The organism is Bacteroides ovatus (genome assembly GCF_001314995.1).
GTDB lineage: Bacteria > Bacteroidota > Bacteroidia > Bacteroidales > Bacteroidaceae > Bacteroides > Bacteroides ovatus.
In genome coordinates this window covers 3,687,400-3,802,742 of sequence record NZ_CP012938.1, presented here as the reverse complement: position 1 = coordinate 3,802,742, position 115,343 = coordinate 3,687,400, and the positions used below count along the sequence as shown (strand labels likewise).

Here is a 115,343-nt window from a genome sequence, read left to right as displayed (position 1 = left end):
TCCAGTCCGATTCAGGGAACAGGGCATGCTGATCTGGTGGAAGGCACCGATGGTTCTTGGTGGATGGTTTGTCTGGCATACAGAATTATGCCGGGAACTCATCATACATTGGGACGTGAAACGTATCTGGCTCCGGTGCGGTGGGATAAGGACGCCTGGCCTGTAGTCAATAGCAATGGAACCATTTCTTTGAAGATGGACGTCCCTACTCTGCCTCAACAGGAAATGAAAGGCAGACCGGAACGAATAGACTTTAAAGAAGGAAAGCTTTCTCCCGAATGGATTCATCTGCAGAATCCCGAAGCGAAGAATTATATTTTTACCAAAGATGGAAAACTTCGTTTGATAGCGACTCCCGTTACGTTAAGCGATTGGAAAAGCCCTACCTTTGTCGCCTTGCGGCAGGAACATTTTGATATGGAAGCATCCGCTCCGGTAGTCTTGCAGAAAGCGGGAGTGAATGATGAAGCGGGAATTTCCGTCTTTATGGAGTTTCATTCTCACTACGATTTATTTGTCCGTCAGGATAAGGATCGGAAACGTTCTGTTGGCTTGCGATATAAACTGGGAGAGATTACCCATTATGCCAAAGAAGTTTCCCTACCGACGGATGGTGAGGTGGAACTGGTGGTGAAGTCGGATATCAATTACTATTATTTTGGTTATAAAGTGAATGGAATATATCATGATCTGGGTAAGATGAACACGCGTTATCTAAGCACTGAAACAGCAGGCGGATTTACCGGAGTCGTATTGGGGCTTTACATTACATCAGCTTCTAAAGATTCGAAGGCGTATGCTGATTTTGAGTACTTTAAGTATAAAGGGAAACCGGGAGAAAACAAATGAATCCCTTTTATAAAACAAATTCACCCCATCGTTTCCAAAACGCTCCCTATATGAATAACATTACAGAAGTGAAGTTACATGTCGAATACATAATTTTGTGGTGTAGAAAACAAATGTGTTTTGATGAGGCAAGGTTAACGGTTTTAAATTTAATCTAATAGTATAGAAGAATATGGAAAAACAGTCATTTAGTGATGGATTATTTAGTCCATTGGGTATTAAACGAGTCATATTTATGCTGGTGTTGCTCACCACCTCTTTTATATCATGTAGCAACAGTGATGAAAAAGGAGGAAGTCTGGAAGTGGCACAGGAATATCGTAATCTGGAGTTTGACGCTCGTGGAAGCAGGCAGACTATTCAGATAGACGGTCCGGCCGAATGGCATATCAGTACTTCGGAAAGTTGGTGTAAAAGTTCACATACTATCGGTGAAGGAAAACAATATGTAAATATCACAGTAGAGGCCAATGATACGCAGAAAGAGAGGACGGCTACCGTCACCGTTTCGGCGAGTGGCGCTCCTGATATTATTATCAATGTAAAGCAGTCCCTATATAGCGTACCTGCATACGATGAATACATTGCACCTGATAATACAGGGATGCGTGATTTGACTTCCATGCAACTGTCGGCATTGATGAAAGCCGGAGTGAATGTAGGGAATACATTTGAGGCGGTGATTGTGGGAAATGACGGAAGTCTTTCCGGCGATGAAACGTGTTGGGGAAATCCTACACCGAACAAGGTTCTTTTCGAGGGTATCAAAGCAGCGGGCTTTGATGTCGTGCGTATACCGGTAGCTTATTCTCATCAGTTTGAAGATGCGGCAACGTATAAGATTAAGAGTGCATGGATGGATAAGGTGGAGGCTGCCGTGAAAGCTGCGCTTGATGCCGGTCTCTATGTTATTATCAATATCCACTGGGAAGGTGGCTGGCTGAACCATCCGGTAGATGCCAATAAAGAAGCTCTGGATGAAAGACTGGAAGCGATGTGGAAACAGATCGCCTTAAGATTCAGAGACTATGACGACCGTCTGCTCTTTGCCGGAACCAATGAGGTGAATAATGACGACGCTAACGGTGCGCAGCCTACAGAGGAGAATTACCGGGTACAGAATGGTTTCAATCAGGTGTTTGTCAATACGGTTAGAGCTACCGGAGGACGTAATCATTACCGTCATCTGATTGTGCAGGCATATAATACCGATGTGGCGAAAGCGGTCGCGCATTTCACAATGCCGCTCGATATTGTTCAAAATCGTATTTTCCTGGAATGTCATTACTATGATCCTTATGATTTCACAATCATGCCTAACGATGAGAATTTCAAGAGTCAATGGGGAGCTGCGTTTGCAGGTGGAGATGTATCTGCTACCGGACAGGAGGGGGACATAGAGGCTACTTTAAGTTCGCTGAATGTATTTATCAATAATAATGTTCCTGTAATCATCGGCGAATATGGTCCGACATTAAGAGACCAGTTGACCGGAGAGGCTTTGGAGAATCATTTGAAATCGCGTAATGACTATATCGAATATGTAGTGAAAACCTGTGTGAAGAATAAGCTCGTTCCCTTGTACTGGGATGCCGGCTATACCGAAAAACTGTTTGACCGTACTACAGGACAACCGCATAATGCAGCATCCATAGCAGCGATTATGAAAGGATTAAATTGAATATTAACCATTTAAATAAGGTACAATGAATAAACACTTTCTTGGAAAATGTACATTTGTACATTGGTACTGTCTTGCGTTGGCAATATTACTTTGGTTGCCAATAACGATATTGGAGGCTGCTCCTTCACAGAACTTAAAGGTGTCCGGAATAGTAACTTCCGCGACTGACGGAGAACCGTTGATTGGGGTAAGCGTACAAGTGAAAGGTACGTCGACAGGAACTATTACAGACTTGAACGGTAAGTATACGCTGAATGTATCTACCGGACAGACGCTGGTCTTCTCCTACATCGGCTTTATGGAACAGCAGGTTGTTGCAACAAAACCTGTCATTAACGTAGTTCTGAAAGAAGATACTAAAACGTTGGATGAGGTGGTAGTTGTCGGCTATGGAACCATGAAACGAAGTGACTTGACAGGTTCAGTTGTTTCCGTGACCGGAGATGAACTGAAAAAGTCTGTTGTTACTTCTTTAGACCAAGCTTTGCAGGGGCGTGCAGCGGGTGTTTCCGTTACACAAAATTCGGGAGCCCCGGGTGGAGGTATCTCTGTGAGTATTCGTGGTATCAATTCCTTGAATGGTAACGAACCTCTGTATGTGATTGATGGTGTAGCGATTTCCGGTAATACGGACGGTAACTCCAGTGTACTGTCTTCCATTAACCCTTCGGACATCGTTTCTATGGAAATTCTGAAAGATGCTTCGGCTACAGCTATTTATGGTTCGAGAGCTTCCAATGGTGTGGTACTGATTACCACTAATCAGGGTAAAGCCAGTAAGACAAAAGTTTCTTACGAAGGATATTATGGCTTGCAGCAATTACCAAAGAAGTTGGATGTTTTAAATCTGCGCGAATATGCGGAATATCAAAATCTACGCGCTCAAGTACTGGGCTTTGGTGACCGTGAGGAGTTTAAAGATCCCAGCTTACTGGGAGAAGGGACGAACTGGCAGGATGAGATTTTCCGCAATGCATCTATGCACAATCATCAGATCAATATCTCCGGAGGAAATGAGGGAACTACTTATTCACTTTCGGGTGGTTATTTGAGTCAGGATGGTATCGGTATCGGTTCTAGCTTCGAACGTTTCTCTGCCCGTGTCAATATGGATAATAAGATAACGAACTGGCTCTCTACCGGGTTGCGTGCTTCTGTTGCCAAGACGCAGCAGAACAATACGATCGACAATGGTAATATCATCCGCACGGCGATACAGCAGTTGCCCGAAGTACCGGCGAAGAATCCTGACGGTTCATGGGGAATGCAGTCAGAAAACATGTATGGTACTTACTTTACGAATCCGGTAGCAGAAGCGCTGATGCGTGAGAACTACGAAAAGGGATTACAACTCTATGTGGATTTCTTTGCTGATATTACACTTTACAAGGGATTAGTGTTCAGAGCTGAGTATGCAGGCAATTATTATTATAACAACAATTATCAGTATACTCCGTCTTATGACTATGGTCTTTATACCCAAGAGTCATTAGGTAGTCGTAGTGCCAGCAATGGTAGTAACTGGACATTAAAGACTTATCTAACTTATACTAATACTTTCGGTCGACATCAAATTACTGCCATGGCGGGACATGAAGCGCAGGAGAATAATTGGGAATCACTTTCCGGCACCCGGAGTGACTATTTTCTCAACTCTGTTCACGAACTGGACGCGGGTAGCTCACTTACCGCAAAGAATAGTAGTTCCAAAGGTTCTTCTGCTATCGAATCTTACTTCGGTCGTGTTAACTACGGATTTGATGACCGTTATTTGTTGACACTTACTGTACGTGGTGACGGTTCTTCTACGTTTGCTCCGAACAATCGTTGGGGAATATTTCCATCGGCAGCTCTTGCATGGAAGTTGAAGAATGAGAAATTCCTGAAGAACGTCTCTTGGTTGGATAATTTGAAGTTACGTCTGGGTTGGGGATTGGTTGGTAATCAAGCGGCAGAAAACTATGCTTATGGTGTAAAGATGAGAACTGTGGCAACTATTTGGGGAAGCGGATATTATGCGGAGAACTATGGAAACGAAAACTTGAAATGGGAAGAGACTGAAGCATGGAATGCCGGACTAGACATTAATCTTTTTGGTAACCGGGTAGAACTGATTATTGACGGATATTACAAAAACACAGATAATCTGTTAATGAAAGCATCTCTTCCTTCTTATGTTAACGGTGTTATTTCCTCACCGTGGGTAAATGCGGGTGCTATGACCAATAAAGGTCTGGAATTCACGTTGAATACGGTTAATATCAATAAAAATGATTTCATGTGGAGATCAGGACTGACTATTTCATTTAATAGGAATGAGATTACAAAGCTTTACACAGAGACAGCAGGACTTTCCGGTACTATCAACAGTGAGACTTACACCTACTCGGAGGTGGGACAGCCAATAGGACAGTTTTACGGATATAACGTGATAGGCATGTTTACGAAGGAGGATGACTTTTACAAGCGGGATTCTTACGGTAATTATATTCTCGATAAAAATGGTGAGCGTGTGAAAGTGGCTATTCCAAAAGGAAAGAATATCTCTGAAAGTGAGATATGGGTAGGAGACTATATTTATGAGGATATTGACGACAATGGCGTTATTGATGAGAAAGACCGTACCTATTTAGGTAATCCCGAACCGAAGTTCTCTTACGGTTTTAACAACTCGTTTTCTTATAAAGGCTTTGATCTGAATATTTTCATCAATGGTGTATACGGTAATAAAGTGGTGAATATGCTACGTAAAGAATTTACCAATCCGATGAACAACAGTGGAATGTTGAAAGAAGCTGTTAATATCGCCCGTGTGGAACTGATCGATCCATCACAACCGACTACGCTTTCCAATGTCTATGTCTCGAATGCCGGTTCGGCACAAGTACAGCGCATCACTGCTGCCAATGCTAACGATAATAACCGTATGAGCAGCCGCTTTGTAGAAGACGGTTCATATCTTCGTATCAAGAATATCTCGTTAGGTTATACTTTCCCTAAAAAGTGGATAAGTAAGCTCAATATTGACAATCTACGGGTGTATATGAATATCCAGAATGCATTCACTTTTACAAAGTACAAAGGATATGATCCTGAAGTGGGTGCTTACAATTATGATGTGCTGACGCGTGGTATCGATAATGCCCGTTATCCTTCACAACGGATTTATACTTTCGGACTTAACCTTAGTTTCTAACCTGACAAATAATGAGAATATTTATGAAAAGTAAATTATTAGTAATAGCAACTACCGCCCTGCTGTTTGCAGCATGCAGTGACAGTTTTCTGGATAGAGCACCGGAAGGAAACTATGTAGACGCTACATTTTATACTTCTGACGAAGCGTTAGAAGCAGCCACCGCTCCGCTTTACAATCGGGCATGGTTTGATTACAATCAACGTTCCATCGTTCCTATCGGTAGCGGGCGTGCCAATGATATGTACAGTCCCTGGAATTATCCGCAGTTTGTTACTTTCCAAGTGACAGCTTTGGATGAAAATCTGTCGGGTGCATGGAGTGGATTCTACTCGGTAGTAACGATGGCGAACTCTGTAATCAATGCGGTAGAGACGCAGACACAGGGTAGTGTGAGCGAAGCTGCCAAGACAAAGGCAATTGCAGAAGCCCGGTTGATGCGTGCATGTGCATACTTCTATATGTTGCGCATTTGGGGCCCGGTGATTCTCATTGAAGATAACCAGAAGTTGGTTGACAATCCCGTTCGTCCGCTCAATCGTGAAGAAGATGTATTTCAGTTTATTATTAATGATTTGAATTACGCCGTCGATAATTTGTCGGAGCAGAGTGATAAAGGACGGGCTACATCGTGGGCGGCAAAAGGGATATTGGCAAAGGTTTATCTGGCACGTTCGGGCTGGAACAATGGTGGTACGCGTGATGAAGGTGATTTAGAACTTGCCCGTCAATATGCCAGTGATGTGTGTGAGAATAGTGGGTTGGACTTGATGACAAACTACGAAGATCTCTTCAAGTATAAGAACAATAACAATCAGGAATCCCTGCTCGCTATGCAGTGGGTGCCGTTGGGGGAGTGGTATGAATGTAATACCCTCTTGTCTGATTTGGCATTCTCGACCGAGGTGACGGGTGGTGTCAATTGTTGGAGTAGCTATAATGGAAGTATTGATATGCTTCAGCAATACGAGTTGGCAGATACGTTGCGTAGGAACGCTACCTTTTTTACCAAGGGTTCTTATTACTCTTATATTTGCATTAAAGATGGTGGCTATACTTATAAGGGTACTGCTTCTCCTATTAAAAAAGGTGTTCCGGGAGGGCCGGATGACGATAACGACGGTAAGGTGAAACAAATGAATTCGCCACTTAATACTTATATTTTGCGTTTAGCAGATGTCTACTTGACGTATGCGGAAGCTTGTCTGGGTAACAATTCTACGTTGAGTGACGGTCGTGGTCTTTACTTCTTCAACCGTGTACGTGAGCGTGCAAAGATTAATAAAAAGTCTTCCATCACGTTGGATGACATTATCCGCGAACGCCGTGTTGAGTTCGGTATGGAATATTCAAACTGGTATGATATGGTAACTTGGTTCCGTTATTTACCGGACAAGATGCTTAACTACTTTAATAATCAGTGGCGGGGGTACCGGACGGATGCTATCATCAAAGATGAGGACGGAAAATTGCATTTTGGGAAGTATGACACGGATGGAACTACGTTCCTTGAAGGTCCTGAGTATTACACAGCTCCGGAGTTTACTATCAATATTGAAGCAGAGGATATTTTCTTGCCTTATCCGGAATCTGATGTCATCCAGAATCCGTTATTGAACGAACCACCGGTTCCTTATACATTTAACGAATAAATCAGAAGAATTTATGAAATCAATATATAAATATTTAGATACGAGATTGTTCTTGATAGGGTTGTTAGTCCTGCCCTTTTTGGCTGTTGTCTCTTGCCAGAATGACGACGATGATGCTATACCGGTAATTCATTATATAAGAGTAACAGATCCGGCTAAAGCTGATAGTACTTTTACTGATGTAAATCCGGGAACAATGATTGTTGTAGTCGGAGAACATTTGGGTGGAACACAAAAGGTGTATATCAATGATCAGGAGGTTAGTTTCAACAGGAATTATGTAACTTCTACAAGTATCATATTAACGGTTCCTAATGAATTGGAACTGACAGGACAAAATCCTGAGTTGAAAGGTGAAATTCGCATAGAAACAGAGCATGGAGTAGCAGCTTACAATATGCACGTGCTTTCGCCTGCACCTTACATCACCCGTATTTCCGCAACCTATCCTATAAAGCCGGGAGACCAGATGACTGTGATCGGTGGTAACTTCTATGAGGTACAGGCTGTTTATCTTTCTACTGAACAACCGGCAAAGGATGGGACACGCCCTGTTGATGTTCAGGAGATAACAAATTATGAAGTAAATAACAAATATAGTCAAATTACGCTAACAGCTCCGGCAAATCTGCTTGAAGAGGGATATCTTGTGGTAGAGTGCTATACGAGCAGTGCGGTTACAGAGTTTAAGAAGAATGGTCCAAAACCGGTTGTTACTGCTGTCAGTTCGACAATGCCAGTCGTAGGAAGCACGGTTACTATTACTGGACAGAATTTTATTGAGGTATCACGTGTGAATATTAACGGTGAGTTCGACATTCCAGTGGGGGACATCACAACCTCAAACACTTTTGATGAGATTAGTTTTGTATTGCCACAGGCTCCTACCCAGTCCGGCCATATTTCTGTGACTGCGATTGGAGGAACGGTAGAATCTGCAGAAATATTCTATCCTCTAGAAAATGTGATATTGAATTACGATGGAATCGGTAGTCATGTTTGGGGTGATTGCAGTTTTGTAGTAGCAGATGGCTCGTCAGCTCCTTATGTTTCTAATGGAACTTGTCTAGGCATTACCGGAACAGTGAGTGCATCCAATTATTGGTGGAAACAAAGTTATTCCAACGCTCAATGGGTAAATACAAGCATCATTCCAGGAAATATACCGATTGATGATTTGAAATTACAGTTTGAATGTTTTGTGAAAGAAGTATTTACCGGACCTGTTTTCCAAATCGCAATGTGTGAAAACTTTGATGCTGCATTAAATGGGTATGTCCCAGTGAGTTCTTTTACAGGAAAGACAGAGACTGGAAAGTGGATGCAATGTTCCGTATCTTTATCTTCTGTTGTTGCAGATGCTACATATCAAGACTTTTTAAATAGGAACTCTACTCATATAGGCGTATATGCAACGAACCCTGGTAGTAGTCAAGCTACTATTGAAGTTTATTTCGATAACTTCCGCATCGTGAGAAAATAATGATTTGAATGAAATAGGAGAGGGTAGAACGAACCGTTTACCTTCTCCTACTTTTTTAGTAACTGTATGAAAATAGTAAGATACATTGCTCTGTTTGGGATATTGAGTGGGTTGGCGGTTGCGTGCACTCCTTCAACAAGTGTGATACCAAACGATGCTATCCGATTGAATCAACTGGGTTATTATCCCAATCAAGAGAAAATAGCTGTAGTAGACAGCGGAAAAGTTGAAGAGTTTGTAATATGGGATGCTGTTTCCGGTGAACAAGTGTTTGTCGGGAAATCTTTATATACAGCAAAGTCAGCATGGTCGGATAAAACAAGAACAACACTGGATTTTAGTGCTGTAACAACTCCGGGAAAATATATACTGAAGGTGAACGGAGCATCGGTTACTTTCCTAATAAAAGACAGTGTATTATCTCCTCTGGCTGACGCGGCTTTGAAGTCTTTTTATTATCAGCGTACCGCAATGCCGATTGAAGAACAATATGCAGGGCAGTGGCACAGAATGGCCGGGCATCCGGATAATCATGTATTGATACATCCCAGCGCTGCTTCCCCCGATCGTCCTGCGGGAACAATTGTCTCTTCTTCCAAAGGTTGGTATGATGCCGGCGATTATAATAAGTATATTGTGAATTCCGGTTATTCAATAGGTTTGATGCAGTCTATTTATCAGCTGTTTCTGGATTACTTCTCCCGGCAAAAGATAAATATCCCGGAGAGCAATAACCATACCCCCGACTTACTGGACGAAATGCAATTTAACTTGGATTGGATGTTAACAATGCAAGATCCCGAAGATGGAGGAGTATATCATAAACTGACCACCCCCTTTTTTGAAGGTTTTGTGAAACCTGTGGACTGTAAACAACAACGTTATGTCGTGCAGAAATCAGTCACTGCCGCTTTAGATTTTGCAGCAGTCATGGCACAGTCCTCCCGTCTGTTTGCCTCTTATGAAGAAGATTATCCGGGATTCTCCAAACGTGCTCTACTGGCAGCGGAGAAGGCTTATGCCTGGGCGGAAAAGCATCCGGAAGCCTATTATAATCAGAATCTGCTCAATCAGAAGTATCAACCGGCAATAGCTACCGGAGAATATGGTGACACACATGCAGACGATGAATTTTTCTGGGCGGCTAGCGAACTCTATTTCTCAACCGGAAAAGAGATATACCGGGAAGAAGCAATAAAAAAGGCTCCCCAAATATACACAGCTCCGGGATGGGGCAACACGTTCGCATTAGGTATATTTGCATGGCTTCAACCAGGCAGAGAGTTAAATGAAGCCGACCGTCGTTTTGCCGATTCATTGAAAACGGAACTTTTGAAATATGCGGATAAAGTCATAGAAGGAGCCGAACAGACCCCATTTCACGCTCCTTATGGTAATGATGCTAAAGATTTCTTTTGGGGATGCCTTGCGGAGAAATGTATGAATCAGGGTGTATCGTTGATGTACGCTTATCTCCAGACTGGCAAAGACGTTTATTTGACTAATGCCTATAGAAACATGGATTATATATTGGGGCGAAATGCAACGGGTTTCTGTTATGTGACAGGGCTTGGAACGAAGAGTCCGAAGCATCCTCATCACCGCCTTTCGGCTTCGGACGACATAGAAGACCCTATTCCCGGATTTCTTGTTGGAGGACCTAACCCAGGACAGCAGGACGGGGCTTTTTATCCTACTGCCAGTCCGGATGAGTCGTATGTAGATACGGAAGATTCGTATGCTTCCAATGAAGTAGCCATTAACTGGAACGCTGCTTTGGTTGCATTAGCTTCTTCGTTGGATGCGCTTGCTGTTTATTCTGTCAAATAATCCGTAGGCTCTTTTTCTTGGCTGTTTGATAATATTTTATTTCCTTTGTACAAATCTGAAAAACATGATAAGAAAGAGCCTTTTATTGTTAGCTTTACTTCTCGCTTCGTGGATTGTGTCTGCACAATCATACTTGTTCAAGCATCTGGAAGTGTCGGACGGATTGTCTAATAATTCTGTGAATACTATTTATAAAGATCGTGATGGGTTCATGTGGTTCGGTACGACTACCGGACTGAACCGCTATGACGGATATACTTTCAAGATCTACCAGCATGCCGAGAATGAGCCGGGATCTTTACCGGATAATTACATTACCGATATTGTGGAAATGCCTGACGGACGGTTTTGGATAAATACCGCCCGGGGGTATGTATTATTTGATAAGGAGCGGGATTACTTTATCACTGATGTTACCGGATTTATGAAAAATCTGGAGTCATGGGGAGTTCCGGAACAGGTTTTTGTAGACCGGGAAGGGAATACGTGGCTTAGTGTGGCAGGTGAAGGATGTTACCGTTACAAGGAGGGTGGAAAGAGACTCTTCTTTTCGTATACGGAACATTCGTTGCCGGAGTATGGAGTGACACAAATGGCGGAATGTAGTGACGGAATCTTGTTGATTTATAATACGGGACTGCTTGTCTGTCTGGATCGTGCCACATTGGCGATTAAATGGCAGTCTGATGAAATTAAGAAATATATTCCGGGAGGAAAGACGATAGAACTTTCGCTTTTTGTAGATAGAGACAATTGCATCTGGGCATACAGTCTTATGGGAATCTGGGCGTATGATTGCGGAACAAAAAGTTGGCGGACAGATTTGACCGGTATCTGGTCGTCACGTCCGGACGTAATTATTCATGCGGTGGCACAGGATATAGAAGGCAGGATTTGGGTTGGAAAGGATTATGACGGCATAGACGTGCTTGAGAAAGAAACGGGGAAAGTGACTTCTCTTGTTGCCCACGATGACAATGGACGGAGCTTGCCTCATAATACAATTTATGACTTATATGCTGACAGGGATGGTGTCATGTGGGTAGGTACTTATAAGAAGGGGGTATCTTATTATAGTGAAAGCATCTTTAAGTTCAATATGTATGAATGGGGAGATATAACTTGCATAGAACAGGCGGATGAAGATAGACTGTGGCTCGGAACGAACGACCATGGGATTCTTTTGTGGAATCGCTCTACAGGAAAGGCGGAACCTTTCTGGAGAGACGCCGAAGGACAATTGCCGAATCCCGTCGTGTCTATGTTGAAATCGAAAGACGGCAAATTATGGGTAGGGACATTCAATGGGGGATTGTATTGTATGAATGGTTCCCAGGTACGTTCTTATAAGGAAGGTACCGGAAACGCTTTGGCGAGTAATAATGTCTGGGCATTGGTGGAGGATGATAAGGGAAGAATCTGGATTGCTTCCTTGGGAGGCGGTTTGCAATGTTTGGAACCGTTATCCGGTACTTTTGAAACTTATACCAGTAACAACTCGGCTCTGCTGGAGAATAATGTAACCTCTTTGTGTTGGGTAGATGATAATACATTGTTTTTCGGAACTGCCAGTCAGGGAGTAGGCACGATGGATATGCGCACTCGAGAAATAAAAAAGATTCAAGGCCAGAGCGATAGTATGAAATTGTCGAACGATGCGGTGAATCATGTATATAAAGATAGCCGGGGATTGGTATGGATTGCTACCCGTGAGGGATTGAATGTGTATGATACGAGGCGTCATATGTTTCTGGATCTGTTTCCTGTTGTAGAGGCCAAAGGAAATTTTATTGCGGCAATTACGGAAGATCAGGAGCGTAATATGTGGGTATCGACCAGCAGGAAGGTGATTCGGGTAACAGTGGCTTCCGATGGAAAAGGGAGTTACCTTTTTGATTCCAGGGCTTACAATAGTGAGGACGGATTGCAGAACTGTGATTTTAACCAGCGTTCAATCAAAACGTTACACAATGGAATCATTGCGATTGGTGGCCTGTATGGAGTCAATATTTTTGCTCCGGATCATATACGCTATAATAAAATGCTGCCTAATGTGATGTTTACAGGTCTTTCGTTGTTTGATGAGGCAGTGAAAGTGGGGCAGTCGTATGGCGGAAGAGTGTTGATAGAAAAAGAGTTGAACGATGTAGAAAATGTAGAGTTCGATTATAAGCAGAATATTTTCAGTGTGTCTTTTGCTTCGGACAACTATAATTTGCCGGAGAAAACTCAATATATGTATAAGTTGGAAGGGTTCAATAATGACTGGTTAACCCTGCCAGTAGGAGTACACAATGTGACTTTTACGAATCTTGCCCCAGGAAAGTATGTTTTGAGAGTGAAAGCGATCAATAGCGACGGTTATGTCGGCATAAAGGAAGCCACGCTGGGTATTGTAGTCAATCCTCCTTTCTGGATGTCGTGGTGGGCTTATTTGTTGTATGCTGCCGGTTTGGTGGTCGTGCTTTTCCTGGCGCGCTACCGGATGCTGAAACGTGAACGTGAGAAGTTTCATCTTCAGCAGATAGAAAATGAGGTGGCGAAGAATGAAGAAATCAATAATATGAAATTCCGTTTCTTCACGAACGTCAGCCATGAATTGCGTACACCGCTTACCTTGATTATTTCTCCTTTGGAGGGAATGTTGAAAGAAACGACCGATGAATTGCAGAGTACACGTTTGCAATTGATGTATCGTAATGCGCAACGGTTGTTACATCTGGTCAATCAACTGCTCGATTTCCGTAAAGGAGAGATGAGTACTCATCAGTTGTCTCTGTCGGAAGGAGATATCATTTCGTATGTGCATAGTGTTTGCAACTCTTTCCTGTTGATGGCGGATAAGAAACATATTCAATTCTCTTTCTTTTCGGGTATAGATACATTCTCGATGGCTTTTGATGCTGACAAGGTAGGGAAGATTGTGATGAATCTGCTTTCCAATGCTTTTAAGTTTACTCCTGAAGGAGGACGTGTGACGGTGATGATAGAGCATGTGACAGGAACTCCTGATACACTGGAAATCAAGATTGCCGATACCGGAATAGGAATTAGCGATGTGGACAAGGAACATATCTTCGACCGTTTCTATCAGGCGGATCATAAAGGAGTAGAGGAAACTACCGGAAATGGTATCGGATTGAGCCTGGTACGTGACTTTGTCACTTTGCATGAAGGAGAAGTGAAGGTATTCGATAATATAGGGACGGGGTCTGTTTTCGTTATTCAGTTCCCGGTAAAACATGTGGAGACACAAGTACAGTTACCGGAAGAAACGGGCATGTCGGTTGGGGATGAAGAAGATAGGGAAATGAAAGAGGAAGTCAGGGAAGAGACCGGACGCAAGGATTCCCCTTTGCTGCTGGTGGTAGATGATAATGAAGACTTCCGTATCTTTATGCGTTATAGTCTGGAATTACAGTATCGTGTCAAACTGGCTGTGAATGGTAACGAAGCATGGGAGATGATGCAGGAAGAATTACCCGATCTGGTTATCAGTGATGTAATGATGCCCCAAATGGACGGCAATGAGCTGTGTCGCCTGATTAAGCAGGACAAGCGTACTGCGCATATCCCTGTGATTTTGCTGACAGCGCGGCAGAATACCGAAGCGAAGTTGGAGGGATTGCAGACAGGAGCGGACGACTATGTAACGAAGCCGTTCAATATGACTATCCTTGTGTTGCGTATCCGTAAACTGATAGAACTAAGCCGTTATCATCGTGTCACCCAGGGAATGATTGATCCTGCACCTAGCGAGATTGTGATTACTTCACTGGATGAAAAGTTGATAGAGAAAGCAATCAAATATGTGGAGGATAATATGTCACGTACTGAACTTTCGGTAGAGGAACTTAGCCGGGAACTGGGTATGAGCCGCGTGCATCTGTATAAGAAATTGCTTCAGATCACAGGAAAGACACCTATTGAGTTTATCCGCGTGATTCGCTTGAAACGGGCGGCGCAATTATTGCGTGAAAGCCAGCTTCATGTGTCCGAAGTAGCTTTCGAAGTAGGCTTCAATAATCCTAAATATTTCAGCCGTTATTTCAAGGATGAATTTGGTGTTTTACCCTCCGTTTACCAGGAAAAAGAAGGGAAATAACAAATGATACCTCTGAAAAAAACATATCGTCCGGTCACTGTTTAAAAGTTCCCCTTCTATAAAACATTAGAAGGGGAGCTTTTCATTTATAGTACTTACTTTTGCGATATGAGAAAATATATTGTTGAACCCTAAAGGTAGGTATGATTATGAATATGAAAAACATTTTCTATTGCCTGTTGCCGGGACTTCTTTTGGGAGCATGTTCCAATAAGGTCTACGAGAAGACAGGTGATAGTGTGATAGTCAAAGTACAACACAAAGAAACAGGAGGTCCCCGTTTGGTTCGCCTTCAGGTGATGGGAGATAAGTTAATTCACGTTTCTGCCACTGCCGACAGCAAGTTTGCCGATCCGCAAAGTCTGATTGTTGTTCCGCAGAAAAAACAAACATCTTTTGCCGTCGTGCAGAATGGCGATACGATTACAGTGTCTACTGAAGAAGTGAAAGCATCTGTATTGGCTAGTACCGGAGAGGTGTGGTTTACGGATAAAAACGGAGAGTTAATCCTGCAGGAGAATAAGGGAGGAGGAAAGACATTTACTCCGATAGAAGTGGAAGGAACGAAAGGATATACGGTCTGTCAGGTTTTTGAATCTCCCGAAGATGAAGCGTTTTACGGATTAGGCCAGCATCAGGCGGATGAATTTAATTATAAGGGTAAGAACGAAGAACTGTTCCAGTATAATACGAAAGTTTCTGTTCCGTTTGTTGTTTCGAATAAAAACTATGGTATACTGCTGGATAGTTATTCCTTCTGTCGTTTCGGTAATCCGAATGATTACTCCCAGTTGAATCGTATCTTTAAACTTTATGATAAGACAGGCCAGGAAGGGGCGCTAACCGGTACTTATGTGCCGAAAAAAGGAGAAACTCTGGTCCGCCGGGAAGACTCCATCTATTTCGAGAATCTGAAAACGATTGAGAATCTTCCGAAGAAACTGCCGTTAATGGGGGCTAAAGTCACTTATGAAGGAGAGATAGAACCTGCTCAAACGGGAGAGTTCAAGTTTATTCTTTATTATGCGGGATATGTTAAGGTCTATTTGAACAATGAGCCGGTAGTGCCGGAACGTTGGCGGACTGCATGGAATCCTAATAGTTATAAGTTTGCAGCTCATTTGGAAGCAGGAAAGCGTGTGCCGTTGAAAATCGAGTGGCAGCCTGATGGCGGACAGTCTTATTGCGGACTGCGTGCATTGACACCTGTTAATCCGGAAGAACAGGGGAAGCAGTCGTGGTGGAGTGAAATGACCAAGCAGCTCGATTATTATTTTATGGCTGGTGAGAATATGGACGACGTGATTAGCGGTTATCGTTCGCTGACCGGAAAGTCTCCCGTTATGCCGAAATGGGCAATGGGTTTCTGGCAAAGTCGTGAGAAGTATAATACACAGGAGGAAATGTTGGGAGCACTGAAAGGTTTCCGTGATCGTAAAATCCCATTGGATAATATCGTACTGGATTGGAATCATTGGCCGGAGAATGCCTGGGGAAGTCATGAGTTTGATAAAGCTCGTTTTCCGGACCCGAAAGCAATGGTTGATTCCATCCATGCTATGCATGCCCGTATGATGATCTCGGTATGGCCTAAGTTTTATGTTACTACCGAACATTTCAAGGAGTTCGACGAGAATGGGTGGATGTATCAGCAGTCTGTTAAAGATAGTTTGAAAGATTGGGTAGGTCCCGGTTACCATTATGGTTTTTATGATGCGTATGATCCCGATGCACGGAAACTGTTCTGGAAACAGATGTATGAGCACTATTATCCGTTGGGTATCGATGCTTGGTGGATGGATGCCAGCGAACCGAATGTACGTGACTGTACCGACTTGGAATATCGGAAAGCTTTGTGCGGACCTACAGCGTTGGGTTCCTCTACGGAATTTTTCAATGCGTATGCACTGATGAATGCAGAAGCCATTTATGACGGTCAGCGCGGAGTAGATAATAACAAACGGGTGTTCTTATTAACCCGTTCGGGATTTGCCGGATTACAGCGTTATTCCACGGCTACATGGAGTGGGGATATCGGTACACGTTGGGAGGACATGAAGGCACAGATTTCTGCCGGATTGAATTTTGCCATGAGTGGAATACCTTACTGGACAATGGATATTGGCGGTTTTTGTGTAGAGAATCGTTATGTGGCCGGACAGAAACAATGGAACGCGACAAAGACGGAAAATGCTGATTATAAAGAATGGCGTGAGCTGAATACCCGCTGGTATCAATTCGGTGCGTTTGTTCCTTTATATCGTGCACACGGACAATACCCTTTCCGTGAAATATGGGAGATTGCGCCGGAAGGGCATCCTGCTTATCAGTCGGTTGTATATTATACTAAGTTACGTTATAATATGATGCCGTATATTTATTCGCTGGCAGGTATGACTTGGTTTGATGATTATACAATCATGCGTCCCTTGGTAATGGATTTCACAGCGGATGCTGAAGTGAATGATATTGGTGACCAGTTTATGTTCGGTCCTTCGTTTATGGTATCTCCGGTTTATCGCTATGGTGACCGCAGTCGTGAAATTTATTTCCCTCAAGCAGAGGGCTGGTATGATTTCTATTCCGGCAAATTCCAGGCTGGAGGAGAGAGAAAAGTAATAGAAGCTCCTTATGAGCGTATTCCGTTGTATGTGCGTGCAGGCGCTATCATTCCGTTCGGAGATGATATTCAGTATACGGATGAAAAACCGGCGGAGCACATCCGTTTGTATATTTATCAGGGAGCGGATGGGGAGTTTACGTTATACGAAGATGAAGGTGTGAATTATAACTATGAACAAGGGATGTATGCCATGATACCGATGAAGTATGATGAGGCTACCAAGACTTTAGTGATTGGTGAGCGTCAGGGGGAGTTCCCGGGTATGCTGAAGGAGCGTACTTTCACGGTAGTTACGGTGAATAAGGAGAAAGCCCAACCGTTTGATTTGAACGCGAAAGGGGTGACTGTGAAGTATAATGGCAGCGAGCAGACATTGAAACTGTAAGCTGAATGATAATCCGTTGATGATGATTGGTAAACTAAAATATTTGATGCTGGGGGGCTGCCTTATACTGGGGAGCTGCCTGGCATTGGGAGGCTGTCTGATGTTATTAGGAGCATGTAGCAGTTCTTCCCTTGTATCTCCGCGGGAGCGATCCGACTTTAATGCAGACTGGCGTTTTCATTTGGGAGACGGGCTGCAAGCGGCACAACCTGGTTTTGCCGACAATGACTGGCGTGTACTGGATTTGCCCCACGACTGGGCGATTGAAGGAGACTTCAGTCAGGAAAATCCTTCCGGTACAGGAGGAGGGGCACTTCCGGGAGGAGTCGGTTGGTATCGCAAAACTTTTAGTGTAGACAAAGCGGATGCAGGAAAGATATTTCGCATTGAGTTTGACGGAGTATATATGAACTCGGAGGTATTTATCAATGGTGTTTCATTGGGAGTACGTCCTTATGGATATATTAGTTTCAGCTATGACCTGACTCCTTATCTGAAATGGGATGAACCGAATGTGCTGGCTGTACGTGTGGATAATGCGGAGCAACCTAATTCACGGTGGTATTCAGGTTGTGGCATTTACCGGAATGTGTGGCTAAGCAAGACCGGCCCAATACATGTGGGTGGATGGGGAACGTATGTAACAACCTCGTCAGTTGACGAAAAACAGGCTGTACTGAATCTCGCTACTACCCTTGTGAATGAAAGTGATACGAACGAAAATGTTACTGTCTGTTCTTCCTTGCAGGATGCTGAAGGCAGAGAAGTTGCTGAAACCCGGTCGAGTGGGGAAGCGGAAGCCGGTAAGGAAGTTGTTTTTACCCAGCAACTGACTGTAAAGCAACCTCAACTGTGGGATATTGATACTCCTTATCTGTATACACTGGTTACCAAAGTGATGCGAAACGAAGAATGTATGGATAGGTATACTACTCCTGTCGGTATTCGCACATTTAGTTTGGATGCCCGGAAAGGATTCACGTTGAATGGCAGGCAGACAAAAATTAATGGTGTGTGTATGCATCATGACCTGGGCTGTTTGGGAGCGGCAGTCAACACACGTGCCATTGAACGGCACTTGCAAATTCTGAAAGAAATGGGGTGTAACGGCATACGTTGTTCCCATAATCCTCCCGCACCCGAACTGCTTGATCTTTGTGACCGTATGGGATTTATCGTGATGGATGAGGCTTTTGATATGTGGCGGAAGAAAAAAACGGCACATGATTATGCCCGTTACTTCAATGAATGGCACGAGCGCGATTTGAATGACTTTATTTTGCGTGACCGTAATCATCCTTCTGTCTTTATGTGGAGTATCGGTAATGAAGTCCTCGAACAATGGAGTGATGCCAAAGCGGATACGTTGAGTCTGGAAGAGGCCAATCTGATCTTAAATTTCGGACATTCTTCTGAAATGTTAGCCAAAGAAGGAGAGGAGAGTGTCAACTCTTTGCTGACGAAAAAATTGGTAAGCTTTGTAAAAGGGCTTGATCCTACCCGTCCTGTCACTGCCGGATGCAATGAACCGAATTCCGGCAATCATTTATTCCGTTCCGGCGTACTGGATGTGATTGGCTATAATTATCATAACAAGGATATTCCCAATGTTCCGGCTAATTTCCCGGACAAGCCGTTTATCATTACTGAAAGCAATTCAGCGTTGATGACTCGCGGATATTACCGTATGCCCAGCGACCGGATGTTTATCTGGCCCAAGCGTTGGGACAAATCCTTTGCCGATTCCACATTTGCCTGTTCATCTTATGAAAACTGTCATGTGCCTTGGGGAAACACTCATGAGGAAAGCTTGAAATTAGTCAGGGACAACGACTTTATCAGCGGGCAATATGTATGGACGGGATTTGATTATATCGGGGAACCGACTCCTTACGGATGGCCTGCGCGTAGTTCGTACTTTGGTATTGTAGATCTGGCTGGTTTCCCGAAAGATGTCTACTATTTGTATCAGTCGGAATGGACGGATAAGCAGGTGTTGCACCTTTTCCCGCACTGGAACTGGACTCCGGGACAGGAGATTGATATGTGGTGCTACTATAATCAGGCTGATGAAGTGGAACTGTTTGTGAATGGAAAGTCGCAAGGAGTGAAGCGTAAAGACCTTGATAATCTGCATGTAGCTTGGCGTGTGAAGTTTGAACCGGGAACGGTGAAGGTCATTGCACGAGAGAGTGGTAAGGTAGTGGCGGAAAAGGAAATCTGCACAGCCGGAAAACCCGCAGAGATTCGTCTGACTCCTGATCGTTCTATTCTGACTGCTGATGGAAAAGATTTGTGTTTTGTCACTGTGGAGGTGTTGGATGAGAAAGGAAATCTTTGCCCTGATGCTGACAATCTAGTGAATTTCACAGTACAAGGTAATGGCTTTATCGCAGGGGTAGACAACGGAAACCCGGTATCGATGGAACGCTTTAAGGATGAAAAGAGGAAAGCATTTTATGGAAAATGCCTTGTTGTCATTCAGAACGATGGAAAACCGGGAAAAGCAAAGCTGACGGCTACTTCAGAGGGACTTCGGCAAGCTGTACTAAAGATTTCGGCAGAGGAATTGTAAACTGTAAATGATTATTGGAATAATGAAGACATTTTTATTGACTATATGTTTCCTGTCTGTTCAGACAGGTATGGTGGCGATTGCTCAAGACAAAGAACAAACACCGGTGTATCTGGATGATACACAACCGATAGAGGTTAGGGTACAGGATGCGTTGAACCGTATGACTGTGGAGGAGAAAACTCGTCTTAGTTATGCACAAGGGAAGTTTAGCTCCCCTGGCTGTCCCCGTTTGGGTATTCCTGAACTTTGGATGAGTGACGGACCTCACGGCGTACGTGCCGAAATTAATTGGAATGATTGGGGATATGCCGGATGGACGAACGATAGTTGCACAGCCTTTCCTGCACTGACCTGTCTGGCAGCTAGCTGGAATCCGCTATTAGCAGCGAAATATGGATATGCTATCGGTGAAGAAGCCCGTTATCGTGAAAAGGATGTTTTGTTGGGACCGGGTGTGAATATCTATCGTACTCCGCTCAACGGGCGTAACTTTGAATATATGGGGGAAGACCCTTATTTAGCCTCGGAGCTTTGTGTACCTTATATTCAGGGAGTGCAGAAGAATGGAGTAGCCGCCTGCGTAAAACATTACGCACTGAACAATCAGGAATTATGGCGGGGACATATCGATGTGCAGCTAAGTGACCGTGCATTGTATGAGATATATCTGCCTGCCTTTAAGGCTGCTGTGGAAAGAGGGAAGGCTTGGTCTATTATGGGAGCGTACAATAAGGTGCGCGGAACTCATGCTACTCATCATAAACTGCTGAATAATGATATATTGAAGGGAGAATGGAATTTCGACGGTTGTGTCATAACAGATTGGGGAGCTGCGCATGATACCTATGAAGCTGCCATGTATGGCTTGGATATTGAAATGGGATCTTATACGAATGGTTTGACTTCAGAATCGGAATTCGGTTATGACGATTATTACTTGGGTAAGTCTTATCTGAAAATGGTTCGGGAAGGTAAGATTCCGATGGAAGTAGTGAATGATAAGGCTGCCCGTGTGTTGCGTCTGATTTTCCGTACAGCCATGAATCGCAGGAAACCGTTCGGGGCACTGACTAGTGAAGAGCACTATCGTACGGCTTATGAGATTGCAACAGAGGGTATTGTCCTGTTGAAAAATGGAACCGGTAAGAAACAACCTGCCTTATTGCCTGTACCTCAAGGAAAATACAAACGTATTTTAGTGGTGGGAGATAATGCTACCCGTAATTTGATGTTAGGTGGTGGCTCTTCAGAGTTGAAAGTTCAGAAAGTGATTTCATCACTGGACGGTATAAAGGCCAAATTTGGTGACGGTGTGGTTTATGCACAAGGTTACACAAGCGGTCGCCCGATGTATGGACGGGCGGATGTTATTCCGCAGGTTACTGTGGATTCTTTGCGTAATGATGCGGTGGAAAAGGCGATGAATTCGGATTTGGTGATTTTTGTAGGCGGACTAAATAAGAATCATTTTCAGGACTGTGAGGGTGGAGACCGTTTATCATACGAACTTCCTTTTGCGCAGAATGAGTTGATAGAAGCCTTGTTGAAGGTAAATAAAAATCTGGTAGCAGTGATTGTCAGCGGAAATGCGGTGGAAATGCCTTGGGTAAAGGAGATTCCTTCTATTGTCCAGTCGTGGTATTTAGGCTCTGTTGGTGGGGAGGCGCTGGCTGATGTGTTGAGTGGAGAGGTGACTCCCAGTGGTAAACTTCCTTTCTCTTATCCGGTGAAACTGGAGGATTGTCCGGCTCATTTCTTTGGGGAAATCAGTTATCCGGGCGATAGCATCCGTCAAGAATATAAAGAAGATATTCTGGTTGGCTATCGTTGGTATGATACGAAGAAGGTGCAGCCACTTTTTCCTTTTGGTTATGGCATGAGTTATACTACCTTTGAGTATAGTAAACCTGTAATATCGGCTCAAACAATGAATACTGATGGCAGTATAGATGTTTCTGTAAAGGTTAAGAATACAGGAAAAGTAGCAGGGAAAGAGATTATCCAACTATACATTGGTGATGAGGAGTGTAGTGTCCTGCGTCCGGTTAAGGAATTGAAAGATTTTCGGAAGGTACAACTTCTTCCGAATGAAGAAAAAGAGGTGAAGTTTACAATCAAACCGGAAGCATTGCAATTCTTTGATGATAAACAGCGTACTTGGGTGGCAGAACCTGGAAAATTCAAGGCATACATTGCCGCCTCTTCTTCTGATATTCGCGGTACGGTGACATTCGAATATATTCAATAATAAAGTTAACGGGTTGATACACAACGCTTAGTGGACATATAGATACAGAGTGGTGGATATATATACTCACCATCATGTATCTATATGTCCACTATGATGAGTATGTATGTCCACCAAACTGAAAGACGATGTTTTATGATTGTTTATTGAATACCCTATTTCAGTTTCTTCTGATATTCATCCGAATTCAATATTTCCAGTGCTTTTTGTATACTCTCATTCGTGGTATTCATTACCCGGAAATATTCGTTCATATCCCAAAGGTCACGGGCTATCAATGCTTTGAGCTGGGTCTTGATAAGAGGGAGCGATTTCTGATATTGCTCTTCATTGAACTTCACTCCTTCTTTCTCTCCGATTTCTTTTAGATTGGCGAGCATGTCATCATCGACTACGAATTTCTCATCAAACGATTCGAACTTCTTGTATTTGTTTGCCAACTCTTTCCGGTGTCCTTCGATAAACTGCATGGTGAATTTAATCACGGCTCCTTTGGCTACCAGATTACGGTGATAATTCGTATAAAGAGTAGTGTCGATAGGTACGAAATAATCCGGCATGATACCACCTCCACCATAGACGGTACGTCCGAGTTTCTTGGTTTGTACTTTCAGCGAATCCGGGAAATGAATACTGTCAGCATTCATCAGTTCACCGTGGTTGAAACGTTCTATCAAATCCTTGTTGTAATCAACAGTACTGTCGTACGGTTTTTGGATGGAACGACCCGATGGAGTATAATAGCGTGCAATAGTCAAACGAATCATGGAACCGTCCGGCAGGTCGATAGGACGTTGCACCAATCCTTTGCCGAAAGAGCGGCGTCCTACAATAATTCCTCTGTCCCAATCCTGTACTGCGCCACTGACGATTTCACTGGCAGAGGCTGTGTACTCATCCACCAGAATGATAAGACGTCCATTACGGAAATCTCCATTCCCTTTGGCATAGAAATCACTGCGTTTGGCAGTCCGGCCTTCGGTATATACGATTAGCTCCTTTTGTCCCAGGAATTCGTTAGCAAGGTCAATGGCTGCATTGAGATAACCACCTCCGTTTCCTTGCAGGTCGAGAATCATATCCTTCATACCTTGCTTCTGAAGACTTGTCATTGCTTTTTTGAATTCTTCGGCAGTGGTTGCTCCAAAACGGTTGATGCGGATATAACCCGTTTTAGGTTGAATCATATAGGAGGCATCGAGGCTAAGGATAGGTATCTTGTCTCTTTTCACTGTAAACAATAAAGGGTCTTGCACGCCACGACGAACGATTGTTAGATTGACTTTCGAACCTTTCGGACCACGAAGGCGCTTCATAATATCTTCCGTACTCATTTTCACTCCGGCAATGGCGCTGTCATTGACCGCAACGATACGGTCACCGGCAAGGATGCCGACTTTCTCGGAAGGTCCGTTGCTGACAGGTTGCACCACCAACAGGGTGTCTTCTATCATCTGGAATTGCACTCCGATACCCTCGAAGTTACCTTGAAGTGGTTCGTTCATCTTCTTCACTTCCTCTGCATCCGAATAAGTAGAGTGCGGATCAAGTTGTGCCAGCATTTTGATGATGGCTTCTTCTACCAACTTGTCTTCATCTACTTTGTCCACATAGAAATTGGAGATTGCAAACTCTGCCATTTGTAACTTTCGCATGGCTTCGGAACCGAAGTTCTGGGCTTGTATGGCAACTGCCCACAAGCAAACGGATAGTATAATCGTTAGTTTCTTCATCATCTTTTCTGACTCATCGCCTATTCCCTAACGAGTGTTATTCACTCATTTTCATTCCTTTGGGAATAAACTGGCTGATATCTTTATTATAGGTTAATAACTCGCGTACAATTGTAGAGCTGACGCAAGTCAGTTCCGGTTCTGTGAAGAGCAGGATGGTTTCAATCCCTGCCAGTTTGCGGTTAATGTCTGCAATGGTCTCTTCATACTCGAAATCCTTCACCGTACGGATACCGCGGACAATGAACCTGGCCTCTACTTCCTGCGCAAAATCAATTGTCAGACAGTCATAGGACATCACCTGGATGCGAGGTTCGTCTTTATAAAGTTCCCGAATCATTTCTTCTCTTTTCTCAATGGGGAAGTAGGTATTCTTGTTCTCATTGATACCGATTCCTATCACGATTTCGTCCATAAAGGTAAGTGCACGTTCCACTACCGAGTAATGTCCGATGGTGAAAGGGTCGAAAGTACCCGGGAATATTGCTTTTCTCATGATGCCAAGTCTTCTTCTATAACCAGATTGTCTATAATAAAGTTCTGTCGTTCCATGGTATTTTTGCCCATGTAGAATTCGAGTAGTTCTTTTACCGCATCCGTTTTGCGCAGTGTCACCTGCTCCAGACGCATATCTTTACCAATGAAATGTTTGAACTCATCCGGTGAGATTTCTCCCAAACCTTTAAATCGGGTGATCTCTGGATTCGGTCCTAGTTCATTGATAGCATTGATGCGTTCTTCCTCGCTGTAGCAGTAATTTGTCTTTTTCTTGTTGCGTACACGGAACAAAGGCGTCTGCAGGATATATACATGTCCTTTCTTGATGAGATCAGGGAAGAATTGCAGGAAGAAAGTAATCAGCAACAGGCGGATGTGCATACCGTCCACATCGGCATCGGTTGCTACGATTACTTTGTTGTAGCGTAATCCTTCAATACCATCTTCTATATTCAGGGCTGCTTGAAGCAGGTTGAATTCCTCGTTCTCGTAAACCACTTTTTTGGTCAGTCCGAAAGAGTTCAATGGTTTACCACGGAGACTGAATACAGCTTGGGTGTTGACATCACGACTTTTGGTGATGGAACCGCTTGCAGAGTCTCCCTCGGTGATAAAGATGCAGGAGTCTTCCTCCAGTCCTTTGCCTTTCGGGTCGTTGAGGTGTATGCGGCAGTCACGCAATTTGCGGTTGTGCAGGTTGGCTTTCTTGGCACGTTCACGGGCAAGTTTCGTTACCCCTGCAATGGCTTTACGCTCCTTTTCAGATTCTTGTATCTTTTGTTGAATTACTTCGGCTATGTCCGCATTCTTGTGCAGGAAGTTGTCCACTTCCTGTTTGATAAAGTCGCCTACATACTTATTGACCGTTACGCCACCGGGAACCATATTGGTAGAACCCAGTTTAGTTTTCGTCTGACTTTCGAAGATCGGTTCTTCCACATTGACGGCAATGGCGGCAACCAATCCGTTACGGATATCGGTGTAGTCCATGTTCTTGTTGAAGAACTCTTTGATGGTACGGGCAATGTGTTCTTTGAAGGCACTTTGATGCGTACCACCTTGGGTAGTATGCTGACCGTTGACGAAAGAATAATATTCTTCTCCGTATTGTCCGGTATGCGTGAAGGCGATTTCGATGTCTTCCCCTTTCAGGTGGATGATCGGGTAAAGCCCGGTTGCCGTCATGTTGTCGTTCAAAAGGTCTACCAGACCGTTGCGCGACAAGATACGGTGTCCGTTATAGATGATAGCAAGCCCCGTATTGAGATACGTGTAGTTACGTAGCATTGTCTCAATAAATTCGGGCTTGAAACAGTAATTCAGAAATAGTGTATTATCCGGTTCAAAGAAGATGTAAGTTCCGTTTTCTTCTTCGGTATTCTTTGTCTCATCGGTCAGTAAGTTTCCTTTTGAGAAAGTGGCGATACGCACTTTGCCGTCGCGGTAACTGCGTACCTCGAAACGGGAGCTTAAAGCGTTGACGGCTTTCACACCGACACCATTCAGTCCGACACTTTTCTTAAATGCCTTGCTGTCGTATTTACCACCGGTATTCAGCATGCTGACAGCCTCGATGAGTTTTCCCTGTGGGATGCCTCGTCCGTAGTCGCGTACACTGACACGAAGGTTTTCTTCAACGGTAATCTCGATTTTCTTACCGGCTTGCATTTTGAACTCGTCAATACTGTTGTCAATTACTTCTTTCAGGAGGACATAGATTCCATCTTCGGCATGTGCACCGTCGCCCAGCCTTCCGATATACATACCGGGGCGTGTGCGTACATGTTCCATGTCACTCAAGTGGCGGATGTTGTCGTCAGTGTACTCTACTGCATTGTTGTTGTCTACAGGTATCAATTCGTTCTCTTCCATAGCTGTTTTTTTATTTTATCTCTTTGATGAACGCACGGCGGCGCTTATGTTGTTGAGTCTCAAAGTAATCCCATTGTGCCTGAACTTTTCCATTCAGTTCCAGTTCGGGGTTGCTTTCCGCAAAGATAAAACCTAATTTTTGATAAACTGGAATTAAATCGGAAAATAACAAAGCGTTAACACCTTTATTTTGATATTCCGGTTTCACTGCAACGAGTAGCAGATCAAGCATTTTGGCACGACGTTTCATGAATAATGCCTTTAACAGATAGAACCATCCGAGCGGCAACAGACGTCCGTTTGATTTCTGTAAAGCTTCAGCGAGAGATGGCATAGAGATACCTACACAGACTAGTTCATCATTGGCATCAGTAATCAGTGTAACCATCCGTAAGTCAAGGATCGGCAGATACATTTTCACGTATTGGTCGATTTGCCGCTGTGTCAGCGGAGAATAACCATAAAGTGGACTATATGCTTCGTTCATCAGTTCGAAAATCTTCTGTCCATAGTCTTTGGCTATCTTTCTTCCGGAAGTATATTTCTTTATCTTAAGGTTGTATTTTCGTTGGATCAGTTCGGAGATACGCTTATGTTTGTCGGGAATAGCATCCGGTATGTAGATTTTGTATTCCACCCAGTCGGCATCTTTCTCGAAGCCTAGTTTTTCCATGTGTACCGGATAGTACGGGTAGTTGTAGATAGTGGCCATGGTGCTAAGCTGGTCGAATCCTTCGATCAGCATTCCTTCCGCATCGAAATCAGTAAATCCGAGAGGACCGGCAATATGAGTCATACCCCGTTCTTTTCCCCATTCTTCCACTGTTTTGATAAGTGCGGATGATACTTCGGGATCGTCGATGAAGTCTATCCATCCGAAACGAACGTTTTTACATTCCCACTTCTTGTTCGCCTGGTTATTGATAATTGCAGCTACACGTCCTACTATTTTATCGTCCCGATATGCGAGGAAATAATCAGCTTCACAGAATTCGAATGCTGCATTTTTCTTCTTGTTGAAGGTGTTGAGCATGTCGTCATAGAGGTCAGGCACAGAGTAAGGGTTGCCCTTGTACATTCTGTAATTGAAACGGATAAATTTCTTAAGTTCTCTCTTTGTGGAGACTTTCTTGATTGTAATAGCCATATCTCGTATTTATGATTTGAGGAAGCAAAGATACGTGATAATCTTTAAATTACAACGCGCCGGAAAGAGAAAATATAGTCTCTGGACGATTAGGGAGTGGACTGTAAATATGAAAAATACCGGAAATGATGATCATACATTCATTGCCGGTATTCTTTTTCTGTTTTTGTAGGCCGTTTATTGGCTGATGTGTCCTTCGAAAGGCGAGGCAGGCAAACCGGCTGCGTTGTATAAGTTAGCATCATCGGGATTATCTCCCCAAGCATATCGTACAGAGACCGGTTGCTGTATTTCCTTATTCCATACTATTACTTTATTGTTTTCGATTTTAGCCTGTGCCCATTGGTATTTTCCATCTGCGCCGGCAATGGCGAATCCTGATAAATAGCCATATTTATTACGAGCTACTAGTTGCTCGTCACAAGCGTTAAAGGTGACCTCCAGTGCATCTCCGATTCTTTTTACCGACTGGAATATCGGGCCGGTGCAAACAATAGAGTTATATCCGTAATCATTGTGGAGAGCATGCAAAGCAAGTCGTTTACCTACATCTTGTTTGTTGCGGGGATGTATGTCATTTTCTTCACCGATGTCTATAATGACGGCCTGTCCTGTATGTGGTAAGGCCAGTGTCTTCGACTGTGTATCCCGCAGGTTTGCCCAATGACTTTCAGAGGGCTGCTTGGCCGGAGACATGAAGTTTGCTAATTGAACCCAATAAAATGGGAATTCGTTATTCCATCTACTTCTCCAGTCTGTAATTAAAGCCGGAAATAAATCAATGTATTCGTTGGCGCGGGCGGCATTGTTTTCTCCCTGATACCAGATTACCCCTTTCATCCCCAAACCTACCAGTGGATGAATCATTGCGTTGAACAGCAAAGAAGGAAAAGCGTTAGGACCATATTCTACATAATCATATTGTGCACTCGATACTGCAACTTTATACTTCCAATTATCACACAAAGGGAAAATTCGGTTGTTGACTTTCAGGTATACTTCATCTTTAGGACCATATAGACCGCCTCCTCCACGATAGTCGGATATTTTAATAGTGATGGTATTCTGTTCCTTTAATACTTCTGCCGGGATCTTGTATAGACGTTTCAGGTCATATCCTACCGTTCGTCCTACTTCATGTCCGTTAACCCAGGTAATGTCATCGTCATCGATAGTACCGAGACTCAATTCTGCATCCTGTCCTAAACAGTTGACCGGTATGGAAAACTGATAAGTAAACCATACAACTCCATCTATACCGGATAATTCCTCATTTGACCATAATGACGGAACAATATGTTCCTTCCAGTTTTCTGTAGAGGTGTTTTCTAAATACCATTTCTCTTTTTCTCCCGGTTCGTTTATGATGGCTTGTTCGAATTCCTTTTTGACTTTGTCACTGTGTTTGATGTATTCTTCGAATTCAGAAGAGCGCATACGGGCTAATGATTTTTCATATTTCGGAAAATGCTCTATCACTTCCATGCTCATCCAGGTTTCGATGTCCGTACCACCCCATGAGGAGTTGATGAATCCGATAGGAATATTGAGTTTTTGGTATAATTCACGTGCAAAGAAATAGCCGACAGCTGAAAAATCAGAAGCGGAGGCGGGTGAACATACTTCCCATTTACCTTTTAAGTCGGTTTTAGGAGTGTGCCCCATTTCTTGAATTACGTTGAATGAACGGATTTGAGGGTAATTGGCAGCTGCGACTTCTTCGGTAGCATGATTAGCGCTACGCAGACGAAACTCCATATTTGACTGTCCGCTACAAATCCATACTTCACCGATTAAAATATCTGTAAATGATAAAGTCTGCTTGAGGCTTTTTACATTTAGAGTATACGGTCCACCGGCTTGCATAGGGGGCAGGCTGACTGACCATTTCCCATTTTTATCGGTTCGGGTACTCTTTTGAGCATTTCCTAATGTTACGCTAATTCGCTCACCGGCACTGGCAGTTCCCCATATATTGATTGGCTTCTCACGTTGCAGCACCATGTGGTCTGAAAAGAAAGAAGGTACGGAAAGCTGTGCCATTATTTGTGATAGGACAAATAACAAGCAAACTGTTAATGATAGAAGTTTTTTCATCCGATGAGTATTTGGTGATTATTCATTAATATATTCTTTGGGAAGCAATATCTTACGAAGCGTATCGGCAAAGATTGCAGCCATGCGCTGTTGAATAAATGAATGTTCTCCATGTGGCGGATGCCATCCAAATATTTCTCCATGAGTCTCTTGTGAATCCCCAGTGTAAATTAGGCTATATTGTTTTCCTGTAACCGGATGTTTCTGGTTTTTGGAGAATCCGATGTATCTGTCGAATTCTACTACCGGGAATCCCCATTTTTCTGCCAGTTTTCGGACCGAAGTGTTGAATATCGGACGACTGTCATGCCAATGAGTACATAAGACAATAGAAGCAGGTTTCCCATAAGGAGTGTTGTAATATCTAGATTTTGGATTGAATTTCTGGTTATAACAGTCTGATATGTAGCGCTTGATGACATAATCATAGCAAACGGCATAGTCGGAAGCATCAAAAGGAGTTTTATAATCCTTGTAGTTCTCTTTTAAGTTTGCTTCGTTATATACGTCTTTTTCATGTACTTGCATCAAGACAAATACATCAATGTTATCGAACTCTTCCGGGGTATAGAGAGTACCGTCCAGCATTTTATTTGCAGTGTGAGCAATAGATTCTGCACTTACAGCCCGATTGATGGGGATGGCGTGAAGGGCACGACATCCCATTTCAAACCACTTATTGTTAGGTTCGGCAAAAGATGCTCCGGATAATAAAATGGTATAAGTGTCTTTATTTTGGGCTATTCCTGCTAAAGCGAGCAGGCAAATGAATGTGAATAAGGTGATTCTTTTGTACATAGTTATCGTTGATTGATTAATTGGTGAATAAAATCAAGTTCAAGTGAATGTTTTCCGGCTTGTAAAGTTATAGATTTTTGGGGTTCTGGCATTGTAAAAGGAACAAATGTTGCAGAAGTGCCTGCCGGAATATCGATTGTATAACGGATGCAGTCATTAGTTTGACGAACCCAGTTGATATTTAACCAGCCATAGGGAGTATTATAGCGTATGGTAAGTTCATTCATGTCTGCCGGAAAGAAAGGTTTTAGCAAAATATGCTTGAATCCGGGATGTTTTTCATCTATCTGAATTCCTCCCAGTCCTTTGTATAGCCATGCTCCTATTTCTCCGAACATAATATGGTTATATGAGTTGTCGATAACGACATCTGTCCGCCAATTTTCATGTAGAGTTGTAGCACCTTGTTTGATCCAGTACCCCCAGGAAGGATAGGTGTCTTGTGATGCGACTTTGTAAGCTGTTTCCGCATATCCGTTATCTGACAGGGCGGAAAGTAGGGCCTTGCTTCCTAATAAACCGACGTCCAGATGATAATCGTCTTTTTCTACCAATTCATGTAGTCTGGCAGCAACTTTCTTTTTATCTTCTTCCGGAACGATTCCCCAGTATAATGGCATGGCAAGTTCTGTCTGTGTTCCCCCTGCATATATTCCTGTTTCCTTATTGAGAAAACTGGTGTTGATAGCTTCTTTTATTTTTTGTGCCAGCGTGTTATAATAGGAGGCATCTTCGGCATATCCGAAAAGTCTGGCTGCTTTGGCTAGAATACAGACGTCCGTATAATAATAGATAGAGGAAGTCAAGGTTATATTGCTTTTTGAGCGTACAGGTACCCAGTCGCCCAGTCCCCAGTCTGTAAGATGATTGGTTGATATGGATTCTATATAGGAGACATATTTTTTGATTGGTCCGTACATGCGGCGGAGTAATGTGGTATCTCCGTAAAATCGATAAATTTCCCAAGGGATAATGGCGACAGCACTCGTCCAGTCGACCCCGTTGGCCCAATCATAGCCCCATACAGAAGTTGGGATGATACATGGGAGGACTCCGTTGTCTTTTTGTTCATCACAAAAGTCGTTCATCCATTTCTCATATATAGAGATACCATCGAAATTGTATAATCCTGTTTCTATGGCAATATGTGCATCTCCTGTCCAGCCATTCTTTTCCCGTTGAGGGCAGTCAGTCGGGTAACCGAACAAGTTGGCTAAATAGGAACTGTTAGTGGCTTTCCATATTTTGTTTAGCAGCTCGGATGACGAAGACCAGTAGCCGATGGCCGGAACATCACTGTGCATTTCTACTGCAATAAGATTTTCGTCGGATAATTGAATAGGGGTAGATGATGAGACTTCTACAAACTGAAAACCTTTGTAGTTGAATTTGGGCATGAATCTATCTTGCTTTCCGCTAAGTATGACGATGTCTGTTTGAAAAGGATCGCTGTCGTCTGTCGGCCGGTAGTGATAATCTATATTTGCCATGTTTACCATACCGTTTTTGTCTAAAAGTTCCCCATGTTTCAGGCGCAGTTTTGTTCCTTTTTTCCCTTTCACTTTTAGCTCGGTGACACCTGCAATGTTTTGGGGGAAATGATAGACGTAGCAGCTGTCATTTATTTTTTTGCATTGAGTTGCTGTATAGCGGGCCGTTTCACGAATCGGATACATAACTTGTGATTTGATCGTTTCCGTAGGCGATTCGGTTTCTTGTGCATGATACCATCCGGTAGCGTTGAATCCGGGGGAGTCCCAGCCTGCTAATTCTTTCTGTGCATCATAATGCTCGGCTGTATAGATGCTGTTGAAAATAACCGGGCTGTCAGTTGTTTGCCAGGTTGAGTCAGTACCCAGATATTCTGTTGTTCCATCTGTGTAACGCAGATGGAGTTGTGCTGTGAATTTAGGGCGGTTTCTCCATGAAGCCTTGTCGAAAAACCATACTGCTGTGGATTGATGATTATACCAGCCGTTCCCCAGTTGTACTCCTATTACATTTTCACCCAGAGATAGTAATGACGTAACATCATGAGTGACTGATAGTATACGTTTGTCGAAATGTGTATACATAGGGTCAAGGAAATGATTTCCTGCCCGTTGCCCGTTGATAGAGAGCTCATGCAGGCCTGCCGATGCAATAGTGAGTAAGGCTTGCTCGATTGTTTTGTCTAATTGGAAGCTCTTTCTATAATAGGGTGCCGGACGGTATGTGATGTCATGTTTATCAGTAATCCATTTCCCTTTCCAGTTGTCGGGTGATAAACATCCTGTTGTGAAGGAGGATATTGGAGAAAATGTAGTTTTCTGTTTGGAAGAGGTTTGATAGCCTATTTTCCAATAATATGTTGTATATGAATCTAATGGTTGTCCATCATAGGAGACTCTTATGGGAGCTCCTATGATGGATTTGTTCCAATAACCGGACTGTCTGCCTGATAATTGAGTACTGTCTGTTGATAGCCATATTTCAACTCTGTTGATACTATCTTCCTCTAGCAGCGGAAGTTTCCAGGAGAGTCTGGGAGTTTGAGTATCTACTCCTACAGGAACGGGTATATTCTCACATTTTAATTCAAATGGCGGTTTTAGCTCTTGAGGTACACATGAGAATAGGGTTGTGCCCAATAGTAAATATAAATAGGACCGAATTGGAATATGAGCCATATTGGTTAGTTGGTTAGTGATGAATTTACTTTTTTCTTCTCTCTTCGAGTTCTGTTGATATTTCATATAATCTTTTTTCATTTAACGGATAACGTGAAATGAAGAATGCTGATAGCATGGTGGCAATTGCCGGGAAGATACTCATCATCATACAAATGCCGGTTTGAGCAAAGTCGGATTGGATTACATTTGCTTTGAAACCGAAATAGGCCAGTAGCCATCCGGTCAAAGCACCTCCGATTGTCCAACCGAACTTTTGAGACATGGACGAAGAAGAGAATATCAGGCCGGTTGCCCGTCTTCCGGTTTTCCATTCGGAATAGTCTGATATATCTGCATACATAGACCATAATAAAGGAGAAATAATACCCGCACAGATACTTATTAAGACCTGTAAACAAAGAATTCCCCAGATAAAATCTTTAGGAAGGAAGTAGAATAAAACACTTAGAATGGTAGCGCCAACCATTGCTACAAAATAAGTTTTCTTTTTACCGATTCTTTTGGTGAGTGATGGCACAAACATGATTCCGAGGATATTGGCGGCTTGTCCTAATACCAAGTAGATCGTGATTAGAGTAATGGCACTATTCATGAATGAGAAAGAGAATGTATCGGAGCTGTCTACATAATATTTGAAATAGAATACAGCAGAACCGTCACGAAGAGAATTGAACACTAATGCCATGATTCCTGCGCATAAAAGAATCCACCAGGGTTTGTTTCTGCCCAGATCTTTCAGATCTTCTTTCAGTGATCCTTTTTCTTCCTTTATGGGCTGCACTCTTTCTTTTGTCCATAGAAAAGTTAATAAGAACATTCCACTAGCCATAATCGCAAATACGACTGCAGCCATCTGCCAGCCGAAAGCGATGTCAGGTATATTTTCCGTTATCTTCATTTTACTGAATATATCAACCAGTGGCTCAATGAGGAATAGTACCAGAATACTTCCTCCAAAAGCAAATGTCATGCGGTAGGAGGAGAACTCTGTGCGTACTTGTGGATTGGCAGACATTACTCCTAATAGAGATGCGTACGGAACATTGATTAATGAATATACCATCATCATAAGGGTATATGTGGCATAGGCAAATATTATTTTGGTAGTCATGTTATCTCCAAAAGATGAGAAGGTCAGTATACCACAGATGCCGAATGGTATGGCTATCCATAGTAGGTAGGGGCGGAATTTACCCCAGCGTGAGTTTGTCCGGTCGCCTAATATTCCGACAAACGGATCGAGGAAAGTGTCCCAAATGCGTGTGATAAGGAACATTGTTCCTACCACTGCCGAAGAGATACCTACCACGTCTGTGTAGAAGAATAGCAGATACATTGTGAATAACTTCCAAAACATGGAAGAAGCAGCATCTCCTAATCCATACCCGATTTTTTCTCTTAGTTTTATGTTTTCCATGGTGATGTATTTATTGTTTCAGGTATTGTTTATTGTGGTTTACCATAGTAATGATCCGCTTCACAGATTCTATAGAACGGAAACCGTCGGTTGGTGTGTGCAGACAATAATCTACAAGCTGGCTTACTGTTGATTCGGCTACATGAAGACGGGTGTCTGAAGACGCATAATAGATATAAATTTTTCCGTTATCATCTTCAATCCATCCGTTTGAGAATAATACATTCGATACATCACCGATTCTTTCTTCTCCTATAGGGGCCATGAAATAACCTGCAGGTTCAGCTATAATTTCTGTCGGATCTTCTAAAGAAGTCATGTATAAGTATAATACATAGCGTAATCCGGCTGCGCATCCTCTTACACCATGTGCTAAATGTAACCATCCTTGTGGAGTTTTAATGGGGTGTGGCCCTTCTCCATTTTTTACCTCCTTGATCGTATGATAAAACCGTTTATTGATGATTTTTTCCTCTTTTATTTCGGCATGACAGATGTCATCTATGAGTGCCCATCCGATACCTCCTCCATTGCCGGCGTCAATAAAACCATCTTGAGGGCGGGTATACAGGGCATACTTCCCATTCACAAATTCCGGATGAAGCACTACGTTACGTTGCTGGCTCGGAGATTTCAGATCCGGCAAGCGTTGCCATGTTTTTAGGTCTTTTGTTCGTGCAATACCTGCAACGGCTACTGCGGAAGATAAATCACCGGCTGGAGCGTTTGTATCTTTGCGTTCCGCACAAAAAATGCCATAAATCCATCCATCTTCATGTGCGGTCAGGCGCATATCGTACATATTGGTATCAGGAATGTCTGTCTCCGGCATTTCTATCGGATAATCCCAAAAACGAAATCCGTCTACGGGACTATTACTTTCTGCTACTGCAAAGAATGATTTTCGGTCTGCTCCTTCCACACGCGCCACAAGATAGTATTTATGATTGATCTTGATGGCTCCCGTATTCATTACAGCGTTGATACCAATTCTTTCTTCCATGAATGGGTTTTGTTTTTCATCAAAATCATACTTCCAGATGAGTGGTGCATGTTCTGCTGTTAATACAGGGTGGTAGTAACGTTTATATATACCGTTGCTATTGTTACATATCTCATTTTTTCGGTTGATAAGAGCTTCATAATTTTGTGTTAGCTCTTCTAATCTATTACTTTTCATATTCTATAGTTATTTTTCTCGGTTAATTATTCTATAATTAAAACCCAGTCATTTCCTTTTCCCTTTGTGGGAGAGGATACGGGAATGGTATCTGCTGTTGTATTTTGATGGAATGTGATTCTTCCATTGCGAGGATTCATCCACTTTAAAGACCGTTTGGATGCCTTCATTGAAGGCAAATAAATCGTTCTCTCTCCACCTTGTGGAAAATATACTAATAAGTAGTCTTTGTTGCCGAATGCTACGGGATAGTTTTTATTTTCTAAAGGTATATTGCCAAAGATGGTTTGTTGGTTTTTTCCTTGAGTAAAGTCAAATTTTTCCCATAATCTGCGAAAGTGAATTAAGTCCCATGCTCCTTGTTTATCCATTGATTGGTACCATGGAGTGTCGGCGTCACATTTAGGCTCACGTCCGGTATCAAACATCTGCCATATATCATTACAGCCGTATGTATATCCACAAGCTCCGCTGAACATACTTTGGTAAAGTGTATGGCGGATATCATCATCTCCAAATCTTCCATTTTCTTTTTTGAAATTGATCGGAATATTTTCATATCGGGGTTCTCCGTCCATGCATGGCTTGTGTGGTTCCTTTTTTAAATCGGGCAAAAGCAGACGTTGATAGATTGCGAAATCTTGTTGTGCGTGTCCGGATTGACACATATTAAAATCCAGCCACGAAGCATTGTGAAACCAGAACGAGGATGAGTGCTCTCCATGAGGATGATAGGTCATCAAATGGTTTTTGTCTACACTTTTAATACCGGTTGCTAATGCATTCCAAATGGCAAAGTTTTTTCCGTCTCCACTTCGATCACCTCCTATTATCCATATCAGATTGGGTGCGTTCATATAACGTTCTCCTAACCATTTGCCGTATCTATATGCATTTTCCGGTGTAAAAATCTCCGGTCCTTTTCCCCATTGTTTGTCTACCTTATCTCCCCAGGTTGGTAATAGAGCTATGTATAAACCTTTGGCTGCTGCCAGAGAAATAACTTTGTCTACATGAGTGAAATAGCCGGGAGCGGGCTTGTCAATATTGCCGTCAATTAACTTAGGTTCTCCGTTAGATGAAACATCCATATCATCTAATTCATCCAGGATTACCGTTTGTATGACGGTAAATCCTTTTTCTCTGCGATTCTCCAAATATAGTTCAGTCTCTTTGTCATTTAAGCGGCTGATGAGTTCCCATGCTGTATCTCCCATGTAGAGAAAAGGAGTTCCGTCACTGTATTCTAGGTAACGTCCTGAAGAATTTACCCTTAAGTTTCCTTTGGATAGATTCGTGGCGTTTCCTGTCCACCGGTCTTTTTGGGCGGAAGTTCCAGTTATACAAAACATGAATAAAATATAGCAGATGGAGAATCGTTTGAACATAATTCTATTTTTTTAAGGTACTTGTATATTTCTCAATGATAGGCATTTGCGGTCTGTCTTTTCCGTCTTTGGGGGTGATTGCCATGAAATAGGTATCCCACCACGGACCCGCAGCCCAATATGTACCATTGATTCCATTTTCTTGTAAATATCCCAAGAATAAGTCGAGGGTTTCATTCCAACGGGGATCATTGTCGGGGATTCCATATTCTCCGATAAAACCATGGAATTTATTCTGTTTAATCCATTCTACAAATGGTTTTACCCGGTCGATTCCTTTCTCCGGATAACATTCTTCCTCTTCGTATGAATATTTGTACGTACCGGATGCATCCTTGTCAAAATATACATGAGCTTCAAAAGCAAGGTTATTAGCCGGGTCTTTTAAGAATTTGAGTGTATCACTCTGCTCGATCCAACGCTCTGCTGATGACCAGTCGTTGCCGCCTACCATAATAAGCGTATTTGTGTCGACTTCTCGTATGGCATTGATGGACGCTTGTGCCATGTCGAACCACTTGGTTTCCGGGGCCAGATCATGTGGTTCGTTCATTAGCCCGTAACCATATATGTTTTTAAAAGTGGAGAATTCTTTAGCGATAGCTTGCCAGAAAGAAGCCAGGTCTTCGATTGTTAATTCATTGTTTCCAATGAGGGTATGTTCGTTGTTCATGAAGCGGCGACAGTAATTATGTAAGTCAAGAATAACCACCATATCGCGTTTCTCTGCTGCTCTGACCAATTCTTTCATTTTATTGAGGTCATGCTGGTTTAGCGGTCCTTTTAAGTCAAGTTGTAGCCGTTCCCATTTGAATGGTAACCGGATAAGTTTCAGCCCTTTCTTTTGCCAATATTCGAGGTCTTGATCTGTCGGGTAGGTATAGTCTTTATTATACTCACCGGGGAAAGATGAACCGAAGTCCGCGCATGCCAAGTTTACTCCGTAAGGTTCACCTGTCTCTTTTACCGGAGGTTGATTACTTTTACATCCATTTAGAGTAAGAAGGCTAAGTAGTAGAAAAGCCGAAATAAAAACTTTTTTCATAATGTTCTGTTTAATAGGGTGATTGAAGATTCCAGCCTTTTACAATAACTGGAGATTCCAAATTTATTTTTAATATTTTTGATTCCTGTGGGTTAAGCCATATATAGTTCTCCGAAACGATAAGTTGGTCCATTTTTTCTGGTACTTCTACGTGTACTCCGATAGCAGGGTGCTTTCCTGTATTTGTTAAAGTCACCATATTACCTGTGCGTTCCATTTTAATTTCTGTTTGGGGCATTGATACGATGGAGCCCGGACGTACTTCGTAATTGGTAAAGTAATAATTCCGATATATGTTTTTGTTATCTTTGATTATGTCCAGAACAAAGAATAGCATGGTCGATTTGGTTTGTTCTCTATTCAGATTTATTTCTCCTAGTTTTTTGACGACATTATCATCGCCGATACCGTTGAAAGTATGGGTGGCAACAGTATCTAGTAATGCATTGTATATAGACACTTTGACTTGATAAGGTTCTTTCTCTAATGTTTGGCAGTCATCAAGTAGATAGACAGGAAGACTGACTTCTTGACTGGCAAGGTTGCTGCGGTCAAATAGCATGACTGCTGCTAACGGGGCAAAAGACTTTTGCACAAAATAGTGAACGGGTTTTATGATACCATAATAGTCTACACATGACCATGATACACCAGGATAGTTATCGTTCATCTTATAATAAAGTGCTCCGGTAGTATGAGGCCATAATGTGCGTGCCCGTTCTAATGTATGGCGTACTCCTACTACTTGTGCTAACTGTGACCCGAGTATGAAAGAAGCCAGCGAGTCCTTCGGCATAAAATAACCGGAATATTGAGTAAGTTTCTCTATTTCTCTCATCGTTCCGAAGATAGGAGTGTGGTGCGTGAAATTACCGCTCCTTTGGGGAGGCCACACTTCTTTTTCCTCGTCCAAATATCTACGCACTGTCTCGATGTGAGGCAATGATGCTATCCCAAATTCTCCCCAAAAAGGAGCGGTCATATTCAAATTGTGATTAAGATGAGCATCGTCCCACCAGCAGTTGTAATTGTGCAGGCTGCCTCCCCAGGCTTCCCCACGATGGAAGGGACGTGTTCCGTCAAGTTCTATACTAAGTCGTCCCATCATGTCAATTGCAGGTCCGAATGGTTTATCTGATTCATTCCCTGCTCCCCACATAATAAGAGAAGGGTGATTTCTTAATCGTTTGGTATTTCTTTCCACTGTTTCTTGCAGGATAGTGTACGGTTGCGTGTTATGGCTATTCCAGGCCGTTGGCCATTCTTGCATGACTAAAATACCATATTTATCGCATAATTCGTAAAAATCATCGGTTTCGGGCATTCCTCCTCCCCAGGCTCTTAACATTTGTATGTGCTGGCTTTGGGCTATCTGGAGCAAATGCTCGTATTTATTTCTTGAGAAGTCCATTAATGCATCCATAGTGCACCAGCCTGTTCCTTTTATGAACATCGGCTTGCCATTGATGACGAATGTCCAGTTATAATAATCTTCTTTAGCACCATCAATTAATGGTCTCATCTCAATAGTCCGTATACCGAACGACGTTTTTATATGGGCTGTCTTCCCTTTTTGTGGAACGAAGAATAGGTTGAGGTCGTATAGTGATTGTTCTCCTCTGTCATTGGGCCACCAAAGATGCGGATCTTTGATTTGAAAGTCTAAAGATAAAGTTTCCTGTTTTTTCTGACTATTTATGTCGAAACGATAATATTGTGTTATTCCTTTGAAGTTCTTGGGAGATACTTCTGCATATAATACTCCTTTTAATGGAGATGATTTTTTATGCAGATCAAGAGTTAAGCGCATTTGACCATCGAGCGAACGAGTAGCGATGAAGGGTGATTCTATTTCTACTGCGGCTTGTTCTTTTAATTGAACACTACGCCAGATTCCTAATGATGGGATTTGTGCATAATGCCATCCATAAACGCAATTGAATACAACTGTATATTTCCAACTTTCATTTGCGTTGGGAGGCCAGTTGCCCAGAAACATTTGAGGGATGGCTTCTAGTTTTACTATGAGAGTGTTTTTATTCTTTAAATAGTTACCTATTGAAAAATCGGGCCCTCCGAACATACCTTCGTGTGTTCCTAAAAGTTTTCCATTGAGCCATATTGTACATTTGTTAGCAATTCCGCCAAAAGATAATATACAGTGAGATGAGGGGGAGTCTAGTTCGAACTCCCGCTTCATCCACCATGTCTTGTAAGATTGTTTTTCTGCAATAGAGTCATTCTGTCCGATGTATGGATCGGGTATGATTCCATTTTCTACTAATGCGGTGTGAATACTACCAGGCACATGGGCAGGTATTTGATCTGTCCAGATAGTGTGTAAACGTTCTTTTTCAGTTCCTCCTTCTGCCAGTTGCCAGGTTCCGTCCAAAAAGATGTTTGCAGGAGTATCTCTGACAAGAGGAATATTTCCTGTTTCAGTCATCTGTATACCTTTTACTTCCATTGGAGATAGCTTTGCTGCAAAGCTTTCTCTGTCTATCTCATCCATTGATTTTTGTGCAATAACCATTGGAGTGGATAGCAGTAAAGTGATAATAGTGATGATTCGAGTTCTCATGGACAGTATTTATTCTGATTATTGTTGTGTACTTTTATATTTCAGGAGCGTGCTTAATTGCGGACGATCCTGTGTGTAATTATTGGTCGGTTGGACAGATAAGGGATAATCACCCCATCGTGGACCGGCAGACCAGTAAGTTCCGTTTATTCCATTTTCTTGTAGATATTTAAGTGCTGCATCAAGAATATCCATCCAACGGCCGTCAGTATCAGGTATACCATATTCACCAACGAATCCACGTTTATTATTTTCTTTCAGCCAGTCAACAAAAGGTTTCAAACGAGCCACCCCTGTTTGAACGGTTGCACCATCTTCATCATATCCTTTATTATAGTTTCCGGAAGAATCCGAATCGAAATATATATGTGCCTGGAATATCAGGTTATTACTTGGATCTGTAAGAGTTTTCAGATTGTCACTGCATTCTTTCCATCGTCTGGCAGAGCTGAATTCGTCTCCGCTAACTATGATGGTCGTTTTAGTATCTATAGTGCGGATGGCATTAATGCAGGCTTGGGCTATGTTAACCCATGGTGTCGACGCCAGCATTTCGTAGGGCTCATTCATGATGTCGTAACCCCAGATATTTTTATAGTCTTTAAACTCTTTTGCCAGTTTCTTCCATACGTCACAGAAATTGTCAACAGTGCATCGTGCATTACCAATGATTGCATATTGATTATTTTGTGAACTTTGACCGTCGCAATATACACAATATCTTCCAAAGTTATGCATATCCAGAAGTATCTGTATGTTTCTATCTTCAGCGGCTTTGACGAATTTCTTCATTTTTGCCAGCTCTGTTGCATTTAATTCCCCATTCATTGTGGGTTGTATACGTTCCCAACGAAAAGGAAAACGTACCAGATAAAGGCCTTTGGCTTTAAAGTAATCCAAATCTTTTTCTGTGGGATAACCATAGTGGGTACCATCCACCCCCGGATACACATTCCCAAATTCAGCTCCTGACAGGTTAACTCCAAAATAAGCTGTTTGTTTGGTTGGTTGAGGCTCATCACTATTTTCTTCTTCGTCTGATTTGGAACAAGATGAAAATAGAAGTGCTACAATCGTTACTAATGAAAATAAGTCTTTTAGCATAAATCGAATCTTTTTGATTATGAGGGAACGCCCATATTAAAGCGTTCCCTTTTTTATTTTTACTTATGAACAAATCTGAAATTACACATACTTAAATCAAAATCCTGTGCAGATTCAGGAGAGAATATGATTTTGAAAGCTGTGTTGGTACTGGGATCGATGGAACTGGGCAACAATGATTCTGTGTCAGCACTGATCCGTACTGTTTGCCATCCGCCATAAGTATTGACCGGAATTCCTCCTTTGGAAGGATACCATCCATAATCTCCTAAGATGATACGCGCTTGGGCTGATATCGGGAATTTAGCTCCAGTACAGATTTCAAATCTTAAATCGTATGATGAAAGATCTGCGGCTACTTCTGCTGGTACAGTAATATATCCGGCCCACATAACCATCCATCCCCAAGCTTTCACGGAATTATTGAATCGAATATATTTTCCTCCTTCTACTAATGGTTCCGGTTGTCCTTCTAATGTGCCGTCACATAAGAAATTTTTCGGGGCATCAGGGAATTGGCTGGAATGTGTAAAAGCACCGCTTCCCGGCCAATTATTGAAATCAAAAAGTTGAGATACTCCCGGATCCATGTATGTGAGCTTGTATGCTTCATCCATATTGGCTCCTTTTATAGTAAGGGTAGATTTCGGAGTGGCATTTGCCGGGATTTCTATTGTTAGTTCTGTACGAGTGGCATCGATTACATTTACCGGTAAATTACCTAGATTAACAATTGCTTCTTCGATTGTAATACCGTAAAGGTCAAAGTTGTCACCTGTAATAACTGTCGTATCTCCTGGTTGGGTAAATTCATTCTTGAGTCCATTGATTGTTAAATCAGGGATGGAAACAACAAAAGGAATACTTAGTTCTCCGTGTTTGGTTGTAATATAAATCGTGTTGGTCACTTCTTTAGGAAGTGCACGGGGAATAGGTGCGAGAAGCATATCGTAGGTCGAATATACCTCCTTGCTGTCCACTTCGATATCATTGAATTTTAGAGAGGTGATGTCTCCGAGATTTGTTCCCTCAATTCGTACTACTTGTTCGAAATTCGCTCCCTCAATGGGAAATTCAGCATCTGTTGCCAAAACAACTTTGTCTACAGTCGGAGCACCTGTTGACGGTTTGTTTTCTTTGGCTTTCAGATCGTCGACTTCAACAATATCCGTACAGGATGTTAAAGCAAATATGGATGCTGCGATTATTGCAAAATATTTTATTTTCTTCATAATCTGTTTTATTACATGGTTATAAGTGATTAATCCCAGCCAGGATTATTCTCATTAATTCCTTGGTTCGTCAGGATTTCAAGAGTCGGAATCGGGAATAGCAGATGTTTACTGGAACGTTGTTTTACGTTATTGGCTTCATCCATTCCGCCTAGAGCATTCATTGCCTGCAAATAAATTCCCCAACGTATTAAATCCCAACGACGATCGCCTTCCAAGGCTAATTCCATTGCACGTTCTTCAAGGATTGCAGAACGCAGGCTGGTTTTATCTGTAAAGTTTGCCAGTTCTTTACCTGTTGCGTTACTACGGGTGCGGACATCATTTAAAGCGTCTACCGATTCTTTTGTCGGACCATTTAATTCATTAGCTGCTTCTGCAAAAATTAGAACAACATCAGCATAACGTAAAAATGGGTAATTGGCATCTGTACGAGGTTGAGTCTGATCGGCTATTTGTTGTGAATATTTAGTGGTGAAAGCAAAGAACTGTTCTGAACCTGCTTCATCACATCTCCATCCGGAGGTTACTTTAGGATTATCGAACGGAGGCTCTTTGGCTTCAACCATACGTTGCCATTTCCCGAAGTTCGGATAGTATGAACCACCACCCCAACTTGTATCGGAGTTCTGACGTATCCAACAATGCAACACTCCTTTGTCCACGCGGTAGTCTTTTTCTTCAAACAATAGATACCAGTGTTTTCTACATCCTACCGTTAAACTATTGTCTATGTTTCCTGCTGCATTGAGTCTGCCACAGTAGTGCGAGCTGAATAGTGTACCGTATAATTCATCACCGGATTTAGTTTGTAAACCGAATAAGTGTTCACTACAAGTTTTGCCGGAAGGAGACCAAATCAAATCATAGTCCTCAAGTTTGTGTGTCCCATATTCTCCTCCGATTACATCTCCCGCAACTTCGTAGGCCAGTCTGTAATATTCTTGAGAAGAAAAGCTTTCGTAACCGGCAACTTGATCCTTGGAGAATGTTGTCGGAACAGGTTCTGTATACACTTTGGTCATAGTACCATTTACATTCTGCATAACAAACGGTGCACCGGTTTTTACTGTTATTTGTTCTCCGGTAGACATGGAAGCAGAACCGATAGTTGCATATACTTTGGCTAACAAACCTGCTGCAGTTGCAGCACAGACTCTTCCGGGTTTAAAGCCATTATCTGTGTTTTTATAAATCATATCTTTAGCATCCTTAAGCAAAGGTATGATTGTTTCCGTGTAGACTTGTGCAATCGGAATACGCGGATTGTTAGTATATTGTCCGGATTCGTTTACACTGACCGAATAAATAGGGATAGCTCCATAAGCACGTACCAAGTAGAAATATGCCCATGCTTTAAGAAAATAACATTCTCCTAATGCATTCTTTTTAAATTCTTCCGATACATTCTGCATCTTATTGATTTCAGAGACCGCTATATTTGCCCGGTTAATCAACGAGTACATTCCGGTCCAAAGTACATCGGCCTGTCCGTCACCTCCCTGGAAGTTACCACTTCCAAACTGGCTGAACTGCCATACTGCACCGGAAATATAGTCACAGTCATAGTCCAGCGGTCGTGGGAAACTACCGTATCTGAACATGGCTTCGTGTAATGTATTATATACTCCTGTTACCCACATGTCGGCACCATTATCAGAATCCTCAACATCTTCAGGGACAATGAAGTCGAAAGGCTTTTCTTCGATCATACTTTCGCATGATGTCATTACTGCTCCGGATAATAGGAGACTGGATGCCATCAGATATATGAATATATTTTTCTTTTTCATCATTTCTTGAGATTATAAAGTTAATTTAAAACCTATTGAATATGTTCTGCTGCTCGGGTATGAGAAAATATCAACTCCTCTTCTAGAAGCGTCAGAACCAAAGGCGTTTACATCCGGATCAAACCAACTATAACCTGTAATCGTGAATACGTTTGTTACTGTACCGAAAACAGACAAATTGCTAATACCTTTTATGACTGAACCGAAATTGTAGTTTAAGTTGATTGTTTTTAGTCTGAAGTAAGAACCATCTTCTACATAACGATCGGAGAGTTTCATGTCACGAGTCATTGCAGTAGTGACGCGGGGCCATCTGGCGTTAGCTGCATTCTCTGGTGTCCAGCGTGAATCATAAGCATCTTGAGTGATGTTTGCAATACTGCTCATTCCGATATTAGTCAAGTTTCCGTTAAAAATATCATTTCCATGAGTTCCTTGGAAGAACAATCCCAAAGTCAGATTTTTCCATCGCAAATTGGCGTTCAAACCATAAATAAAATCAGGATTGGTATCACCGATGATGGCGCGGTCTTCTGACGTTATTTTTCCGTCATTGTTTTTGTCCAGATATTTGATTTCACCGATCATTCTGCGAGCCTCATCATCAGATGCTTTAGCATATATTGGATCTGCACGGACTTCTGCTATATTATCATAGAAGCCGTCTTCTATATAGCCGAAGATTGTTCCGATAGGTAGTCCGTTTCTTTGCAGAAATACTTCTTTGGCACTATACCATAATTGGTTAGCATATTGGTCAGCTGTTAAACCTCCGATTTCATTTTTATTAAAAGAGATGTTGCCGTCGAAGTCTAGGCTCCAGTCTTTTTTATCTAATGCAATGATTTTACCAGTTAGTTCAAGTCCTTTGTTTTTTACATGGCCGAAATTCGTCCACATTGTAGTATAACCAGTACTGTTCGGTATAGATACATTTTGTAGCAGGTCATTGGTTTTCTTGTAATAATAGTTAGCGGATAAACTAATTCTGTTATTCCAGAATCCCATGTCGAGTCCGACATTATATTGATCGGTTGTTTCCCATTTGAGTTTATCATTCAAAGGACCTTTGTAAGTTTGTCCTGCAAATCCGCTGCTTAATGTTCCGTCCAGAGGGTAATTGGATGGTGCAAGTGAAGCGATAGTCTGATAACTGCTGATAGCTTGATTACCGGTTTGACCGTAGCTGAGTCGCAACTTTAAGTTACTGAATATATTCAGGTTTTTGATGAATTCTTCTTCCGATATGGTCCATGCTACTGCTCCTGAAGCGAAGTTCGCGAATTTATTTCCCGGAGCGAAACGACTTGAACCGTCACGACGGAATGATGCTGTGAAAATATAACGATCCTTGAATGTGTAGTTGGCACGTCCTAATAAAGAGACTAGAACTGCTTGTCCTCGATAGCTGGCCGGTGTTTCAATATTTAATGCCTGACTCATATCGAAGTCTTGTGTGATGTCAGTCGGGAAGTTGGATGCATTCATTGTTTTTCCACCCCAGTCCGATTTTTCGTAAGTGAAACCGGCTACTACATTGAGATGATGTAACTTATTAAGTGTCTTATCGAAAGTAATCAATGATTCTGCTGTTAAGTTTTGCCAGAAATTATCACTTTTACCAGCACGTCCGTTGGATGCTTTACCTTCTCCTGTTTCACGATTGTAGTAACTTGCGCGATCGTTTACTGAATAACTGATACCTAGATTCTGACGGAATTTCAAACAGTCGAGGATTTTAATCTCGGCAAACGCAGAAGTAAATACATTGATTGACTTCAGCTCATCTTTAGCTGTATTAACGTATGTACGTGGATTGGCTGACAACCATGCATAAGAATCATCTTCTGTCTTGTCTCCTACATATAATGTCGGTAAATAAAGCATGGCAGAACGGATGATACTATAATCATAAGAATTTGACTTGGCAAACTTAGTTAACGAACGGGTGAAGTTGATATTTAGTCCCGTATTTAACCAAGGTTTCACATGGCTTCCGATGTTGGCACGAACAGCAAAACGTTCATAACCAGAATTCTTGATAATACCTGTCTGGTCTGTATAGTTGCCTGAAAATGCATAGTTGCTCTTTTCATTTCCTCCTGATACACTAAGATTGTATTCCTGTGTTAATGCATCTTGTAAGATCTCGTCCATCCAGTTGGTGCCTTCTACCCATTCTTTATTGCCGTATTCGTCTTCGCGATAACCCGGATTGAGATAATCTTCCGGTGAAGCATAGTATTTACCGGAATTGGGAACGATTTTATCGTTCTCGTCGCGACGGTAGTTCCATTTACCACGATAAGGAAGGTATGAATAAGGAAGATTGTCATAAGCAGCTCCATTGATTACACCCTCATTTACATAATTAGCATAGGTGTAAGCATCCAGCATTTTAACCATTTTGGCTATTTTGGAAAGTCCGAAATTGGCCGAGAACTCAACTTTAGCGTCTCCGGCACGACCTCTTTTAGTGGTAATCAATACGACACCATTCGCTCCGCGAGAACCGTAAATGGCTGTTGCAGAAGCATCCTTTAAAATGTCGATTGATTCGATGTCATTAGGGTTGATCAATGACAGAGGATTAGTGGTGGAGTTGTTGCCCTCGTTGGCTTTACTGCTTGGAGTATCTCCTACCTCAAACGGAATACCGTCGACAATGTAAAGTGGTTGTGAATTTGTAGAGAATGAGTTAGCACCACGTATGGTGATACTTACACCTGAACCGGGAGCACCATCACTCTGGTTTACTTGTACACCAGCTAATTTACCTTGTAGGGCTTGGGAAATGCTGGTCGGGTTACCAAGCATCAAGTCATCACTTTTAATAGAAGCAACGGCTCCGGATAAATCTTTTTTCCTCATTGTACCATAGCCGATAACTACTACTTCATCCAAAGATTGAGTATCATCTTTGAGTGAAACATTGATTGTTTTACGGTTTCCTACAGTGACTTCTGTTGTTTTATAACCGATAAAAGTATACTGAAGAACAGATTTTTGGCTTTCTACTGTTATAGTATATTTACCATTTAAATCACTGATGGTACCATTGTTTTTTTTAACTCCTAACTCAACAATATTAACTCCGGGAAGAGGTTCACCTTTACTGTCTGTTACAGTACCTTTAATTTCAATACCTGCTGCTGATGCAGCTGTATTTATCATCCAGAACATAATCAAAAAGAGCCAGACTCCTTTTGATCCTTTTAGCATCCGCACTTTTGAGCGGGGAAAAGAAAAGAGATTCTTTTTCATTTTTATCAAATTTAAAATTAACTTTAGTATAAAATCTCGTACATTTATTATTGATGCAAAGCTAGTAAATAAGGAATGTAAATTATTGACGTTATTTGCCTAAAACTGATATTATTTTATCATTCTTTATTTTTATAAATATGTGAGTTGTATTGTCGGATAAACTTACGGCTTTGACGTCCTGCAGGTTTTATTAAAGACTCGTCCCATCCTCCGTTTTTGTTTGCTCGCGGAAGAATCATGGAGCAAGTTTCGTTCTTGTCTGAAATGGACCAGTTAACCCAGCTGATCTTTTTGCTTTCCAGCCATTCTACCCAACGAGTCCATTCTGGTATATCTAATGGGCCATCGCCAGTACATTCCATGCCTGCACATTCAGACACAAAAATGGGAATTCCTTTTTCCCATGCTGCTTCAGCTCTATCCCGTAACTCTTGTTTATGAGTGGCGGCATAGAAATGGAGGGTATACATTATATTATTGAATCCTTCTAAAGGACTTTCTGCTACCAGGTGTAAGTCTTGGTCCCAGTGTGGGCTGCCTACAAGAATGATATTATCAGGATCATATTTACGTATTTCAGAGATAATATCAGTTGCATATTCTTTCACACTTTCCCAACTGTCTTCCATAGGTTCGTTGTATATTTCATAAATAATATGAGGATATTTTCCGTATTTCTGTGCCATCATTGAGAAAAATGCTTTTGCTTCTTTTTTTTGTGGATAATAAGTATGCCAGTCGATTATTATATAGAGGTCGTTTTTAATTGCCGCTTTAATCACTTTATTCATGCATTTTAATGCAAATTCCGGATTTTCAATGTAGTTGTCTTCAATAACTGTTCCCATGGCGGCGCGTAAAACGGTACATTTCCAATCTTTTTTCAACCATTTCACAGATTGCTTATTGTAAAATCTGGGCCATAGGTTGTGCCAGCCATAACTAACCCCTCTTAATACAATAGAGTCTCCGGTTTGGCTGCATAATTGATTACCTTTTACTTGTAGTTGTCCCCATTGTTTTACAGGATCTTTACTGTAACTGAATAATGATATCATGGAGAATAAGGTGATAAACAAAATGACTTTCTTCATTTTCATAATAAATTAGGTATAACATATAAGATGGACGTTGCAAAGTAAGCACAAAAAAAATATGTAAAAAAGTGCTTTGTTATCATATACTGATACTTTTCTTACTATTTATTTAAGGCAAGAGTATATTACCTTATTATATATACAAAAAAGATTAAGCCGGAAAATAAATATGATAACAGATGGCTTGAAGGTTAAAATAGTATATTGATTTGATAATAAAGTGGTTGTATGCTTATATAAGTTGCCGTACTTTTATGAATTAAATTTTATAGATAGATTCATGTTTTATTTTATATTTATCACCTTATGAAAAGAAGTATTTTTTTAGTTTGTTTTGTTGTTTTCGGGGTTGTGTCATTGTCGGCAATTGGCTCGATAGTCTCTGTAGCACAGTCGGGTTGGCAGACTGATAGTATATCTTATGGTATATCTCGAATGGTTGATATTGCATCTTTGCCCCTGTTAGATCGTGGAATCTCTGTCCATTATGAAGGTAGTATTGATAAAAGAGGAAAGAATGCCGACTGGGACTGGAGTCTTTACCAGGATCAACGTGGAGAATGGGTAATATTTGATGTTGATGGTCCGGGATGTATTTATAATCTTGTACAACATCGCTATATGAGTTCAAGTGATCCGCTCTTCCGTTTTTATTTTGATGGAGAAGAAACGCCTCGTTTTAGTTTACATTTATCTGAATTCGGAGAGAAAGAGCCTTTTATAAAACCTTTGGCTGAAAGTTATATTGGTCCGTTTGATAACGGAAGAGGGCCCATACGTGTTGCACGGAGTTTTGTTCCAATGCCGTTTAACAAGGGCTGCCGTGTAACCACCGATGTGAAACTGGAAGGTTATGAAAGAACCAAAGGTGAAGGAGGTTGGGGACATGTTGTATACCACACTTATGCGGACAATGGTATCAAGACCTTTACCGGGAAGGAGAATTATGATACTTTGATACAATTATGGAAGAAACAAGGAAGTAATCTTTTGTGCAAAGATCAATTGGCATATCATCGTAAGTCGGAACAAAAGATTAATGCTGGCGAATCCATTACTTTATTGGATGAAAAAGGAGAGGGAGCTATTGGTTCTTTAAAATTTTATTTTCCGGAGATTAATGAGCAGCACTTGCAGGATGTATGGATTCATATGTTTTGGGATGCTCATCAGCAACCCGATATTTCATGTCCTTTAGCGTGTTTGGGAGGCAACTCTTTGGGCTTTCACGATACCAACTATTTGCTGTCAGGATATAACACAGACGGTTGGTTTTATAATTATTTTCCAATGCCATATTGGAAGCATGCGAAGATAATAATTGAAAATCGTAGTGGCGTTCCTGTTTCTTTGGGATTCTCAGAAATAGCTGTTTCCAGGTCGGTTTATCCCACATCTAATACCGGATACTTTCGTAATACACCATATTATACCCGAAAACATGTGGCAGGAATAGATAGTCCGATAGCTGCTATTCAAGGAAGAGGAAAGATGGTTGCTGCTCATGTTACATGTCATGCCGAACGTTCACATATCATTTCTTGCGAGGGGGATGTTCGTGTATATATTGACGGCAAACGAACACCACAAGTTGAGAGTGACGGTTCTGAAAGTTATGTTTGTTATGGTTGGGGATTCCCGACCCCGCCTGAAGTGCATCCAATGGGAGGGTATGACGGTCTTTCGGATAACCCATGGTCTATGACTCGTTTTTGTATAGGCGATAGTTATCCTTTCTATTCAGAACTGAAGTTTGGAATAGAGTCGGGCGAATATAACAATCAGTATTTGGAACACTCGGGTACTATATTCTATTATGGTCAAGATAAAAATGTACTGGTGAAAACTGATAGTTTGGATTTAAACTCTTCTCGTTCTATTAAACGGCACTCTTATAAAGCTATGGGTAATGTACGCAGAACAAAATTGGAAAGTTTCTTTGAGGGAAATGAGGATCGTATTTTATATGTAGGAGAAACCGTCCGGTTTGAAAGTTTTAGTAGTTTTAGAGTGAATATATCTTCTCAAAATGAAGGAGTGCGTTTGCGTAGGTTGAGCGACCAAAACGATGTTCGACAAGCAGCCCGTGTTTTTGTTGATGGTGAAGAGGTTACAGAACGTTTATGGTATGTAGCTGATAGTAACCCTTATAAACGCTGGCTGGAAGATGACTTTGAAATTCCAGCCAAGTATACTAAGGGAAAGAAATCATTAAATATTCGTATCGTACCAGTTTCTATGTCTAAAGAGGGAAAAAATACTTGGAATGAAGCTGAATATCAGGTATTTTGTTATAATAATTAAGTGTTATAAATCAGTACCACCGTGTACGCCACATAACAAAGTATCATAATCCCTCCTTCGATTCTCGTGATAGTCCTTTTGGCAAAGAACAGCCCGAATAACCAGAGCAGGATACCGGAACCTACTAGCGTAAACAGGTCGAAGTTGGTAATTCCGCTAAGATGGAGAGGGGTGATGCTGGCGCTACATCCCAGTACAAAGAATATATTGAAGAGGTTACTACCGATTACATTTCCAATGGCAATTTCCGGATTCTTCTTTAATGCGGCAACGATAGACGTAGCCAGTTCAGGAAGGGAAGTACCTCCTGCAACCAGTGTCAGTCCGATAATCGATTCGCTGACACCCAGGTTGCGGGCGATGCCCGTAGCGCCGTCAACAAACAACTGACCTCCAAAAATAAGGGCAGCCAAGCCTCCGATGATATAAAGAATGGATTTCCACCAGGGGAGTGATTTGATTTCTGTCTCCTCTTCTATGGTCGGAGGTGCTATCTGTCCCGCCTGTTCCGTTGTGCCCGGCTTGGAGGCGATGGCAAAGGTGTAACCCATGAAGATGACAAAGAAACAAAGTAATAATAAGCCGTCTACTCTGTTCAGGATATTCTCCGGAGCTTTATCTAGAAATACATCATTGGCACAAATCAGCAAGACAATAGAAGAAAGTATGCAGAGCGGTATCTCTTTTCTAAGTGTGTTGCGGGTGATGACAATCGGGGCGAATAAGGCCGTGCAGCCCACAATCATCAACGTATTGAAAATGTTACTTCCCACCACGTTGCCTATGGCAATATCCGCGCTTCCTTTGAGAGCAGAAGATACACTGACCGTCAGTTCCGGGGCAGAAGTGCCGAATGCAACGATGGTAAGTCCGATCACGATGGGAGGGATGTGAAAGCGCTTGGCTACCGAGGCGGCACCGTCTGTTAATCCGTTAGCTCCTAGAAGAATGAGGATTAATCCCCCGATAAGTAATAATATATTCATATTTTTTTCTCTTTTAGTGGCAAAGATAATCAATTTGGAAATGGTAATGTCAAAAACAATCCGTATGTTTGCTCTGTTTTTAATGAAATGTTAGATTAACCTTAATTATAATCAAGGAATATAAGGTATGGAAATAAATAAAATAAAACGGTCGTTACTGGTGTTGTTCTTTTCTTTCCTGGCAATCGGGGCGCAAGCACAGTTGGAACAGGCGGTTAAGAAGATATTTGCCGGAGATACAATAACGGGCGGACATGTTCCTTTGAAGCGGGATTCGGATTCTATCCATCTGGTGAATATGCGGAAATCATTGGAAGAAGCCCGGCTCAACGAGGCGAATATGCGGATGGAAATGGAGCAGATGAAGCTCCAGATGGCTACCGCCGACTCCGTAAAATATGCACAGCAGCGACAGCGTATCGACTCCCTGCGGCAGTTCACTAAGGGCATGCCGGTAGTGGCGGACGGTGATACCTTATTTTACCTTTTCACCAAACGTGGCGGATATACTCCCCAGCAACGTGCACAGATGACCGGTGCAGCGATCGAAGAAATAGGAAGACGTTTTAATCTGAAACCCGATTCTGTTGCTATTGACCATTCGGACATTGTTTCCGATTTGATGTACGGCAGCAAAGTACTGCTTTCTCTTACCGATCAGGACGCCTTGTGGGAAGGAGTCTCTCGTGATTCGCTGGCTAAAGAAAGACAGCAGAACGTTGTCGCCAAACTGCATGAGATGAAAGCGGAGCACGGACTTTGGCGAATGGCAAAGCGTGTGCTCTATTTTGTGTTGGTAATTGTAGGACAGTATTTTCTGTTCCGCTTGACCAACTGGTTGTTCCGTAAACTGAAAGCGCGTATTTTGCGTCTGAAAGACACGAAGATAAAACCGGTATCTATCCAGGGATATGAATTGCTGGATGCGCAGAAACAGGCAAACCTGTTAGTATTCCTGTCCAGTATCGGGCGGTATATACTGATGGGATTGCAACTACTGTTTACCGTACCATTGATTTTTATCATCTTCCCGCAGACAGAAGGGTTGGCATATCAACTGTTGGGATATATATGGAATCCGATTCGCGCTATCTTTGTGGGTATCATTGACTATATTCCTAAGTTGTTTACCATTATCGTTATTTGGTATGCTGTGAGGTATCTGGTGCGTCTCGTCTTGTATCTGGCACGTGAAGTGGAAGCAGGACGACTCAAAATCAACGGCTTCTACCCGGACTGGGCGATGCCGACTTTCCATATCGCCCGTTTCCTGCTTTATGCATTTATGATTGCGATGATTTATCCTTATCTTCCGGGCTCCGATTCCGGTGTGTTCCAAGGTATTTCGGTATTTGTCGGATTGATCGTTTCGCTCGGATCAAGTACGGTTATCGGTAATATTATTGCCGGACTGGTGATTACTTATATGCGTCCGTTCAAGATGGGCGACCGGATCAAATTGAATGATACCACAGGTGATATCATCGAAAAAACTCCTCTTGTCACCCGTATCCGGACTCCTAAAAATGAGGTTGTGACTGTTCCCAATTCATTTATCATGTCGTCTCATACAGTAAACTACAGTACTTCAGCCCGCGAATATGGATTGATTATTCACTCGGAAGTATCTATCGGCTATGATGTTCCCTGGCGGCAGGTTAATCAGATATTGATTGATGCTGCGTTGAACACTCCCGGTGTGGTGGACGATCCGCGTCCGTTTGTGTTGGAAACTTCGTTGAGCGACTGGTATCCGGTCTATCAAATTAATGCTTATATCAAACAGGCAGATAAGATGGCACAGATTTATTCGGATTTGCATCAGAATATTCAGGATAAATTTAATGAGGCCGGCATTGAAATCATGTCACCGCACTATATGGCAGTTCGGGATGGAAATGAATCGACCACTCCCAAGGAGTATCAGAAAAGCAATAATCCTTCTAATAAAGCCGGAGAAGAAAGTAAACCTGAATAGTTTTTTCAATTCATTCATCGTACCCATTCATTCGGCAATTAGTTTTTGTTCATAATATCCGTTACACCCAGAACCGTCTACTATATGGAAGTTGTTTTTTGTCGAACATTTTTACACTATAGTGTTTGGGTTGCATTTATTGGGGATATTTGCTACTGTCGTGTTCTGTATAATGAATATCAAAACGTCCGTTAGTCAGCCGTTTGCCGTTACCGAATGTGACACTGATGATTTTCATTTCTGTGTCGAAACGGCTTATGAAAGCTGTTCCGTCTTCCAGCTCTTCTCTTCCGAACTCTATATCGGTAATCGTTGATTCTTTGCCTTCTTGGGGCGATAAAATAGTGAAAGATAGATTGATACCGGGCTTTACTGAAACATTAACGGAGAGTTTGTCTTCTTCTGTGTAATAGTAGAATGAATCATACGTCCATACATACGAGTGTCCCCAATTCAGGTATCGCCCTCCCACATAAACCCAGCCGTCCATTAGGCAACCGAATGTGTTGGCTCCTGTAGTGGTGGCAGAAGGCAAAACGGTGATGTCGATCGATTCGTTTTCCGTTTCTTTACAGCTCCAAAAGCTGATGATGGAAAAGAGAATGAGTATATATTTCTTCATAGTGCTTTTTTTAGTGGATGTTAGAAATAATAGGATAATCCCGTAGTGATGTTTAGTCGCGTGAGGTTGACATCATCATTTGAATTGAGTTTTACAGTAACCTTTTCTTCGTGATAGTAAGTCCTCATTCTAAGTAGTTCGCTATACATATATTGCACTCCTAAACTGACTCCCAAGTTGGGATTCAGCTTATAGGTAAGATTGGCATTAGTGAGGAGACCGATAGTGAAGGCTCTTACTTTTCGTGTGTTGCCGAATACCTCGCTGTTGTTCCGTAGAATGACTCCGCCGGGACCGGTTGTCACCCGGATTTGCCAATGTTTGGTATTGGCATTACACATTCCGATTTGCGTACCGATGAAATGAATCCATAAATGGTCTTTTCCTTCAAGATGGCTTCCTTTGGAAGAAAATCCGGTGTAGATTCCTCCGAAGATAAAGCGTTTGAGAGGACGGAAGTGGTATTGTCCATCCCAGCTTACGCCTTGTGCAAGTGTACGTTGGTAGCTGTGGGTACTTAGCGTTAGCGTGGGAGGGTTATGAAACATCACACCATAGCCGGCATGAAACGAGAACTCATGTCGCTCAAAATCTCTCTGTGAGAAAAGCCGAGTATGACAGGACAGCGTGAATACGATTAATAATAGAATCGCTTTTACGGGTGTTTGATTCATCGGGATTAGTTTAGATTGTGTTTCTTTTTGCAAAAATAGCAAATAGTTCAGACTTTCTCGCAGCGGATGATGACTTTTTGCCCATTATTTAATGTGCTGGCAAATAAGTAAGTATCTCCTCCTTCTGTCAGATGGAGCCGTTTGCGAAGTTCGGCCACTGTGGCGGGAAAGTTGCGGACAGTCACATTTGCTTTTTTCAGATCTGCCAGATTCTCCTTTACTTCTTTTTTATTGAAACTGCACTGGTTGACAATGCGGAAGATTCTTCCGGGGAAGTTTTCAATGAAAGAATCGGAGGTATAAAGATGACTGTTGGGGTGCAGTTTCCGGACGGGGTAGGCTGCGGCAATGCTGCGGAAGGCACCGGCTTTCAGAAGAGATGCATTCGGCTCGTAAAGGTAATTTCCTAAAGAATCGGTATAAGTACATTGGCTACGCTGCTCCTGTTCGCGGGTGAATACGAGGTGTTGTTCTTCTTGAGTCCCTTTCGTGAGGAGGTTTACACAATGAATGGTGATTTCTGTCGGTGATGTTTGTCCGAGTAGGATGAGTAGTTCCTTACATTCGTTATTGACGGATAGGATATGAATTTCCTGCGTATGTTTCAGCTCTTTTAGTGCCAATGAAAGATCGAGCATGGGAGAGAGTTTTATCATTACCCGGTTGGCTTTGTTAAGCAGAAGAGCTTCGAGTTCGGCTACGTTCGGTTCGCAGTCGGAGATGGCGACCGTTTTTCCGCCGTGTTCATTGCGGCGGGCAGGGTCGAGGAAGATACAATCTACGGGGGACATTGATTGCAGATAGGCTACTCCATCCTCATTTCTTACGTTTATATGGTTTAGATTCAGGATGGGAAAGTTGTGTGCCGCTATTTCACAAAGCTCTTCCTGGCGTTCTACATAAGTGGCGGACTTGAATCCGGTGGCAAGAAAAGAACAGTCTATGCCGAAGCCTCCGGTGAGGTCGGTCAGCGAATCTCCCTGCAAAAGACGGGCTTTGTAGCGGGCAGTGATTTCAGAAGAGCATTGCTCTAGCGACAGATGTTTCGGATACCATATCTCTTCTATTTCTCGCCATGAGGGAATCTTTTCGGCGGCAACCTGTCTTCCAGCAATTTGGGTGATGACAGTCGGCATATCTATATCCGGATACTTTTTAGCTTGTAAAGCCAGTGCACGTACATCGTCCGATGAATGTTCGCGGATAAAAAGTTGAGTTTCGGGGGAGATTTGTATCATGGCGTTATTGTGTTATAGGATATTACAATGAATCGTTGAGCACCGGTTATGATCTTGCCGAGCACCGATTTATGGTATTAACTTATATTTCTGTCTGGCTACATCCCGGCTGCAAAAATTGAAATGCCACCACTCGCTGGGTAATGCACGGAACCCGGCTTCTTTCATTACTTTTCGCAGCAGTATCCGGTTCTGACGTTCTGTTTCACTCATTTTTCCGTTATGTACCAGTTCGTTTTCGTTTGTGATGTGGGCTTCCACACCTAAATGGTCTACTTGGGTTCCCATAGGTAAAGGCTGCCCTAAAGAGTCTTGAATACTGATGTCTACTGCCAGTCCGTAGTTGTGTAGTCCGCCTCCACGGTTTGGGTTAGAGACATATTTGTATTTGGACGTTCCTTTCACTACGTTCCACATCTTCTTTTGTACCGACATGGGGCGGGCTGCATCGTAAATGATAAGACTATAAGACGGGTGTAGCTTTTTCAAGGCTTTTTGTGCTTCTATAAGAGCGTATGCCGCATCCGGATGCAGATAGGCTTCCGTTAAGTTGTCGTAAAGCACTTCGCTAGTGAAATTATCAGCTTGCGTATACATCAACTTAACAACGAGGCTGCTATCCAGATCGGTTACGTTGACGAGTCCCAGTGAATCCATGTAGAGAGCCATTGCGCTTCGCTCTATCGGTGGCGGTGAGATGGTGGAACTTTCTTCGCCGGATTGCATATCGTCCGTCGTATATTCATATTCCGTCAGGGCGGGGTTCTCCTTTTCCTTTTGGCTGGAAAAGAAGGAGCATCCTGTCAGCAGCAAACAGAAGATAGCGAAACTATATTTTAGAATAATCATTCAACCTTTTGTATTTAGTGTGCCAAAGATACTTCTTTTTGGCTTTTGCTCCAATAAGCTACCTTTAAATCCTGATTGTTTAAGTGGTCAGGTCGTGCCACTATATTGGCACAGTTATGCCTCTACGTTGGCACAACTTTGCCACTTCGATGGCACAGCCGTGCCAATACGGTGGCACAAAGTAAGAGATTAAGTAGTTGCAACAATCTTCTTAATGTTGGATATTAGCCACTGCTTTCTTCAGATTAGCGCCCCCTTTCCAAACATTCAACAGGTGCAAAACCTGTTCGTCTTTGGCTTTGCTGTGGTTGATTGATAACAGTTCCGCATAGATCTCCAACAACTTCTTTAAATCTTTGATCGGCTTCTCCGGAAGTCCGGCCAGCATTGCTACGATTAGATTCTCCAATTCCCGGTTGTGCAGGGGACTGACATTCATCATTTGTTGCTGTATCAGGTCGGTGAGTCTTTTCAGCGGTCCCCAGCCGGTATGTTGATGTGAACCTAAGATTTTACCTATGCGCTTACTGTCTATGCATCCTTTGCCGACACGATCTATCCAGATTTCAGCGGCATAAGAACGGGAAGTCTTATCTGCTACCAACATACAACTGGCTTCCAGAATATAAGACGCCTCCTGCCAAGTATGTCTTAACTGATGAAGTGCTTCGATAGTAGCTTTGGTGATGCCTATTTCCCTAACCTCATTTAACATCGGATCGTAAATGGCACTGCGGATACACCATACTAATAATGGTTCCGGCATATTGGGAGTTAACCATGCTAAACGTGGCAAGTCATTTTGTATATCGTCGAAGCGCTCTATCAGCGGATACATTTCGACCACTAACGGATGCGAATCGTATGAATGGTAACTGATTCTCTCATTATATTCATCTTTATTGACGACATGAGAGTTTTTGCTTTCCGGAATATCGAAAGTAAGAGTTGCGGAGGTCCATTCTACTACTTTCTTGTTGTAATCGGTATATGAGTGAGTACGCAGATAAGTTCTCCACGTAAAGTTTCCAGTCAGGAACTCGCGTGGACCTTTATTGTATGAGAAATCTTTGAATTCGGAGTAGATTGTTTCCGGCGACTTGATTAGTCCTGCTGTCATCCACCAAGAAGGATGGGTGAAGGGTGCTTGGGGGAGTACATCTTCTGCTCCCAACAAGAAAGAAAGTAAGCGCTGGTATTCTTCCTTTAAGTCTTGGAGGATAATAGGAAGTTCTTGTGATGAATTATCCAATGCCACTCGTGAGAGTGCTATTTGCATATCCATATCGTCTGGCTCAGTGTTTGCTTGCTGATATTGTTTTAACCTTTCTACCAGGGTTGCCGGAGCGATAAACATAGGAGTATGGGTAGGAGTGGACAATAGGGGTAAAGGTTTCTCCTTGCTTTCTAAAAGATCTAATGTCCGGCATAATAGCTGCTTGTGAACAGGGAATTTCTCTTTTTGGTTCGTTTTCTGACGGATGGTGAGTTTCTGCAGATTACGATAGTTCCATTTACCTTTCTGCAGTTCGTCTTTTTGTACCATTTTCTGATGCAAGTCACTTAGCTCTTTTGCTTCTTTAGGGAAGCGTTTAACCAGTAGTTTTGCATAATCAAGGAGGAAAGTTGCCATCAGTTGGTCTAATAGGCCGTTTCGTGAACTTCCTCCGCTCATCAGTAGTTTGTAAGCGCGTTGAAGGATGGGGGCCCATTGTGAGATTTGTTTTGTGTCCTGTTGACGGTCCCATTGCACTAAGGCACCGAGTAACAGGTCGAAGTGATGGATCTCGTTCCCATCCAGCACTTGGCTGGCAAGAAATATCAGGTCTTCGGGAGAAGCAATTTCCTGTATCCGGTTGTCCTCACGGATAATGGGGAGTATCGGTTCATACACGAAAGAGGCGGAATCGTTGTCGGGCTGCTCGGAGTGGGCGGGAGCTGCTTCATTATGGGCAGAAGTATGGCCAGACTCATTATTCTCCAGATAAGCCTTCAGTTCTTTTTTAGTGTTTGCCAACATCGTTTCCGTATATACGGCGAGTGCTTCTCTTAATGTGGTAGATTCCGTCTCTCCATACGTCAGGATCAGTTTGACTATCTTGCTTTGAGTGGATTCTTCCCGGCTCATTAATCCTTGTGTGGCAACACAACAGATGGCGTCACGAAATTCTTTTCTTTCTTTTGCCAGCTTGTTAAGTACGGCCAATGTGTTTTGGTGGACTGCCTTCACATCTGAAGCGAAAAGAACGGAAGTCTGATTCAGAAACTCTTCGATCCGGAATTGCGGATGATTGCATAAGCCCTTCAGCAGTCCGAGCATGATATTGACTGGGCGACTGTGAGGGGCGGACAGGACGGCTAATATTTCCGGTTGTAACGCGAGTTGTTCTTCTATGCTGGGAGTAAGTGCGGTAAACATGCCTGCAAACCAGCCGCATAAATTCTTGTTCATATTTCGGTTGACAGCGAGCAGAGATTCCTTTAGCACACGCATACGGTCTAGTTGTCCGTGTTCTACGAAGTATCTGAAAGAAAAATAAGGTTGTCCGCCATTCCGGTTATCCATCCAATTTTGTCCGCAGTCGTATTCAAAGAGATACCAAATATGTTCTTGAAGTGTGATTTCGCGTTTTTGCAGGAAATCAGTATTATTCATATAATTCACCAGATAACCCGCAATGGTTTGTGGAGAAGGTGTCACAGTAAGTATTCCCTGCTCTATCCAATCCATCAGGACTTCGTAATCCATTCCGTAGAAACCGCCGAACTCTTTGCCTTCACCTTCTTTGAAGAAGCTGTCGAGCCAGGAGGGAACGTACCACGGGGTTAATTCATTCAGTTGCTCGGTGTTGATTCCCCATTGGTGTTTACGGAATTCTTTCAGCGAATAGATGACGAGAGCGGTAAGATTGATGATACGATGCTGTGCGGAAGTCCCCCGTGTACCGTATGTGTTCTTGTTAAGTTGCACGAATTTACTGTAGTATTCTTCCAGTTTGTTCAGGCGGGGTACCAGGCTCTTTCGTTCTTCCTGTGTGAGTCCTTGCAGAAAGGGGATGATGGCATCCCCCTGTTGCTTTTCTACTATTTCGTTGAGGCGTTCTTCGAGGGTCATAATCATGAATTAATTATAGTTTGTTGAGTGAAGTGGTCACTTTCTTCAAATTGCTGTTCGTTGCCCATTCTTGCAGGCGTTGCAAGAGTTGTTCGTTTGTAACTTTGCTGTGGTTGATGGTCAATAGTTCCAGATAGAGTTCGAGCAGTTGTTTGAGTCCGGTGACGGGTTTGTCGGGCAATCCGCTGATAAATACAGTGAGCAATTCTTCCAGTTGGCGGTTGTGGAAAGCGCTTCGTTTGTACATGCTTTCGTATACTTGTGTGGTGAAGCGTTTTAACGGAGCAAGTTCCATGTTGATAAGCCGGGCCAGGATTTCTCCTACCCGATGGTTGTTTATTCTTCCTGTGGAGAGTCCTTCTACCCATAACTCCGCTGCATAGGAACGGACTGTTTTGTCTACAAAAAGCAGCGAGCCGCTTAATAGGAGTAGACTCATTTCTTTGAGCGGGCAATGGAAAGACAACAACATGCGTAAGGCACAGGCAAGGGTGCGTTTGCTGTCTTCCTGTGGACTGCCGAAAGCCATGTAATTGGAGATAATTTGGGCTATCAACGGTTCCGGGCGGTTAGGGTAGCAACACAATAGAGGTTCCATGTAGCGGGAGTCATCCATGTTGTATTTGCTGTTAATAATCAGATGTTCCTGCCATAGCTGATGGCTGTTGCGTTCGATATATTTGTGCCATTTGTGAGAATCAAGTTGAAGCAGGCGTCTGTCCGTTTCGTATGAGTTTTCTTTAGGTTTCACTTCTTTCCACTCGTAGTCTCCTGTCAGATGATTGTGTGGCAATGTGTTACAGGAGAAAGACTTGAATGCTTTAAATTCCGTCTCCGGTGCTTTTACCAGTCCGGCGGCTATCCAGGCGGTTGGATGGTTGTAGGGCGGTTCGGGTTGCGTGTTTTCGTCCAATAAGAACAGGCAGAGATGCAGGTACTCATCTTGTAACAGTTGCCGGGCGGTGGCGATGGCTTCTTCTTTGTCTTCCATGGCACAACGGGCAATAGCCAGTTGGAAATCCCACGAACAAGGTTTCTTTCCTGCTTCCTGGTATGCGGCAAGCCGGCGTATCAGTTCGGTGGCTTGTAGGTATGCCGGGGTATGGGTGGGAGTAGAAAGCAATGGCAATGAATTTCCTCCTTTTATTTGGCGGATCACATTCAGCCATAACTGTTGGATAGGTATGAAACAGGTTGCGTTGCTGTAACCGGGTTTCCAGTCAGCAAGTCGTTTGAAGGAACGTTCGTCGTAAGCTCCCCTGTTTTTATCTATTCCTTTCAGTTTCTCTTCCAGCCGGGTGAACATGTTTCTCAAAACTCCTGTGTTGGAGTTGTCTGTCTGTGCCCATAAGCGTTGGTATTCCAACAGGAAAGTGGCAAGGAGATCTTCGTATGGTTCCCAACTATTGGCAACAATATTGGCTGCCCGTTGGAAAATAGGTTCCATCCGGTTGAGGTCTTCTTTATCCAGTTGGGGATGGAAAGCAATGATAGCGGCAATCGTTGTTTCTATCTCCCAGTTCTCCTCCATGTCGAACAAACGGCTAAGCTGAAACAGGAAATCTTCTTTGTTGGTAGGGAATGGAATACGGTTGTCTTCCCGGCAAATGTGGATGGCTTCCAGAGGTGGCTCTTCGGAGAGGAGGGAGTTTTCGGTACTATTTTCATCTGTACTATTTCTTTCTGTATTCTCTCCTTCTGTATGAAGAATGTCTTTTGTCACACTTGTATCTGTTGCATTTGCTTCTTCTGCAAGGTGTGGTTCTGTAGACTGTGAATCTATAGACTGTGGCTTGAAAGATGCGAGTATCGCTTGCACGCTTTGAAATATCTCCGGTTGATAAGACTGTAGTGTTTCTTGGAGATTGGACGAAGAGGCGTCCCCATATTTTGAAATAAAGTTGGCAGCTTTCTTTTGCAGGCTTTCGTCCTTCTTCAAGAATAGTTGGCAGAGAGTGATACAACAAGGCTCTTTCATCTCGGAATGTTGCGTAACGATCTTTTCAAAGATAGAGTAAATGGTTAATAGCGAGTTTTTGGGACTGGAGAAGAAAAGGATGGTTGCCCGTTCGATGAATTCCTGATAACGGAATCCTTCTTCGTCTGCAATGCTCTTCAACTGTTGCAACATTATATTTACCGGCTTGGTGTAGGAAGAAGTGAATGTTTGCATGATCTCTTCCTGTAAGGATAACAATTCTCCGGCGGTCGGTTGCAGCGTTTCAAAGAATCTGGCAAACCATCCTGCCATGTCTTTTTTGAAGCTCCGGTGAAAAGTGGCGAGGGTGGCTCTTAGTAGCTGTTCTCTATCCAGATGGCCGTCCAGTGAAAAGCGGTAGAGGGCCGCGCTGATACTTTCATCCCGTGTTGTGATTCCTTTTTTATAAGCATTTTTGGCACAATCATCCTGATAACCGATGATTGATTCGTGTTCGAAAAGCGTCCAGATGTGTTCTTTCAGTGTAATATCCCGTTTGAGTAGTAGTTCACTGTTGAAAGTATCGTCTCCTTTGGGATTCTTATTTCTGATGCGGGTAATCCAGGGGAGTACATGTGCAATACGGCTTGGAGCGATTTCTTTGAGGTAACCCATATCCATGAGCTGCATCAGTTCTTCGTAATTGAGATCGAAATTGAACCATGTTTTGTCATCGTTGATAAAGTCTGTCAGCCAGGCAGGGTTGTAAAGCGGGAGTAGTTTGCAAAGCATATCAAACTTCACATGATATGCCATATCCATCTCCCGTCTGTTGGCACATACAAACTGTACTGCCGATAGAAAATGTGCCCGTGCCGCACTACAGGTTGTCTCACTGCTGAAACCAGCGAACCTGCCTTTTATCCATTGCAATTCCCGGATAAGCGGCAGCAACTTCCGCCTGTCCTTCATTGGCAACTCCAATAATCTCTTGATAAAAGGGATTAATATTTTCTCTTCATTCTCCGGAGTATCCACATAGGCTTTGGATAACTTCTCCAGTTCTTTTTTTAGTTCTTCCATTGCGCTAGTTTCTTTACTGCCAAAATATGTTTGCAAGCTCCCCGTTCTCCCTGATTACTGCTGAACCAAGTGCAAGTGCAACGTTCTTTTTCGTTCTCCCTGTCCAGAATGACGGTATGCCTCACTCCTCCGCTTCCTGCAACACGGGCTTCCGTCCGGTTGCCATCATTCGCAATGATTTCTACTTTGTCTTCTTCCAGCAACTTTTCTGCAGCTATCATTCGCGGGTTGAGGCTCAAAATACGTTCGGTTTTGAAAGGCAGGCGGCGGTAGAAGAAACTGTTTTCATCCAAATCGAATCCCAGCAAACCCATTGCTGCCAATCGTGCCGAGAGAGAATCTACCTTATCCAGGTCAATATGCTCTTCTATGGCAAAAAGCGTAGGGTTGAACTGTTGGTTGGCGTAACTGTATTTATCCATCGCCTCTATCCATCTTTCAGGTACATCTTCGAGCAGAGATTCCAGTGCGGCACCTTCTCCGGAGAATCCTCTCCAACATTCGCGGGAAAGAGAAAGGCTGAAGCGGACCGGACCGAAATAGAGTTGCCAGATAGTAGATTGCATAGTAGGATGTGCAAATACTTTCAGTTCATCAGCAAACGGAAGCAAGGGTTCGAGTAAGCGCAAACGGTGGAGTCCTCCGATGCAGATGGCATTCATACTTTTCACCGGTGAAAAGGCCGGTTTTTGACCACGCATCACTAAATAATAGTCACATTTCACACTACTTTTCGGTAGTGTCTGGAAGAGTTGTAAGGTTTGTATGCGATTGAAGGAATAGACCTTTTCGGCAACGGATTGATAAATCTGTACCGTAGTCAGTCCCTTTATCCATTTTACGGGAAGAGGTACTTTTCGCTCTATCACCTTCTCACCTTTATTATAGAGTCCCACTTCTTTGGGGCCGACCGACATTACTACATTTTCTTGTCTGCCTATTCCTCCTAAAGCGGAAATCATTCCGGGATTAAAATCTACATTCGTTGTCCCGTTTTCCAAGAATTCTCCGTCGTGTCCATCAGGAAGTACATCGACCCTGGCGTATACACCTGCACAATTAGAAAATCCTTCAAAGCGCAGACGGTTATTTCCAGCTGTTACAATCGGATCTTTCAGCATTGTAAGTTGTGCCGGTGTCAGGTTGAAACTGGACTGCACAACATTGGATAACGCAATGAGGCAGCGTGCCGTCATATAAGGTTGCGTCAGCTTTCCCCAAAAGAAACAGGGGGCTTCTCTCTTTTCTATTTCGCTATATTTGGCAAGAAACAGTTCGTCCTGATCGGCCGACCGTTGCAATGTGGAAGGAGCTGCATATTGATAAGAAATAGTATCAGTCATAGATAATAAATTGGTATTTGGTTGTACATTGCCCAAATATAGAAATTAATTCTTACGTGAAAAAAGAAGTTGGAGAATTTACATCACTTTGGAATGTGTGATATTATAGAATATCACCGAAAGACTAATTTATGCCTCTTTTGTACTAAGTTATGAAATACAATTCTTTATAGTTGGGCACAATTTTTTATACATAAAACAATTATTCTTTATAACTATTCTTAAATCATGCGTTCCTTTTTACCAGAAAGTAATATTTTTGTTCCCATAAAAAGAATGTTTAAGCGACATATTCTAAATTAAGTCTTATGAATTTTTTAATATAAAAAGACAGCTGTTTGTGAAAATCGCTAATATTGTTTGTTTTGTTTGTGTTATCCCATTTTGAGTCAGGTGTGACTTCAAAATGGGATTTTTGCTATACCGGCCATTAAAACCACCTGAATACTATCAAAAATGACCTAAATTCTATCAACCGATAGATTTTCCCCTAAACAATGTCTGTTCTTCACCTGCCACATTTGTTGAAAACCCGTAAACTTGCAACATCAAAATTATAACAACGAATACTCACAATTTAAAAATAGCGTATATGAAAAGTTTAAGCTTCAGGAAAGATCTGATAGGAGTACAGGATGAATTACTCCGCTTCGCATACAAACTGACAACCGATCGTGAAGAAGCAAACGATTTGTTACAGGAAACCTCATTAAAAGCATTGGATAACGAAGACAAATATACCCCCGACACAAATTTTAAAGGATGGATGTATACTATAATGCGGAACATCTTTATTAATAATTACCGCAAAGTAGTGCGCGATCAGACATTTGTCGATCAGACTGAAAACCTCTATCATCTGAATCTGCCACAAGAGTCAGGTTTTGAAAGTACAGAAAGAGCTTACGATTTAAAGGAAATGCACCGCGTAGTCAATGCTCTGCCTAAAGAATACAGAGTTCCGTTTGCTATGCACGTTTCAGGATTCAAGTACCGTGAGATTGCAGAGAAGTTGAATCTTCCGTTAGGTACTGTAAAAAGCCGCATATTCTTTACCCGTCAGAAATTACAGGAAGAGTTGAAGGACTTCCGCTAAACGTTAACTATCATTTTTCAGTAGGTATCAATAGGTATAGGGCAAAAGGATCTTGTTTCCTTTTGCCTTTTTTGTTTTATGTATTGGAGGTATACCTGCTATGGGGATTTTTTCAGTAACTTTGTCGCTGGGTAATAGACTGTAAATAAAAAATATAGGTGTTATGATAAAAGCAATCATGCTCGATGTAGATGGAACATTGGTGAGTTTTGAAACTCATAAAATATTGCAATCTTCTGTTGAAGCTCTTAAGGAGATTCATGACCGTGGGATTCGAATAGTCATTGCTACCGGTAGAGCGGCAGGCGACCTTCATGAAATAGCTGCTGTTCCGTATGATGGAATTATTGCATTGAATGGAGCTGACTGTGTCTTACTGGATGGCACTGTGATAAGGAGACACCTTATTCCAAAGGATGATTTTAAGAAAGCCATGGAAATAGCAAAAGCTTTTGATTTCGCAGTTGCTATTGAACTGGATGAAGGCGTGTTTGTCAATCGGCTGACTCCGACTGTCGAACGGATTGCCAAAATCGTGGAACATCCCATCCCCGCCGTTGTAGACATTGGAGAACTATTTGACAGAAAAGAGTGTTGCCAGCTTTGTTTTTATATCGATGATGAAATGGAACAGCAAGTAATGCCGCTTCTGCCTAACCTTTCCTTATCACGCTGGCATCCCTTATTTGCTGATGTGAACCTTGCAGGAATCAGTAAGGCAACCGGACTTTCAGCTTTTGCCGATTATTATGGAATTGAGATGGCGGAAATAATGGCTTGCGGTGATGGCGGTAATGATATTCCTATGCTGAAAGTTGCCGGAATCGGGGTAGCTATGGGAAATGCATCGGAGACTGTCAAGGCGTCAGCCGATTTTGTTACTGATACCGTTGAGAATGACGGTTTGTGTAAGGCTTTGAAGCACTTTGGAATCATTTAGTATTGATATTCTTATTTCAATATGGAGCACTGTTCCTAATTTTGTAAATCTCATTATTCTGACCGTATAAAAGAAAAACTCCTGTAAGTGAAATACTTACAGGAATTTTTCGTGGGCCATCTTGGGCTTGAACCAAGGACCTCCAGATTATGAGTCTGTTGCTCTAACCAACTGAGCTAAAAGCCCGATGTATCCATTAACTGGATGCGGTGACAAAAGTAGTATTTTCCGTCGAATTATGCAAATTCTTTCGAGAAAAAACTGTAATCCTTTGCTTCTAGAACTTATATTTGCGCTTCGGATTCTTGGGGAACCATCCTTTTTGTACCCGTTCTTCCTGTTCGAAAACCTCTTTGATCGTCCAGAAGGAAGAAAACGCAAACACGCCTAATAAAGAAGATAAGATCACATTATCGATACTTAAGGAGGCAATCACACCGGCAATGCCGAGTACCAGGAATATCCACCAGCATTTTGTGCCCCAGTAATATTCGGCCTTTACCACGACGGGGTGAAAAAGGCCGATAATCAAAAAGGTACAGATTCCGATGAATAACCCTGCAAGGTGATATTCATTTAGAAACTCCATCACAATTATTTTTCAACGCGGATGGGAATCTCTTTCTTGATACTCTGTTCCAGAGAAATCAGAGTCTCGGTAGCTACTACACCTGGTATTTCTTGCATTTTGTTATTCAGCAAATCCATCAGATGTTCGTTGTCGCATGCATAAAGTTTTGTCAGCATTGTGTACGGGCCTGTAGTGAAATGACATTCCACTATTTCGGGAATCTTTTGTAATTCCGCTACGACAGATTTGTACATGGAGCCTTTTTCCAGCTTGATACCCACGTATGTACAAGTTCTGTAGCCCAATGATTTCGGGTTCACATGGTAACCAGAGCCTACAATGACACCTAGGTCAATCAGTCTTTGCACACGCTGATGGATAGCTGCGCGTGATACTCCACATTCGGCTGCTACGTCTTTAAAAGGGATGCGGGCATTCTGGGAGATAATCTCTAGGATTTGCCTGTCGAGGTTGTCTATTCTTTCCATAATAATAAATTGTAATTTCCTGTTGTTATCAAATAGTAAGCAAATATAGAGATTTATTTTAATTATTCTTCTTTTCGGAGAAAAAAAATAGGAAAAAGCAAAAAAAAGAGGCACAAACGTTTTGCGCCTCTTTCCTTTTTCTATTTAGAAAAGAACTTTCTTATTTCTTATCTTTTTCGATGCTCAACAGTTCAACTTCGAAAATCAAAGTAGAGAACGGTTTGATTTGGTTGCCAGATTCTCTTGCACCGTAAGCAAGTTCTTGCGGGATATAAAGTTCCCATTTAGAACCTACAGGCATCATAGTCAATGCTTCTGTCCAACCTTTGATTACTTGGTTAGCACGGAAAGTAGACGGTTCGTTACGTTTGTAAGAGCTGTCGAATTCTGTTCCGTCGATCAAAGTACCTTTGTAGTTCACTTTCACTTTGCAAGTGTCAGCAGGAATTTCACCTTTACCTTCAGTGATTACTTTGTATTGCAGACCGCTTGCAGTTGTTTTTACGCCGTCTTTAGTCTTGTTTTCAGCAAGGAATTTTTCGTTTTCAGCTTTATAGTCAGCATATTTTTCTTCCAAAGCTTTTGCTTTGATAGTTTCCATAGCTGTACGAGTATATTCTTGAGCTGCTTCCATAGTCATTACGCCGCCTTTTTCCAAAGTACCTGCGATGAAACCTGCCATGAAGTTTTCTTTGCTGATAGTTTTAGTAGAGTCTGTACCAAACAATTCTTGGTTGATACCTTTCATCATCTGGTTGCTGATTTGCTGACCGATTTGCAGACCTGCCATGTAAGCGATGTCTTTTTTGCTAGTCTTGTTTGCGCCTTCGTTCAAACCTTTGATGAATTCTGCCATGTAAGTAGTATCAACATCCAGACGACCTGTCAGATAGCCTTTCAGACCTTGAGTCTGAGCCATACCGATAGAATACGACAGTGAGTCGATGTCTGTTTTCAGATTTGCTTTAGGAGCTTGAGCTGTACAAGAAGCAAGGCTTGCTGCAGCGGCGATTGCCATAAAAATACTAACTTTTTTCATTTTGCTTTGAAATTTTTTATTTATAATACTTCGAGTAATTCTACTTCAAAAATGAGTGTGCTGTGAGGAGGAATCATTTCTCCGGCACCTCTTGCGCCATAAGCGAGTTCTGACGGAATATACAGTTTCCATTTGGAACCTTCCGGCATCAGCTGCAAAGCTTCCACCCATCCCGGGATTACTTGGTTGACGCCGAATACAGCCGGTTCTCCGCGTTGGATAGAGCTGTCGAACAGTGTACCGTCGATCAATGTACCTTCATAGTGGCATCTTACCTGATCGGTAGCTTTCGGCTTTTTACCTGTACCTTCTTTGATGATTTCATATTGTAGTCCGCTGGGAAGGACAACTACGCCCGGTCCTTTTTTGTTTTCTTCGAGGAATGCCTGTCCCTGCTCAATAGCAACGGCACCCATCTTAGATTCCAATTCTTCGAAATATTTGTTCACTATTTCGCGGGCTTCATTGTGGCTGATAGCCGTCTGATTACCTTCTAATACATCTTTGATTGCTTGTGCGAAATCATCTACCGCAAGGTTTCCGATTCCCATGCTTGATAAGTTTTGACCAATTCCGAGGCCAATAGAGTAACTGAATTTATCCATATAATGTTTTTTGTTGGCGATTGAAATGTATCACCTTCATGGTTTTAGCTTTCAATCAATTGCAAATTTATGAAACGCAAAAGTACGTGTTTTATTTGAATGATTTAGCATTTGCTATTTAAAAATTCTTATATCTGTGAAAGTTAATCGCTTTTCTTTAAAGAATTAGTTCTTTTGTTGGCGGGATTTAATCTGCTTATTCTTATTGTGTAAGTTAGTTTATGCAGATAATTAATCGTCTAACTATAGTTTTCTTTTCGTCTGACTATAGTCAGATGAAAGAATAACTATAGTCAGATGAAAGTTTAACTATAGTCAGATGAATAAATATTAGTATGTTTGATGTTAACTACCTATATCTTTCATCTTAAAGTTCTGCATAAATCGGATTAGATTAAGCGTAAGAAAGTCTTCTTTTATTCGATGATTCTGATTACATTTGTGTGGCTATTAAAAAAGAAGGAGGAATAGTAATGAAAAATCTGGTAGTTTTGACGGGTGCCGGTATGAGTGCCGAGAGTGGGATCAGTACATTTCGGGATGCGGGCGGTTTGTGGGATAAATATCCTGTGGAGCAGGTGGCTACTCCTGAAGGTTATCAGCGGGACCCGGCTCTGGTGATTAATTTCTATAATGAACGCCGGAAACAGTTGTTGGAGGTGAAACCGAACCGTGGGCATGAATTGTTGGCGGAACTGGAGAAAAGTTTCCATGTAACGGTGGTGACGCAGAATGTAGATAATCTGCATGAACGCGCCGGAAGTAGCCACATTATTCATCTGCATGGCGAACTGACAAAAGTATGTTCCAGCAGAGATCCATATAATCCTCAATTTATAAAAGAGCTGAAACCGGAAGAATATGAAGTGAAGATGGGAGACAAGGCCGGTGACGGCACTCAATTACGACCTTTCATTGTATGGTTTGGAGAAGCTGTGCCGGAAATTGAAACAGCTATCCGCTATGTGGAGAAAGCGGATATTTTCGTCATTATCGGTACATCGCTTAATGTATATCCTGCGGCGGGGCTGCTTCATTATGTACCGAGAGGAGCAGAGGTGTATCTGATTGATCCGAAACCGGTAGATACGCATACTTCCCGTTCGATACATGTAATTCAGAAGGGAGCTTCTGAAGGAATGGGTGAATTGAAACAATTGTTGGGAGTTTGAGACTTCTTTCCCTCCGTTTTATTCCAGTTCGCTGGCAAAAATATGATTATTCCGGAGTACTTCCGATATTTCGAGTGCAGTGATACCACTGCACTCGATTCTTAATATTTTCTCCCAGTCCTCAAAGTCCACATTCCATTTGTCTATTTGAGGGAACTCTGCCAAAAGTTTTCCTATGCGTTTGATGTCACATCTTTTGGTGATAGAAGTTCGAAAAATCAGAATCTTATTTTCTTTTTCCATATTCTTTAGCGTTTTATTTTAGTGAGCGGAACTCCCGGATCGTCATACTGAAATGCAGCCTGAAATTGCGACTTAACAGCGAAAGGCTGCTAAAGCCGCAAAGGGCGGCAATTTCGGTGGCGGAAAGTTCCTTGTTTTGTTTTAATAATAGGGCTGCTTTTTCAATCCGGGTGCGTTTGATATAATCCGTAGGCGTTTCGCCGGTCAGGATTGTAAATACGCGGTGGAAGTGGAAAGGAGAAAAGCATGCGATACCCGCCATTTTCTGTAATGATAACGGCTGGTCAATGTTTTGATGGATATAGTCGGTCACTTTGTTGATCCGTAACTGATATTCTTCCTTATTTATATCTTTCGTTTCCATATCTTCTGCAAAATAAAGGATAATAAATGCCGGAGAGTTATCCTATCTTGCTAACTTCTCCGGCAGATAGTCAATTATCTTTTTTTTCCTATATAGAATACATAGCCGTAGTATTCTTTATACTTATTATATAGGTTCTCTTCGTGTCGTTGACCGGCGATGAGGTCTGCGGCAGCTTCATTTCCTGCATATTCCTTCAGAAAGGCTTCCTGAACCGGGAATTGGGGAGCATAGAAATGCTCGGTCCAGCAATTTTCCGGTAAGATGAAATGGGCTGTCGGGATATATCCGGCTTTCTCCATTTGTGCTATTTTTCTCGGAATCGTATCGATTTCCGGGTAATTAGCCATCCAGAAGTCGTCTATTTCGGAGGGGCGTTCCGGGGTGAACCAGGATGCTTCCGTTACAGCGATGAATCCGTTCTTTTTCAGGAACTTATTCCATTCATTCATGCCGCGTTCGAATCCTATATTATAGATAGCTCCTTCGGACCAGATCAGATCGAGTTCTTCCTCTTGAAACGGCAAAGCGTCCATAGAACCGACAATGCCTTTTACTCTGTCTTCGCAATGGGCTTCTATTGCATTTCTGTTGAATATTTCGATGAAGTCGGGGAAAAGATCGATGCCTGTAATTTGCCCTTTCGTATAGTTGGCTAATGCCATTGTCTGCCCGCCTGTGCCACAGCCAATATCGGCTATTCTGGCATTGTCAGACAGTTCGTTGGTGAAACTTAAGGCTTTTTGTGTGACTTCAGGGCTTCCCGGACCTTGACGTTTTAGTCCTTTGAAGTAATTACATATCAGTGTAAAATCGAATTCGTGGATTGTTTTTAATTCGTTACTCATTGTTTTTTAATGTTTTAGCAGTACGGTAAATGAAGGCATGTGACGATGCTTGTGACCATTTGACCATACAAATAGTTTAAAATTTAGATATAGAAAATAACTCTGACAAGAATATGTCAGAAAACATAAGGGATAATCTGTAATGAGAGGAAGGCTTACAGATTATTTACAGAACGGAATCCTTATGGAATGAAAATGAGTTAAACATCCAATTTTTCTTTTAGTTTGTGACAAAGATAGGATTTTAGGTGTAAAACTCAATGATAACTTTGATGAAAAAATACTGTAAACCTGCATTTTAGCAAGAATCGTCAAATAGAGACCCGTTTGTCTGTCCGGTTGTATGGATGAGATTGACTGCCCAAATTGATTGAAACTACCTATTTTTGAATTACATTTGCAGGATATTAGATACAAATCTCTCATTTAATGTATAATACCGATGAAAAGCAAATTATTACTCGCATGTACCATTCTGTTTTTCTGTTCCTCTTTTCTGTGCGGACAGAATCAAACATCTAAAGTTGCAAACTCTGCTGAAACGAATAATGGAGCTGTCCGGCATCCGTGGCAAGGAAAAAGAGTGGGATATTTAGGAGACTCTATTACAGATCCCAACTGCTATGGTGACAAAATAAAGAAATACTGGGATTTCCTGCAGGAATGGCTGGGGATTACTCCTTATGTATATGGTATCAGCGGCAGACAATGGAATGATGTGCCCCGTCAGGCCGAGAAACTAAAGCAGGAACACGGTGGAGAAGTGGATGCTATCTTGATTCTGATGGGTACGAATGATTTTAATGACGGTGTGCCTATCGGAGAGTGGTTTACGGAAACAGAAGAACAGGTGATGGCAGCCCGCGGACAGGTCAAAAAGCTGGAAACCCGCAAGAAACGTACGCCTATAATGGATGGAAACACGTATAAAGGACGTATCAACATCGGAATCCACAGGCTGAAACAACTGTTTCCGGATAAGCAGATTGTACTATTAACCCCGTTGCACCGCTCACTGGCGGATTTTGGAGAGAAGAACGTGCAACCGGATGAAAACTATCAGAATAGTTGTGGTGAATATGTGGATGCCTACGTGCAGGCCGTCAAGGAAGCCGGTAATGTGTGGGGAGTGCCCGTAATTGATTTTAATGCGGTAACCGGGCTGAACCCGATGGTGGAAGAGCAACTGATTTACTTCTACGACGCAGGATATGACCGTTTACATCCTAGTACAAAGGGGCAGATACGTATGGCACGTACGCTGATGTACCAGTTGCTTGCGTTGCCTGCAACATTTTAAAGAGAACCAGCTTTACCGGTGAATCACCGCACGGATCACAAACCATATATGATGTGCTACGGTGCCAATCAACCCGTAGTGCTTTGCCATGATGCGAAATCTCTCTTTCAGGGAGGCTTTCTGATTGCGGGTAGTCATTCCTTCATCCAGATAATCGATAATCGTCAGATGGGTATTGTGTAAGGTGCGCGCTTTCTTCATAATACGGATGCACCAGTCGAAATCGGCAGAAAAACGATATTTCAAGTTGTAGGGCTCTACCAGCGTATGACGGGGAAAGAATGCCTGATGGCAGACTAACATACCCTGTTTGAAACTTTTCCAGGTAAGCGTTTCGGGAGCGGACAATCTGCGCATCCGCAGGAAATGCCTGTCCTGGTCTACGATAGCGGTTTCTCCGTAAAGCACATCGGGCAGTTCGCTGCCGTTGATGGTATGCACCATTTGTTGTAGTGTGTCGTCCTCGTGAAAACAGTCGCCCGCGTTCAGGAAACAGAGATAATCACCGCTGGCAAGGGCGATGCCCTTATTCATAGCGTCATACAGTCCTTTGTCGGGTTCGCTGACGACGGTGTGTATGCGTGACCGGTAGCGGTTGATAATAGAGAGGGTTCCATCCTTGGAAGCTCCATCCACGATAATATATTCTATATGATGATAGGTTTGTGAAATTACACTTTGAATCGTGTCTTCCAATACCTTTTCAGCATTGTATGTCACCGTAATGATAGAGAACTTGGGAGTAGGATGGACACTATGCATATTTCCCCGTTATTTTATTGTAGACATCTGTATATTTCTTTGCAACGATACTCTCCGAATAATTACCCAGAACCTTGCGGCAGGCCTGTGCAGAGAGTTCGTTGTATTCCGGTTCCGTCAATATCCAATGTATGCCGTTGGCAAAATCTTCCGAGGATTTGTATTGTGCCACGTAGCCGTTGTGCAGATGATCGATCATTTCGGGGATACCTCCCACATTAAAACCGACACAAGGCACTCCACAGGCCATTGCTTCCATAATCATATTGGGAAGATTCTCTTCCAGAGACGGGATGGCGAAGAGGTCTACGGCATTGTAGATATTCACTACTTCATGCTCATTTTTGATATAAGGGAGCGGGTATACATGGAAAGGAAGTTGTTCCTGTAACTGCTGCGACTGGTTGCCGAATACGACTACACCCAGTGAGTCTTTCCATTCCGGATGCTTTTCTGCTAACAGTTTGCATGCCCCAATCAGATAGTCGACCCCTTTTCGTTTATCGGTGATCTTTAATGAGCCGAACAAAACTAGTTTCTTACCTTCCGGCAACATGAATTTGGCACGCGCTTCCTTCTTGTTCATGGGTTTGAACAAGTTGGTATTAATAGCGTTCGGAATATTGGTCACGCTTTTCCCTTCAAATAATGCACTGGTCTGGGCTTGTTCCTTCAGCCAATGGCTGCACGTGACGAAATGAATGGGAGCGTAGCTGTATAACTTTTGTTTTTTGCGGAACGTGCGATAGGATAAATCCTTTCGTCCCCCGCCTTTGTAGATGTACGGACAGTCGTGACATTCCTGCTGATAGTTGTTGCACTCCCGTGCGTAATGGCAGATGCCGGTGCATGGCCACATATCGTGCATGGTCCAGACTACGGGTTTGCCGGAGGTCAGTATCTTTCGTATATCGTTCAGTGAGAGCATTCCCTGGTTGATCCAATGCAGATGGATCACGTCGGCCTGGCGGAATTCCGGGAGTGAGGTGATGTCTGTACCTGTGTTGGCGATGTCTACGTCAAACAAATGGTAACGCCGGAAACGGTTGGCACTCCAGATCACAATCCGTTCCCACATGAACTTCCACACTTGCAACCAGTTACTTTTTAAGCGGACAACACTGATTTGGTCGGTCTGTTTGTCACGTACCAGCATTTTGGCTTTGATGCCGTTGTTTTTCAGTGACTCCATCAACCGGCTTGCTGCGATGGCTGCTCCTCCTATTCGTTCAGATGTATTTATAATCAGGACTCTCATGGGCAAAAGTTTATGCAAATGTACGGTTTTTAGAGGAAATGTTTGATATTTCCAGCAAGCTTTCTGCTATTTCGCGTGAAAAGATTTCGAGGTTGAAACGTTCTTCCGCCAGTTTGCGGGCATTCTCTCCCATGCGCCGTGCCTCTTCGGGGTGGTCGGCGATGTAGCGGATAGCGTCTATCCAGCCTTGTACGTCGTTATATTCTACGGTGATGCCTATTCCTTCCTTGTCGATGTCTATTTCGAAGTTGGGGTTGCGCGAACAGATGACGGGGATGCCGAGGGCGAATGCTTCCACGAGCGTGGTCAGTCCTACGGTATAGGGGAAGTCCAGGCAGCAGATCACGATACAGCTTTTGCGTGCCACCAGTTTCCCCAGTTCGTAGGGAATCACTCCGTCGGTATAATGGATGCGAATGGAGTCGGGCAATGCATACGGGTCGATGATCTTTTTATAGTTGATGTTACCGCATGAGACGGCAATGTACAAATCCAGTTTCTCGTTCGTTGCGGCAAATGCCTGGAGCAAGGTGTCTACGTCCCGGTTTTCTTTGCCGGTGGAGATAAATCCTTCGGGCTTCCGGTCGGGCATTTCTGCAAGCAGGTGGTCGTAGAAAGGAAGATCCGGTCCCCAATGGATGAGTTTCAGTTTGTGGGACGGTGCTTTCCGGGTTTTCTGCGAGTCCTGAATCAGTTTCCGACTGAACAGGAACATTTGGTCTATACCTTTGTAGAAAAGGCGGGAGATTTGTTCGCGCCACGGTTTGGGATTGGTGACGACAGCCGTATGATGCCAGATCACGATGGGCTTGCGGTACAGTCCCAGTGCACGGAGGAAGATGACGGGCTCTATACCCCGGAAAGAGGTGGCGTAGAGGACGTCGTATTTCTCCTTGCAGAAGAGAATCTCTTTGGTGGCGTAAAGCATGAGTTTCAGACGGCCGGAGAAATATTTGCATTTGTGCATCACGGAGTGTATTCCGTAATTCTCCAGTAAAGGAAGTCCGTATAAGATGTGTCCGGGGAATTTATATTCTTTCCATTCCTCGTAGCTTTCCCGTGTGAGGCGGGTATGGTAAAAATAAATAGTAAGCAACTTATTTAGTGGTGCTTGTTTCTTTTCAGCCATTTGTTGATTCGGTTTTTGACAGCTTTCGTAATGATGGAGAAATTGCCGTATTTCAGGTTGAGGTACAGTTCTTCGAACGAACGTCCGATCTTGATCCACGGATGATCCCAGCCCATGATGCGGTAAACGCTCTCTTTGTAGGCAACGTTTTCGATGACGTAGCGGGGATGTTTCAGTGGAAAATCCACCTCATAGCGCTTCATCGTGAAGATGCGGCGGTAACCTTTGGGCAGGGTATGAATCGAGCCGGCGAAATGGGTGGAATCTGCCGTTGCTCCCAAGTTATTAATCATGTTGCGGGTAGGCACGATGCTTAGCCCGGAGTTGAACAGTATGGAGGCGTGGAAGATCGTTTCATAAAAGGCTTTCTGCTGTTCCCGGTGACGCTGGCACATGTAGATAAAGTCGCTCCGGAATTTGCGTTCCTTGATAAGCTGTTCCAGTTGTTGCATATTGAAGGAGTCGTCCAGGAAGTTGTAGAACTCATCCCATTGGTCGACTACCCGTTTCCAGCTTGCCCATCCCCAGATAGAGAAGGTGGTGGTAAAGAAATAGTCGTAGGGCATATCTTGGGTGATTTCTTCGGGGTTAAATCCGGCAATCATGCTGATGCGGGTGTCATATTCGTATTTATCCAGCATCTCCTTGCAGAATTGGAAAAAGGAGACGGCGGGCACATCGTCGTCTTCCAATACGATGCACTTGTCGACTTTCGAAAAGGCCCATTTCTGCGAAATGTACTCCGAAGGGTCGCAGCCGAAATTCTTTTCCTGATAAAGCCGTTCTACTTCACATTCCCAGTCTATCTGTGATACGATTTCACGGCAGGCTTTTATTCCGGGCAGGTCACGTTCGTTTCGTGCTCCGTCCTGATAGAGGAAGAGGCGGGACGGACGCGCTTTCTTCACTTGCTCGAACACTTGCGACAACTGTTGCGGGCGGTTGAAGAACAGGATAAGTACCGGGACGTCTACTAAAGCGGATTTCATATTCATAGTTCTTGTTTTGGGGTTGTACTGAATGACAGGGCGGCAGGATAGTGGTTGTTCACTTTTTCCTGCTCTTCTTCTGTAAATCGATGCAGGGTTGGATAGTTGTAACGCAAAAATCCTTCCAGGTCGTCGGGGGCGGTCACTGTGAGAGGGCCGAATTTCACGGGTTGCAGGTGGCGGATGCTTTCTACGGTTACGTGGTCGGCAGTGGCCATTACGTTGTTATAGTAACGGGTGTTTCGTGAGTTGAAACAGCTTTGAACTGACACCAGCATGCGGTAGATTGCTTTTTTAGAGAAAAGTAGGTCGACTACCCTGTTCAGGAAACAGGAGAAGGCTCCCCGGTTCGTGGGGTTCTCTATTTCACATGTACCGAAGTGTTTCCACATCCATATCTCTTTTCCCATCAGGCAGCATTTGAGGAAGCCGAGTGCTTCGGATTGTATTCTTCGCAGCAGCTTGTTGTCGGGAATCTTGTCGAATGGGAATATATCGACAAAAATGCCCGGATGCATCGGGACATTCTTGAACATTTCTTCTACAAAAAGGGTGTCGTTTTTCTTGACTTTGGCAAAATAATACGGGGTATGAGGGTCTGTCTCTATCCATGAAAGGAAGTAGGAAGGACCCAGTTCCCCGGGAGCTACTTTCAGAAATTTGTTGTAGTTCTCCCGCGTCATGCCTATGTCAATATCATCATCCCAGGGGAGAATCGCCTGGTCGTAGAGTGCACCGATTGCCGTGCCGCCAATCACAAAATAGGGAATGTTGTGCTTCTGACACACCCGGATGGTTTCTCCCAATATGTCGTAGAGTTCGGTATGTAATAAATCAAGCTCTTCGGCTGTATATTTCTTGTTCATCGGAAATGGTTAATGCACGTTGTATTGCAAATGTAGTAATTATATTGCTAAGTTACTATAACTTTAAGTTTCCTTGCATAAATTCGGTGGCCACTCGCCCGCGTCCCGGAATGGGGAGAACGGATGCTTGCGGAAAGTCCTTGAGCAGACAGTCTGCCGGATTGATCTCCGGATAGAACTTCTTCAACAGGAACAGGCTGGGACCGGTGGTGATACTTCCTATAAAGACGGAAGCATCCATCAATAGCTGTATCGAACAGAGGAAACGTGCCATTTGTTTCTGTTTCAGCTCTTTGGCGGTCTGCGTGAAGGCACTGTTGACGTATCCTTGCTCGTTGGGGCTGCAAAGGGTGTACCAGTGTATGTCCGGGGCAAGGGTTTGCACTTGCTCGAAGAGACGGTAGTCGTCGGTCAGTACAAAGACGTCGCGGATGGCTGTTTTTTCTTTGATGAGGCGTATGTAGTGTTCCGGTGGCAGCAGGTTGGTTTCGGTTATCTTGTCTCCTCCGCGTATCTGGCATCCTGCGTATTGAGGCGGAAGTTGCAGGGTGGTGGCAAATTGGCGACATTCCTGTGCGGTGGTGTCGTTGAGTTTCCAGGTGATTTCCGTCAGCTTTTGGAAGGTGTGGAGGTAGTCACCGTCTATTCCCAGTTCGGGGATATGGAAATGCTGGTTGGGGTTGAACGTCACTTGGAAGTTGAGTCGGATCGGTTTACCATACGTGAAGAAAGCAAGGGCTTTTCCGATGATGTTCTTGCAGGTTACTTTCAGTTTCCATTTCAGTAACTTCGTTTTAGATAGTTTTTTGTCTTGCATCAATGCTTGCCATGAAGGCAGGCGATGGGTGTTGTAGGTGTGGTGAAACGGTTCGTGCACTTGCTCGCAGAAAGGTGCGAAACAGTCTTCCCAGCCCTTTTTCCATCCGAAGTTGGCGTCGTCGGAGTAAAGCTTGAACTGTATTTTGTGTTGCAGGCAATAGAGCATTGCATGGAGCATATAGGTGTATTCGGTAAAGAATCCGGCGTCTATACCTATGTGATAGATCATCGTCTTTTTGAAAGAACTGTTCAGAAGGCGGTATTTAGTGGCAAGATCATTAGGGTTCATGTGGCTTCTTTTTGATGAAATACTGGATGCTTTCTTTAAAGGTGACCGAACGGCTGCCCCACATGGCGGCTACGTAGAGTGCTGCTGCGAGCACTATCTTGCTTGCCAGGCGGAGATAAATATTCTCGATGGAACGGGTGGAGTAATAGGTGATTACCATGACGGTGGTGGCAATGACAGCGTATGGAAGTATGTCTATCAGTGCATGGCGTAGCTTTAGTCCGATTTCTTGCCATACGAAGTAGTGCCACGTCAGTAGCCACAGTATATTGGTGGATACATAGACGGCGAGCATGGCATAGATCCCGTGTGAATGGACTAACAGAACGCCTGACAGTAGAATAATGCCGAGCGCTATGGTGTTCCACATATAGATGCGGGATTTTCCTTTGCTGATGATGAGTTGCTGATAGAGGTATGCAATGGGAGTGAAGGCTCCGCTGATACACAGAATCTGCATGATGGGTATGCTGGAATACCACTTGTCGGTGATGGTGATGGTAATCAGTTCTTCTGATACGATTCCCAGTCCGAGCATGGCGGGAAACGAGACGAAAGCGGTGAAACGCAGCATTTTGCGGAATACCCGTTTTTGCCGTTCAAGGTCGTCCGACACTTTGGTGAGTACCGGTTGCGCCACTCCGTTTATCATGCCGGATATAAAGAGCTGTCCCATGCCGCACCATTTATTGGCCTGGTTGTAATATCCTACTTCCTTTTCGGTGTAGAACTTACCCAGTATCACAGAGAACAGGTTGTTGTTGATGTGATTGAATACATTGGTTACCAATAGCTTTCCGCTGAATCCGAACATTTCCTTAATCGGGGTGAAATTGAATTGCAAGCTCGGTCGCCAACGGGTGAAATGCCAATAACAGGCTGTGTTGACGGCTACATAAACGATGCTTTGCGTGGCAATACCCCAATAAGAGAAACCGAAGTAGGCAAGAATGACTCCGGTGATTCCGGATACGGTAAGTCCGATAACGGAAGACAGGGCCCGCTGTTTCACCATCAGGTTTCGCAGAAGATAGGCACTGTGGGATATTCCCAGGCTGGCTATGAAGAATCCGATGAAGGAATAACGTGCCAGTGGTGTCAGTTCGGGAGTATGGTAAAAATCGGCAATGAGCGGTGCGCACAGGAATAACAGCAGATACAAGGACAAGCTGATGGCCGCATTGAACCAGAAGACAGCATTGTAATCGTTGTGTGTCACTTCCTTCTTGTTGACAAGGGCGGCTGTGAAACCGCTCTCCTGTATCGAACTGGCAATGAGGGAGAAGATAGCCAACATTCCCACCATTCCGTAGTCTGCCGGAGTGAGCAACCGTGCGAGGAATATTCCGAAAAGCAGGTTTAACAACTGCTGTATGCCGTTGCTGAATCCTCCCCAAAATAGTCCTTTGGCTGTTTTTTCTTTTAGTGACTGATTCTCGCTCATGTTATTTGCAAAGAATACATGAAAAGGCTATGCGCAATGATAGCTTTTCATGTATTCCCTATTTAAGTTTTATTATTTTACTTCGCTACCCGGCTTCACCTCACGTCCCGGCATGATAACTGCCAGACTGCCGTCGTTGTTTTCGGCACTTAGAATCATGCCTTCGCTGATGATGCCTTTCAGTTTGCGCGGAGCAAGGTTGGCGATGAAGCAAACCTGTTTGCCTACCAGTTCTTCCGGTTGATAATGCTTGGCAATGCCCGATACGATGGTACGTGTTTCCAGTCCGTCGTCGATTTTGAATTGCAGCAATTTATCCGCTTTCGGCACTTTCTGACATTCAAGAATGGTACCTACACGGATATCCAGTTTCGTGAAGTCGTCGAATTCGATGTTCGGACGGATTGGATTAGCCTTGTAATTGGCTTCTTCGTTTGCTTTCTTTGTATCGAGCAATTTTTGTACTTGTGCTTCGATAGTAGCGTCTTCAATCTTTTCGAACAATAATTCCGGTTTGTTCAACTGGTGACCTACAGGGAGAAGGTTGTCACGTCCCAATTCAGACCATTCGAAAGTATCCATGTTCAGCATTTTGCGGAGTTTTTCCGAGCTGAACGGCAGGAACGGGTCGAAAGCGATGGCAAGGTTGGCAACCAGTTGCAGGGAGATGTTGAGGATGGTACCTACACGCTCCATATCTGTTTTTGCCAGTTTCCACGGTTCGGTGTCGGCCAGGTATTTGTTGCCGATACGTGCCAGGTTCATGGCTTCTTTCTGTGCGTCGCGGAATTTGAATACGTCGAGCAGTTTTTCCACTTCTGCTTTTACGTCTGCAAATTCTTTCAGTGTTTCCTTGTCGTAGTCGGTCAGTTCACCTTGTGCAGGTACGCGCCCGTCGAAGTATTTTTGAGTCAATACCATTGCACGGTTCACGAAGTTGCCGTATACGGCTACCAGTTCGTTGTTATTGCGTGCCTGGAAGTCTTTCCAGGTGAAGTCGTTGTCTTTTGTTTCCGGTGCGTTGGCGGTCAGTACGTAGCGGAGTACGTCCTGTTTGCCGGGGAAGTCCGCCAGGTATTCGTGCAACCATACAGCCCAGTTGCGGGAAGTGGAGATTTTGTCTCCTTCGAGGTTAAGGAATTCGTTGCTCGGCACGTTGTCCGGCAGGATATAGCTGCCTTCTGCTTTCAGCATGGCGGGGAATACGATGCAGTGGAACACGATGTTGTCTTTTCCGATGAAATGGATCAGGCGGGTTTCAGGATCTTTCCACCAGGTTTCCCAGCTGTCGGGGAGAAGTTCTTTGGTGTTGGATATGTAGCCGATAGGTGCGTCAAACCATACATAAAGCACTTTTCCTTCTGCTCCTTCTACGGGAACAGGGATACCCCAGTCGAGGTCACGGCTCACGGCACGTGGTTGCAGTCCCATGTCGAGCCAGCTTTTGCATTGGCCGTATACGTTCGGACGCCATTCTTTGTGATCTTCCAGAATCCATTTGCGCAGCCATCCTTCGTGCTTGTCGAGAGGAAGATACCAGTGTTTGGTTTCTTTCATCACCGGTTTGCTGCCGCTGATAGCACTTTTCGGGTTGATAAGATCCGTAGGAGAAAGTGAGGTTCCGCATTTTTCGCATTGGTCGCCGTAAGCGCCTTCGGAATGGCAGTGGGGACATTCTCCAGTGATATAACGGTCGGCAAGGAATGTTTTTGCTTCCTCGTCGTAATATTGTTCAGACGTTTTCTCGATGAATTCGCCTTTATCGTATAATGTTTTGAAGAAATCCGAAGCCAATTGGTGATGCGTCGGTGAAGTGGTGCGGCTATACACGTCGAATGAGATACCGAATTCTTCGAATGATTTTTTTATCAGCGAATGATAACGGTCTACTACATCCTGCGGAGTAATTCCTTCTTTCTTGGCACGAATCGTGATAGGTACCCCGTGCTCGTCCGAACCTCCGATGAATAATACATCTTCTTTTTTCAGACGCAGATAACGCACATAAATGTCTGCTGGTACGTATACACCAGCCAAGTGACCGATATGGACAGGACCGTTCGCATACGGCAGTGCCGATGTGACGGTGGTTCTTTTGAATTTCTTTTCCATTATATAGTGTGATTTTTGTTGTTTTCAACTTTGTAATGTGCAAAGATAATGACTTTTCACCACAGATTACACGGATTAACACAGATTATTTCATTGAAAAGTGGTCACAGAATGAAACAGGAACGTTTCGTAATAAAAAAACAGGTAAAAAGAAAGTGTTTTACCCTGATATAAGTTGGCTAGAAAATAGCCAATTTGTATCGGGGTATTTTTATATTTTCTATTATGTTCTATTTTTAAGATTGAAACAGATTAGGAGTATCTAAACTGTATTCTAATAAAAGAAGTGACGTATAAAATACTGTATGAATATGCGGAATAAGTCATCTTTCTTGAATACAAATGAGTGAATATTCATGATTGTTGATAGAATCATGAATCATTTCTTTTAAAGGAAGACTTCGTTCCTTTTAAAGAAACGGTTTATTGGTCAGTGAGAAGTGCTTCCTTGCTTTTAAACGAAAGGACAAAAGGGTATTTAGAATACTTGTTTTGTGCTGGTTGCTGTCGAATAGGTAACATGTGAGTTGTTTCTATTTGAACTTATATTTGCAATAATCTGCTCCTGAAATTAGGAATTTTGCCTTTTTGATGTTGAATCGAATGATTTAAAGTCTGTTTTGTGTGAATATGGATTATGCAACTTGCTTATCCTTCAAGTTTTCCAATATACTCCGGACTCATCTTGTATATTTTTGATTCTGTATGAGTTTTATGTCCATTTTTTCTGCATAAAGTAATATTCTGTTCTAATGATAAGAATTACATGGTAAGATTATAGCTTTGCATTTCAATAAGTCAGTATAATCTATATAATTTCTTGCTCATTTCCTCTTTTATCATCTATTTACATCTATATTTCTCCCCTTTTTCTTTCTTTTTTCTCGTAAGAAAGAATATATTTGTACCTAAGTTAAACGAAAACCAAAGCATGATATGATAACAACCCAGTTGCTTCGTCCTGAAAGCATTGTCGTAGTAGGGGCATCGAATAATGTGCATAAGCCGGGTGGCGCAATATTAAAGAATTTGATAAACGGAGGTTATCAGGGAGAACTTCGGGCGGTGAATCCGAAGGAAAAGGAAGTGCAGGGAGTTCCCGCCTTTGCGGATGTGAATGATCTGCCGGACACAGATCTGGCGGTGTTGGCTGTGCCTGCTTCGATGTGTCCTGATATGGTGGAAACATTGGCTAGCAAGAAACAAACCAGGGCATTTATTATACTCTCGGCTGGTTTTGGTGAAGAAACCCACGAAGGGGCGCTGTTGGAAGAACGTATTTTGGAAACAGTTAATAAATACGGCGCTTCACTGATTGGTCCTAATTGCATTGGATTGATGAATACATGGCATCATAGTGTATTCAGCCAGCCGATTCCTAACTTAAACCCCAAAGGGGTGGACTTGATTTCCAGCTCCGGTGCTACGGCGGTATTTATTCTCGAAAGTGCCGTAACAAAAGGTTTGCAGTTCAATTCAGTCTGGTCGGTGGGAAACGCCAAGCAGATCGGTGTAGAAGATGTATTGCAATTTATGGATGAGAACTTCGATCCCGAAACGGATTCTCATCTGAAACTACTCTATATTGAAAGTATTCAGAATCCGGACAGGCTGTTATTTCATGCTTCGTCTTTGATTAGAAAAGGGTGCAAGATTGCGGCAATCAAAGCCGGAAGTTCGGAGAGCGGAAGCCGGGCGGCATCTTCCCATACAGGAGCAATCGCCAGTTCCGATTCGGCAGTAGAGGCTTTGTTCCGTAAAGCAGGCATTGTGCGTTGCTTCTCTCGTGAAGAATTGACTACTGTGGGTTGCGTGTTTACTTTACCCGAATTGAAAGGAAAGAATTTTGCCATTATCACTCATGCCGGAGGGCCGGGAGTGATGCTGACAGATGCGTTGAGTAAAGGCGGACTGAATGTGCCTAAGCTGGAGGGAGAAGTAGCCGAGGAACTAAAAGCTCAACTATTTCCCGGTGCTGCCGTCGGAAATCCTATTGATATTCTGGCTACCGGAACACCGGAACATCTGCGCCTTTGCATTGACTACTGCGAGGAAAAGCTTGACAATATAGACGCCATGATGGCTATCTTCGGAACTCCGGGATTGGTTACTATGTTTGAAATGTATGATGTGCTTCACGAAAAGATGCAGACTTGCAAGAAACCGATTTTTCCCATTCTTCCTTCCATTAATACAGCCGGAGCAGAGGTTTCCGCCTTCCTGGCAAAAGGGCATGTGAATTTTGCAGACGAAGTGACCTTGGGTACTGCCCTTTCACGTATCGTCAATGCTCCTAAACCGGCAGTTCCTGAAATAGAACTGTTCGGAGTGGACGTTCCGAGGATTCGTCGTATTATTGATTCTATTCCGGAGGATGGTTATATCGCTCCCAATTATGTACAGGCATTGTTGCACGCTGCCGGTATTCCGTTGGTAGATGAATTTGTTTCCGACAATAAAGAGGAGATAGTAGCTTTTGCCCGTCGGTGCGGATTTCCGGTAGTTGCCAAGGTTGTTGGTCCTGTGCACAAATCAGATGTCGGTGGTGTCGTTTTGAACATTAAAAGTGAGCAACATCTGGCACTGGAATTCGATCGTATGATGCAGATACTTGATGCAAGAGCAATTATGGTACAGCCGATGCTGAAAGGTACGGAACTGTTTGTTGGCGCAAAATATGAAGAGAAGTTCGGTCACGTGGTACTTTGTGGTTTGGGAGGTATTTTTGTGGAGGTGCTGAAAGATGTATCTTCCGGTTTGGCTCCGCTTTCTTACGAAGAAGCTTATTCAATGATTCATTCTTTGCGTGCTTATAAAATCATTCAGGGAACACGTGGGCAAAAGGGAGTCAACGAAGATAAATTTGCTGAAATTATTGTCCGTTTGTCCACTTTACTACGTTTCGCTACAGAGATCAAAGAAATGGATATAAATCCGCTCTTAGCAACAGAAAAGGCCGTTGTAGCAGTTGACGCGCGTATCAGGATAGAAAAATAGGACTATTCTTTCATTCATTGAGACATATTTACTATCTTTCCGCTGTGATTTTGCCTACATTTGGTAACTCAAACGGAAGGATAGAAAATACGTATATTTATGAAGAAAGTTCTCATATTTTTAATCTGTTTAATCGGCTATCAGATCGGCTGCCATGCGCAAATGGCGGACGAGCATTATTATTTCAAAAATCTTAGTGTACAGAACGGGTTATCTCAAAATACGGTCAATGCGATTTTGCAGGATAAGCAGGGCTTTATGTGGTTCGGCACAAAAGATGGTTTGAATAGATATGACGGTTTGTCATTCCGCAAATTCAAACATGATGACCGCACACGGCGGAGCATTGGTAATAATTTTATCACAGCTCTTTATGAGGACTCAAAAGGAGATATCTGGGTAGGTACGGATGTAGGACTTTATATCTATCATCCGGAAAAAGATTCTTTCCGGCATTTTGCTGAATTGAGCATAGAAAATACGAAAATTGAACATACCGTAACTGCAATTTCCGGAGACAATAAGGGATGTGTCTGGGTAGCGGTAGAGTCACAGGGATTATTTTGTTATGATTTGGAGGAAGGAAAGCTCCGGAATTATACATTGAAGAACTTTCCTTTTATCTCCACCAATGTTCAGTCTTTTGTTTTCGATAATAGCGGAACTCTTTGGATTGGTTGCTATGGTGATGGACTTTTCTTTTCGAAAGACCGTTTGCAAACCCTTCATCCTTATGTCTCGCCTGTAGACAATCAAAAAACTTATGAGAATGATGTCGTGATAGGCCTGGTGAAAGGAGCATATAATTGTCTATATGTAGGCTCTTTAAAGGGAGGAGTAAAAGAACTGAACCTGACCTCTAACAAACTACATGACTTACTTTCAGAGGATGAAAATGGAGAGTCTGTTTTTTGTCGCGAACTGCTGGTCGCTTCTGATAATGAATTGTGGATTGGTGCAGAATCGGGACTCTATATTTATAATCTTCGAATGGGTAAATATGTTCATTTGCGCAGTTCGATCAACGACCCTTATTCTTTGTCCGATAATGCTATTTATTCCTTGTGTAAGGATCGAGAGGGTGGTATCTGGATTGGATCTTATTTTGGAGGTGTGAACTACTATCCGCGTTTTTATACGTATTTTGAAAAATATTATCCCAAAGGAACAGATAATGGTTTGCATGGAAAACGGGTACGTGAGTTTTGCCAGGATAATCAGGGTATTCTGTGGATTGGTACGGAAGACGGCGGTTTGAACCGTTTCAACCCGAAGACCAAGACTTTTTCCTTTTTTACCCCTAGCAGTGCTTTTACCAATGTGCATGGTCTGTGTTTGATTGATAACCATCTTTGGGTAGGAACCTTCTCAAAAGGAGTGAAAGTAGTAGATACGCGTACGGGAGCTATCGTGAAAACCTATCAGAAAACAGACTCTCCCCGTTCATTGATAGACAATAGCGTGTTCTCTATTTGCCGCACAACGACGGGTGATATTTATCTGGGTACTTTATTCGGTTTGCTGCGATACAACAGACAATCTGATGATTTTGACCGGATACCGGAACTGAACGGCAGGTTTGTATATGATATAAAGGAAGATTCCGGTGGTAATCTATGGCTGGCAACTTATGCAAATGGAGCTTATTGCTACAATGTGAGCGAAAAGAAATGGAAGAACTATTTGCACGATGAAAATAATCCGAAGAGCCTTCCGTATGACAAGGTATTGAGCATCTTTGAAGACTCTCACCGGCAAATCTGGCTGACTACCCAAGGAGGGGGATTCTGTCGTTTTCAGCCGGATACGGAGACTTTTGCCAATTATAATTTGTCGGCCGGATTGCCGAACGATGTTGTATATCAGATTGTGGAGGACAAAGAAGGATTTTTGTGGTTGACAACCAACAACGGTCTGGTTTGCTTCCAACCTACCACCGGAGTGATGAAAGTATATACCACCTCTAATGGCTTGTTGGGCGACCAGTTTAATTATCGTTCAAGCTTTGAAACCGAAGATGGTACGATCTATCTGGGTAGCATCGATGGTTTTATCGCTTTTAATCCCAAGAATTTCTCGGAGAATAAGTTCATTCCGTCTGTTGCCATTACTGATTTCTTTCTGTTTGGTAAGGAGGTGTATGCCGGCGAACCGGGATCTCCGTTAGAGAAGAGTATAACTTTCTCCGACCAGCTTGTGCTCCAGTCCAATCAGAATTCTTTTTCTTTCCGTGTAGCAGCGTTGGATTTCCAGGCTCCGAAAACGAGCCGGATTATGTATAAACTGGAGGGCTTTGATACGGATTGGCTGACGGTTGGCGAAAGCCCTATCGTTACTTATTCCAATCTTCGTTACGGTGATTATACCTTCCGGGTAAAGGTTGCTAATAGCGACGGTGTATGGAGTGACGACGAAGTGTCATTAGGGGTACATATTCTTCCTCCTTTTTACCTCTCTATATGGGCGTATTGTGTGTATGCTCTGCTGATTATCGGCTGCTCCCTGTATACGGTTATGTATTTCAAGAGACGCAGTAACAGCAAACACCGCAGGCAGATGGAGAAATTCGAGCAGGAGAAGGAACGTGAAGTTTATCATGCAAAGATTGATTTCTTTACGAATGTGGCCCACGAGATACGTACACCGTTGACGCTGATTAAAGGTCCTTTGGAAAACATCATATTGAAGAAACAGGTCGATGCGGAAACGAGGGAAGACTTGAATGTAATGAAGCAGAATACGGAACGGTTGTTGAACCTGACTAACCAGTTGCTTGATTTCCGTAAAACGGAAAGTCAGGGATTCCGCCTGAATTTTGCGAAATGTAATGTAACGGAGGTGCTGAAAGAGACTCATGTGCGTTTTACTTCCCTTGCCAAACAGAAAGGCTTGGAGTTTACTTTGCAAGTGCCCGAGGAGGATTTCTATGCGCATGTGAACCGGGAGGCGTTTACGAAGATTATCAGTAATCTGTTGAATAATGGGGTGAAGTATGCTGAAAGCTACGTACACATATCTTTGGAAGTGCCGGAAACGGATGACAACAATTCATTCTGTATTCGTACGGAGAATGATGGAGTGATTATTCCCAATGAGATGAAGGAGGAAATATTCAAGCCTTTCGTTCGTTTCAATGAAAAAGAAGACGGCAAGGTGACTACCGGAACAGGAATCGGCTTGGCTCTTTCCCGTTCATTGGCTGAACTGCATCAAGGGACTTTAGCTATGGGAGAAGGGGAAGAAAATAATACCTTCTGTTTGATTTTGCCGATTGTTCAGGACATGACAATAACCTTAACCCCGGAACCGGAAGTTGAAATAGACAGGATGAATGAAATTCCTGTTGGAGAGACGGAAAAGAAAGATAACCGGCCTACAGTGCTGGTTGTAGAAGATAATCCGGATATGCTTGCCTTTGTAGTGCGTCAGCTATCGAAAGAATATACTGTATTGACTGCCACTAATGGTGCGGAAGCGTTGCAAGTGTTGGATGGTAATTATGTGAACTTGGTGGTTAGTGATGTTGTGATGCCTGTGATGGATGGTTTTGAATTGTGTAAGACGATCAAGTCAGATTTGAATTATAGCCATATTCCCGTTATTTTGTTGACTGCGAAGACGAATATCCAGTCTAAGATAGAGGGAATGGAATTGGGAGCAGACGCATATCTGGAGAAACCTTTCTCTGTGGAATATTTGCAGGCTTGTGCTTCCAGCCTTATTCAGAATAGAGAGAAACTACGTAAGGCTTTTGCACAGTCTCCTTTTGTGGCTGCCAATACGATGGCGTTGACAAAAGCTGACGAAGATTTTATAAAGAAGTTGAATGAGGTTATCCAAGTGAATTATAGTAATCCGGAATTTAGCATGGATGATATGGCGGATAGCCTGAATATGAGCCGTTCCAATTTCTATCGGAAGATAAAGGGCGTCTTGGATTTGAGTCCGAATGAATATCTTCGTCTGGAGCGTTTAAAGAGAGCTGCTCAATTATTGAAAGAAGGAGAAAACCGGGTAAATGAGATTTGCTATATGGTAGGGTTTAATTCTCCGTCTTATTTTGCCAAGTGTTTCCAGAAGCAATTTGGAGTGTTACCCAAAGATTTTGTAAGTTAATATTAATTTATAGCTATAAAGATAAGGTAAAAAGGAGCTTTTAAAGGAATGATTTGATGAAAAAGTATGTAAATTTGTTCGTTTTCGTATTCATGATAGGTGCTTGTCTTTCGCAGGGGAGAGCACAGACAAAGTCTGCGGTGAGTTATAAGAATCCGGTTGTAGATATTGCCATGCCCGACCCTACGGTGATTAAAGCTGCAGATGGTTACTTTTATGTGTATGCTACCGAATCTACCAGAAACGTTCCGATCATGAAGTCGAAAGATTTGGTGGAATGGACGTATTGCAACACTGCATTCACGAATAAAACTCGTCCCAGGTTTGAACCTAAAGCTGGAATCTGGGCACCTGACATTAATTATATTAACGGTAAATATGTGCTTTATTATGCAATGTCGGTGTGGGGAGGAGAACAAACGTGCGGAATTGGGGTAGCTACGGCCAACTCTCCGCAGGGACCTTTTACGGATCATGGTAAGATGTTCCGCAGTAATGAGATTGGTGTACAGAACTCGATCGATCCCAGTCTCCTGCAGTATGAGGGGAGAAACTATTTGGTATGGGGCAGCTTCCGGGGAATATATGTTATTGAACTGACTGCGGATGGGCTGTCGATCATGTCGGGAGCGAAAAAAAAGAGAATAGCGGGAACTGCTTTTGAAGCTGTTTATATCCATAAGCACGGTGATTATTATTATATGTTTGCCTCCATAGGAAGTTGTTGTCAAGGAGTGAAAAGTACATATAAAGTCGTAGTGGGACGTTCCAAGAAAGTATGGGGCCCGTACAAAGACAAGACTGGTAAACCGATGTTGAAAAATGGTTATTCTTTGGTGATAGGTGCGAATGATCATTTTGTAGGCAATGGGCACGGTTCGCAGATTATCCAGGATGATGCCGGACAAGACTGGCTTCTGTATCATGGATTTTCAAGATCAACTCCGGAGAACGGACGTATTCTGTTGTTGGACCAGATCAAGTGGGACCAAGAAGGTTGGCCTTACGTAGAGGGAGGATCTCCTTCTTACGAAACACAAAAAGCACCTGTATTTAATAACTGATTTTCAAATAAACCAATTATAATCTTAAATACCACAAGCATGAAACATACCCCTATTAGCAGGCGGGATTTTCTAAAGAATTTAGGCATAGCCGGGGCTGGCACTCTTCTTGCAGCAAGCCCTTGGCTTTCTGCTTTTTCGGAGGTGATGAACACCTCAAACGAAAAGTGTCGTTTGGCAATTATCGGTCCCGGTTCCCGGGGACAGTTTTTAATGGGATTTCTGACTAAAAATCCTAAAGTCGATATTGTTGCATTGTGCGACATTTATAAACCGTCTATTGAAAAAGCACTGAAGCTCGTTCCTAATGCCAAGGTGTACGGTGACTATCGAGAAGTGTTGGAAGATAAGTCGATAGATGCCATACTCGTGGCTACTCCTCTTAGTTCGCATTGTAAGGTAGTGCTGGATGCTTTTGACGCAGGAAAGCACGTTTTTTGCGAAAAGTCGATAGGTTTCACGATGGAGGAATGTTATCGTATGTATCAGAAACACCGTAGCACGGGAAAAATATTCTTCACAGGGCAACAGCGTCTGTTCGATCCTCGTTACATTAAAGCAATGGAGATGATTCATGCGGGTACCTTCGGTGAAATAAATGCAATCCGTACCTTCTGGAACCGGAATGGGGATTGGAGACGTTCGGTACCTTCACCCAATCTGGAACGTCTGATAAACTGGCGTCTTTACAAGGAGTTCTCAAAAGGATTGATGACGGAACTCGCTTGCCATCAGCTTCAGATCGGAAGCTGGGCTTTGCGTAAGATACCCGAAAAGGTGATGGGACACGGTGCCATCACTTATTGGAAAGATGGCAGGGATGTGTATGACAATGTGAGTTGTGTATATGTGTTTGATGATGGGGTAAAGATGACATTCGATTCTGTCATTTCCAATAAATTCTATGGACTGGAAGAACAGATCATGGGTAATCTCGGAACGGTAGAACCGGAAAAGGGAAAATATTACTTTGAGAGTGTAGCTCCTGCACCGGCCTTCCTGCAGATGGTGAATGACTGGGAGAACAAGGTATTCGATTCTCTGCCTTTTGCCGGAACAAGCTGGGCACCGGAAACTGCAAACGAAAACAAAGGAGAATTCATTATCGGAGAACGTCCCAAGAGCGATGGTACATCATTGTTGTTGGAAGCTTTTGTTGAGGCCGTCATAACACAAAAACAACCTAAAAACATCGCGGAAGAAGGATATTATGCAAGTATGCTCTGTTTGTTGGGACATCAGGCATTGGAAGAAGAACGGACGCTCTATTTCCCTGATGAGTATAAAATAGACTATCTGAACCATCAATCTGTAAAAACACCCGAAGCAATATGAAAGACACGATTGTAACCGCACGACGTAAGAAAATTGAGTTAATCACTTTACTCGTTTGTTTCGTAGTATCTAATTTGATACATCTTTATGCAATTATTGCTTATCATGCGCCATTTACGGAGATGATAACGTCTATTTTTTATATAATTATATTTACTTTTGTGCTTTATGCTTGTTGGGGGATTTTGCGCCTTTTATTTTATGGAATGCAAGCACTATTTAAAAAGAAGGGCAGGAGTTGATAGTTTTCCTATATAATTTTAAAAGAAGAACTTAATCAATATCAATGAAAATGAATAATTTATGGTAACACGAAGGGATTTTTTGAAAACGATGTCGATGGCTTCAGCCGGATTGGCATTAGGAACCGGTGATTTATTACATGCGCAAACCGCTTCACCTAAAAAAGGAAGAGGTGACAAAGTGAAAATTGCTTATATCGGCATTGGTAACCGTGGAGAGCAGATTATTGAAGACTTTGCACGGACAGGTATGGTGGAAGTGGTGGCTTTATGTGATGTAGATATGGGTGCCAAACATACACAAAAGATAATGGCTAAATATCCGAAAGCAAAGCAGTTTAGGGATTTCCGCCAAATGTTTGATAAGGCCGGTAACGAATTTGATGCTGTAGCAATTGCTACTCCTGACCATTCGCATTTTCCGATCAGTATGCTGGCTTTGGCTTCCGGAAAGCATGTATATGTGGAGAAACCGTTGGCACGTACTTTCTATGAAGCGGAACTGTTGATGCAAGCTGCGCTTAAACGTCCGAACCTGGTTACTCAAGTAGGAAATCAGGGACATTCTGAAGCAAACTATTTTCAGTTTAAAGCCTGGATGGATGCAGGAATTATCAAGGACGTTACTGCTATCACTGCCCACATGAATAACCCGCGCCGTTGGCATAAGTGGGACACTAATATCTATAAGCTTCCTTCGGGACAGCAACTGCCGAAAGATCTGGACTGGGACACTTGGCTCGGAGTTACTCCTTATCACGAGTATAATAAAGATTATCATTTGGGACAATGGCGTTGTTGGTATGATTTTGGTATGGGTGCATTGGGCGACTGGGGAGCACATATCCTCGACACGGCTCACGAATTCCTGGAACTGGGATTGCCATACGAAGTCACTATGCAATACGCAAATGGACATAATGATTATTTCTTCCCATATTCTTCCACGATTCTCTTCCGTTTCCCGCAACGTAAAGGAATGCCACCGGTAGATATTACCTGGTATGATGGTCTGGATAATCTTCCTCCTATTCCTGCTGGTTATGGAGTTTCGGGATTAGATCCGAACATCCCGGTAACTAATCAGGGAGATACTCCGAAATCTAAGTTGAATCCTGGAAAAATCATTTATACTAAGGATTTGATCTTCAAGGGTGGTAGTCATGGAAGCACTTTGTCTATTATTCCGGAAGAGAAAGCCAAAGAGATGGCAGACAAGTTGCCGGAGGTTCCTAAAAGTCCTTCCAATCACTTCGAGAATTTCTTGCTGGCATGTCAAGGTATTGAAAAGACACGCTCGCCGTTCGAAATCAATGGTGTGTTGAGCCAGGTATTCTCACTGGGTGTGATGGCTCAACGACTTAATACACAGTTGTTCTTTGACCCTCGTACGAAGCAGATTACAAATAATGAATTTGCTAATGCAATGCTGGCGGGACTTCCACCGCGTAAAGGTTGGGATGAATTTTATAAATTATAAATAGAAAATAGCCTTTTCCATTCCTTCTTCGAATATAAGGGAGTGGGAAAGACTAATCAATGATTATGAAGAAGAATATCGTATTAACTTTACTTTTATTCTGTGCCGCTTCTTTAGGTGCACAGAATTGGGAACCTCTTTTCAATGGAAAGAACCTGAAAGGATGGAAGAAATTGAATGGCAAAGCCGAGTATAAAATTGTAGATGGTGCCATTGTCGGTGTATCTAAAATGGGAACACCCAATACTTTTTTGGCAACGACAAAGAATTATGGTGACTTTATCCTTGAGTTTGACTTCAAGGTCGATGACGGTTTAAATTCCGGAGTACAGCTTCGTAGTGAAAGCAAGAAAGATTATAAGAAGGGTCGTGTACACGGTTATCAGTTTGAGATCGATCCTTCCAAACGCGCTTGGTCAGGTGGTATCTATGATGAGGCACGTAGAAACTGGCTTTATCCTTTGACGCTGAATCCGTCGGCAAAAACCGCTTTTAAGAATAACGCATGGAATAAAGCCCGTATTGAGGCTGTAGGTAACTCAATTCGTACTTGGATAAACGGAGTACCTTGTGCTAATATCTGGGATGATATGACTCCTGTGGGCTTCATTGCTTTGCAAGTGCACGCCATTGGAAATGCGGCAGATGAAGGTAAAACAGTTAGTTGGAAAGATATCCGCATTTGTACGACGGACGTAGAACGCTATCAGACACCGGAAGCGCAAGCTGCACCGGAAGTGAACCTGATTGCCAATACGATTTCTCCGAACGAAGCAAAAGAAGGATGGACTCTATTATGGGATGGCAAGACTACTGATGGATGGAGAGGAGCTAAACTTTCTACTTTCCCCGCAAAAGGCTGGAAGATAGAAGATGGTATTCTGAAAGTAATGAAGAGTGGTGGTGCTGAATCAGCTAATGGCGGTGATATTGTGACTACCCGTAAATACAAGAACTTTATTCTGAAAGTAGATTTTAAGATTACTGAAGGTGCAAATAGCGGAATTAAATATTTCGTAAACCCGGATATGAATAAAGGTGCAGGTTCTGCTATCGGTTGTGAATTCCAGATTCTTGATGATGACAAACATCCTGATGCAAAACTGGGTGTGAAAGGTAATAGAAAGCTAGGGTCGTTGTATGATTTGATTCCGGCTCCTAAGAATAAACCTTTCAACAAGAAAGAATTTAATACAGCTACCATTATCGTAAAAGGTAACCATGTAGAACATTGGTTGAACGGCGTTAAATTGATTGAATATGATCGTAACAATGATATGTGGAATGCATTGGTAGCATACAGTAAATATAAAAACTGGCCTAATTTCGGAAATCCGGAGGAAGGAAATATACTTCTTCAGGACCACGGAGACGAAGTGTGGTTCAAGAACGTGAAGATTAAAGAACTGAAATAAGGTGTATTCCATGTTATTGTGGGAGATACGTCAAAATTCCTTATGATTTTTACTCAGGCATGGATTACGCGGTTGCTATTTCATTGGAACAACCGTAAAATCCGTGTAATCTGTGCCTAATTTGTCCTACTATACGATGCAAGTCCCTATTCAACATATGTATAAACCATCCCATGAAGGTAATGGACTGCTTTATGCCTGGTTTCTTTCCATGCATACACGGGTGGATATTATCCTGTATAGCCAGAAAACGGAAAGAGAATTGTTGCTTGTGGTTAATCGTATTTATGACGCATTGTGCCGGTTGGAAAAGATGGCGAACTTTTATGATCCGGCCAGCGAATTGTCTTTTGTCAACCGAACTGCTCCGACTTCACCAGTTGTTCTTAGCGAAGAACTCTATTCAATGATTGATTTATGCCTGAAATATAACGGGAAGACTCTGGGGTGTTTTGATATTACAGTCCATTCGGAAAATTACAATCAGAACACGATACAATCGGTTCATTTATCAGTCGAAGATCATAGCATCTATTTCTCACAACCGGGAGTTACTGTCAACTTATCCGGCTTTCTTAAAGGGTATGCTTTGGATACAATTAAAAGCATACTGAATGAGTTTTTGATAGAGAATGCATTGATAAATATAGGAAACAGTTCCGTCCTTGCTTTAGGTAATCATCCGGTAGGATCGGGATGGAAAGTCAATAATATACTTCTTCATAATGAGTGTCTTACAACCTCCGGTAATGACTCTCCTGAACGTCGGCATATTGTTTCTCCTCGAAACGGGAAATTGGTGGAAGGCGTTCAACAGATAGCTGTGGTTACACCCGATGGAGCGATAGGAGAAATATTGTCTACCGCTTTGTTTGCTGCTGACGGCGAACAGCGTAGAGCTTTGATGGGTATATATGCACAATGTCGTGTATATATATATCCACCGTGCTGAATATATATACTCACCGTGCTGGTCATATATATCCACCATACTATATTGGCCATATATATCCAATGATACTATCTAATCAATTGCTAGGGTATAGATAGGAGCATAATTAATTGTTAACTACAGACAAATGCTCTAAAGTTAGTTATGACCTGATTTTTTTGTTTTTTGAGACAAAAATACTATTTGAGATAAATTTGCATTTGTAACTTTGTATTATAAAATTGATGTAACTATTGAAATATAACGTGGATAAAAGTAGATAGATTCAATATAAGCTTTATAATATTAACTCAAATTTATTTAGTATGAAAAACAAAAAAGAAGGTTTCACGTTTCGGGTAGGATTGTTCTTACTATTGGTGACTTTTTGTCTTGGTACAGTACAGGCTCAAAGTTCTAAAATTACGGGATATGTGAAAGATCAATCGGGTGAACCGCTGATTGGAGTAAATGTGATGGAAAAAGGGACCACTAATGGAACAGTAACCGATCTAAATGGGTTCTATAGCATTGTGGTAAAGGCTTCAAATGCTGTGTTGAATTTCAGTTATATTGGTTATAAGAATCAAGAAATCTCGGTAGCAGGTAAAAAACTGATTGACGTCACAATGAAAGATGATTCAGAGACGCTAGATGAAGTAGTTGTAGTGGGTTATGGTACGATGCGTAAAAAGGATTTAACAGGTTCGGTCGTTCAAGTTCGTCCTGATAAGATTGCCAATGAAAATCCTAAAACAGTTCAAGACATTTTACGTGGAACACCGGGATTAGTGGTAGGTTATGGTGAAGGTGATGCAGGCGCAAAAGGCGGCGGTGAGATGAAGATCCGTGGACAACGTTCCGTTTATACAGATGGTGGTCATAATAATCCATTGATTATCCTCGACGGTATGTTCTTTCAAGGAGAACTCTCGGAAATTAATCCGGATGATATTGGGCAAATAGATGTTTTGAAAGACGCGTCGGCAGCTGCTGTTTATGGAGCACAAGCTGCAAACGGTGTAATCATCATCACAACGAAAAAAGGTAAAAAAGGTAAGCCTGTGGTTAATTTCACAGCTAGTGTAGGTTTAACTCAAAAGGCTGCCTATCGTGATAGATGGCAAACTACGGACGAATATCTGCAACACTATGTAGACTGGAAAGAAAAAAACACTTATGGTGTGAATGCTGAAACAGGAGAATATGCAGCTTATTCAAGACCTGGTAATGAATATACTTCAAAGCCAGAGTATTTCCGAAATCCTAATAATTTGTCGGATGCAGTGTCTTTGGAACAGTGGCGTAATTATTCAACCAATCGGGAAGGAGAATCTGATCTTAGTATTTGGGCAAGGCGTTTAGGATTTAGATATGATACGGCTTTACTTGACAATCTTTTGTCGGGAAAGACCGTTGATTGGCAAGATGAAGCGTTTCGATTAGGTTTCAATCAAGACTATAATGTAAGCATTAGCGGTGCCGGCGATAAGGTGGATTATTACATGTCTTTAGGTTATCTGCGCAATGAAGGAGCGTTTGTCGACGATACTTATCGAGCTATCCGTGCAAACTTGAAACTAAATGCAAAAGTAACCAATTGGTTTGAAGTGGGTGCAAATATAAACTTTCAAGATCGTTCGGATGGTGAAATCGGCATGGATAAAGGTGGTTTTATGGAAAACAGTCCATACGCCATGTTGAAAGACGAAAATGGAAACTATACACAAGACCCCTTGATGTATCAATATGACCGTGCTAATGAAACAAACTGGTATTTTGAGAAGCAATATATTCAATTGGAAAAAGGGTATACTACATTGAATACTATCTTCAATGCTAAAGTAAAATTGCCTTTCAACATCACTTATCAGTTTAATATTGCGCCCCGTTTTCAATTTTTCTATGACCGTTATTTTACGTCTGCAGAAAGACCTAATTCCAATCCTAATGACCGTGGAACAAATCGGGAACAGGCCAAACGTTTTAATTGGTCTCTGAACAATACTATTACTTGGGATCAGACTTTTGCTAACAAGCACCATGTTATTTTGACATTTGTGCAAGAAGCGGAAGAACGCCAATATTGGTCAGACCGAATTGAAGCCCGTAATATTTTGCCATCTGACGCGCTTGGGTTCCATAACACCCAGAATGGAGATAAGTCTGTCAGTACATTCAGAACTGATGATAATCATCAAACGGCTGATGCATTGATGGCACGCGCATTCTATTCTTACGATGATCGTTATATGGTTACTGGTACCATCAGACGTGACGGCTATTCGGCTTTTGGGGCAAATAATCCTTATGCATGGTTTCCTTCCGGAGGTATAGCATGGTCATTCACTAATGAGGATTTTTTCCAAAAATATGCTCATATCATGAATAGTGGTAAACTGCGTGTTTCATACGGTAAAAATGGTAATCGTTCATTGGAAAATCCTTACGAAGCACTTGCCAATCTTTATCCGGGGGGTGGTAAAATGCAAGGTTATATCACTTCTTCAGGTGACTTATATTTAATGCGTTATTTGATGGCTCAACGTATGAAGAATCCGAATCTGCAATGGGAAAAAACACAATCGTGGAACTTTGCATTGGACTTTGGATTTTTAAATGACCGTATTACAGGTACATTGGAATATTATCGAATGAGTACCAAAGATATGATTATGAGACAACCTTTGTCTAACTTTACTGGATTTGAGAATATTACTACCAATTTAGGACAGGTGGATAATAGTGGTTTTGAGGTGGCATTGAATACTTTGAATATTGATAAGAAAAATTTCCAATGGAGCTCATCATTCAGTCTCTCATATAATAAAAACAGAATCAAACATTTGTTTGGTGATCGTCAAGATATAGTGGATGCCACTGGAAGTGTGGTAGGTTCAAGAGAAGCGGACTATGTGGCAGCCGGCTGGTTTATCGATAAGCCTATTAGTGCGATTTGGGATTATAAAGTGACGGGAATCTGGCAGAAAGATGAGGTTGAAGAAGCTAAAAAATACGGGCAGGTTCCTGGAGACCCGAAAGTATGGAACAATCCGGCTAACGACCAATACGATGCTGATGGTAATTTAGTAAAGGTTGTCTATAATAATGATGATAAAGTATTCCAAGGACAAACCGCCGCTCCGGTTACATGGGCATTGCGTAATGATTTCACCTTGTGGAAAGATTTAACCCTTTCTGTGAATATTTACTCTCGTATGGGGCATAAGAGTCTGGAAAGTATGTATTTGAACAATGATGACGACGGTGGCGGCATGACTTACAGATTGGTGAACAAGAATGCGAAGGAATATTGGACTGTAGACAATCCTACTAATAAATATGCACGTATCGAGGCGCAAGGCCCGGAAGGTGCAAAAGGTGCACGTAGATTATATAATCGTTCTTTCATTCGTTTAGAAAATATATCTGTCGGCTATACATTGCCTAGGGCTTGGACGGAAAAAATACAAATCGATCGTGTGAAAGTGTATGGCTCTGTTCGTAACGCAGCTGTATGGGCTAAAGATTGGGAAGGATATGGCGACCCTGAAACCGGAAATTTTGCATCTCGTATTTGGACGCTTGGACTTAATTTAACATTCTAATCTTTTAAACAGAAACGTATATGAAAAATTATATTCAAAAATATATTTGTAAAAGTGTAGCTTTATTTGTAGGCACTTCATTAATGTTGACCGGATGTTCAGAAAGTTTTTTGGATCCGGATCCTCAAACAATGTTTGAACCGGAAACTGTATTTTCTACGGAAAATGGTATAAAATCTGTATTGGCTATTTGTGACCGTCAGCTTAAACGTAATTATGTGAGTGAAGATTCCAGAGAGATGATAGCACTGCCCACAGAATATACTTTTTCAGATTTGATGGTACCGTCTGCGACTGATAAAAGCGGGTTGTTGGATAATGTTGACAATCTGTTGAGGCCGAACAGCGACCAAACTAACGAAAAAAATCTAGGACGCACAAACAGTATATACTTCTTCTGGAGACAAAATTTTGAAGGTGTTAGAAATGCTAATACAATACTTTCGTTTATTGGTAATGTACCAATGGACGAAACATTGAAAAACGAATACATTGGCCGTGCCTATTTCCATCGGGCTTATCGCTATTATTCATTAGTTTTTCAATTTGGACATGTACCTTTGTTGACAAAACTTCCGGAAGTTCCTAAGCAGAACTATCGATCTACTCACCGTGACGCTATTCTGAAAAAAATGGTAGCAGATATGGAATTTGCTGTACAATGGGTTCCTGAACAGAAAGATATGGATTATGTTGGTATGGTAAATAAAGGCGCTTGCCGTATGTTGCTTTCTAAACTCTATATGTCTATTGGCGAATTCGGGAAGGCAAAGGAACAGTTGGATATCTTAATTGATAAATCAGGCTATTCTTTGATGAAAGAATCTTTCGGAACCTTTTTTGAAGGCGGCGAATCTGTATCATGGCCCATTACCCGCAATGTTATCTGGGATTTACATCGTCCGGAGAACAAGTTGATTGCTGCCAACAAAGAAGTGATTATGGGTATGCCTAACCGGGGAGCAGCTAAAGAATCATTCATCCCGATGTTGACTATGCGTATTATGTATCCTTTCTTCTTTGATAATAGAATCAAAATGCCTGATGGAAAGCAAGCTCTATTCAACTATACTCGTAAAGATGGTAAATATCGTAAAGAATATGATTATATGCGTGGACTGGGACGTGGTATATCTACATTCCGTACTACCACTTTCTATCAAGACGATTTGTGGGCTGTTAATGATAAAATGGATCAAACCGATTTGCGGCATAGTGCAGAGACGGGAAACTGGATGCACATGGAGAAACTGAAATGTAATAATCCGGATTCTGAATTTTTTGGGCAAAATATTAAGCTTTACGCAGAAGATGATTATTACAATGAGAAAAATGAACTTGTTACCCGTAAGGGAGATTTGATGTGTTCTGACACTATTCGTCGTTGGTATGACGTCCCTCATTACATTTTCTGCCTGAATGATGTCATCAATCAAGCTAAGGAAACCAATAATGGTCTGGAAGGAGCTACGGATGGCAGTATTGCTGATTGGTATTTGTATCGTTTGGCGGAAGCCTACCTGCTGCGTGCAGAAGTAAAATTCTATATCAATCCGGATGATCCAACAATCAAGGATGATATAAACATCATCAGAGAACGTGCTCATTGTACTGAATTTTATGTAGGTAAGGTTACTATCGGTGATATCATGGATGAACGTGCGCGTGAACTTTTCTTTGAAGAATGGCGTAATGTAGAGTTAACCCGTGTGTCACTCTGTTTGGCTATCAGCGGCAGAGCGGACGAGTTCGGGAATACATATAAAGTGGAAACATTCGATAAGCAATCTGGCACCGATTCTGAAGGTGGTAGCTATTGGTATCAACGTTGCATAAAGAAAGGTATGTACAACAAAGGCGTTACTATTAACGTAAATGCTACTAAAACAGATATCAATTATATCATGGGTAAACATAACATTTATTGGCCTATTCCTGAAAAAGCAATCGTTTCTAACGGAAAGGCTCCTTTGTATCAGAACTACGGTTATGATGGTTATGATCCGAATGTGCAGATATGGGAAACTTGGGAAGAGGCTGTGGCTGATGAAGACAGATTCTGATAGATGAGGAAAGCTTTCAATAATAGATAATAAATTAGCCACCGTAACTTCGAATCTCGAGTTGCGGTGGTTGTTTTTTGAACATATTCTGCTATTTATAGGTCGGTTTCTTTTATTCGTTTTATTGCTTTTTGCCTTACTTTGCGTTATCAATAGTCAATCTAATGTATATATGAAAAATAAAATTTTATTGCTGGGCTTATTTTGTTGTAGCCTGATTTCGGCAAAAGCACAAGTTTTACTCGACAAAGGAACCGGAAAGAATAGTTTTCCTATTGTTTCTTCATCAACGAATGCAGTTATCTGTTTTGATGGAAAAGATGCAACTGTAGTACGTAAAAGCGCTTCTCTTTTTGTGGATGATGTTCGTCGTGTGACGGGACAAGAGTTGAGAATAGATGAAAGCAAGCCCGGGAAAGTATCTGCGCGGTATGCGATTATTGCCGGTACTATAGGAAAAAGCGAGTGGATTGACGCTTTGGTATCGAGACACAAAATAGATACAGCTGCCATTGCCGGAAGTTGGGAGCGTTATATGATAGAAGTGGTCAATAATCCTATTCCGGGCATAAAGAAAGCAATTGTCGTAGCTGGAAGTGACAGGCGTGGTACTGCTTACGGACTTCTTTCCATATCAAAAGCAATAGGAGTATCTCCTTGGTACTGGTGGGCGGATGCTCCAATCAAACAGCAAAAACAAGTTAGTGTAAAAGTTGATAAGTTCATTTCTAAAACACCGTCTGTCAAGTTCAGAGGGATATTTATCAATGATGAGGACTGGGGACTCTATCGTTGGTCAAAACGCAATTTTGAAAAAGAACGTGGAAACTTCGGACCGAGAACGTATGCAAAGGTGTGTGAACTGCTGTTGCGTCTTCAGGCTAATTATCTTTGTCCGGCTATGCATGACGCATCCATGGCATTCCACCGTATTCCTGAAAATCGCCTGGTAGCGGATAGCTTTGCTATTGTCATGGGATCCTCTCATTGTGAACCGTTATTGTTTAACACGGCAAGTGAGTGGAAGCGTGATAAAATGGGTGAATGGGACTATATCAATAATAAGGATGGAGTCAACAAAGTGTTGAAATCACGTGTAGATGAATGTGCTCCGTTTGAAAATGTATATACTTTGGCTTTGCGTGGATTGCACGACCGGGCAATGAATGCAAGCAATAATATGAATGATAGAAAGGAAATGCTTCAGGAAGCTTTGATGGCACAAAGGCAAATGCTGGTAGATGCCATCGGTAAGCGTGCGGAAGACATTCCTCAAGCCTTTACTCCTTATAAGGAAGTGCTGGATGTATACGATCAGGGATTGGAACTTCCGGATGATGTGACTATTATCTGGCCGGATGATAATTATGGATATATGAAACGTTTGAGCAGTCCGAAAGAACAGAAACGTTCCGGACGTTCGGGAGTATATTATCATTCTTCTTATCTGGGTAAACCTCACGATCATCTTTGGATGAACACAACTTCACCCACATTAATGTATGAAGAACTCCGTAAAGCTTATGACATGACAGCTGATCGTATCTGGCTGCTCAATGCCGGAGACATCAAATCATGTGAATTTGCTGTTGATTATTTCCTGACGATGGCTTTCGATATTGATTCATTCAGTTTTGAAAGAGCGGCAAACTATCGTACCGAATGGTTGTGTGGCATGTTGGGAGATGACTATCGGGTTGAATATCAGGATGTGATAAATTCTTTCTATAAATTGGCCTTTGCGCGTAAGCCGGAGTTTATGGGATGGGGTTATCAGTGGGCTACCGACAAACACGGAAGAGAACGGAATACAGATACTGATTTTTCGCTTGCCAATTATCGTGAAGTGGATACTCGTTTGGCTGAATATCAACGGATAGGGAATATGGTAGAGAAAATCCTGAAAGCTTTGCCAGAAGATAAGAAAGCATGCTATTATCAATCATTATACTATCCGGTGAAAGGATGTGAACTATTGAACCGTATGATTCTCAACGGACAGAGAAACCGTTGGTACTCTATTCAACAGAGGGCAACTACCGCAGAACTGGAAAAAATGACTAAGGCTTGTTATGATAGTCTGGAAGTAATAACAAAAGGATATAACTCATTACTTGGAGGTAAATGGGATCATGTAATGACCATGAAACAGGGATTTGCCGCAGCCTACTTTGAACTCCCGGCTCTGCGGAAGGTAAATCTGGCATCTGCAGCCTCTTTGGGCATATTGGCCGAAGGAGAGGATATTTTGAAAGGGCAGAAGAGTTTCCATTCCCTGCCATGTTTCAACACATACTTCCGCCAATCCTATTACGTAGACGTTTTCAATAAAGGAGCGACTCCTCTGAAATGGAAAGCATCGGTTTCAGATAACTGGATTCTGTTAAGTCAGAAAGCCGGAGAAACTACCACGGAAAATCGTATAGAAGTCTCAATCGACTGGGCTAAGGTCCCGACTGGTGAGAAAGTATTCGGAACGTTGGAAATCGCATCTGATCGTGGCGAGAAGGAGAATGTTTATATTTCAGTCTTCAACCCTTCTTCTCCTTCATTAGCCGAAATGGACACTTTATTTGTAGAGCACAATGGATATGTTTCTATTGACGCTGCCGGTTTTCACCGGAAGGTAGAGAACAAAGCTATTCAAATGAGAACGATTCCTAACTTGGGAATAGAAAATACAGCTATTCAACTAGGTGACCCGACAGCCGCCCCGCAGCGGACAGCAGGTCGCAGTACCCCTCGCCTGGAATATGATTTCTATACATTCGAACAAGGTTCGGTTGATGTCTACACATACGTATTGCCTACATTTACATTAAGTAAGGACCGTGGGTATGCCGGACATGAAGCAACGAATGTGGAAACGAAATATGGAGTATGTATTGACGAAGGTCCTGTGATGAATCCTTCTACTTCTTCTTTTGAGTATGCACAAATCTGGTACGAAAGTGTGTTGAAGAACTGTAGAATCAACAAAACCACTTTGCATATCGACAAACCGGGTAAACACACAGTGAAAATTATATGTGGCGATGCCGGAACTGTATTGCAAAAGATTGTCTTGGATTTCGGAGGAATGAAGCGCTCATATTTAGGTCCGCAACCGACGAGACAGGGAAAATAGCAAGTTGAATAAAATATACTAGAGCTATGAAAAACACTTTTTTTATGTTATTTTTCTCCATAGCTATCTCATTTATAGCGTGCGGGGGCAGTGGTGAAAATGATGAGAATTTACTAGCTGGTAACGGGAATACGGAGAAACCAAAGGAGGACGAATCCCAGGAGCCTGTGGTTTGTAGCATCACACCTATTGGGGAATTGAATCAGGGGACACCTATTATAAATTCCCACGCAGATGTTACGAAACGCTCTTCATTGATGATGAACTATCGGATGCTTGTGACTATGGAATCTTCGTATCCTCGCTATCCTCGTATAAAAAAGATGAAGAATGGTGACTATATTTTGTTCTATCACAATGGTAGTGCTAATAATAATATTGGTCGGCGTTGTGTTTATGCGCTTAGTAAGGATCTGAAAACTTGGAGCAATAAAGGAGAAATATTTAACAGTTATGACATTATCGATAGCAAAGGCAATAAGAATATACATTGCTATGCTAATTGCGATGGGCTGGTGCTCTCTAATGGAGATATATTGGCAGTTGCATCTTGCAGAGCTAATTCCGGTTATCGGGATTTGCCGGAAGATGCAGGAATTGAATTAAAGCGCAGTACGGATAATGGTGTTACTTGGAGTGAACCTATCAAGATCTATCAGGGAGTTAATTGGGAACCTTTCTTGTTGGAGTTGCCTACAGGTGAATTACACTGTTACTTTACAGATAGCAGTCGTACTGGCTTGGAAGGACATGGCACAGATACAGGTACGGCAATGGTTGTTTCTACTGATGGAGGAAAGACATGGAAACCGGACTTTAGTTCTTCTCCTTATTATGTATTGCGAATGAGGTGGGAGAAAAACGGAATTGTCGGCTATAATCATCAGATGCCTTCTGTTGTGAGACTCAATGATAATAAGGGATTAGCTGCTGCTGTGGAAACCAATAATTCAGGATATCATATTTCGCTTTGTTATTCAGATAAAGACAAATGGGAATATTTGGCTGCCGACCAGGAAGGACCTGTCGATAGTAATAATTGTGTTTTCTCCGGTATGGGACCATATTTGGGACAGCTCCCTTCGGGAGAAACCGTCCTTTCGTATGAATCGTCAAGTAAATATACTCTTAAAATAGGAGATGCTACTGCTCGTAATTTCGGTAGCGCTTATCAACCTTTTTCTGGTGGTTATTGGGGATCATTTTGTATTATTGATTCACATACTTTGGTTGGAACTAATATTAAAGCGAAAGAAGGACCGGTTCAGATGGCACAGTTTGTACTTAATCATCGTATTGATGCCGTGAAAAGAAAGGTAACAATAGATGGTAACAATAAAGAGTGGGCAAATACAGATCATGCACTCTTTGTGGGCAGTAAGTCACAAGCACAAGGAACGTTACGTTGTTCGTATGATGATGATAATATTTATTTCCTGTTAGAAGTACTTGATCGAAACTTGTTAGCCTCTGATTACGCTTCCTTATACGTATCTCCTGTGAGTAATAATAAGCTGTCAAAAGGGGCTTGCTGCATACAAGTAACAATGAATGGACTGAAGAATTGTGAAATATATGATGCATCATGGAAAGAAGCTCAATTAGATGCCCAGGTCAAAACTTATGTTTGCAATGAAACAAATGAGAGGCTTATAGATGATTATGGATATATTGCTGAAATTGCTATTCCACGTTCAAAATTGACTATCACTTCCGGGCAAGTACTTGTCAATTTTTCTATTACAAAGCGAAATTCTTTAGATGCCATTTGTGATGTTGCATCTACAAGTACGGCACGTTGGATACCGGTGACTGGGTTATGATTCGGAGAATTTAATATTGAATAATTAATTATATAGAACACTACGATTATGAAAAGGAATTATTTGATTTATGCCTTATTGATGACTGTTTTTTTGAGCTCAAATGTGATTTCTGCTCAAAATTATTTTGGAGATTTTCCTGTGAAGGCAGATCCAAAGACGGTTGGAAATAAATTGAGCAGACGTTTAATGGAAACTAAACATCAACTGTATTTTGATAGAGGAATACATTATGCAGAGGTGTGTACATGGTATGGAGCTCTTCGTTTTGCAGAATTGACAAATAATAAAGAATTGATAAAGCTGTTAAGAAACCGTTTCGAATTATTGTTTCATCTGGAAAAAGAACTTCTACCTCCACCGATTCACGTAGACCAAAATATGTTTGGTTGCTTACCTCTAAGATTTTATAATATAACGAAAGATAAGCGTTATTTAGATCTGGGACTGCCCTATGCTGACACTCAATGGGAGCTTCCTGCCAATGCGAATGAAGAGGAGCGTAAATGGGATAAAAAGGGATATTCTTGGCAAACTCGTCTTTGGATTGATGATATGTATATGATTACTATTGTGCAATCTGAGGCTTATAAAGCTACTGGTGATCCTAAGTACATAAATAGGGCTGCCAAAGAAATGGTTCTGTATTTGGACGAATTGCAACATCCCAACGGTCTTTTCTATCATGCACCGGATGTGCCTTATTATTGGGGACGTGGTGACGGTTGGATGGCTGTCGGTATGACGGAGTTGCTTTATAACTTACCGGAAAAGGATCCTAATCGTGCACGTATTATGAAAGGTTACTTGTTGATGATGGATAACTTGAAAAAATATGTGAACAAGGACGGTCTTTGGAATCAGCTGATTACCGAACCGGACTTTTGGACAGAGACATCTGGTTCGGCAATGTTTGCTTATGCCATGATTGTGGGGGTCAATAACGGCTGGTTGAATAAAGAGGAATATGCTCCAGTGGCACGCCGTGCATGGCTTGGCTTATGTAATTATATTAATGACAAGAATGATCTTACTGAGGTTTGTGTTGGAACCGGAAAGAAAAACAGTAAACAATATTATATGGATCGTCCCCGCATCGCCGGTGATTATCATGGACAGGCACCGATAATATGGTGTGCTTATGCATTATTGAATAAATAAAACAATAAAAGATCGGATACAGATCTAGGAGTTTTTTTATTCATAGTGTATTGTTGCTTTTAACATAACATATATTTATTTTTGAAGGGTCTGAAATTATAATACTTGAATATGAAAAGAGAATTTTGTATTTTTATTGTACTTTTTTTAGTGTTTCATATACATGCTCAATTAGTATACCACGATGCTTCGAATTTTCCACTATTAGGAAGGGCGACAGAGAGTGCTGGGGCACGATATGAAAGGTTCCCGGATTCATTAAAGAATATTTCTCGTGCTCCATTATGGAATTTGAGCCGTAATTCTGCAGGAATGGCAATACGTTTCCGTAGTAATTCCACTACGATAGCAGCTAAATGGGTGGCTCTTTTTAATACCCACATGAATCATATGACTGATACTGGTGCAAAAGGTTTAGATCTTTACTGTCTTCAGAAGAATGGTGACTGGCGTTTTGTCAATAGTGCCCGTCCGAAAGGAAAAACAAATCAGGTCACCATTATAAAAAATATGCATCCTGAAGAAAGAGAATACATGCTTTATTTGCCATTGTATGATGGTCTTATTTCTTTGTCTATCGGAGTTGATTCTTTGGCTACTATTAGTCAGCCGTTAGTGGAGTATCCAATTCGTAAGAATCCTGTTGTTTTTTATGGAACCAGTATTCTTCAAGGAGGTTGTGCTTCACGTCCGGGGATGGCACATACCAATATCATATCAAGAAGATTAAACCGTGAATGTATCAATTTAGGATTCAGTGGAAATGCATTTCTAGATTTGGAAGTAGCTAAAGTAATAGCTGAAGTAGAAGCTAGTGTTTTCGTTTTGGACTTTGTGCCTAATGCTTCTGTTGCAAAGATGAAAGAACGGATGGAAACATTCTATCGTATCATTCGTGGTAAACATCCGGATACACCAATTATTTTTATAGAGGATCCTATTTTTCCTCATACATTTTATGATGAAAGAGTTGCTAAAGAAGTGCGACGAAAGAATGATACGTTGAAAGAGATATTCAATCATTTAAAGAAAAGAAATGAGAAAAATATCATTCTTATTTCATCAAAGAATATGCTGGGAGAGGATGGAGAGGCTACTGTAGATGGTATTCATTTTACAGACTTAGGTATGATGAGATATGCTGATTTAGTTTGTCCGGTTATAAAGAAGGCAATTAGATAAAAATGGCTTGCTGTTAGCTTAGGATATAGTTATTATCTTAGAATAGTGGATTGTTGAAGAAGAAATTATCCAATAAAAGAAAGATATTGTTCAGATAAGTACTAATAAATGCTCTTCTGTGTTATCTTTGAATACTTTAGATTAGTTTGGGACTAATTTTTCATTTATTGACCTATATTTAATATCTTAAATACTCCTGATTCTCTACTTTTGTATCACACAATAGGGGCACTAGTACCTTTTATAAAGATAATGATCATTATTATATAATACGAAATTTAGTTTTTAGATACAGTTAAAAAGATAGTTCAAAGGATAACGTTTTTATAGTATAAAACACAGGGTATTACTTAAATCTATATGTAATGAATTACAATTCAATTAAAAAAAATATTCGAGAAATTGGGCTAATGTTTCTTAGTGCAGGGCTTTTGCTTTTTTTATCATGTGGCTCTGATGATACTAAGGATGTTTCTAGTGAAGATGGGGATGTCAATTCGAACCAGTATTTACAAGTACAGCCTAATGGACTAAATGTAATTAAAGTTTCCAGTAGTGATGTGGCACAAGTTGTGTACCCTTTCTCTGTAGAATTGAAGGGGGGCAGTGCGAGTGTCGCTCTTACTGCACAGTTAGAAGCGTGGAATGAGAAAGATCTGGAGGCATATAATAAAGAGGAAGAAACAGCTTATAAATTGTTGCCCTCTTCATTATATTCGATAAGTACGCCACAGATTACTCTCGAACAGGGCATTGCTTCAAAAAAAGTAGAGGTGAAATTTGCTCCAGATAAAGTGTTCACTGAATTCAAAAAAAATGGAACAGAATATGTTATTGCATTGAGACTTACTTCATCTGTTGCCAAGGTCCGTAAAAGTCAAAGTGATTTTCTTTTGCATATATCGTTTGATTATCCAACGGTTAGTTTGGTTATGCCATCACAGGAAATTAGTGTTAGTAAAATGTCAATGCCGGTTTCGGTGGATGCTACTTTTAATTGTAGGGCAGACGGAGAAATAAAGACTAATCCTTGGAACTTTACATGTACATTAGCAGTGCCTTCTAATGCGGAGGAACTGGTTGCTAAGTATAATGAGGATTATAAGACTTCTTATCGTCTTCTTCCTTCGGCTAACTATGATTTAGGAGAAGGGATATCTTTTAAAGCTGGAGAGAATGAAGCTACTGGAGGAATTACAGTGAAGCGTGAAGGAATGGAAGCTGTAAAATATTTGTTGCCTGTACAGTTAAGGGAGGCTTCTCATGAAAGCGTTGCTCTTCATAATGAAATTTGTTATTTCAAAATAGGTATGACTTATACAAATCCGGTAATAACTTTTTCTAGTGTAGCCGATCCTACGGTTATTCGTACTGATGAAGGCTTTTATTTGTATGCTACTCAAACTAATTCCTATTGGATTCCTATTTATTTTTCTAAAGACTTGGTTAATTGGGAATTTAAAAGAAGTGCTTTCAGAAAAGCAACTAGACCTACTGAAGATGTACTTCCTGGTGGAGGTGCATTTTGGGCACCGGAAATTCGCTACATCAATGGAAAATATGTGCTTTATTTCTCATGGGCAAAATGGGGGGATGGAAGCATCAGTTATACGGCGGTTGCTACCTCAGATAGTCCGGTTGGTGATTTCTTAAATGCTAAACCGTTGCTGATAACAGATGATTTCGGTTCTAATTGTATCGACCAGTTCTATTATGAAGAAGATGGTAAAAAATATATGTTTGTCGGGAGTTTCAACGGTATTTATGTGACGGAACTTACGGATGATGGTCTTTCTGTGAAACGGGGAGCAGATGGTAAGCCTGTGCTGAAGAAACAGGTCTGCGGCAGGGCATTTGAAGGCACCAATATTTATAAGAAGGGTAAGTACTACTATTTGTTTGCATCTATAAATAATTGCTGTCCGAATAATGGAATGGATAGTAAGTATAAAGTCGTGGTAGGCCGTTCGGAAAATCTCCTTGGTCCGTATGTCGATAGAAAAGGAAAAGATATGCTGGACAACTCTTGGGAGTTAGTGTTGGAAGGTGACGGTGAAACATTCTTTGGTCCTGGTCATAACTCCATAATAATTCCAGATGATGCAGGTACAGATTGGATGATATATCATAGTTATGTAAAAGAGAATGGTACGGTTGGAGGACGTTTAGGTATGCTCGACCGCATTGTGTGGTCGGCAGACGGCTGGCCGACCATTAAAAAATGTGTGCCTTCAAAGGGAGATTTACTGCCAGTATTTAATAACTGATATGTTGAAAATATTGTAAATATATAGACTTCTAAGTAAAACTAAAATTTGATGTATGAAAAAGAAAAGTGATTGGAGAACTCGGTTTATCCGATTATGTGCAGTGGTATTGCCATTGGTCGTACTTTGCTTTACTGCTTGTAAGGATGAAGACAAGGAAGAAAACCTTCCTTTCGATCCTACTAAGCCTGTGGTAATTACAGATTTTTCCCCAAAATCGGGTGGCATTGGTAACAATATTATATTATATGGAGAAAACTTTGGGAACGACCCCAAAAAATTGAAAGTGATAGTTGGTGGTAAAGAAGCTAATATCATTTCAGTTAAGAACAATATATTGTATTGTGTAGTACCACGTATGGCTACTGAAGGTGATGTGGAAATTAGTGTGTATGATGACAATGGCGAAGAAGTGGCTTTTGCTGAAGCAGAAGAGAAGTTTACTTATGTAAAGCAATGGTTAGTTTCTACATTAGCTGGTCAACGTTTTGAGAACGAGAAAGATGCTTTTCAGGGCGAAGGGGCATTCGATGCATGTGGATGTATAAAAGGAGCTACATGGTTTTCGTTTGATCCGAAATCAAATTTTGACCATTTGTATTTAACTTGTTATAATATAAGTTCTATTCGTCTGATTGATTTGGAAGAAAAAACGGTGACTATGCAGGCTTCCTTAGCTGCTATTGGCGATAAACCTTCTATCATTAATTGGACGGCAGATGAGAATCAAGATATGATTATTTCTCGTGATTTGGCTAAAGATGGAAATGTAAACGTATTGAAGAAACGTGTTTCAGACTTTAAAACGGAAGTAAAATTAGGCGAATCAAAGCAAAGGCAGGCGGTTGGTGCCTTTGTTCATCCTAAGACGGGAAGGATTTATTATGCTCTTTATCCTGATCAAGTGGTTTATGAATATGATTTTGAGAACAAGACAACAACGAAAATAGCTACGCATCCGCGTGTAAAAGAAACATTGCGCATGGTAGTTCATCCTACAGGAAAATATGCCTATTTGCTTCGTCAATACAATGAAAGAGGAAATGGATATATCTCCCGTATGGACTATAATTCTACTACAGATCAGTTCTCAACCCCTTATATCGTGGCGGGAAGTGCGAGTGGAAGCGGTTATCGTGACGGAGTAGGTAGCAGGGCGCAATTGAATGGTCCGACACAGGGAGTGTTTGTAAAGAATCCGGAATATGCAGGTGAAGAAGATGAATATGATTTTTATTTTTGTGATGAACGCAATCATTGCATTCGTATTCTGACACCTACAGGAAGAGTAGTAACATTTGCAGGACGTGGAAATGACTCAAGTGATCCTGGTTTTGCAAATGGTGCATTACGTTCAGAAGCTCGTTTTGCTTATCCGTGGGCGATTGCATACGATGAAAAAAGAAAATGCTTCTATGTAGGCGAGAGGGGTATGAGTCGCGACGGGAAAGAGCAAGCGGTGATACGTAAAATTGCTATGGAAGAATAATAAATGATAAACACATATATTTTATGAGGAGTAAAAATTTGATTGCATGTATATTATTGTTGCTCTTTTCCATAACCGTTTGGGCGCAGGAAAGTGCAATGATAACTGGAGTGGTGACCGATGAGAATAAGGAACCCTTAATTGGTGTGAATATTGCGATACAGAATATGCCTGGGTTGGGTGTTATTACTGATATAAATGGTCGATACAAAATAAAGGCATCTGCTTATGACAGACTTGTATTCTCATATATAGGTTATGAGACTGTGGTGGTATTGGTAAAAGAACAAAAAACCATCAACGTAAAAATGAAAGAAGCAGCTAATACGATTATTGATGAAGTTGTAATTACAGGTACGGGAGCACAAAAGAAAATAGCAGTGACTGGTGCCATTACTAATGTGGATGTAGATGCGTTGAAATCGGTTCCTTCCACTTCTGTGGTGGATGGATTGGCAGGTGTTGTTCCGGGTGTAATGGCTATGCAAACTTCTGGACGACCGGGTAGTGTATCTGAGTTTTGGATTCGTAGTATATCTACTTTTGGTGCTAATACGGCTGCATTGGTACTTGTTGATGGATTTGAACGTGATATTGATGAAGTGAGCGTGGAAGATATTGAATCATTTACAGTATTGAAAGATGCTTCCGCAACGGCTATTTATGGTAGTAAGGGAGCCAATGGTGTAGTCTTGATTAATACAAAACGTGGTAAGGAAGGTAAAATCAATATTGATGCAAAGGTTGAGGGGTTCTATAGCACTTTTACAAAGGCACCGGAATTTGTAGACGGTTATACATATGCTTCTATGGCTAATGAAGCTCGTTTGACAAGAAATCAAGAGGCTTTATATTCGCCATCAGAATTGGAACTGTTTCGTACGCAACTTGACCCAGACCGTTTTCCGGATGTAGATTGGATGGATATGGTATTGCGTGACGGTGCTTGGAGTTCACGTGCAACGTTGAATATGCGTGGTGGTGGTAAAACTGCACGTTACTTTGTTTCCGGAAGTTATCAGGACCAACAAGGTATGTATAAGAC

At 42.2% G+C, this 115,343-nt stretch carries 73 protein-coding genes and 1 tRNA gene (2 of these 74 only partly in view); 33 read left to right on the top strand and 41 right to left on the bottom strand.

Annotated features, from left to right (window positions below):
- The 10 genes from Bovatus_RS14920 to Bovatus_RS14875 form a co-directional block, all read left to right on the top strand.
- Window positions 1–849 carry the 3' portion of a glycoside hydrolase family 43 protein gene (locus tag Bovatus_RS14920; RefSeq protein ID WP_004298447.1) on the top strand. Its footprint begins 732 nt before the window's first position, so 849 of the gene's 1,581 nt are visible here — the last part of the coding sequence; its start codon lies beyond the left edge, outside the window; the stop codon is at window positions 847–849.
- A gap of 172 nt (window positions 850–1,021) precedes the next feature.
- The gene (locus tag Bovatus_RS14915) at window positions 1,022–2,530 is read left to right on the top strand and encodes a cellulase family glycosylhydrolase (RefSeq protein ID WP_004298445.1); all 1,509 of its coding nucleotides are present in this window, start codon (window positions 1,022–1,024) and stop codon (window positions 2,528–2,530) included.
- A gap of 25 nt (window positions 2,531–2,555) precedes the next feature.
- Window positions 2,556–5,729, top strand: coding sequence for a SusC/RagA family TonB-linked outer membrane protein (locus tag Bovatus_RS14910; RefSeq protein ID WP_004298443.1), 3,174 nt, complete (start codon window positions 2,556–2,558; stop codon window positions 5,727–5,729).
- Window positions 5,730–5,752: 23 nt separating this feature from the next.
- Window positions 5,753–7,381: a RagB/SusD family nutrient uptake outer membrane protein gene (locus tag Bovatus_RS14905; protein ID WP_004322979.1), complete on the top strand. Its 1,629-nt coding sequence runs from the start codon at window positions 5,753–5,755 to the stop codon at window positions 7,379–7,381.
- Between the two features lie 13 nt (window positions 7,382–7,394).
- The gene (locus Bovatus_RS14900; protein WP_004298439.1) at window positions 7,395–8,864 is read left to right on the top strand and encodes a glycan-binding surface protein; all 1,470 of its coding nucleotides are present in this window, start codon (window positions 7,395–7,397) and stop codon (window positions 8,862–8,864) included.
- A gap of 66 nt (window positions 8,865–8,930) precedes the next feature.
- A complete protein-coding gene (locus Bovatus_RS14895) occupies window positions 8,931–10,694 on the top strand; it encodes a glycoside hydrolase family 9 protein (RefSeq protein WP_004298437.1) in 1,764 nt (587 codons plus the stop codon).
- A 64-nt stretch (window positions 10,695–10,758) separates the two neighbouring features.
- Window positions 10,759–14,799, top strand: a complete 4,041-nt coding sequence (locus Bovatus_RS14890) for a hybrid sensor histidine kinase/response regulator transcription factor (RefSeq protein ID WP_004298434.1) — start codon at window positions 10,759–10,761, stop codon at window positions 14,797–14,799.
- 143 nt (window positions 14,800–14,942) lie between these two features.
- Window positions 14,943–17,807 (top strand): alpha-xylosidase BoGH31A, encoded by a 2,865-nt coding sequence (locus tag Bovatus_RS14885; protein ID WP_004298432.1) that lies wholly within the window; start codon window positions 14,943–14,945, stop codon window positions 17,805–17,807.
- Between the two features lie 19 nt (window positions 17,808–17,826).
- Window positions 17,827–20,382, top strand: coding sequence for a beta-galactosidase BoGH2A (locus Bovatus_RS14880; protein WP_004298430.1), 2,556 nt, complete (start codon window positions 17,827–17,829; stop codon window positions 20,380–20,382).
- Window positions 20,383–20,404: 22 nt separating this feature from the next.
- A complete protein-coding gene (locus Bovatus_RS14875) occupies window positions 20,405–22,633 on the top strand; it encodes a glycoside hydrolase family 3 C-terminal domain-containing protein (protein ID WP_004322983.1) in 2,229 nt (742 codons plus the stop codon).
- A 155-nt stretch (window positions 22,634–22,788) separates the two neighbouring features.
- Here Bovatus_RS14875 and Bovatus_RS14870 read toward each other — a convergent pair whose 3' ends face one another.
- The 17 genes from Bovatus_RS14870 to Bovatus_RS14790 form a co-directional block, all read right to left on the bottom strand.
- A complete protein-coding gene (locus Bovatus_RS14870; protein WP_004322984.1) occupies window positions 22,789–24,366 on the bottom strand; it encodes a S41 family peptidase in 1,578 nt (525 codons plus the stop codon).
- Between the two features lie 37 nt (window positions 24,367–24,403).
- Entirely contained in the window at window positions 24,404–24,862 is a 459-nt protein-coding gene (coaD, locus tag Bovatus_RS14865; RefSeq protein WP_004298426.1) for a pantetheine-phosphate adenylyltransferase, read from the bottom strand.
- Window positions 24,859–26,736 (bottom strand): DNA topoisomerase IV subunit B, encoded by a 1,878-nt coding sequence (locus tag Bovatus_RS14860; RefSeq protein WP_004298424.1) that lies wholly within the window; start codon window positions 26,734–26,736, stop codon window positions 24,859–24,861. The genes coaD and Bovatus_RS14860 overlap by 4 nt, the downstream gene beginning before the upstream one ends.
- Before the next feature lie 10 nt (window positions 26,737–26,746).
- The gene (locus Bovatus_RS14855) at window positions 26,747–27,883 is read right to left on the bottom strand and encodes a GNAT family N-acetyltransferase (protein ID WP_004298422.1); all 1,137 of its coding nucleotides are present in this window, start codon (window positions 27,881–27,883) and stop codon (window positions 26,747–26,749) included.
- 177 nt (window positions 27,884–28,060) lie between these two features.
- Window positions 28,061–29,980, bottom strand: coding sequence for a sialate O-acetylesterase (locus Bovatus_RS14850; RefSeq protein WP_004322985.1), 1,920 nt, complete (start codon window positions 29,978–29,980; stop codon window positions 28,061–28,063).
- 18 nt (window positions 29,981–29,998) lie between these two features.
- Complete coding sequence (locus tag Bovatus_RS14845) at window positions 29,999–30,778, bottom strand: DUF5040 domain-containing protein (RefSeq protein ID WP_004298414.1); 780 nt, start codon at window positions 30,776–30,778, stop codon at window positions 29,999–30,001.
- Window positions 30,779–30,780: 2 nt separating this feature from the next.
- Entirely contained in the window at window positions 30,781–33,513 is a 2,733-nt protein-coding gene (locus Bovatus_RS14840) for an alpha-L-rhamnosidase (RefSeq protein WP_052587924.1), read from the bottom strand.
- On the bottom strand, window positions 33,473–34,867 hold the full coding sequence (locus Bovatus_RS14835; protein WP_004298410.1) for an MFS transporter: 1,395 nt from the start codon (window positions 34,865–34,867) through the stop codon (window positions 33,473–33,475). The genes Bovatus_RS14840 and Bovatus_RS14835 overlap by 41 nt, the downstream gene beginning before the upstream one ends.
- Window positions 34,868–34,877: 10 nt before the next feature.
- Window positions 34,878–36,047 (bottom strand): glycoside hydrolase family 130 protein, encoded by a 1,170-nt coding sequence (locus Bovatus_RS14830; protein WP_004298408.1) that lies wholly within the window; start codon window positions 36,045–36,047, stop codon window positions 34,878–34,880.
- Window positions 36,048–36,073: 26 nt separating this feature from the next.
- The gene (locus Bovatus_RS14825; protein WP_052587923.1) at window positions 36,074–37,435 is read right to left on the bottom strand and encodes an apiosidase-like domain-containing protein; all 1,362 of its coding nucleotides are present in this window, start codon (window positions 37,433–37,435) and stop codon (window positions 36,074–36,076) included.
- 4 nt (window positions 37,436–37,439) lie between these two features.
- Window positions 37,440–38,480 (bottom strand): glycoside hydrolase family 5 protein, encoded by a 1,041-nt coding sequence (locus tag Bovatus_RS14820; RefSeq protein ID WP_004298404.1) that lies wholly within the window; start codon window positions 38,478–38,480, stop codon window positions 37,440–37,442.
- A gap of 10 nt (window positions 38,481–38,490) precedes the next feature.
- Window positions 38,491–41,061: a glycoside hydrolase family 2 protein gene (locus Bovatus_RS14815; RefSeq protein ID WP_052587922.1), complete on the bottom strand. Its 2,571-nt coding sequence runs from the start codon at window positions 41,059–41,061 to the stop codon at window positions 38,491–38,493.
- An 18-nt stretch (window positions 41,062–41,079) separates the two neighbouring features.
- A complete protein-coding gene (locus Bovatus_RS14810; protein WP_004298400.1) occupies window positions 41,080–42,165 on the bottom strand; it encodes a glycoside hydrolase family 5 protein in 1,086 nt (361 codons plus the stop codon).
- A 59-nt stretch (window positions 42,166–42,224) separates the two neighbouring features.
- Window positions 42,225–43,397 carry a glycan-binding surface protein gene (locus Bovatus_RS14805; protein WP_004298397.1) on the bottom strand — a complete coding sequence of 391 codons (1,173 nt, stop codon included), beginning with the start codon at window positions 43,395–43,397 and terminating at the stop codon, window positions 42,225–42,227.
- Window positions 43,398–43,426: 29 nt separating this feature from the next.
- The gene (locus Bovatus_RS14800; protein ID WP_032850983.1) at window positions 43,427–45,190 is read right to left on the bottom strand and encodes a RagB/SusD family nutrient uptake outer membrane protein; all 1,764 of its coding nucleotides are present in this window, start codon (window positions 45,188–45,190) and stop codon (window positions 43,427–43,429) included.
- A gap of 12 nt (window positions 45,191–45,202) precedes the next feature.
- The gene (locus Bovatus_RS14795; RefSeq protein ID WP_004298393.1) at window positions 45,203–48,454 is read right to left on the bottom strand and encodes a SusC/RagA family TonB-linked outer membrane protein; all 3,252 of its coding nucleotides are present in this window, start codon (window positions 48,452–48,454) and stop codon (window positions 45,203–45,205) included.
- A gap of 119 nt (window positions 48,455–48,573) precedes the next feature.
- On the bottom strand, window positions 48,574–49,551 hold the full coding sequence (locus tag Bovatus_RS14790) for a glycoside hydrolase family 5 protein (RefSeq protein WP_008642318.1): 978 nt from the start codon (window positions 49,549–49,551) through the stop codon (window positions 48,574–48,576).
- Window positions 49,552–49,860: 309 nt separating this feature from the next.
- Here Bovatus_RS14790 and Bovatus_RS14785 point away from each other — a divergent pair, with 309 nt between their 5' ends.
- Complete coding sequence (locus tag Bovatus_RS14785) at window positions 49,861–51,858, top strand: DUF2961 domain-containing protein (RefSeq protein ID WP_004298387.1); 1,998 nt, start codon at window positions 49,861–49,863, stop codon at window positions 51,856–51,858.
- Here the strand turns inward: Bovatus_RS14785 and Bovatus_RS14780 are convergent.
- Window positions 51,855–52,844, bottom strand: a complete 990-nt coding sequence (locus Bovatus_RS14780) for a calcium/sodium antiporter (protein ID WP_004298386.1) — start codon at window positions 52,842–52,844, stop codon at window positions 51,855–51,857. The genes Bovatus_RS14785 and Bovatus_RS14780 overlap by 4 nt on opposite strands.
- A 127-nt stretch (window positions 52,845–52,971) precedes the next feature.
- Here Bovatus_RS14780 and Bovatus_RS14775 point away from each other — a divergent pair, with 127 nt between their 5' ends.
- Window positions 52,972–54,822: a mechanosensitive ion channel family protein gene (locus Bovatus_RS14775; protein ID WP_004298383.1), complete on the top strand. Its 1,851-nt coding sequence runs from the start codon at window positions 52,972–52,974 to the stop codon at window positions 54,820–54,822.
- Between the two features lie 136 nt (window positions 54,823–54,958).
- Here the strand turns inward: Bovatus_RS14775 and Bovatus_RS14770 are convergent, their stop codons facing one another.
- The 7 genes from Bovatus_RS14770 to Bovatus_RS14740 form a co-directional block, all read right to left on the bottom strand.
- Entirely contained in the window at window positions 54,959–55,444 is a 486-nt protein-coding gene (locus tag Bovatus_RS14770; protein WP_055234439.1) for a Riean_0653 family protein, read from the bottom strand.
- A gap of 20 nt (window positions 55,445–55,464) precedes the next feature.
- The gene (locus tag Bovatus_RS14765; RefSeq protein ID WP_004296614.1) at window positions 55,465–56,118 is read right to left on the bottom strand and encodes a hypothetical protein; all 654 of its coding nucleotides are present in this window, start codon (window positions 56,116–56,118) and stop codon (window positions 55,465–55,467) included.
- 47 nt (window positions 56,119–56,165) lie between these two features.
- Window positions 56,166–57,356, bottom strand: coding sequence for a class I SAM-dependent methyltransferase (locus Bovatus_RS14760; protein ID WP_004296613.1), 1,191 nt, complete (start codon window positions 57,354–57,356; stop codon window positions 56,166–56,168).
- A 69-nt stretch (window positions 57,357–57,425) separates the two neighbouring features.
- Complete coding sequence (locus tag Bovatus_RS14755) at window positions 57,426–58,205, bottom strand: M15 family metallopeptidase (protein WP_004296612.1); 780 nt, start codon at window positions 58,203–58,205, stop codon at window positions 57,426–57,428.
- 211 nt (window positions 58,206–58,416) lie between these two features.
- Entirely contained in the window at window positions 58,417–61,320 is a 2,904-nt protein-coding gene (locus Bovatus_RS14750; RefSeq protein ID WP_052587854.1) for a DUF6493 family protein, read from the bottom strand.
- A gap of 13 nt (window positions 61,321–61,333) precedes the next feature.
- Entirely contained in the window at window positions 61,334–64,321 is a 2,988-nt protein-coding gene (locus tag Bovatus_RS14745; RefSeq protein WP_004296610.1) for a DUF6493 family protein, read from the bottom strand.
- Window positions 64,309–65,664, bottom strand: coding sequence for an SWIM zinc finger family protein (locus tag Bovatus_RS14740; protein WP_004296609.1), 1,356 nt, complete (start codon window positions 65,662–65,664; stop codon window positions 64,309–64,311). Before Bovatus_RS14740 ends, Bovatus_RS14745 begins: the two co-directional genes overlap by 13 nt.
- Before the next feature lie 592 nt (window positions 65,665–66,256).
- On the opposite strand from Bovatus_RS14740, the gene Bovatus_RS14735 reads away from it, so the two are divergent.
- Both Bovatus_RS14735 and Bovatus_RS14730 read left to right on the top strand, forming a co-directional pair.
- Window positions 66,257–66,760 carry an RNA polymerase sigma factor gene (locus Bovatus_RS14735; RefSeq protein WP_004296608.1) on the top strand — a complete coding sequence of 168 codons (504 nt, stop codon included), beginning with the start codon at window positions 66,257–66,259 and terminating at the stop codon, window positions 66,758–66,760.
- Window positions 66,761–66,923: 163 nt separating this feature from the next.
- Window positions 66,924–67,700 carry a Cof-type HAD-IIB family hydrolase gene (locus Bovatus_RS14730; protein WP_009038873.1) on the top strand — a complete coding sequence of 259 codons (777 nt, stop codon included), beginning with the start codon at window positions 66,924–66,926 and terminating at the stop codon, window positions 67,698–67,700.
- A 112-nt stretch (window positions 67,701–67,812) separates the two neighbouring features.
- Here the strand turns inward: Bovatus_RS14730 and Bovatus_RS14725 are convergent.
- From Bovatus_RS14725 to Bovatus_RS14705, 5 genes are all read right to left on the bottom strand, one after another.
- Window positions 67,813–67,886 (bottom strand) — tRNA-Ile (locus tag Bovatus_RS14725).
- Window positions 67,887–67,977: 91 nt separating this feature from the next.
- Window positions 67,978–68,289, bottom strand: coding sequence for a DUF4491 family protein (locus Bovatus_RS14720; RefSeq protein WP_004296605.1), 312 nt, complete (start codon window positions 68,287–68,289; stop codon window positions 67,978–67,980).
- 5 nt (window positions 68,290–68,294) lie between these two features.
- Window positions 68,295–68,759 (bottom strand): Lrp/AsnC family transcriptional regulator, encoded by a 465-nt coding sequence (locus tag Bovatus_RS14715; RefSeq protein WP_004302580.1) that lies wholly within the window; start codon window positions 68,757–68,759, stop codon window positions 68,295–68,297.
- A gap of 160 nt (window positions 68,760–68,919) precedes the next feature.
- Entirely contained in the window at window positions 68,920–69,798 is an 879-nt protein-coding gene (locus tag Bovatus_RS14710) for an FKBP-type peptidyl-prolyl cis-trans isomerase (protein WP_004296603.1), read from the bottom strand.
- 20 nt (window positions 69,799–69,818) lie between these two features.
- Window positions 69,819–70,403, bottom strand: coding sequence for an FKBP-type peptidyl-prolyl cis-trans isomerase (locus Bovatus_RS14705; RefSeq protein WP_004296602.1), 585 nt, complete (start codon window positions 70,401–70,403; stop codon window positions 69,819–69,821).
- Between the two features lie 473 nt (window positions 70,404–70,876).
- Here Bovatus_RS14705 and Bovatus_RS14700 point away from each other — a divergent pair, with 473 nt between their 5' ends.
- Window positions 70,877–71,575: an SIR2 family NAD-dependent protein deacylase gene (locus Bovatus_RS14700; RefSeq protein WP_008023339.1), complete on the top strand. Its 699-nt coding sequence runs from the start codon at window positions 70,877–70,879 to the stop codon at window positions 71,573–71,575.
- An 18-nt stretch (window positions 71,576–71,593) separates the two neighbouring features.
- On the opposite strand, the gene Bovatus_RS14695 is transcribed toward Bovatus_RS14700, so the two are convergent.
- From Bovatus_RS14695 to Bovatus_RS14685, 3 genes are all read right to left on the bottom strand, one after another.
- A complete protein-coding gene (locus Bovatus_RS14695) occupies window positions 71,594–71,818 on the bottom strand; it encodes a hypothetical protein (RefSeq protein WP_004296600.1) in 225 nt (74 codons plus the stop codon).
- Window positions 71,819–71,831: 13 nt separating this feature from the next.
- Window positions 71,832–72,182, bottom strand: a complete 351-nt coding sequence (locus Bovatus_RS14690) for a helix-turn-helix domain-containing protein (RefSeq protein ID WP_004296599.1) — start codon at window positions 72,180–72,182, stop codon at window positions 71,832–71,834.
- 74 nt (window positions 72,183–72,256) lie between these two features.
- Window positions 72,257–73,030, bottom strand: coding sequence for a class I SAM-dependent methyltransferase (locus Bovatus_RS14685; RefSeq protein WP_004296598.1), 774 nt, complete (start codon window positions 73,028–73,030; stop codon window positions 72,257–72,259).
- Between the two features lie 442 nt (window positions 73,031–73,472).
- Between Bovatus_RS14685 and Bovatus_RS14680 the strand changes: the two genes are divergently transcribed.
- A complete protein-coding gene (locus Bovatus_RS14680) occupies window positions 73,473–74,330 on the top strand; it encodes an SGNH/GDSL hydrolase family protein (RefSeq protein WP_004296597.1) in 858 nt (285 codons plus the stop codon).
- 12 nt (window positions 74,331–74,342) lie between these two features.
- Here Bovatus_RS14680 and Bovatus_RS14675 read toward each other — a convergent pair whose 3' ends face one another.
- The 8 genes from Bovatus_RS14675 to metG all read right to left on the bottom strand — a co-directional run bounded on the left by Bovatus_RS14675 (window position 74,343) and on the right by metG (window position 83,998).
- Window positions 74,343–75,092: a glycosyltransferase family 2 protein gene (locus Bovatus_RS14675; RefSeq protein WP_004296596.1), complete on the bottom strand. Its 750-nt coding sequence runs from the start codon at window positions 75,090–75,092 to the stop codon at window positions 74,343–74,345.
- Window positions 75,085–76,350 (bottom strand): glycosyltransferase family 4 protein, encoded by a 1,266-nt coding sequence (locus tag Bovatus_RS14670; RefSeq protein ID WP_004296595.1) that lies wholly within the window; start codon window positions 76,348–76,350, stop codon window positions 75,085–75,087. Before Bovatus_RS14670 ends, Bovatus_RS14675 begins: the two co-directional genes overlap by 8 nt.
- 10 nt (window positions 76,351–76,360) lie before the next feature.
- Window positions 76,361–77,479: a glycosyltransferase family 4 protein gene (locus Bovatus_RS14665; protein WP_004296594.1), complete on the bottom strand. Its 1,119-nt coding sequence runs from the start codon at window positions 77,477–77,479 to the stop codon at window positions 76,361–76,363.
- Window positions 77,452–78,474 (bottom strand): hypothetical protein, encoded by a 1,023-nt coding sequence (locus Bovatus_RS14660; RefSeq protein ID WP_004296593.1) that lies wholly within the window; start codon window positions 78,472–78,474, stop codon window positions 77,452–77,454. The genes Bovatus_RS14665 and Bovatus_RS14660 overlap by 28 nt, the downstream gene beginning before the upstream one ends.
- On the bottom strand, window positions 78,471–79,334 hold the full coding sequence (locus Bovatus_RS14655; RefSeq protein ID WP_004296592.1) for a LicD family protein: 864 nt from the start codon (window positions 79,332–79,334) through the stop codon (window positions 78,471–78,473). Before Bovatus_RS14655 ends, Bovatus_RS14660 begins: the two co-directional genes overlap by 4 nt.
- A 55-nt stretch (window positions 79,335–79,389) precedes the next feature.
- Complete coding sequence (locus Bovatus_RS14650; protein ID WP_004296591.1) at window positions 79,390–80,442, bottom strand: hypothetical protein; 1,053 nt, start codon at window positions 80,440–80,442, stop codon at window positions 79,390–79,392.
- Entirely contained in the window at window positions 80,432–81,886 is a 1,455-nt protein-coding gene (locus tag Bovatus_RS14645) for a lipopolysaccharide biosynthesis protein (protein ID WP_004296590.1), read from the bottom strand. Before Bovatus_RS14645 ends, Bovatus_RS14650 begins: the two co-directional genes overlap by 11 nt.
- Before the next feature lie 72 nt (window positions 81,887–81,958).
- Window positions 81,959–83,998 (bottom strand): methionine--tRNA ligase, encoded by a 2,040-nt coding sequence (gene metG / locus Bovatus_RS14640; RefSeq protein WP_004296589.1) that lies wholly within the window; start codon window positions 83,996–83,998, stop codon window positions 81,959–81,961.
- A gap of 936 nt (window positions 83,999–84,934) precedes the next feature.
- On the opposite strand from metG, the gene Bovatus_RS14635 reads away from it, so the two are divergent.
- The 17 genes from Bovatus_RS14635 to Bovatus_RS14555 all read left to right on the top strand — a co-directional run.
- Window positions 84,935–86,995: an acetate--CoA ligase family protein gene (locus tag Bovatus_RS14635; RefSeq protein WP_004296587.1), complete on the top strand. Its 2,061-nt coding sequence runs from the start codon at window positions 84,935–84,937 to the stop codon at window positions 86,993–86,995.
- Window positions 86,996–87,094: 99 nt separating this feature from the next.
- The gene (locus Bovatus_RS14630; RefSeq protein WP_004296586.1) at window positions 87,095–91,111 is read left to right on the top strand and encodes a hybrid sensor histidine kinase/response regulator transcription factor; all 4,017 of its coding nucleotides are present in this window, start codon (window positions 87,095–87,097) and stop codon (window positions 91,109–91,111) included.
- Window positions 91,112–91,167: 56 nt separating this feature from the next.
- Window positions 91,168–92,175, top strand: coding sequence for a family 43 glycosylhydrolase (locus tag Bovatus_RS14625; RefSeq protein WP_004296585.1), 1,008 nt, complete (start codon window positions 91,168–91,170; stop codon window positions 92,173–92,175).
- A gap of 39 nt (window positions 92,176–92,214) precedes the next feature.
- Window positions 92,215–93,510, top strand: coding sequence for a Gfo/Idh/MocA family oxidoreductase (locus tag Bovatus_RS14620; RefSeq protein WP_004296584.1), 1,296 nt, complete (start codon window positions 92,215–92,217; stop codon window positions 93,508–93,510).
- A complete protein-coding gene (locus Bovatus_RS25695; protein WP_004296583.1) occupies window positions 93,507–93,752 on the top strand; it encodes a hypothetical protein in 246 nt (81 codons plus the stop codon). Before Bovatus_RS14620 ends, Bovatus_RS25695 begins: the two co-directional genes overlap by 4 nt.
- Window positions 93,753–93,813: 61 nt before the next feature.
- Window positions 93,814–95,232 (top strand): Gfo/Idh/MocA family oxidoreductase, encoded by a 1,419-nt coding sequence (locus tag Bovatus_RS14610; protein ID WP_004296582.1) that lies wholly within the window; start codon window positions 93,814–93,816, stop codon window positions 95,230–95,232.
- A gap of 65 nt (window positions 95,233–95,297) precedes the next feature.
- Window positions 95,298–96,647 carry a 3-keto-disaccharide hydrolase gene (locus Bovatus_RS14605; RefSeq protein ID WP_004302557.1) on the top strand — a complete coding sequence of 450 codons (1,350 nt, stop codon included), beginning with the start codon at window positions 95,298–95,300 and terminating at the stop codon, window positions 96,645–96,647.
- 157 nt (window positions 96,648–96,804) lie between these two features.
- On the top strand, window positions 96,805–97,599 hold the full coding sequence (locus Bovatus_RS14600) for an FAD:protein FMN transferase (RefSeq protein WP_074704420.1): 795 nt from the start codon (window positions 96,805–96,807) through the stop codon (window positions 97,597–97,599).
- A 305-nt stretch (window positions 97,600–97,904) separates the two neighbouring features.
- On the top strand, window positions 97,905–101,186 hold the full coding sequence (locus Bovatus_RS14595) for a SusC/RagA family TonB-linked outer membrane protein (protein WP_004296579.1): 3,282 nt from the start codon (window positions 97,905–97,907) through the stop codon (window positions 101,184–101,186).
- A gap of 20 nt (window positions 101,187–101,206) precedes the next feature.
- A complete protein-coding gene (locus Bovatus_RS14590) occupies window positions 101,207–103,249 on the top strand; it encodes a RagB/SusD family nutrient uptake outer membrane protein (RefSeq protein WP_004296578.1) in 2,043 nt (680 codons plus the stop codon).
- 172 nt (window positions 103,250–103,421) lie between these two features.
- Window positions 103,422–106,376: a glycosyl hydrolase 115 family protein gene (locus Bovatus_RS14585; RefSeq protein ID WP_004296577.1), complete on the top strand. Its 2,955-nt coding sequence runs from the start codon at window positions 103,422–103,424 to the stop codon at window positions 106,374–106,376.
- Window positions 106,377–106,402: 26 nt separating this feature from the next.
- Window positions 106,403–108,199, top strand: a complete 1,797-nt coding sequence (locus Bovatus_RS14580; protein ID WP_004296576.1) for an exo-alpha-sialidase — start codon at window positions 106,403–106,405, stop codon at window positions 108,197–108,199.
- 48 nt (window positions 108,200–108,247) lie between these two features.
- The gene (locus tag Bovatus_RS14575) at window positions 108,248–109,360 is read left to right on the top strand and encodes a glycoside hydrolase family 88/105 protein (protein WP_004296575.1); all 1,113 of its coding nucleotides are present in this window, start codon (window positions 108,248–108,250) and stop codon (window positions 109,358–109,360) included.
- A gap of 111 nt (window positions 109,361–109,471) precedes the next feature.
- Window positions 109,472–110,542, top strand: a complete 1,071-nt coding sequence (locus Bovatus_RS14570) for an SGNH/GDSL hydrolase family protein (protein ID WP_004296574.1) — start codon at window positions 109,472–109,474, stop codon at window positions 110,540–110,542.
- A gap of 365 nt (window positions 110,543–110,907) precedes the next feature.
- The gene (locus tag Bovatus_RS14565; protein WP_004296573.1) at window positions 110,908–112,809 is read left to right on the top strand and encodes a family 43 glycosylhydrolase; all 1,902 of its coding nucleotides are present in this window, start codon (window positions 110,908–110,910) and stop codon (window positions 112,807–112,809) included.
- 55 nt (window positions 112,810–112,864) lie between these two features.
- Entirely contained in the window at window positions 112,865–114,298 is a 1,434-nt protein-coding gene (locus Bovatus_RS14560) for an IPT/TIG domain-containing protein (RefSeq protein WP_004296572.1), read from the top strand.
- Between the two features lie 23 nt (window positions 114,299–114,321).
- Window positions 114,322–115,343, top strand: partial view of a SusC/RagA family TonB-linked outer membrane protein gene (locus Bovatus_RS14555; protein WP_004296571.1) — the beginning only. The gene runs 2,059 nt beyond the window's last position; the window shows 1,022 of its 3,081 coding nt (coding positions 1–1,022); it begins with the start codon at window positions 114,322–114,324; its stop codon lies off the right edge, out of view.

What these genes read in the sequence shown, in the direction of transcription:
- Bovatus_RS14860 (WP_004298424.1), bottom strand. Translation starts at nt 26,736, where the DNA reads ATGGAAGAGAACGAATTGATACCTGTAGACAACAACAATGCAGTAGAG.
- Bovatus_RS14900 (WP_004298439.1), top strand. Translation starts at nt 7,395, where the DNA reads ATGAAATCAATATATAAATATTTAGATACGAGATTGTTCTTGATAGGG.
- Bovatus_RS14580 (WP_004296576.1), top strand. Translation starts at nt 106,403, where the DNA reads ATGAAAAACACTTTTTTTATGTTATTTTTCTCCATAGCTATCTCATTT.
- Bovatus_RS14715 (WP_004302580.1), bottom strand. Translation starts at nt 68,759, where the DNA reads ATGGAAAGAATAGACAACCTCGACAGGCAAATCCTAGAGATTATCTCC.
- Bovatus_RS14855 (WP_004298422.1), bottom strand. Translation starts at nt 27,883, where the DNA reads ATGGCTATTACAATCAAGAAAGTCTCCACAAAGAGAGAACTTAAGAAA.
- Bovatus_RS14830 (WP_004298408.1), bottom strand. Translation starts at nt 36,047, where the DNA reads ATGAAAAGTAATAGATTAGAAGAGCTAACACAAAATTATGAAGCTCTT.
- Bovatus_RS14665 (WP_004296594.1), bottom strand. Translation starts at nt 77,479, where the DNA reads ATGGCTGAAAAGAAACAAGCACCACTAAATAAGTTGCTTACTATTTAT.
- Bovatus_RS14825 (WP_052587923.1), bottom strand. Translation starts at nt 37,435, where the DNA reads ATGTTCAAACGATTCTCCATCTGCTATATTTTATTCATGTTTTGTATA.
- Bovatus_RS14790 (WP_008642318.1), bottom strand. Translation starts at nt 49,551, where the DNA reads ATGAAGAAAGTCATTTTGTTTATCACCTTATTCTCCATGATATCATTA.
- Bovatus_RS14560 (WP_004296572.1), top strand. Translation starts at nt 112,865, where the DNA reads ATGAAAAAGAAAAGTGATTGGAGAACTCGGTTTATCCGATTATGTGCA.
- Bovatus_RS14835 (WP_004298410.1), bottom strand. Translation starts at nt 34,867, where the DNA reads ATGGAAAACATAAAACTAAGAGAAAAAATCGGGTATGGATTAGGAGAT.
- Bovatus_RS14755 (WP_004296612.1), bottom strand. Translation starts at nt 58,205, where the DNA reads ATGATTATTCTAAAATATAGTTTCGCTATCTTCTGTTTGCTGCTGACA.
- Bovatus_RS14745 (WP_004296610.1), bottom strand. Translation starts at nt 64,321, where the DNA reads ATGGAAGAACTAAAAAAAGAACTGGAGAAGTTATCCAAAGCCTATGTG.
- Bovatus_RS14780 (WP_004298386.1), bottom strand. Translation starts at nt 52,844, where the DNA reads ATGAATATATTATTACTTATCGGGGGATTAATCCTCATTCTTCTAGGA.
- Bovatus_RS14585 (WP_004296577.1), top strand. Translation starts at nt 103,422, where the DNA reads ATGAAAAATAAAATTTTATTGCTGGGCTTATTTTGTTGTAGCCTGATT.
- Bovatus_RS14760 (WP_004296613.1), bottom strand. Translation starts at nt 57,356, where the DNA reads ATGATACAAATCTCCCCCGAAACTCAACTTTTTATCCGCGAACATTCA.
- Bovatus_RS14890 (WP_004298434.1), top strand. Translation starts at nt 10,759, where the DNA reads ATGATAAGAAAGAGCCTTTTATTGTTAGCTTTACTTCTCGCTTCGTGG.
- Bovatus_RS14750 (WP_052587854.1), bottom strand. Translation starts at nt 61,320, where the DNA reads ATGACCCTCGAAGAACGCCTCAACGAAATAGTAGAAAAGCAACAGGGG.
- Bovatus_RS14815 (WP_052587922.1), bottom strand. Translation starts at nt 41,061, where the DNA reads ATGAGAACTCGAATCATCACTATTATCACTTTACTGCTATCCACTCCA.
- Bovatus_RS14885 (WP_004298432.1), top strand. Translation starts at nt 14,943, where the DNA reads ATGATTATGAATATGAAAAACATTTTCTATTGCCTGTTGCCGGGACTT.
- Bovatus_RS14695 (WP_004296600.1), bottom strand. Translation starts at nt 71,818, where the DNA reads ATGGAAAAAGAAAATAAGATTCTGATTTTTCGAACTTCTATCACCAAA.
- Bovatus_RS14570 (WP_004296574.1), top strand. Translation starts at nt 109,472, where the DNA reads ATGAAAAGAGAATTTTGTATTTTTATTGTACTTTTTTTAGTGTTTCAT.
- Bovatus_RS14875 (WP_004322983.1), top strand. Translation starts at nt 20,405, where the DNA reads ATGAAGACATTTTTATTGACTATATGTTTCCTGTCTGTTCAGACAGGT.
- Bovatus_RS14735 (WP_004296608.1), top strand. Translation starts at nt 66,257, where the DNA reads ATGAAAAGTTTAAGCTTCAGGAAAGATCTGATAGGAGTACAGGATGAA.
- Bovatus_RS14850 (WP_004322985.1), bottom strand. Translation starts at nt 29,980, where the DNA reads ATGAAAAAACTTCTATCATTAACAGTTTGCTTGTTATTTGTCCTATCA.
- Bovatus_RS25695 (WP_004296583.1), top strand. Translation starts at nt 93,507, where the DNA reads ATGAAAGACACGATTGTAACCGCACGACGTAAGAAAATTGAGTTAATC.
- Bovatus_RS14705 (WP_004296602.1), bottom strand. Translation starts at nt 70,403, where the DNA reads ATGGATAAATTCAGTTACTCTATTGGCCTCGGAATTGGTCAAAACTTA.
- Bovatus_RS14565 (WP_004296573.1), top strand. Translation starts at nt 110,908, where the DNA reads ATGAATTACAATTCAATTAAAAAAAATATTCGAGAAATTGGGCTAATG.
- Bovatus_RS14650 (WP_004296591.1), bottom strand. Translation starts at nt 80,442, where the DNA reads ATGAACCCTAATGATCTTGCCACTAAATACCGCCTTCTGAACAGTTCT.
- Bovatus_RS14685 (WP_004296598.1), bottom strand. Translation starts at nt 73,030, where the DNA reads ATGAGTAACGAATTAAAAACAATCCACGAATTCGATTTTACACTGATA.
- Bovatus_RS14800 (WP_032850983.1), bottom strand. Translation starts at nt 45,190, where the DNA reads ATGAAAAAGAAAAATATATTCATATATCTGATGGCATCCAGTCTCCTA.
- Bovatus_RS14670 (WP_004296595.1), bottom strand. Translation starts at nt 76,350, where the DNA reads ATGAGAGTCCTGATTATAAATACATCTGAACGAATAGGAGGAGCAGCC.
- Bovatus_RS14630 (WP_004296586.1), top strand. Translation starts at nt 87,095, where the DNA reads ATGAAGAAAGTTCTCATATTTTTAATCTGTTTAATCGGCTATCAGATC.
- Bovatus_RS14785 (WP_004298387.1), top strand. Translation starts at nt 49,861, where the DNA reads ATGAAAAGAAGTATTTTTTTAGTTTGTTTTGTTGTTTTCGGGGTTGTG.
- Bovatus_RS14845 (WP_004298414.1), bottom strand. Translation starts at nt 30,778, where the DNA reads ATGTACAAAAGAATCACCTTATTCACATTCATTTGCCTGCTCGCTTTA.
- Bovatus_RS14770 (WP_055234439.1), bottom strand. Translation starts at nt 55,444, where the DNA reads ATGAAGAAATATATACTCATTCTCTTTTCCATCATCAGCTTTTGGAGC.
- Bovatus_RS14915 (WP_004298445.1), top strand. Translation starts at nt 1,022, where the DNA reads ATGGAAAAACAGTCATTTAGTGATGGATTATTTAGTCCATTGGGTATT.
- coaD (WP_004298426.1), bottom strand. Translation starts at nt 24,862, where the DNA reads ATGAGAAAAGCAATATTCCCGGGTACTTTCGACCCTTTCACCATCGGA.
- Bovatus_RS14680 (WP_004296597.1), top strand. Translation starts at nt 73,473, where the DNA reads ATGAAAAGCAAATTATTACTCGCATGTACCATTCTGTTTTTCTGTTCC.
- Bovatus_RS14910 (WP_004298443.1), top strand. Translation starts at nt 2,556, where the DNA reads ATGAATAAACACTTTCTTGGAAAATGTACATTTGTACATTGGTACTGT.
- Bovatus_RS14635 (WP_004296587.1), top strand. Translation starts at nt 84,935, where the DNA reads ATGATAACAACCCAGTTGCTTCGTCCTGAAAGCATTGTCGTAGTAGGG.
- Bovatus_RS14710 (WP_004296603.1), bottom strand. Translation starts at nt 69,798, where the DNA reads ATGAAAAAAGTTAGTATTTTTATGGCAATCGCCGCTGCAGCAAGCCTT.
- Bovatus_RS14575 (WP_004296575.1), top strand. Translation starts at nt 108,248, where the DNA reads ATGAAAAGGAATTATTTGATTTATGCCTTATTGATGACTGTTTTTTTG.
- Bovatus_RS14720 (WP_004296605.1), bottom strand. Translation starts at nt 68,289, where the DNA reads ATGGAGTTTCTAAATGAATATCACCTTGCAGGGTTATTCATCGGAATC.
- Bovatus_RS14600 (WP_074704420.1), top strand. Translation starts at nt 96,805, where the DNA reads ATGTATAAACCATCCCATGAAGGTAATGGACTGCTTTATGCCTGGTTT.
- Bovatus_RS14675 (WP_004296596.1), bottom strand. Translation starts at nt 75,092, where the DNA reads ATGCATAGTGTCCATCCTACTCCCAAGTTCTCTATCATTACGGTGACA.
- Bovatus_RS14660 (WP_004296593.1), bottom strand. Translation starts at nt 78,474, where the DNA reads ATGAATATGAAATCCGCTTTAGTAGACGTCCCGGTACTTATCCTGTTC.
- Bovatus_RS14655 (WP_004296592.1), bottom strand. Translation starts at nt 79,334, where the DNA reads ATGAACAAGAAATATACAGCCGAAGAGCTTGATTTATTACATACCGAA.
- Bovatus_RS14870 (WP_004322984.1), bottom strand. Translation starts at nt 24,366, where the DNA reads ATGAAGAAACTAACGATTATACTATCCGTTTGCTTGTGGGCAGTTGCC.
- Bovatus_RS14700 (WP_008023339.1), top strand. Translation starts at nt 70,877, where the DNA reads ATGAAAAATCTGGTAGTTTTGACGGGTGCCGGTATGAGTGCCGAGAGT.
- Bovatus_RS14880 (WP_004298430.1), top strand. Translation starts at nt 17,827, where the DNA reads ATGATGATTGGTAAACTAAAATATTTGATGCTGGGGGGCTGCCTTATA.
- Bovatus_RS14620 (WP_004296584.1), top strand. Translation starts at nt 92,215, where the DNA reads ATGAAACATACCCCTATTAGCAGGCGGGATTTTCTAAAGAATTTAGGC.
- Bovatus_RS14805 (WP_004298397.1), bottom strand. Translation starts at nt 43,397, where the DNA reads ATGAAGAAAATAAAATATTTTGCAATAATCGCAGCATCCATATTTGCT.
- Bovatus_RS14810 (WP_004298400.1), bottom strand. Translation starts at nt 42,165, where the DNA reads ATGCTAAAAGACTTATTTTCATTAGTAACGATTGTAGCACTTCTATTT.
- Bovatus_RS14740 (WP_004296609.1), bottom strand. Translation starts at nt 65,664, where the DNA reads ATGACTGATACTATTTCTTATCAATATGCAGCTCCTTCCACATTGCAA.
- Bovatus_RS14795 (WP_004298393.1), bottom strand. Translation starts at nt 48,454, where the DNA reads ATGAAAAAGAATCTCTTTTCTTTTCCCCGCTCAAAAGTGCGGATGCTA.
- Bovatus_RS14730 (WP_009038873.1), top strand. Translation starts at nt 66,924, where the DNA reads ATGATAAAAGCAATCATGCTCGATGTAGATGGAACATTGGTGAGTTTT.
- Bovatus_RS14775 (WP_004298383.1), top strand. Translation starts at nt 52,972, where the DNA reads ATGGAAATAAATAAAATAAAACGGTCGTTACTGGTGTTGTTCTTTTCT.
- Bovatus_RS14590 (WP_004296578.1), top strand. Translation starts at nt 101,207, where the DNA reads ATGAAAAATTATATTCAAAAATATATTTGTAAAAGTGTAGCTTTATTT.
- Bovatus_RS14820 (WP_004298404.1), bottom strand. Translation starts at nt 38,480, where the DNA reads ATGAAAAAAGTTTTTATTTCGGCTTTTCTACTACTTAGCCTTCTTACT.
- Bovatus_RS14610 (WP_004296582.1), top strand. Translation starts at nt 93,814, where the DNA reads ATGGTAACACGAAGGGATTTTTTGAAAACGATGTCGATGGCTTCAGCC.
- metG (WP_004296589.1), bottom strand. Translation starts at nt 83,998, where the DNA reads ATGGAAAAGAAATTCAAAAGAACCACCGTCACATCGGCACTGCCGTAT.
- Bovatus_RS14895 (WP_004298437.1), top strand. Translation starts at nt 8,931, where the DNA reads ATGAAAATAGTAAGATACATTGCTCTGTTTGGGATATTGAGTGGGTTG.
- Bovatus_RS14765 (WP_004296614.1), bottom strand. Translation starts at nt 56,118, where the DNA reads ATGAATCAAACACCCGTAAAAGCGATTCTATTATTAATCGTATTCACG.
- Bovatus_RS14905 (WP_004322979.1), top strand. Translation starts at nt 5,753, where the DNA reads ATGAAAAGTAAATTATTAGTAATAGCAACTACCGCCCTGCTGTTTGCA.
- Bovatus_RS14645 (WP_004296590.1), bottom strand. Translation starts at nt 81,886, where the DNA reads ATGAGCGAGAATCAGTCACTAAAAGAAAAAACAGCCAAAGGACTATTT.
- Bovatus_RS14840 (WP_052587924.1), bottom strand. Translation starts at nt 33,513, where the DNA reads ATGAAATATCAACAGAACTCGAAGAGAGAAGAAAAAAGTAAATTCATC.
- Bovatus_RS14690 (WP_004296599.1), bottom strand. Translation starts at nt 72,182, where the DNA reads ATGGAAACGAAAGATATAAATAAGGAAGAATATCAGTTACGGATCAAC.
- Bovatus_RS14625 (WP_004296585.1), top strand. Translation starts at nt 91,168, where the DNA reads ATGAAAAAGTATGTAAATTTGTTCGTTTTCGTATTCATGATAGGTGCT.
- Bovatus_RS14595 (WP_004296579.1), top strand. Translation starts at nt 97,905, where the DNA reads ATGAAAAACAAAAAAGAAGGTTTCACGTTTCGGGTAGGATTGTTCTTA.
- Bovatus_RS14605 (WP_004302557.1), top strand. Translation starts at nt 95,298, where the DNA reads ATGAAGAAGAATATCGTATTAACTTTACTTTTATTCTGTGCCGCTTCT.